Raw genomic sequence first — 111031 nt, 5'->3', positions numbered from 1 at the left:
TCGCGGGCTTCACGGCGAAAATCGATTTGCGTGCTGCTTCTGTGACCATTCGGGATCCTCTTTTGGCTGCCTAGCACGATTGTCTCAAACATAGCAACTAAGTTTTCTGGTTGCTAAGTTTATAAGTGAGCGTTATGACGAGCCATCCGCAGGGACGAGGGAAATCTGATATCGATGCGCATGAGCGATCCAACCGCGGCCGGGCCGTTGAAGATTGCCGAGGTGATAGCCCATCCCCTCAGTCAGACGCTGCCCAGGCCTACGGTCACCTCATGGGGCGTCTACGAAAAGGTGTCGCTGGTTCTGGTCGAAGTGCGCACCACAGACGGCATTGTCGGGGTCGGCGAAACCCTGGCGCGATTTTCACCCAAGGCCTATGTCGAGTTGATCGAAAGCTCGCTCAGGCCGCGCCTGCTCGGCCAGGACGCCCGCAATATCGGCGCCTTGTGGCAGTCGATGCGCCGCGCTTTGTCGGGCAGGGCAGGCGGTATGCTGATCGAGGCCATCGCCGGCGTCGATATCGCGCTATGGGATATACTGGGCAAGGCAACCGGACAGCCGATCGCCAAACTTCTTGGCGGCGTCGGACGTCATCGCATCGACGTCTACGCGGCGGCCGTCAACTGGGTTGATGACAAAGCCGCCGACGCTGAACTCGACCGTTACGTGGCCGAGGGTTTTACACGCATCAAGGTCAAGATGGCGCGTCCTGTGCGCGACGCTTGCAAGCGCATCGAGCGCATCCGCAAGCGGGCCGGAGACGCGATCGGGCTCTGTGTCGATGCGAATTGGGCCTACAATCTGGACGAGGCCGTCGAGGTTGGCCGTGCGCTTTCGGCAAATGGCTATTTCTGGTTCGAGGAGCCGCTGCAGCCGGAGAACGAGCAGGGCTATGAGGAATTGCGTCGGCGCTGCGACGTACCGCTGGCCGCGGGCGAGAGCAATTTCACCCTCGACCAGGCGCAACGCCTGATCGCCAACCGCACACTGTCGGTGCTGCAGCCCGACGTGGCGCGCGCCGGCGGCATCTCCGAGACGCGCCGCATGGCCGAATATGCCGCCGCGCATGACGTCCGCTACGCTCCGCATATCGGCATGTCCGGCATCGTCTGCGAGACCGCGAGCGTCCACATGGCTGCCGCGATGCCGAACTTCGGCGTGATGGAATGCGAGTGTGATGCCAGCCCGTTCAAGACGCATCTGGCCGATCTCGCGCCCGGCTGCGTCAGGCAGAAGAACGGCACGCTCGATGTCCCGCAAAAACCCGGACTCGGCATCGAAATCGATTGGAAAGCCGTCAAGAAACTGAAAGCCGAATGAGGCCGAAGACCAGATGAAGAACCAGACTCCAGACCAGACCGGCGACCTGACCGAGGCGATGCGCCTGGCGCTGCTGCGCGCGGACCCCGCGCTCAGCCGTTTCGATCCGCTGCCGCGGATATTGTCGTTCGACAATTTCGCGCGCGGTCATTGCGGCTGGTCGCAGCTTGTCGGCAACTACGAGGACGATCTCGACACCATGCTGCCGGGCTACGCGCAGCACACTAGCGCGATGCTGTCGACGCTCGCCCATTGGGACGCCGGCTCGCATGGCGGGATGGATTCGTCCTATGCCCTCAAGATAGCGACACGACCGGTGGCGGGCGCCCGCAACGTCGCCATCAAACGCCACACATTCCGCAAACGCGGGCCGATCCGTTTCGAAATTTATTTTACCTTCAAGCCGGAGGCCAACACGCTGAAGCTGTCCGAAACCGACGTGCGCTCCGTCGGCCTCCTCTTCGATCTGCAGGGTGGGGACCAGGACGGCAACAACGATCGCGTCATGCCGCATCTGCGCTTCTTGAACGCGCTCGACGGCCAGCATCTGCAGAAATGGCAGTACAAGCGCAAGACCGAAAGGATCACCCCGATCGGCACCGACAACAAGACGATCAGCCACTACCATCTGTCGCCGGAAGGCTGGGTCGATCTTCCCGGCGGATCGCAGCGTCTCTGCTACAACGAAATCCCCACCAAGGTGAACTGGACGTATTTGTGCTTCGATTTCGATCTGGCAACGATGACGGCGCTCGGGCTCAGGTGCAACGATCGCAGCTTTGATCTCTCGGGTTTCGATTCGATCCGCCTCCCGGCGATGAAGAACCTGTGGTGCATGCTCAACTTCGGCCTTTTCGCCGAAACCGACGTCGCCAAACGGGCCTTCCTCTACGTCGATTCCATCTGCATTTCGGGAGATTTCTGATGCTGCCCGAGAACATCACCGCGGTCGTCTCCCGCAACGAGTGCTGGCGTGGCGAAGCCGCCAGCGAGCCCTACGAGGCGGGATGGGCGCGCGAGGCGATCTTCTTCGTGCGGGCACTCAAGCAACCCGTCGGCCCCATCGCCACGGCATGGGTCGAGGTCTCGCCGGACGGCATGCACTGGCTGCGCGAGGGCACCGAGTTTCCGATGCCAAAGGAGCGCGACGCCGTGGCGATGGCGCGGCTAGCCCATTTCGGCAACTGGCTGCGCGTCGCGGCAAGGTTCGACAGCGGCGCCGAATGTACAGTGCTGGTGACGCTGCACCTGAAGGCCTGAACCGGCTCGCGCCAACGTCACAGGCCTCGCCTACGGCTGGCCATCCCTCTTTCGATCTCATGGAGAAATCATGATCGACGTATACGCCACATTTGCCCCGGACAGCTTTGCCGGCAAGACCGTGCTGGTGACCGGTGCCGCGAGCGGCATGGGTTTCGAAACCGCCCGTGCATTCCTCTCCAAGGGGGCCGAGGTCGTGATGTGCGACCGTGATGCGGAAGGCCTTGCGAGGCGCCATGACGAGCTGGGCGGGATGGCCGGGACGCCGCACAAGGTGGTGGCCGACATGGGTGATCCCGACAGCATCGGGCGCATGTTCGACTATTGCGATGCCAGGCTGGCGCGGCTCGACAATGTCGTCACCTGTGCCGCGATCATCACCGCCAAGCGAATCCCCGACCAGGATTGGGCGCACTGGCAGCGCGTGCTAGGCGTCAACTTGCTGGGCACCTTCTTCACGGTCCAGGGCGCGGTGCAGCGCATGCAGGGCAGCGGCGGGGGAAACATCGTCTGCGTGGCATCGGACGCCGGCGTGCATGGCGGTGGCGGCCTTATCGCCGACACGGCCTATGCGGCCTCGAAGGCCGGCACGCTGTCGCTGGTGAAGTCGGTCGCGCGCGAACTGGCGGGAAAGGCGGTGCGCATCAACGCCCTCAATCCGGGGCCGACCGATTCGCCGATGCATTCCCACATCGATCCGGCCCTCAAGGACCGCATCGCGGCCAATTTGCCCATACGCCGGATGGGCCGGCCCGACGACATGGCCGCCGCGATCCTGTTCCTGTGCTCCGACGCCGCGAGCTTCGTCTATGGCGCGGCGCTCGACGTCGATGGCGGTTCGATGTTCCGCTGACCGGCGGGGCAGCCGCCCTGCGACGCTCGCTGACCCTCGCCGCCATAGAGCGTTCAGTCGGTCGGACGGTCCGCGGCCGAACGCCGTCCATCGATCCACAAGGCAAGCAAGGTGCAGGCCGCGCCCGAAAGCAGGTAGGCGCCCGCGGCGATGAGGCCGAAATTGCCGGCCAAAAGCAATGCCGCGAGTGGCGCGAAGCCGGCGCCGAACATCCAGGCGAGATCCGAGGTTATCGCCGAACCGGTATAGCGATGCTGTCGCGAAAAGCTCGATGCGACGACACCCGACGATTGCCCGAAGCTCAGCCCCAGCAGGATGAAGCCCAGCACCATGAACAGGGCCTCGCCAACGGTGCCGCCATCCAGCAGCTGCGGGGCAAAGCCGCTGAACGTCGCGATGGCGATCGCCGAACCGCCGAGCAGCGCGCGGCGTCCGACACGATCGGCGAGCGGGCCTGACGCGACGATGGCGGCGATGCCGAACAGCGCGCTCACCGCCTCGATCGCCAGGAAGCGCGCCGGCCCCTCATTTGTGAACAGGAACACCCAGGAGAGCGGAAACACCGTCACCATGTGGAACAGGGCGAAACTCGCCAGCGGCGCGAAGGCGCCGATAACGACATTGCGGCCCTCGGCCCTGATCGTGTCCCTTATGCGCGTCGGCTGGAGGTCGCCGCTCTCGTACAGTTTCGAGAATTCGGGCGTCACCACGATGCGCAGCCTGGCGAACAGGGCCACGACATTGATGGCGAACGCGACGAAGAACGGATAGCGCCAGCCCCAGGCAAGAAAGTCGTCGGCCGACAGGTTGGCGACGAAGAAGGCGAAGAGAGCGCTGGCCACGATGAGGCCGATCGGAGCCCCCAGTTGCGGGATCATGGCATAGAAGCCGCGCCGGCTCCGTGGCGCGTTCAGCGCCAGCAGCGAGGGCAGGCCGTCCCACGTCCCGCCGAGCGCCACGCCCTGCCCGATGCGTGCCAGCGCCAAAAGCCAGATCGCGACCGCGCCGATATCGCCATAGGCGGGAAGGAACGCGATGGCGACGGTCGAGGTGCCGAGCAGGAACAGCGCGATCGTCAGTTTCGCACCGCGACCGTAGGCGCGATCGACGGCCATGAACAGGACGGAGCCGAACGGACGGGCGATGAAGGCCAGCGCGAAGATGGCGAAGGAGTAGAGCGTTCCGACGAGCGGATCATGCGTCGGAAACACCAGCTTGGGGAACACGATGACGGACGCGATCGCATAGACGAAGAAGTCGAAGAATTCCGACGTCCTGCCCACGATCACGCCGACCGCGATATCGCCCGCGCTGACCTGGCCATGATGCGAGCCGATCAACTCGCTGTTTGTTTCGGCAGTCGAAGTCTGAGCCATCTTGTCCGTCGCCACCGCGTGGATGAAATACCCGGGACGCATTTGTAGCAATCCCATTGTGCAATGCACACTGCGCCAGACCCGGCCCGGCTGGGCATTGGACAAATTGTCCAATGTCACCGTGCCGTCGCCGGCAGTAGCCCTCTGTCGATACCGCACTGCAACATCGCAACGCGCTGCGGCGATCCATCGAGGGCAGTGTCTGATGAAACGATTTGGAGCCTTGCTTCTGCTTTCCCTGGCCGGGCTGTTGAGCGGCTGCGACATGGTCGTGCTCGCGCCGGCGGGCGATGTCGCGGCCCAGCAGCGCGACCTGCTGGTGGTCTCGACCCTGCTGATGCTGATCATCATCGTGCCGGTCATGGCGCTGACGGTCTTTTTCGGCTGGCGCTACCGGCAATCCAACGCCTCGGCGACCTATGCGCCGGACTGGGACCATTCGACGAAACTGGAACTGGTGATCTGGGCGGCACCGCTCCTCATCATCATATGCCTTGGTGCGCTGACCTGGCTCGGCACCCACCTGCTCGACCCATACCGCCGCATCGACCGGATCGAACCCGGCCAGCCCGTCACTCAGCTTCACAAGCCCCTCAGGGTCGAGGTCGTGGCGCTCGACTGGAAATGGCTCTTCATCTATCCCGATTACGGCATCGCCTCCGTCAATGAGCTGGCGGCGCCGGTCAACCAGCCGATCGATTTCCGCATCACCTCGTCGGCGGTGATGAATTCCTTCTACATCCCAGCCCTTGCCGGACAGATCTACGCGATGCCGGCGATGGAGACGAAGCTGCACGCCGTCATCAACCGGCCGGGCACCTATAGCGGTTTCTCCGCCAACTACAGCGGCGCCGGCTTTTCGGGCATGCGTTTCGCCTTCCACGGCCTGTCCGACCAGGCCTTCGACCAGTGGGTGGCACAGGCCAGGACCGCGTCGGCGGCGCTCAACCGCGACAGCTATCTCGAACTCGAAAAGCCGAGCGAGAACGAACCGGTCCGGCACTACGCCTCCGTCGATCCCGACCTCTATGGCGCCATCCTCAATCTGTGCGTCGAGCGCGGTAAGATGTGCATGAACGAGATGATGTCGATCGACGCCAAGGGTGGTCTCGGTCTTGCCGGTGTGCGCAACACCTTGCCGCTGCAATACGACAAGCTCGCGCGGCGTGGCGCGGTGTTCGGAAACGACCCCTCCTATGTCGCCAGCATCTGCACGGCGGAAGAGGCGGCTGCCGTCTCACGCGCGTCGCGCGATGGCTGGCCGAGCTATTGGCCGGCGAAGAACCTGTCGCCGCTTCGCGGGGCGGGGCTGCTCCGGCCAGGAACAGACAGCCGCAGCGCCGAGGCGGATACGCCGCCTCTCGGCCTGCTGCGGCGTGAATTGTGAGAGACAGCCGATGCCCGAAACGCTGACCAAATTCATTTTCGGCCGCCTCACCTTGGAGTCGCTGCCGCTGCACGAACCCATCGTCGTCGCCACCTTCGTCGCTGTGGCGCTCGGCGGCATCGCGCTTCTCGGCGCGATCACCTATTTCAAGCTCTGGACCTATCTGTGGCGCGAATGGTTCACCAGCGTCGACCACAAGAAGATCGGCATCATGTACATGGTGCTGGGCCTCGTCATGCTTTTGCGCGGCTTCTCGGACGCCATCATGATGCGGCTCCAGCAGGCCATCGCCTTCAACGGCTCCGAGGGCTACCTGAACTCACATCACTACGACCAGATCTTCACCGCCCACGGCGTCATCATGATCTTCTTCGTGGCGATGCCCTTCGTCACCGGGCTGATGAACTTCGTCGTGCCGCTGCAGATCGGGGCGCGCGACGTGTCCTTCCCATTCCTCAACAATTTCTCGTTCTGGATGACGGTCGGCGGCGCCATCCTCGTCATGGCCTCGCTGTTCGTCGGCGAATTCGCCCGCACCGGCTGGCTTGCCTATCCGCCGCTCTCCGGCATCGGCTACAGTCCCGACGTCGGTGTGGATTATTACATCTGGGCGCTGCAGGTGGCGGGTGTCGGCACGACGCTGTCGGGCATCAACCTGATCTGCACGATCATCAAGATGCGCGCGCCCGGCATGACGATGATGCGCATGCCGGTCTTCACCTGGACATCGCTCTGCACCAACGTGCTGATCGTCGCCTCCTTCCCGGTGCTGACGGCGGTGCTCTCGCTGCTGGCGCTCGACCGCTATGTCGGCACCAACTTCTTCACCAACGACTTCGGCGGCAACCCGATGATGTATGTGAACCTCATCTGGATATGGGGTCACCCGGAAGTCTACATCCTCATCCTGCCGCTGTTCGGCGTCTTTTCCGAGGTCACCTCGACCTTCTCCGGCAAGCGCCTGTTCGGCTACACCTCGATGGTCTACGCCACGGTGGTGATCACCATCCTGTCGTACCTGGTCTGGCTGCACCACTTCTTCACCATGGGCTCGGGCGCCAGCGTCAATTCCTTCTTCGGCATCACCACGATGATCATCTCGATCCCGACCGGGGCGAAGATCTTCAACTGGCTGTTCACAATGTACCGGGGCCGCATCCGCTTCGAGCTGCCGATGATGTGGACGCTGGCCTTCATGCTCACCTTCGTCGTCGGCGGCATGACCGGCGTGCTGCTTGCCGTGCCGCCGGCGGATTTCGTGCTGCACAACAGCCTGTTCCTGATCGCGCACTTCCACAATGTCATCATCGGCGGCGTTCTGTTCGGTCTGTTCGCCGGCATTGCCTACTGGTGGCCCAAGGCCTTCGGGTTCAAGCTCGATCCGTTCTGGGGCAAGGTCTCGTTCTGGTGCTGGGTGGTCGGCTTCTGGTTCGCCTTCATGCCGCTCTACATCCTCGGCCTGATGGGCGTGACGCGCCGCATGCGTGTGTTCGATGATCCCTCGCTGCAGATATGGTTCGTCATCGCCGCCTTCGGCGCGGTGCTGATCGCCTGCGGCATCGCCGCCTTCCTGATCCAGATCTTCGTCTCCATCCGCAGGCGTGAGGCGCTTGCCGATCCGACCGGCGATCCCTGGGACGGCCGCACGCTCGAATGGTCGACCTCCTCACCGCCGCCCGCCTACAATTTCGCCTTCACGCCGGTCATTCGCGACAACGATGCCTGGTGGGACATGAAGCAGGCCGGCTACATCAGGCCGCTCGCCGGCTTCAAACCGATCCACATGCCCAGCAACACCGGGACCGGCATCATCCTAGCCGCCTTCAGCGTCGCGCTCGGCTTCGGCCTGATCTGGTACATCTGGTGGCTGGCGGCGCTGAGCTTCGTCTGCCTCATCGCCACGGCGATCGGCCATACCTTCAATTATCACCGCGACTTCCACATTCCGGCGGCCGAAGTCTCGCAGACGGAGAAGGCGAGGACCACGCTCCTCGCCGCTCAGGGTTAGGGTTTGAGCATGACATCGACGGCAATCACGGCCGGCACCGAACCGGTCTTCCACCTGGAAGAAGAGCATGCGCACGCCGAAGGCGGCTCCACCATGCTCGGCTTCTGGCTCTACCTGATGAGCGACTGCCTGATCTTCGCGATGCTGTTCGCCGCCTATGGCGTGCTTGGCGGCAACTATGCGGCCGGGCCCGCGCCCAAGGATTTGTTCGACCTCGATCTGGTGGCGGTCAACACCGCCATGCTGCTCTTCTCCTCGATCACCTATGGCTTCGCCATGCTGACCATGGACAAGGGGCGCGTCGCGGCGACACAAGCCTGGCTTGCCGTGACCATGCTGTTCGGCCTGGCCTTCCTGTCGATCGAACTCTACGAATTCGCGCACATGATCCATGAAGGCGCCACGCCGCAGCGCAGCGCTTTCCTGTCGTCCTTCTTCACGCTCGTCGGCACGCACGGCCTGCACGTGACCTTCGGTATCGTCTGGATGGTGACGCTGATGATCCAGGTCGCGAGATACGGTCTCATCGAGGCCAACCGCCGCCGGCTGATGTGCCTCAGCATGTTCTGGCACTTCCTCGACGTCGTCTGGATCGGCGTCTTTACCTTCGTCTATCTGATGGGGATGTTGCGATGAGCGCTCATGATCATGCCGAGGGTCACGGCCACGCGCATGGCGGTGCCGCGCACGGATCGATCAAGAGTTATCTGATCGGCTTCGTCTTGTCGGTGATCCTGACCGCCATTCCCTTCTGGCTGGTCATGAGCGGCGTCATCGATGACAAGCAGGCCACGGCCATCGTCATCATGGCCTTCGCGGTCGTGCAGATCGTGGTCCACATGGTCTTCTTCCTGCATATGAACACCGCCTCGGAAGGCGGATGGTCGATGCTGGCGCTGATCTTCACGCTGATCCTGGTTGTCATCGTGCTGACCGGTTCGCTCTGGGTGATGTACCATCTCAACGCCAACATGATGCCCGGGCTGCACGACATGCGCGAGATGCCATGAGCCCGGCGGGCTCTGGGAGGACCACCATCGAGGCGATCGGACAAACAGGCATCGGCCCGCGTCCCGTCCTGCAAGAGCGCGGCGGCAGGTCGTCCGTGTCGCGCCTTGTCCTTGTACTGCTCGGGCTCCTCGGCGTGCTGGTGTTTGCCGGGCTCGGCATATGGCAACTGGAAAGGCGGGTCTGGAAGCTCGACCTGATCGCTCGTGTCGACCAACGCATTCATGCCCCGGTTGTCGATGCGCCTGGCCCGGAGAGCTGGAACGGCATCACCGCGGCCGGTTACGAATACAGCCATGTGCGATTGGCGGGACGCTACCAGGGCGGCGCCAACACGCTTGTGCAGGCGGTGACGGAGCTTGGCGGCGGCTATTGGGTGCTGACGCCGATGCGGACCGACCGTGGCTTCGTCGTGCTGGTCAACCGCGGCTTCATTCCCCTGGAGCGCAAGACTGAGTTCGAACGGGAGAGAGGCGGCTTCACATCGCCGGCCGTCATCGACGGCCTGTTGCGCATGAGCGAACCCGGCGGCGGCTTCCTGCGCAAGAACGACACCACGGGCAATCGCTGGTATTCGCGAGACGTCGCCGCCATCGCAACCGCGCACGGCTTGACGACCAATGTCGCGCCCTATTTCGTCGATGCTGAAGCGTCACGCATGGAGGGCTGGCCGCGCGGCGGACTGACCGTCGTGACTTTTCGCAACAGCCACCTGGTCTATGCTTTGACCTGGTTCGCGCTCGCTGCGATGCTCGCCATTGCCCTGGCCAGGCCGATGATCGGCCACGGCCGACGGCGAGGACCCGCGAGATGAGCGTCCCCACGCAAGCGCTTCATCATGACAAATCCCTGGTGGCGGCATCCCTAGCCGGCAAGAACGGGGCAGTATCGCACCCTGATGCAACGAACAGGAAGAACCTGTTCCTGCTCATCCAACTGCGTTGGCTGGCGGTGGCGGGTCAGGTGCTCACCATTCTGGCGACGGAATACTGGTTCGATATCCCGCTGCCGCTGGCGGAGATGGCCGGCGTGGTGCTTTTCCTGCTGGGCCTCAACATCTTCAGCCTGCTGGTCCTGCGCGGCACCAGGCCCATCAGCAACACCCAGCTCTTCGTTGCGCTCATCTTCGACATGGCGGCACTGACGACGCAGCTTTACCTGAGCGGCGGTGCGTCCAATCCGTTCGTATCGCTCTATCTCCTGCAGATCACGCTTGGCGCGGCACTGCTGACGCCAAGGTTTACCTGGATCCTCGTGGCGGCTGCGTCGGCCTGCTTCGTCTTCCTCATCTTCCTCTTCCAGCCGATCGCGATCCCGCATCATGGTGGCAGCGATCTCCTGTCCCTGCATATCAGGGGCATGTTCATCTGCTTCGTGCTGGCGGCCGGACTGATCGTGATCTTCATGACGCGCATCGACCGCAATCTGCGCGAGCGCGACGCTTACCTCGCCGATCTGCGCCAGCGCTCGGCCGAGGAGGACCACATCGTGCGCATGGGCCTGCTGGCCTCCGGCGCCGCGCACGAACTCGGCACGCCGCTTGCCACGATATCCGTCATCCTGTCCGACTGGCGCCAGATGCGCACGCTCACGCGCAACCGCGAACTGGCGGCCGACATGGCCGAGATGCAGGCCCAGATCGAGCGCTGCAAGCGCATCGTGTCCGGGATCCTGATGTCTTCCGGCCAGGCGAGGGGCGAGGGAACGATACGCACGACCATTCGCGGTTTCCTCGACGATCTGGTCGAGGAATGGCGCATCAGTCGCCAGCCATTCAAGCTGGAATACAAAAACGATTTCGACCCGGACGAGCAGATCGTATCCGACACGGCGCTGAAGCAGGTCATCTTCAACCTGTTCGACAATGCCCAGGAGGCGTCGCAGGATTGGGTCGGCGTCACCGCCGAGCGGCAGGGCGACAAGCTGGTGATTTCCGTGCGCGATCGCGGGCCGGGTTTCGACGAAGGTATTCTGGCAGCACTTGGCCAACCCTATATGTCGAGCAAGGGACGGCCGGGCGGCGGTCTTGGCCTGTTCCTCGTCATGAACGTGGTCCGGAAACTGGGAGGCGATTTTTCGGCGCGCAACATGGAACAGGGCGCCTGTGTTACTCTTTCGCTGCCGCTTGCGGCGCTGACCGATGGAGATGATCGTGAGGCCTGATCGATCCCTGTTTATCGTAGAGGACGACGCCACCTTCGCCAAAACGCTGAAGCGCTCCTTCGAAAAGCGCGATTACGACGTCGTCGTCTGCCACGACCGGGAAGCATTGCTTAGCGCCCTCGAAACAACTGTTCCGGCTTACGCTGTCGTCGACCTCAAGCTTGGAGCCGGCGGCTCCGGACTGGAGTGCGTCAAGCTGCTCAGCGCCCGCGATGCTTCGATCAGGATTGTCGTGCTGACGGGGTTTGCTAGCATCGCCACGGCTGTCGAGGCGATCAAGCTCGGCGCGAGCCATTATCTGGCGAAACCCGCCAACACCGATGACATCGAAGCCGCCTTCGGCCGGGCCGAGGGCGATGTTTCCGTACCGCTCTCCTCCCGGCCCACCTCGATCAAGAATCTGGAATGGGAGCGCATCCACGAAACGCTGGTCGAAACCGGCTTCAACATCTCCGAAACGGCGCGCCGGCTTGGCCTGCATCGCCGCACTCTGGCCCGCAAGCTCGAGAAGCGCGTGGTGAGATAGCAGAGCGCATTTGCGTTCGCGACCGGGCCGGGTGCGACCATTCAGTGCTTCCGTGTGCGCTCCGGGATACCTATTTGTCTGAGATTCGCGGGCACCGGAGCAGGCAAGGACGTGGCGCAACGATCGGGCAGTGCTGATCTTCCCCTTCACGGCGGACGTGTGCCGAAATGGCTGGGCGATCGCATGACGCGTCTCGGCGCCGTCATGTCCGAGGCGATCATCCATCACTATGGCCGCAATGAATTGCTGCGGCGGCTGGCGCATCCGTTCTGGTTCCAGTCCTTCGGCGCCGTCATGGGCATGGACTGGCACTCGTCCGGCATCACGACCAGCGTCGTCGGCGCCTTGAAACGCGGTCTCACGCCGCTGTCGGGCGAGCTTGGCATTCATGTCTGCGGCGGCCGTGGCGCACATTCGCGCAAAACCCCGCATGAACTAGCCGCCATCGGCGAGCGTATCGGCTTCGACGGCGCGCGCCTGGCAACCGCCAGCCGGCTGGTCGCCAAGGTGGACAGCGCCGCCGTCCAGGACGGTTTCGATCTCTATTTGCATGGCTTCATCGTCACCGACGACGGCGACTGGGTGGTGGTGCAGCAAGGCATGAACGGCGACAGCAAGGTGGCGCGCCGCTATCATTGGCTGTCCGAGGGTTTGAAGAGTTTCGTCGACCAGCCGCATGCCGCAATTGAAGGCGCCAACCAGGGCGAGATCGTCAACCTGACCGACCGGCGCGCCGAGGCCTCGCGCCAGGGACAGCTGGACCTGCTCCAGGATCTCGGGCCTGACCGCATCATTCGGGAGTTCGCCGCCTTGGAACCCGGTGCCGCACCGGCTCCGGCGCAGCCATTGCTGCCGCATCTGATCATGCCGGCTCACCATGACGTCCGCGAAAGCGATGTCGTGATGCATCGCCTTCACGGCAACATGGCCGCCGCCGCCGAGCGGGGTCCCGCCGATTTCGCCGAGCTTCTCCTGGTTCCCGGCGTCGGCGCCCGCACGGTGCGCGCATTGGCGCTGGTTGCCGAAGTGGTGCATGGCGCGCCGTGCCGGTTTTCGGACCCTGGCCGGTTTTCGCTGGCGCATGGCGGCAAGGACAGGCATCCGTTCCCTGTTCCGCTCAAGGTCTATGACGAGACGATCGGTGTGTTGAAGTCCGCCGTGCAAAAGGCCAGGCTTGGCCGCGAAGAGGAAATCGGCGCATTGAGGCGGCTCGACGATCAGTCGCGGCAGGTCGAGCGATACGTCACCGGTCCCAGCCTGAAGGAGATTGTCGCCGGCGAATTCGACCAGTCGCATCTGCTTGGCGGCCGCAGTGTCTTTGGTTGGGAACCGCCGCCGGATGAGGTGACCGCCGGGCAGAACAAAAAGGCGTGACGGGTCGCTGGCGGGGTATCACGCCACGCGACGGTAGCTGTGGCGATCCTTGATGAATTTATTGAAGAAGCGGCCTTTCGAGGAAGCCCTCATGAACGCCGCATAGGTAGCCGGGGAGACTTCCTCATAGTCATAGCGGTTGCCGTGCGGCACGAACCAGACCGAGAGGGTCCTGGTCGCGGGATCGTATTGCGTGCTTCGAATGACGGTCGACGGCATGGTGGCACCTGACGGCTCCTCCGATTAACCCGCCAGGCATGGTCCGGTTCCGTACCGCCCGAAGGTGCTACCTGTCGCGTGGATTGCCGAATTTCTCGTCGCGCTTCCTCGAATATCGACCGATGTGCGGCAGCTCGTCGGCAAAGTCGACCCAAGGCAGCCTCAGGTCCCAATAGGCATGGGCATGTGGCTGCAGCCCTTCGGGTCTGTCGAAGAACCCGATTGTCAGATACAACTCGTCCGGCAGGCCTTCGTCGCTATAGCCTATGGAGCTCCCGCAGTCGGGACAGAAAGTACGGACAACGCCCGGCGTCCTGGAGAAAGCCTTTGGCGTTCCCTTCAAAAGGCGGAACTGACTCGGCCGATATCCGACCCATATGGTGAGCGGACTGCCGATCGCCCGTCGGCAATCGTCATCGTGATCGTAGCATATCCAGAAAGGCTCACCGTCCATGGCGGCGGCAATCGCACCGCAAAAGCAGGCCCCGGTTTCAACGCGCGGCATCCGGCACTCCAAGGCTGGAACAAGTCCGGCGGCCTCCGACGGAACCGCCGTCTCCTAAACTTTCACGCCGCTCCGGTGTTCCCGTTCCCGTCTTGCCCTGTGGTCCGGCCTTCACCATCTAGGCACAATGTCGTCGCTCAAACCGAAAACAGCCGGCCGTGTGGCCCAGTACGATCTCTTCGGTGCCGCTCAGGATGTTTTGCCGGAGGGCTTCGTCTACCAGCCCGGGCTCATCACGCCGCAAGAGGAAATCGAACTTGTCCGACAGCTTGAAGGACTGCCCTTCAAGGCCTTCGACTTCCACGGCCATCTGGCGAACCGGCGTGTCGTCGGTTTTGGCCTTCGCTACGATTATGACCGGCGCGAGGTCGTCGAGGCACCGCCGATCCCTGACTTTCTGCTGCCCCTGCGCGAAAAGGTCGCGGCCTTTGCGCGCCGGCCCACCGACGCCTTCGCCCAGGTCTTGATCAATGAATACCGGCCCGGCGCTGGTATCGGCTGGCACCGCGACAAGCCTCATTTCGAGGACGTCGCGGGCGTCTCGCTGCTGGCGCCCTGCGATTTCCGCCTTCGGCGCGAGAACGGATCTGGATGGGAGCGCCGGACCGTCACTGTCGAGCCGAGATCGGCCTATCTCATGACGGGCTCTTCGCGAACAGAATGGGAGCACAGCATCCCGCCGCTTGCCGAGCACCGCTACTCGATTACCTTGCGGACATTGCGGTCTCGGAATTCCTGAGCTGCGCTGAGGTGTGCAGGGGAAGCTGCCCGCATCCATCTCGCCATAAGTGCTCAACCCGACCCGCGTGCGGCGGAGCGGGTTGAGCAATGTCGTGCTGTTAAATTTTCCTGGAATTGCTCCTAGGTCAGGATCAGCACGATCTTGTAGGTATCCGGATCGACGATGACGATCCGGCCGTCGGCGAGAACGAAATACTCGTAGGCTTCGTAGGCCGGAACGATCTTGACGATGCGAGCCGGCAAACGATGCAGCCTGATCTTGTGCCGCGGAACTTCGATGCCGACGGAGACGTCGAAATTGACGCTGGCGGCCGGCTCGACCTTGGTTTCCCTGAACACCTGGGTGATCTGGGTCTTCTGTTCGACCGTCACATTGTTGATGGACGCGGTTGAAGTCTTGTCCTGCGTGGAGGCCTTGCCCTGAGCCTGTTGATCGGTCTGGACCTTGGTCTTGCCCTGGGCCTGCTGGTCCGTCGTGGCGCCCGCCTTGCCCTGAGCCTGCTGATCCGTCTGGACCTTAGCCTTGCCCTGGGCCTGCTGGTCCGTGGTGGCGCCGGCCTTGCCCTGAGCCTGCTGATCCGTCTGGACCTTGGCCTTGCCCTGGGCCTGCTCGTCCGTCTTCATCTTGGCCTTGCCCTGGGCCTGCTGGTCAGTCTGGGACTTGGTACCCTGTGCCTGGTCCTTCATCTTCGAGCCGTTTTGGCAGTTGGTCGTGCCGGAAGCGCAATTTGTGTCCGCTCCTGATTGGCTCTCGGCGGGCTGCTGTGTCTGGGCCATCGCCGTCCCGCAGCCGAGCCCGATCGCAAGCACGCTGGTCATGAGAACATGTTTCATAGGAAATCTCCTTCGGAGAGTTCGTCCCTTCAAGGGGGAGAACTTCGACCAAAAAAGATTGTTCCGAACTGGATGCGTTAATGCCACCACCCACGGCTGGACCTGAGCCCCTCGGGACCGATCACATGATGCCGAAAGTCCTGTAGGCTTCCACCGCGCTCATGCCTTCGCGGATCGCCTTGGCGACGAGCTTTTCGCCACGCACTTTTTCCAAGGCCAGCCGCACCACGTCTTCCTCGGCCTGTCGCGGGATGACGATAACGCCTTCCTTGTCGCCGAACAGCAGCGTCCCCGGCTCGATCCGCACGCCGCCGATTTCGAGCGTGCACCGGTAGTCGATGACCTTACCGCGCACGCCTTGATCCTGTGCGTAGTAGCCGGTGCAGAAGCAGGGAAATCCCAATGCCTTGATGCCGTCCGTGTCGCGGGCGGAGCCGTCGACCAGCGCGCCATGCGCGCCGAGGATTTTGGCGCGGGTTGACATCAGCTCGCCCCATAGGGCGTAGCGGGGCGAGGCGCCGCTGGCGACGTAGATCTCGCCGGGCTTCAGGTCGTCCAGCGCCTCGAACATCAGCCCGAAGGGCTTGGTCATCAGCGGATTGTGCGTCGGTCCATTGGACAGGAAGATGTCTGTCTCAAGCACCGGCATGGCCCGCCCGAGCAGCCGTGTCTTGTCGTCGACCGGCTTGAACACCGGCGGCAGGAACTGGTGCTGCAGCCCGATCGTGTCCATCACGTCGCCAACCACGGCGACGAAGAGTTCGGCCTCGAACAGGCGATACATTTCGGCGTCGTCACCATAGAGGCGAATAGATCCGGCCATCAGGCTTGCCTCCGAGCGTCAGTGGAATGGGTGGTGCCGGAAGGCCCGAGCGCCGCGGCGTTCTGCACCAGCGCGCGCATATAGCCCAGCGCAAAGGCCTTTCCGGCATGCCAGGGCGCGTCGCAGGACATCTCCGGCGTATGGTCGGGGATCATCACGCCTCCAAAGTTTTCGTCGCGCAGGATGCGGACGATCTCGGCCATGTCGATGTCGCCGTCGTCGACGAAGGTCTCGTGATATCTGGGCACCTTGCCGCGTACGTTGCGGAAGTGGATGTAGCCGATGCGGCCGCGTCGGGCGAAGCGCCTTACATGGTCGTAGATATCGTCCGCGCCAGGCATTTCCTGCAGCGAGCCGAGGCACAGCTCCAGCCCATTGGACGGCGAATCGACGATATCCATCAGCCGGTCGTATTTCTCCGGCCGGTTGACCAGCCGCGCCGCGCCACGCAGCGCCTCGGCCGGCGGATCGTCCGGATGCGCCGCCATCACGACGCCGGCCTCTTCGGCCACGGGCACGATCTCGCGCAGGAACATGTCCAGCCGCTGCCAAAGTTCCTCGCTGCTCACTTTGACCGTTTCTGAACCTGGCCGTCCGGCGCGGTAGCGCATGTTCCAGACGACTCCGTCAGGGAGAGGCAGATCGGGGTCGATGGCCGAGAGGTCCAAGCCCACCGACATCGCCTCGCCACGCGCGAACGGTCCTCGCGACCAGCCCCAGACGCCGGCAATCGAGAAATTATAGCCGATGCAGGGAATGCCCGCGCGTCCGGCATCGCGGACAAGACGCTTCAGCCCCTCGATCTGCTTTGCCCTGTCGGGGCCGCCGAGCAGGATGTCGGACCAGAAGCGCGGCGAGAAATTCTCGATCGCGGCGATTTCCAGGCCATTGTCACGCACGGTCTTCACCAGGCCGGCGAAGTCCTCGTGGTTCCAGAGTTCGTCGGCGGAGCAGTCGCCCCAGCCTTCTGTCTCGCTGCCGGCGGACAGCGAAGGGTCGCGGCCGCGAAAATAGTTGGTGAGGTGGGCAACGATGTGCGTGGCGCCCGCCTGGCGGGCGAAGCGGAAATTGTCCGTTGTCAGAGATTCCCGGTAAAGCCCAAGACCGATCTTCATGGCTCTACTTCACACCGATGCCGGCGGTGAGGCCGCCGTCGATCTTATAGTCCGCGCCGGTGCAGAAGCCCGCCTTGGATGAGCACAGGAAAGCGATGAGCTCGGCCACCTCTTCCGGCTCGCCGATGCGGCCGAGCGGATGGGCCGCGCCGAACCGTCTGTAGGCCTCTTCGACGTCGGCGTCGCTGCCGCCGTCGCCACGAGCGGCCTTCTCCAGGATCGGTGTGCGGATCGAACCCGGGCTGACCGAATTCACCCTTATGCCCGATGCGGCGTAATCGAGCGCCAGCGACCGCGTCAGCGTGTGGATGGCGCCCTTGGTCGTGGCGTAGGCGGCGACATTCTGCTGGCAGGCAAAGCCCTGCACCGAAGCGACGTTGACGATGGCGCCGCCGCCGCGCTTGACCATTTCCGGGATGCCGAAATGCGCGGTCAGGTAGATCGAGCCGACATTGACCGTCATCGCCCGGTTCCAGGTTTCCCAGTCGGTCGTCGTTGCCGTTCCATAGGGATGCACCGCCGCCGAATTGACGATGACATCGATGCCGCCGAATTTCGCGACGCCGGCCGCGACCGCCTCGCGCACCTCGTCGGCAACGGAGACGTCCACGGTTTGCACCAAAGCGCTCGCCCCGGCCTTGGCGAGGCTCTCCTGCATGGCGGCATTGGCCGCTCGGTCGATGCCGCAGGCGACGATCGCGGCACCGCCTTGCGCCAGCCGCTTCGCGGTGGCGAGCGCGATTCCGGTCGTGCCGGTGATCAGCGCGACCTTGTTCTCAAAATCAAGCATGGGGCAATTCCTTGGAAGGTGTCTTGTCGGGCGACGGTGTCGCCGGCGCGGTTCGGGCATTTTCGAGATCGTCGGGAACGAAGCGCAGGCCGAAATCCAGGTGCCGGCTCATCAGATAGCTGTAGGCGATGCGGTCGCGGGCGCGCAGCGCCGCGATGATCTCGCCATGGGCGCGGCGTGTTTCACTCAGCACCGGCCGGATGGATTTGCCGACGGTCATGATGTGCAGGATGACAGGCGACAGGAACTGGTAGGTCTGCACCAGCATGCGGTTGCCGGCGAGCTTCATCAGCGCCATGTGGAAATCGAAATCGCGCTGTGCCGCCTCCTGGACATCCCGGGCGGCCTCGATCAGGCTGTTGATCTCGTCCAGGGCGTCGAGTTCGGCGATGCCGGCATTGAGGATGATGTGATCGCCGACGCTCACCTCGATGATGCGGCGAAATCCCTGTATGTCGTGAAAGGACGTCTTCGATATGTCCATTTGCGCGGCAAAGAAATTCTGGATCGCGACGCTCTGCCTGTCGGCCAGCACCGCGCCGACACGCGGCTTGGGGTCGATCAGGCCATAGGTGCGGATGGTGCGCAGCGCCTCGCGAATCGTGTTGCGGCTGGCGCCGAACAATTCGCCGAGCTCCCGTTCCGTAGGCAGGACGTCGCCGACGGACAAGGCCCGATTGCGAATGAGGTCGAGGATCTGCCGCACCGTCTGGTCGACGGCCGAACTGCTGATTCCTGCTTCTTCAGACGCTTCCATCGGCTCGCGGCTCGCCTGTTCCAACAGCTAATTCCTTGCAATTTGTTGGACCAGATTAGAGTTCTGTCGATCAAAAATCAACCTTGAGCGGCAATAAAGGTTCTGTTGACAGGATGGTGGTCCAACAATATGGTCGCCGCCAAACAGTGAGGAGACTTCATGGAACAGTGTTGGCGCTGGTACGGTCCCGATGATCCGGTGACGCTCGAGCATGTCAAACAGGCTGGCGCCACCGGCGTGGTTTCGGCGCTCCACCAGATTTATGACGGCAGGGCCTGGCCCGAGGCCGATGTGCTCGAGCGCAAGCGCATCATCGAGGCCGCTGGGCTGACCTGGTCGGTTGTCGAGAGCATCCCGGTCCACAATTCGTTCAAGATCGGCGCGCCGGAGCGCGAGCGCTATGCCGGCTATTATCGCGACAGCATCCGCGCGCTCGCCAAGGCCGGCATCGCGACGATCTGCTACAATTTCATGCCGGTGGTCGACTGGACCCGCACCGATCTGGCCTACCGGCTGCCGACGACGGGCTACGCCTTGCGTTTCGACGCCATCGACTTTGCCGCCTATGATCTCTTTGTCCTGCAGCGCAAGAATGGCGCGGCAAGCTACACGCCGGCGCGTATCGCCGAGGCCGAGCAACGCCTGAAGGCGCTGACGCCGGAGCAGATCGATCAGATCGAGCGCAACCTGATCGCCGGCCTGCCGGCAACGGAGCGCAGCTATAACAGGGACAGTTTCCGCGAGGCCCTGGCGGAATACGATGCGATCGGGCCGAAGGAACTGCGCGACAACCTCGCCTGGTTCCTGCGCGAGATCATTCCGGCGGCTGAAGAGGCGGGGGTGCGCATGTGCATCCACCCCGACGATCCGCCATTCTCGCTCTATGGCCTGCCGCGCGTCGTTTCGACGGCCGAGGATGCGCGTTTCATCCTCAACGCTGTCGACAGCCCCGCCAATGGCTTGACCTTCTGCACTGGTTCCTACGGCACGCGCGCCGACAACGACATCGTCGCCATGGTCAAGGAATTCGCCGACCGCATCCATTTCGTCCATCTGCGCAACATCACCATCGAGGACGACGGCTCGTTCTATGAGGCCGAGCATCTCGAGGGTGGCACCGACATGGCGCATGTCATCCTCGCTTTGATGCAGGAAGAGGCGCGCCGCCGCGCACAAGGTCGCGCCGACTGGCGAATCCCGATGCGTCCGGATCATGGCCATCTGCTCGCCGACGACATCGGCAAGAAAAAGATCAATCCCGGCTACTCGCTGATCGGGCGGCTGAAGGGCCTCGCCGAGCTGCGCGGCATCATGCGCGCCGTCGAGCGGTTCGGCCTGGCCTGAGGCCATCGGAAGGCGAACTGTCGTTTGCATATGTAAAAGTTACTTGTCTATGTGAAAATACCTGCTACTAGTCGGCGGACCGGGCAGTCATGCCCGGCTCCAGGGAGGAATTGCCTGAAATGACAAGGCTGCGCGGTCTTGCGTGGGATCATCGACGTTGCTGGGGTCCGCTGGACGCCAGCGTCGCGCCCTATTGCGCTGGCAATACCGGCCTCGAAATCGAATGGGACCGCCGCAGCCTGTATGAATTCGGCGAGGGCGCGCTCAGTCCGGTGCTCGGCACCTACGACCTCGTCGTTTTCGACCATCCCTTCATCGGCGACATCGCGCAGGATGAATTGATGGTGCCGTTCGACGCGTGTCTGTCGGCGGAGCAGATGCGCTTCTTCGAGCAGGATTCGGTCGGCGCATCATGGCGCTCCTACGAAAGGAACGGACGTCAATGGGCACTGCCGATCGATGCCGCCTGCCAGGTCGCGTCCTATCGCCCTGACCTGCTGGAGCGCTACGGGCCGGTGCCGCGCACGCATGACGAGGTGCTGGAACTCGGCCGGCTTGCGCGCAAGGACGGCAAATGGCTCGGTCTGCCCTCGGTCCCGACGGATGCCATGTGCATGCTTCTGACGCTCGGCCGTCCGCAGGAGGCCGGTGAGCAATTCATCGCCAGGCAAAGGGTCGAGCAGGCCATCGCGCAGTTGCGAGAGCTGGCGGCGCTTTCGCATCCGGACTCGTCGAAATGGAACCCGATCCGCTGCTATGACCACATGATCGCGCATGACGACGTGGTCTATGTGCCGTTCGCCTTCGGCTATGTGAATTACGCGGCGAAAACCGACGGGCCATATCTGCGCTTTGCCGACGTGCCGACCCCGGGCTCCGCCGGCGCCTTGCTCGGCGGCGCCGGCATCGGCGTCAGCGCCCAGTCGAAACACAAACAGGCCGCGATCGACTACGCACTCTTCCTGTGTTCGCCAGACTACCAGCGCGGCGACTATGTGAAAGCGGGCGGACAGCCAGGATCGCTCGCCGCCTGGAAGGACGCTGAGGTCAACGGGCTTTCAGGCGGTTTCTTCAGCGCCACGCTTCGGACGATCACGTCGTCCTATCTGCGTCCGACGCATCCGGGCTTCATCGCCTTCTTCCGCGAATGCGCGCCGTATGCGGCGGCCGCCATCGCCGGCGAGGTATCGGCGGCCGACCTTACTGACCTCGTCAATCGCCTCTACCGCGAAACCAGGCAACCGGAAGGGAGCATTGCGTGATGGCCGCCAGCGTTGCCGATACACTCGACGACGGCGAAGCCGGCCGCAACGGCTATCGCGTACCGGCGGTGGACAAGGCGCTCGACGTTCTGGAGTTCATGGCCTCGAGTGCCGAGACGCTGACCCAGACCGAGATCGCGGCCGGCTTGGGACGCTCCATCCACGAGATCTACCGCATTCTGCTTCTCCTGGAGAAGCGCGGCTACATCTTCCGCACCCAGTCGGACCGTTTCCGTCTGTCGCTGAAGCTGTTCGAACTGGCGCATATGCATCCGCCGGTAAACCGGCTGGTCGAATGCGCACTGCCGGCAATGCGCGAACTGACCGCCAATGCCGACCAAAGCTGCCACTTGGTGGTGCGCGAAGGACAAAACGCGCTGGTGGTGCTGCAGATCGATTCCCCGCTGCCGATGCGTTACTCGGTGGCGCTGGGGTCGCATTTCCCGATCCTCGAAACCAGTTCGGGCGCCGTGCTGCTTGCCCATTCGAACCGGGCCGAGCGCGACCGGATCGTCGAGCGCATCGTGGCCGCCGGCGAAGGTCAGGGCAGTCGGGCTGAAATCGAGGCGCGGCTGAACGAGGTCGCGAGGCTCGGCTACGAGATGCGCGCCTCGCTGGCCGTCGAAGGCTGCACCAACATCTCGATGCCGGTGCGCGACCACACCGGTGCCGTCATCGCCGCGCTCACCGTTCCGCTGCTGCCGCAAAAGGCGGCGCGGTTCGGCCGCGAAGCCGTTTTCGAACGCACCCAGGCCGCCGCCGAAAAGATATCGGCGGCACTCGGCTGGTCCGACGCCGCCTCTTCTTTACGTGCCGACCCGGAACGGCGGGACTACCCGTTCAGCGACTAACAAAAGCGATAAATCTGGGAGAAGAAAATGCTCTGGTCCAAGTCAATCCTGTTTGCGTCAGCCGCCATGCTGGCGCTCGGCGCCGCCACCGCGCATGCCGAGAACATGCCCAAGCGCATCGGCTACGTCACCAACTACGCCACCCATGAGTGGTATCAGAACGTCATCAAGGGCATGAAGGCTCACGGCAAGGAACTCGGCATCGAAGTCGAGGTGCAGGACGCCAATCTCGACATCGCCAAGCAGGTCGCCGCGGCCGAAGACTTCATCGCCAAGGGCGTCGACGTGCTGATCATCACCCCGGTCAACGAGGAAGGCGTGGTGCCGCTGTTGCGACAGGCCAAGGCCGCCAACGTCCCGGTGGTGCTGGAAGGCAACCCGGTCAAGGGCATGACCACGATGGTCGCCATCTGCGACTACGATACGGGCTACATGTCCGGGGTAGAAGCCGGCAAATACGCCAAGGAAAAGCTTGGCGGCACTGCCAAGGTGATGAATGTCGGCCTGCCGCTGCTGTCGGCCACGGTGCTGCGCTCGCACGGCTTCATGGACGGGCTGAAGACCGTCATTCCTGATGCGGTCATGGTCCACGACCTCGACGGCGGCGGCAACCCTGACCGTGCGCTCGAAGTCTCCTCGGCGGCGCTCGCCAAGAATGCCGACATCAACATCATCTACGGCATCAACGACTCGTCCTCGCTTGGCGGCCTGCAAGCCTGGAAGGCGGCAGGCAAGTCGCAAGACGGCCTGTTGACGGTCGGCACCGGCGGCGAGGGCCTCGCCTTCATCAACGCCATGCAGAACGAACCATCGTACCGCATCGAGGCCGCGATGTTCCCGGAAAAGGAAGGGTTCACCGCCATCGACGCGGCGGTCAAGCTCTTCAACAACGAGGAAGTGCCCGAGCACATCGTCAGCCCGACGGCGCCTATGAACGGCGACGACTGGAAGAAGTACTATGATTATGACGGCACCACCCGCACCATCAAATGGGATGCCGTCAACGCGCTCCAGCCGCCGGCAAAGTGCATGAAGACCTCCGCCGACCTGAAGCAATAAGCCTGATGACGCTGCCCTTCCCTGACGCGGGAAGGGCAGTGTCAGGCAAGTGGTCTGGAATGGACTGAAATGAGCGAGCTTACACACGCCTCCGCACCGAAGCGTTTCATCGGCGGCCAGCTGCTGGGCAGCAGCCAGCTCGTGCTGGGCGTCATCCTGGCTGTGCTGTGCATCGCCATCTCGATCGCGGCGCCGCAATTCCATTCGGAAGCCAACATCATCGCCATCCTGCGCCAATGCGCGCTGGTGCTGGTCGTTGCCTCGGGCATGACCATGCTCATCATCACCGCCGAGGTCGACCTGTCGGTCGGCGCCTCGCTCGCTTTCGTCGGCTGCATCGGCATGGCGGTGCTGAATTCCACCCACAGCCTGGCGCTCGGCATGCTGGCGGCGCTCGCCTTTGCCGGCGGGGTCGGACTGTTCAACGGCCTGGTCGTCACCAGGCTGAGAGTGAACTCGCTGATCGCCACCATCGGCACGATGATGATGCTGCAGGGCGGCGTCTATCTGTTCACGCGCGAGGCGGTGCAGAACCACAATCAGCTGGCCAGCTTCACCGACCTCGGCGCCGGCTATGTCGGGCCTGTGCCTGTGCCTGTCATCCTGGCCGCGCTGATCTTCGTGGTCGCCTATGTCACGCTGCGCTTCACCACGCTCGGCCGCTACCTCTACGCGGTGGGCGCCAATGAAAAGGCGGTGCGCCTGTCCGGCGTACGTTCCGAACGCCTCAAGCTGTTTGCCTTCGTCGTCACCGGCCTATGCGTCGGCGTTGCCGGCATGATCCTTTCGTCGCTGATGAATGCTGGCCAGCCGACCGCCGGCCGTGGTTTCGAACTGACCGTCATCGCCGCCGTCATCCTCGGCGGCACCAGCCTGCTCGGCGGGCGCGGCTCGCTGTTCGGCACCTTGCTCGGCGTGCTGGTGCTGAAGGTGATCGACAACGGCATCATCATCCTCGGCTGGAACCAGGATCTGCAGATGGTGGTGCCGGGCGTCGTCATCATCCTGGCCACCTATCTCGACATCATCCGGAACAGAGCCAATGTCCGTTGATTTTCTGCACCCCGGCGAGGGCGCGGCCATCGATACCGATGTGCCGGCACTGGAATTGCGCGGCATCGACAAGCGCTTCCCGGGTGTCGTGGCGCTCGACAATGTCGACTTCACCCTGAAGCCCGGCAAGATCCATGCCCTGATGGGCGAGAACGGCGCCGGCAAGTCGACGCTGATCAAGATCATGGCCGGCGTCTACGGCAAGGATGCCGGTACCATTCGCATGCGCGGACGCGAGGTCGATATCCAGTCGCCGCGCGACAGCCTGAAAGAGGGCATCAAGGTCGTCTTCCAGGAGATTGCGTTGATCTCCGAATTCACGGTTGCTGAGAACATCTTCCTCGAGGGCTACCCGACCGGCCGGGCGGGCTCGATCGACTGGAAGAAAATCCGCGCCGATTCAGCCGCCCTGTTCAACCGTATCGGTTTCAATGTCGATCCGGCTGCGCGCACGGGTTCGCTTCCGGTCAGCCAGCAGCAGATGGTCGAAATCGCCCGCGCGCTCGCTCATGAGGCCCGCGTCGTGGTGATGGACGAGCCGACGTCCTCGCTGACGCCGAACGAGGTCTCGCTGCTGTTCACCGTCATCCGACGGCTGGCCAGCCTCGGCATCGCGGTGGTCTATGTCAGCCACAAGCTCGACGAGGTGTTCGAGATCGCCGACACGGTGACGGTGCTGCGCGACGGGCGCCACATCTCGACCAAACCGATCGGCGAGCACAGCAACGACACGCTGATCCAGGACATGATCGGACGTCGCATCGACAATCTGTTTCCGCGCCAGCGCGGCGCGGCAGGCGGCAAGGTTGCCTTGTCGGTGGAGAAGCTCAGCACGGCGAGGAAGCTCGACGAGGTGTCTTTCGAGGCACGCGCCGGCGAGGTGCTCGGCTTCTTCGGCTTGATGGGCGCGGGCCGCACCGAACTCGCCAAGGCGATCGTCGGCTACGATCCGATCACCGCGGGCACGATCAGCGTCGACGGTCAGCGCCTCACGCCACATGACACGCGCACCGGTGTCAGGCTCGGCATCGGCCTGCTCACCGAGGATCGCAAGAGCGAAGGGCTGATGGGCGAGCTGCCCGTCTACCAGAATGCCAGCCTCGCCTCGCTTGGCGCCTTCGCACGCATGGGCTTAATCGATACGGCGAAGGAGCACCGGGCGGTGCAGGACTATGTCGACCGCTTCCGCATCAAGACCCCCAGCCTGTTCCAGCAGGTGAAGAACCTGTCGGGCGGCAATCAGCAGAAGGTGCTGATCTCGCGCTGGCTGATGCGAGGCCTGAAGGTGATCGTCGTCGACGAGCCGACGCGCGGCATCGATGTCGGCGCCAAGTCGGAGATCTTCGCGCTGATCGACCGGCTCGCCGGCGAAGGCCTGGCGGTCGTCATGATGACATCGGAAATGCCGGAGCTGCTCGGTCTCGCCGACCGGATCGCCGTGATGTGCGAGGGCCGTCTGACCGCGATCATGTCGCGCGATGAAGCCACGCAGGAAAAGATCCTCAATGCGGCGATCGGATAAGACCATGAGCCTTGCCAATATAGCTTCCGCAAAAGCCCAGCCCTCCCTGCTGGCGCGGCTCTTTGCCCGGCAGGAACTGGCATTGTTCGTCTGCCTCATCCTGGTACTGGTCTTCTTTTCCGTCACGGTCGAGAATTTCTTCTCCGTGCGCAACATGACCAACGTGCTCGGCCAGGCTTCGCTCGCGCTCACCGCCGGCATCGGCTGCGCCATCGTCTTCATCTCCGGTGAGGTCGATATCTCGATCGGATCGCTGCTCGCGACCATCGCGTTGCCGCTGATCATCATCATGAACGACACCAACTCGCTGCTGCTCGGCGTCAGCGCAGCACTGCTGTTCGGCCTGATCATCGGTGTGGTGAACGGCTATCTCACCGCCTATGCCGGCATCAACTCGCTGATCGTGACCTTGGGAACGATGTTCATCATGCGCGGCGGCGTCTATCTCTACACCGGCCAGCGCGCGATCCCGGACAATGCCAGCCTCGACAGCTTCATCGCGCTCTCGGATGGCCGCCTGTTCAACATCATCCCGTATTCGGCGGTCATCGCGATCGTCCTGCTCGCCGCCTTCGGCTACATGATGCAGCACCGGCCGTTCGGGCGGCAGATCTATGCCGTCGGCGGCAATCAGGAAGTCGCGCGCCTTGCCGGCTATGATGTCCGGCGGGTGAAGTTCATCTGCTTCATCATCAGTTCGCTGTTGGCGACGGTTGCCGGCATCATCCTGGCGGCGCGCGTCGGCTCGGCGCAGCACACGGCCGGACTCAATTTCGAATTCCAGGTCGTCGCGGCAACGGTGCTCGGCGGGGTCAGCCTCGCCGGCGGCATCGGCAGCCTGACCGGCATGGCGCTCGGCGTGCTGATCCTCCAGTTTCTGTCCAATGGCCTGCGCGGGCTTGGTCTGCCGACCGAGTGGCAGCTGGTCATCACCGGCATGATCATCATCGCCGCGGTCGCCTTCGACGAGGCGAAGCGCCGGCGTGCGAACGGAGGCTGACATGGCTCGTCTCGAAGCAAAAACCGCCGTCATCACTGGTGCGGCCGACGGCATAGGCCACGCGATTGCCGAGGCGATGGCGCGCGAAGGCGCGCATGTCTTCATCGGTGACATCGCCGACAAAGCAGGCGAGGATTTCGCCGCCGCGCTGCGCGCGGCCGGCCGCCGTGCCGATTATGTGCATTGCGATGTGTCGCAGGAGGCCGATATCTCGGGGCTCATCGACAGTGCCGTCAAGAAGACCGGGCACCTCGACATTCTGGTCAACAATGCCGCCATCGCCATTGGCGGCATGCCGGTGCATGAGATGACCGACGAACAATGGCACCGGCTGATGTCGGTCAACCTGACCAGCGTGTTTCGCGGCTGCAAACACGCGCTGCCGCACATGATCGCGCAGAAATCAGGCTCGATCATCAACATGGCCTCGGCCCAGGGCCATATCGGGCTGGATGGCTGGACCGCCTATGCCGGCGCCAAGGGCGCGGTGATGGCGATGACGCGCCAGATGGCGGTCGAGTTCGGCCCGATGAACATCCGCGTCAATTCGATCTCGCCGGGCACCATCAACACGCCGATGAACGACAAACTGATCAAGGAGATCGGCGGCAACCTCGCCAAGGCCTGGGTCAAGATGCATCCGCTCGGCCGCATAGGCGAGCCGTCCGAGGTTGCCGAAGCCGCCGTCTATCTCGCCTCCGATGCAGCCGGCTTCACCACCGGCACCGACCTGCGCGTCGATGGCGGCCTGACCGCCGCCCCGCGCTACGTTCCCGAACTGCTTTGAAACACAAAGAGACATGACATGAACAAGGCTCTCGAAGGCGTCCGCATCCTCGACTTCAGCCATCTGCTGCAGGGGCCGTTCGCAACGCAACTGCTGGGCGACATGGGCGCCGATGTCATCAAGATCGAGCGCGCAGGCGCCGGCGACATGTTCCGTGGCATGACATTCTTCGCCAAATGGGTTGGCGGCTCGGAGAGCCCGAACTTCCTCGCGTGGAACCGCAACAAGCGCTCGATCGCGCTGAACCTGAAGAGCCGCAAGGTACATGCCATCATCATGGAGATGGCGAAGAGCGCCGACGTCGTCGTGCAGAATTTCCGTCCCGGCGTGCTGGCCAAGCTCGGCTACGGCTATGAGGACTTCAAGGCTGTCAATCCGCGCGTCATCTACTGCTCCGGGTCGGGCTATGGCGAGGAGGGACCCTATGTCGAGCGCCCCGGTCAGGACATGCTGATCCAGGGGTTGGCAGGGCTGATCGCCAACACCGGCCGCGGCGACCAGGCTCCGGTTCCCGCCGGCGCGGGCCTCGCCGACCAGATCGGCGCCATGAACATGGTCTATGGCATCCTGTCGGCGCTCTATTATCGCGAGAAGACCGGCAAGGGCCAGAAGATCGAGGTCAATCTGCTGGCCGGTCTTTTGGCGCATCTCAACCAGGAATATGTCGCCGTGCTCAATCTCGGCGAGGATTTCGTGCGGCCGAATTCCGGCATCGGCCATCCCGGCATGCAGGCGCCGTTCGGCATCTACGAGACCAGCGACGGCGGCTACATCTCGATCGCCATGAGCCCGTTCAAGACGCTGTACGAGGTGCTGCGGGCGCCACAGCTTGCCGTCTACGACGATCTTAAGACCCTGTTCGACAAGCGCGACGAGGTGTTCGAAAAGGTCAATGCCGAGACCAAAAAGTTTGGCACGCAGGATCTGTTGGCGCGGCTGCTGGCAGCCGACATCTGGTGCGCGGAGGTGAAGGACATCCGCCGCGCGGCCGAGGATCCGCAGGTCACGCATATGGGCATGATCACCAGCTACGATCATCCGCGCGGCGGCAAGGTGCGGGTGGTGGCACCGGCGGTGAAGATGAGCGAGACGCCGGCGACCATCGAGCGGCCCGCGCCGCTGGTCGGCCAGCATGGCCGCGAGATCCTGGCCGAGTTCGGTCTCTCGAAGGATGAGATCGCAGCGCTGGAAGCATCCGGCGACATGACCGTGGATGCGGCCTGACGATGCGCGCCTACCAGACACTCACGGTTGAAATATCAAGCCGCGTCGCGGTCGTCACTTTCCGCCGGGCCGACCAGCTCAACGCCATGAACCGGCTGATGCAAGGTGAGATCACCGAAGCCTTCGAGGCGCTGTCCGGCGACGAGGGCGTCGGTGCGATCGTGGTGACCGGCGAGGGGCGCGGCTTCATGGCCGGCGCCGACATCAAGGAATATGCCGCGCAGACCGGCCCGGAGTTCGACATTTTCCAGGCCGCCGGCACGCGCATGTACGCGGCGATCGAGAACAATGCAAAGCCGGTGATCGCGGCGGTCAATGGCTTTGCGCTGGGCGGCGGCATGGAACTCGTGCTGTGCTGCGACTTCGTCATCGCCAACCAGTTCGCCAAGCTCGGCCTGCCGGAGATCAAGCTCGGGCTGATCCCCGGCGGCGGCGGCACGCAGCGCAGCGTCGCCAAGCTCGGCCGCAACCGCGCCAATTTTCTGCTGATGACCGGCGCGATCGTGCCGGCGTCCGAATTCGTCACTGCCGGCCTGGTCAACGAGATCGTCGACGTCGACAGTTTGATGCCGCGCGCGCTGGAACTGGCCGGAATGATCGCCGCCGAACCCGCCGCCGCGATCGAAGGGTTGAAGAGGCTGACGGCGCATGCCGTGGCGGGCGATCTGGCTGCCGGTCTCGCCATGGAGCGCGACATATTAGGCGACCTCTACCGCGGCGAGATCGGCCAGCGGCGCGTCAGGGAGTTCGCCGAGAGGAGTATTGCGAAGGTGAAGAAGGCCGGGCCGTGAAGGGCGGCGACGACTATCGCGGACTAGGTTGGGCCTACGGCGCGCTGACCGTGCAGCGGCTCGGCGCCATGCTGGCGCCGGTTACTTTCATTCTGCAAGACGGCAGGCAGGTCTCGCCGATGCACATCGCGCCGTGGTCGAACGAACCCGGCACGGAGGCGCTGCCAGGCATCCTGCGCAAACTGCGCGGCGAATGGCCCTGCGTGCCCTTCGGTTATTCGGTGCCTGCCGAGGGATGGCCCGGGAACTGGGCGCGCGTGATGGGTTCGCCGGAATCGGAGGAGGAGGTCCATGGCCACGGCTCCAACCATGACTGGACCTGGCGGGCCAGCGGCAGTGGGTCGTTGTCGCTGGAGCTGACCTATCCCCAGGCAAGCCCGGTCGAGCGCGTTGAACGGACAGTGACGCCCGATCCGTCGGCGGCGGCCATCGACATCGAGTTCAGGATCGTCGTCCGCCGCGCCTGCCGCCTGCCGATCGGCCTGCATCCAGTATTCCGGCTCCCGTTCGAGACAGGTGCCGCCTCACTGGAACTCGGCAGCTTCGATGAAGGCCGCACCTATCCACACGATGTCGAACCCGGCGCGGAACTGTTCGCCCGCGGCAAATCCTTCACCGACCTCACCAGCGTGCCCGCGCGCGCCGGCGGCACGGCCGACGCCTCGCGATTGCCGCTCACCGCCGATACCGAGGAATTGCTGCAGATCGAAGGGCTGGACGGCACCGCGGCGCTTGCCAACCACGCGGAGGGCTATCGCGTAAAACTCTCCTGGCAAAAGGCGCATTTCCCGAGCCTCCTGCTGTGGTACTCCAATCGCGGCCGCAAGGCCGCCCCTTGGAATGGGCGTCATGTCGCAATCGGCATCGAGCCGATCTGCTCGCCCTTCGGCCTCGGCCCTGCAACCGCCCTGGCCGACAATCCGATCGCGCGATCCGGCATTGCGACGGCGCTGGAATTCTCGCCCGAAAAGCCGTTCGTGACCCGCTACCGCATCGAGGCATCCGCGCTATGAGGAACAGTTCCGAGACGTCCCTGGTCAAACCGAACCGGCCGCGCCTCACCGATGTCGAGGGACTGGCCGCGATGGTCGGCCAGGGTGACTCGCTTGGCGTCGGCGGCCACCATTTCGCCCGGCTGCCGATCGCCTTGCTGCGCGCTGTCGCGCGTTCCGGCGTCAAGGACTTGCACTACGTCTGCTGGGCTGGCGGCTTGCCGCTTGAACTGCTGCTCGAAGCAAATGCCGTTGCGAAAATCGATCTCTGCTTTTCCAGTCTCGACATCTTTGGGCTGCCGCCGAGGTTCCGCGCGGCCGCCGAGGCCGGCGCAATCCCTGTTCGCGACTGGACGGCACTCGCCATGATCCAGGCGCTGCGGGCGGCGCAGCAGAACCTGCCGTCGATGCCGTTCCAACTGCCACTGGGATCGGACATGCTGGCGCGCGTGCCGGGCGCGAGCGCCAAGCCTGATCCGGTGACCGGAACAGATACCGGATTTATCCCGCCGCTGCGGCTCGATACATTCGTCGTCCATGCCCAGCGCGCCGACGAAAGCGGCAATGTGCAGATCATCGGCCCGCGTGCCTTGGACTTCGCCATGGCCGGCGCTGCCCGCAAGGTGCTGGTCACGGTCGAGGAAATTGTTCCGGTCGGGGCGCTGCGGCAGGACGGCCGCCAGAGCATCCTCACCCGCAATCAGGTCTCGGCCATAGCGCTGGCGCCGGGCGGCGCTCATCCGGCATCCTGCCTGCCATTCTACGTCACGGACTATCCGGCATTGTCGGAGGCGTTCGCGGCCAAGGACGCAGCCCTGGCGGACAATCTGCGCATGCCTCCGGAAGGCGTGCCGGAGCCGCTCCAACAAGCTGCGAAAGTCAGCGCCGAGACTGTCCTCGCGATGCCTGGTCTCGTGCATGGCGACAGGAAAGCATCCGTCGACGAGATCATCGCCGCAAGAATCGCGGCCGAACTCGACAATGAAAGCTTCGCCAGTGCCGGCGCCGTCTCGCCGCTCGCCAATGTCGCCTACCGGCTGGCCAAGGCAACGCACGCGCCGGACATGATCATCGCGACGATGAGTTGCGGCCATCTCGACATCGCGCCGAGCCCGATGATCCTGTCGCTGATCGAAAGCCTTGATTGCGAGACGGCGGCGGCGCATGCAGGCGGCGACGATACTTATTCAACCTACTACCAGGCCGGTGCCGTGACGCATGAGATCGTCGGCGCAGCCCAGGTCGACCGGCGCGGCCGCGTCAACACCATCGCGCTGCGCAAGCCAAGCGGCGGACTGATCCGGCTGCCGGGGCAGGGCGGCATGGCCGATGTCGCCAACATGCATCGCGACTATTTGCTCTACGTTCCCCGCCATTCGGCCCAGTCGCTGGTCGAGGGGGTCGAGATCGCCAGTTCCGCACGCGGGCTGCTGACGCCGGCCGAGCGCGAGCCGATGGGCTATCGCACCGGCAAGGCGCTGGTCTTCACCGACCTCTGCATCTTCCGGCTCGACCAGATATCCCGGGAATCGATCGTCATCGAGACAATGCCTGGTACCACGCAGCAGCAGATCCGCGACGCCACCGGATTTGCCGTGACCTTCGATGCAGATTGCCGCGAGGTTCCGCTGCCTTCCAGCGATACGCTCGCCATCTTGCGCAATCGCATCGATCCGCTCGGCTTGCGTCGCCTGGAATTCGTCAGTGCCAAGGAGCGCGGCGCGCTGATCGCGGAAATCCTCGCCGCGGACCGCGTCATGGTCGAGCGCTGCATAGCTGCACAGCAGAGGTTGTTCACCGCAAGGAGCTGATCCATGCCAAAGCCGTTGCTCGACATGTCGGCCGCGCGCGTCTTCTTCGACGGCATCTTCACCAGCCCGCGCGTCGCGCATCCTGAGGGCGTGGCGGTCCACCGTGATGGCTGGATCTGGTGCGGCACCGAGACAGGTGATCTCCTGCGGCTGGCCGCCGACGGCGGTTCGGTCGAGCGCATGGGCGGCACGGATGGCTTTCTGCTCGGCATCGCCTTCGATAGCGCGGGCAACTGCTTTGCCTGCGATCTCAGGCATGCCGCGATCTTCCGCCGGGACGCCGCGACAGGTCGCATGGAGCGCTTCGCGTCGTCCGGCATCCGCGTGCCGAACTATCCGATCGTCGATGAGTCCAGGGGCTGGCTCTACGTGTCGGACAGCGTTGGTGAGGACAATCGTTCGGGCATCTTTCGCTACGACCTCAAGACCGGCGAAGGTGGCCTGTGGTGCCGGGAGGCGATGTCCTTCGCCAACGGCATGGCCATGGCGCCTGATGGCAATGGCCTCTATGTCGTGGAGAGCGACGCGCCCTGCATCAGCCATGTGCCGATCCTCGCCGACGGCGCGGCAGGGCCGCGAAAAGTCGTCGTCGAAGGCGTGCACAATGTTCCCGATGGGCTCGCCTTCGCGTCTGACGGCGCGCTGTTCATCTCGTGCTACGAGCCAAGCCGCATCTATCGCTGGCGGCCGGACCGAGGCCTCGAAGTGCTGATCGAGGACCCGGCGGCCACCACACTGGCGCATCCCACCAACATCGCCTTCAAGGGCGACAAACTCTACACGGCGAATCTCGGCCGCTGGCACATCACCGAGATCGATCTGACGGCGCTTCGAGAGCTGGAAAGCTGAACCACCATCCAATTTCGCCACGGCATGGACTGGCGGCCGCGGCTCAGTTCTCGAAGCCTGGCCGCGGCGACGAGAAGCGGCCTCGACGGGTGGTCAACAATTTCATCGAGCTGGCATGCAAATTTTCGAGACCGGTCGTGTAGTGCTCGTTGACGCACGTCGTGCTTGGCTTGCGACTTTCGCGCCACCATGACCAGCCATCGGCGTCGGGCCACGCTTATGAACAAGGATAATCCTTTGACGATCTTCCCTTTCACCGAGGCCAGTCCGGTCCAGTTTCAGGCGCCGCTGCCGAAGACGTCGGATGTGGTCATTGTCGGCGGTGGCATCATCGGCGTGACCGCGGCCTTGTTCCTGGCCCGGCGCAACATACCGGTGACTTTGCTGGAGAAGGGGCGCATCGCCGCGGAGCAGTCCTCGCGCAATTGGGGCTGGATCCGCCAGCAGGGCCGCGACGCGGACGAACTGCCCATCGTCATCGAAGCGCAGCGTCTCTGGCGCCAACTGGCCGAGGAGTGCGGCGAGGACATAGGCCTGACGCAGACCGGCGTGACCTATCTTGCGCGCACCGACAAGGAAATGGCTGATTTCGCAAAGTTCCTGAAGGTCGCAGAGGCCCATGGCGTCGACACGCGTCTCCTCGACCAGGGCGAGACCGCCAAGCTGATCCCAGCCATGTCTCGCTCCTTCAAGGGTGCCATGACCACGCCGTCGGACATGCGCGCCGAGCCCTGGGTCGCCGTGCCGGCCCTTGCCCGCCTGGCCGCTCGCCAGGGTGTCACCATCATCGAGAACTGTGCGGCACGCATGCTCGATATCTCCGCGGGGCGTATCAGCGGGGTCTGGACCGAAAAAGGCCGCATCGCCACGTCGAACGTGCTTGTCGCCAGCGGTGCCTGGACGTCGCTGTTCCTGCGCGCGCATGGCGTCTCGATCCCGCAGCTCAGTGTCCGCACGACCGTCGCGGCGACCGCGCCGATGCCGGAAATCCATGCTGGCGCCGCCGCGGACGAACGCATCGCCTTCCGGCGTAGAAAGGACGGTGGATACACGCTGGCGGCGGGAGGCAGCCACCTGCTCTATGTCGGGCCGGATGCTTTGCGTCACGCACCGAAATATCTGCCCGCCCTGAAGGCGAACCCTTTCGGTACGCGCTACCTGCCGGCGGCGCCTCGTGCATATCCCGACAGCTGGTCTACCCCGCGCAAATGGGATGCCGACAAGCAAAGCCCGTTCGAACGAATGCGCGTTCTCAATCCTGTGCCGGAGCCCAGGGCGCTTCACGCCATCGATCGTGGGTTCAAGGAGCTCTTCCCGCAATTCGAGGCGGTGCCGCTCAGGGCAAGCTGGGCCGGCATGATCGATGCGATGCCGGATGTCGTGCCGGTGGTCGATCGCGCCGCAGCGGTTCCGGGTCTCGTCATCGCGACCGGGATGAGTGGCCATGGCTTCGGCATAGGGCCCGGCATGGGCCGCGTCCTGTCCGACTTGATCCAGGGCAACGAGGCTGGACACAACCTTCACAGGTTCCGTCTATCCCGGTTCAGCGACGGCAGCCGTATCCTGATGGGGCCATCGCTCTAGACGAGATGGCCCCGACGTTTCACGCGGCGTAGATAGCCGCGATCTTTCTATTAGTCGGGTTTCGACTGGCCCGGATTGAACTTGCGCCGGGCGTTTTCCAGATGCTCCCGCATCGCTTGGCCAGCGGCTTCGGGATCGTGCCGTTCGATAGCTTCGAACACGTTTTTGTGCCCGGCGAAGCTGATGCGGTTTTCGAGCTCGGTATTGGCCATGTGGATGCGCTGGTTGATCAGCCATTCCACCAGCGCCTCGTGCGCGGCGAGAAAAATCGGATTGCCGGGGATCGCGGTCAGCACGCGGTGAAAGGCGACGTCGGTGAGGGCGAAAGCGCGGGCGCGTGAAATGGCGCGTTCATTTTCGGCAAGCGCCGCCGCCAGCGCGTCGATCTGTGAACGTGTCGCCACCTCCGCGGCATGGCGCGCGATCGAGACTTCGAGAAACAGCCGCAACTGCTCGAAATGACCGATGCCATCCGGCTGGTCCATCAAAAGATGCGCGGTGCCCGTCAGCTGCTCCAGCATGTTCTTCGGCGTCGGTCGCGTCACCTTGGGCCGCTCGCCGCTGTTGATGCGCACGAGGCCCATCTTTTCCAGCGCAAACAACGCCTCGCGCACCGAGGGGCGCCCGACATCGAACATCGACATCAACTCGCGCTCGGACGGCAGCGAAGCGCCGACCGGATAGACCTCGTCCCGGATCATCGCCTCCAGGCGGAGGCGGACTTCATCGGACAATTTTTTTCGAACCGGCATATTGTGCATGGTGTACCTTTTAAGCTATTAGACCAGTCACCGCAAGCCAGCACAGGGCAAGGAGTTGTGGATCGATGGGGCTTGGCGCGACCGAAGGGTAGGAGGAGGTCGCTGCTTGCAATGAGCGACCGGACGCCAAACCGCGACCAAACGACCGCGAGAAAGCGCGCTCAGACGTCAGCCACGACCGGCCGAGACAATCCAAGGGAGGAGAATTCCATGAGACGATTTCTGATCAGCCTTTTGCCGGCGCTGGCGCTCATGCTTGCTGCGGGTGCCGTGAAGGCCGAAGGAGGCGGCACGTTCCGCTCCGCCATGCGTACCGGCTGCATCGAGATGGGCACGCTGCACACCACCTGCGGCCATCGGCTCGACGAGACCGTGCTGCAGGGCCTCGTCCACATCAAATGGACGGGCGACGGCGTGCAGCCGATGCTGGCCGAGAGCTGGAAGACGGCGGACGGCGGCAAGACCTATGTCTTCAACCTGCGCCATGGTGTCAAATGGCATGACGGCACGCCTTTCACCGCCAAGGACGTGGTGTTCAGCCTCAATCTCTACGCCAATCCGAAGGTTGGTTCGCCCTGGGCGCAGAAGCTTTCCGCCGTGGCCGGATACAAGGCCTTCCAGGATGGCTCGGCCACCTCGCTTGCCGGGGTGAAGGCGTTGGACGACGCGACCGTGCAGATCGAACTCGACAGCGCCAAGCCGCTCTGGGTCGAGCTGCAGCTCATCGCCATCAGCATCTTTCCCGAGCACATCCTGGGCAAGGTCGCGCCCGCCGACGTCAAGGGCAATGCGTTCTGGGTCAATCGGGTCGGCACCGGCCCGTTTATCTGGAAGAAGTATGAGAGCGACCAGTATGTCGAGGTCGACCGCAATCCCGACTATTTCCTCGGCGCGCCCAAGCTCGACCGCATCATCTACCAGATCTACAAGGACGTGCCGCCGATTATCGCCGCGCTCGAGACGCAGGAGGTCGACGCCATGTCCTATGAGGGCGGCGGCGTGCCGATCTCCGAACTGCCCCGCCTGCAGAAGCTCGACTATCTGACGGTGCTGCCGAAATTCTCCGCCGGCTTGCCGACCTATCTGCAGTTCAATCTGGAGAACAAGCGCTTCGCCGATGTGCGCGTGCGCCAGGCGATGCTCTATGCCATCGACCGCAAGGCGATCATCGACACCGTCAAGCAGGGCGCCGGCGAACTGTTGAACACGCTGTTCCCGCAGGATTGGGCGCGCGCCAAGGACCTCGAACCCTACGACTACAATCCCGACAAGGCCAAGCAGTTGCTTACCGACGCGGGCTGGGATGCGAGCCAGCCGGTCGATTTCATCTACTACTATTCCGACCAGATGAACGTCGACACCGTCACCGCCATCCAGAGTTATCTGGCCGCCGTCGGCGTCAACATCCAGCCGCGCCTGCTCGATCCGGCGGCGATCAACCAGGTCTATGCCGACGGCAGCTTCCAGATGGGCTTCTTCGCGCAAGGCATGGGGCTCGACCCCTCGCTCGGCTCGCCCCTGGTGGTCTGCGGCGCCAAGCCGCTCGCCATGGGCTACTGCAACCCCAAGGTCGATGAGCTGTTCAACAAGGGTCTGGAGTCAAACGACCGCGCCACACGCGCCGCGAGCTATCAGGAGGCCTCGCGCATCCTCAACCAGGACCTGCCCAAGGCCTGGCTTTGGAACGAGGTGCGGCCGCTCGCCTTCAACAACCGCATCGTCGGCCTCGCCCAGCACTTCAAGCAACAGCCGCTCGTGATCTTCAACCACCCCGTCTACAACGAAGTCGAGAAATGGGAGGTGGCGAAATAGCCGCGGATAGCCTTGCCGGTCGTGGGGCTCTGACCGAGCCTCCCGATCCGTTGTCTCAAAACCGCCTTCAGCCATAGGAGAGGCCGGTGCTCAGCTATCTCCTGCGCAAACTCTTGCTCAGCATCCCGGTGCTGTTCGGCGTCACCGTGATCGTCTTCGCCATCGCGCATGCCATGCCGGGTGACGCGGTGCTGGCGATGATCACGGCGGAGGCGCCGTCGAGCGAGGAACTGATTGCCATGCGGCGCGGCGAACTCGGCCTCGACCAGCCGGTCTACATCCAGTACCTCCACTGGATCGGCCAGATCCTGCACGGCAATCTCGGCCGCTCCTTCGTCAATGGCCGCAGTGTCGGCGACATCATCGTCGAGCGGTTGCCGATGACGCTGGAACTGATGGGCGTCGCACTGCTCGTCGCTTTCGTCATCGGCACCACGCTGGGCGTGATCTCGGCGCTCAGGCAATACAAGCTCACCGACTATTCGCTGACGCTTGCCGGCTTTGTCGGCGTCTCGATCCCGGACTTCTTCATGGGACTGCTGCTCGTCTACGTCTTTGCCCTGGAGCTGCGCTGGCTGCCGTCGTCGGGCATTTCCACGGCTGGTGAAAACTTCTCGCTCCTCGACAATCTCAGGCACCTCGTCCTGCCCGCAGCCGCACTTGCGTTGTTCCGTGCCGCGATCTTCATGCGCTATGCCCGCGCCGGCATGCTCGAAGTGCTGAACCAGAGCTATATGCGCACCGCCAAGGCCAAGGGCCTCAAGCCCCGCACCATCACGTTGCGCCACGGCCTGCGCAACGCGCTGATCCCGCTGGTTACCGTCTTCGGCCTGGCGCTGCCGACGCTGTTCGGCGGCTCGGTGGTGATCGAGACCATTTTCCAGTGGCCAGGCATCGGCCTGATGTTCATCGATTCCGTGGTGAACAGGGATAGTCCCGTGATCATGGGCTACGTGCTGATCACCGCCATCATCGTCATGCTGGCCAATCTCGGCACCGACCTCGCCTACAGCGTGCTCGACCCCAGGGTGAGCTATGACTGACGCCGCCCTCGACATGACGATCGCCGCCGGCGCATCGCGCGGCCTGTGGGGCGAGGCGGCGCGCCGCTTCCTCAACCACCGCCTGGCAACGCTCGGCCTGATCATGCTCGCCATTATCGTGCTCGCCTGCGTGCTGGCGCCGCTGATCGCCCATTACGGCCCCAACGAAATCGATCTCAGAGGTCGCAACCAGCCGCCTGGCGGCATGCACTGGCTGGGCACGGACGGCACCGGCCGCGACATCTTCGCCCGCATCCTCTATGGCGGCCGCATATCGCTGACGGTCGGCTTCGTCGCCGTGGCGATCTCGGCGGCGATCGGCATCTTCATCGGCTGCGTCGCCGGCTATTTCGGCGGCAAGGTGGACCTCCTGCTGATGGGCCTGATCGACATGGTGCTGACCTTCCCGCGCCTGGTCATCATCATTGCCTTCGTCGCGGTCGTCGGGCCCAGCATCTTCAACACCATGGTGGTGATCGGACTGCTCAGCTGGCCTTCCATCGCCCGCCTGACGCGTGGTGAGATCCTGGCCTTGCGCAACCAGGAATTCATCCTGGCCGCGCGCTCGCTCGGCACCTCGCCCCCGGTCATCATCCTAGAACACATCCTGCCCAATATGCTCAGCCCAATCCTGGTGGCGATCACGCTCGACGTGGCGACCGTCATACTGCTCGAAGCTTCGCTCTCCTTCCTCGGCCTTGGCGCGCAGGCGCCGGCCGCCAGTTGGGGCAACATGCTGCGCGACGCCCGCACGCTGTCGATCCTGGAGAGCCAGCCCTGGATGTGGATCCCGCCCGGCGCGATGATCGCCATGGCCGTACTCAGCATCAACTTCGTCGGCGACGGCCTGCGCGATGCGCTCGACCCGCAGCACATCATGGGTGGCAAATGATCGGCGCCGACACGCTTGCCGTCGGCAGGGCCGCGAAGGGGATCGGGCAGCAGGCGGTGCTTTCGGTGCAGGGGCTGAGCGTCGAATTTGGCCCGAGCGGCAATTCCGTCTATGCCGTCAACGACGTCTCCTTCGACCTTGCCGAGGGCGAGTCGCTGGCGATCGTCGGCGAGAGCGGCTCCGGTAAATCGGTCACCGTGCAGACGCTGATGGGCCTGATCCGCAAGCCGCCCGGCCGCGTCACCGCGGGCCGGGCGCTGTTTCGTGGCCGCGATCTCCTGGCCATGCCCGATAGAGAGCTGCGCCAGATACGCGGCCGCGACATCGCCATGATCTTCCAGGATCCGATGTCGTCGCTGAATCCGGTGCTGACCATCGGCCTGCAACTGACCGAGGCGCTGCGCGAGCACCAGGGCCTGAACGACGCCGAGGCCGAACGCCAGGCTCTCGACATGCTGGCGCTGGTCGGCATCGCCAACGCGCCGCAGCGCATGCGCGCCTTTCCGCACCAGTTCTCGGGCGGCCAGTTGCAGCGCATCGGCATCGCCATGGCGCTGGTGTGCAAACCGTCGATCCTGATCGCCGACGAGCCGACGACCGCGCTCGACGTCACCATCCAGGCGCAGATCGTCGAGTTGGTCGTGCGCCTGCAGAAGCAGCTCGGCATGGCAATCATCTGGATCAGCCACGACCTCAGCCTCGTCGCCGGCTTCGTCGATCGCGTCGCGGTGATGTATGCCGGCTCGATCGTCGAAAGCGCGCCGGTCGGCGATTTGTTTTCGGCAACCAAGCATCCCTATACGATCGGCCTGTTGAACTCGATCCCGTCGCTGACGGCGGCCAACACCAGGCTGGTGCCGATCAAGGGCGCGCCGCCCAATGTCACGCTGGCGCCGACCTTCTGCGCCTTCGCGCCGCGCTGCGACCATGCCGAGGCGCGCTGCCGCCAGGCAAGGCCGCCGCTGGAAGCTGCCGGTGCCGATCAGACCGTCGCCTGCTGGCGCTGGCGGGAGGTGGAACGGGGGCCGCGCACGGGCGCCGGCGCCGCTGACAAGCCGGCCGTGACGGCACCGAAGCAGGAAGCGCTGCTCACCGTCACCGATCTCAAGGTGCATTTTCCGATCCGGCGCGGCGTGCTCAGGCGGCAGGTCGGCGCGGTGCATGCCGTCGACGGCGTCAGCTTCGAGGTGATGCGCGGCGAGACGCTGGCGCTGGTCGGCGAAAGCGGCTGCGGCAAATCGACGACCGGCCGCGCCGTGCTGGGCCTTGAGCGCCCCAGCGCCGGCAGCATTGTCTTCGAGGGCAGGAATTATGCGGGCGCGACAGGCGAGGAGCTGAAGCAGCGCCGCCGCGACATGCAGATGGTTTTCCAGAACCCGTTCGGTTCGCTCAACCCGCGCATGACCGTCGGCCGCATTATCGGCGAAGGGTTGCGTGCGCAGAAGATCGGCACCCGCGCCTCGCGCGATGCCCGTGTCAGCGAATTGCTGGCGCTGGTGGGTCTCCGGGAAGCGCTGCGCAACCGCTATCCGTTCGAACTCTCCGGCGGCCAGCGCCAGCGCGTCGGCATTGCCCGCGCGCTTGCCGCCAATCCGAAATTCATCATCGCCGACGAGCCGATCTCGGCACTCGACGTCTCGATCCAGGCGCAGATCGTCAATTTGCTCGACGACCTCAAGCCGCGCCTCGGCCTGACCTATCTGTTCGTCGGGCACGATCTGTCGATGATCCGCTATCTCAGCGACCGCGTCGCGGTGATGTATCTCGGCCGCATCGTCGAGATCGGCACCACGAAAGCGGTGTTCGGCGCACCACTGCATCCCTATACGCGCGCGCTGTTGTCGGCGATCCCGGAGCCCGATCCCAAGGCGGGGGGCACACGCCGCCGCATCGTGCTCGGCGGTGGCGTGCCGGATCCGTCGAAGCCGCCGCCCGGCTGCCATTTCCATCCGCGCTGCCCCCTGGCGACCGAGATCTGCACCAAGGTCGATCCGGCACGGCGCGATTTCGGCTCCGCCGGCACCGGCCAGCATCTCGTCGCCTGCCACCACGCTGGCGAAGCCACATCATGACAAATCTGGAAAACCGAGGATCCCAATGACCAAGCAATTGGCGGGTATGTATGCCGCCCTGATGACCGGACTGAGCGATGCCGGCGAGTTCGATCCGCAACGGCAGCGCAACATCAACGATTATGTGCTGCGCCAGGGTCTGGCAGGCCTCTATGTCGGTGGCAGCAGCGGCGAATCCGGCCTGCTGACGGTGGACGAATTGTTGGCGCAGCAAGAGGTGGTCTTCGCCGGCGCGGTCTCAAGTGGCGTCAAGCTGATCGCCCATGTCGGCATGCCGAACCTGCGTGATTCCATCTGTCTGGCGCGGCAGGCGCGCAAGCTCGGCTATCACGCGCTGTCGGCGTTGCCGCCGCATTCCTACCCGTTCTCCGACGAAGAAGTCTTCGGCTACTACCAGGCGCTGGCGGCGGCGACCGACCTGCCGCTTATCGTCTATGAAATCCCCTTGCGCACCGGCCGGCCGCTGCCGCTTCCCCTGCTGGTCCGGCTGCTCGATCTCAGCAATGTCGTCGGCATCAAGTTCACCTCCACCGACCTGTTCAAATATTCCCTGCTGCGCAAGCGGCAGCCGCAGAAGCTGTTCTACTACGGCTTCGATGAGATCTATGCCGCCGCCGGCATGCTCGGCACCGAGGGTGGTATCGGAACTACCTACAATCTGCTCGGCAGGCTCTACGTGGCGATTGATCAGGCCGTTCGCGGCGGCGATCTGCGCCAGGCGAAGGCGCTGCAGATGGTGTCGCAGGATTTCGTCGAGGCACTGCTGGAAACCGGTGTGCTGCCGGGCATGAAGGCGGCGTTCCGCGTCATCGGCGTCGATTGCGGTCCGACCCGTGCCCCGATGACACTGGCTGTCGCCGACGCCGAGGACCGCATGCGTGCCGTTCTCGCTCGCCCGGCGATCAAGGAGTGGCTGGCGTGAGCCGCGAGATTCTTCACGAAGTTGTCTCCGTCTCGCGGGCGGGCAGCGCCGCCGCCAGCCGGTCCGCCCATTCCTCGATGCCGGACCGTGTCGACAGCAGGTCCTGCCTTATCTCGATGAGGACAGCAGGGATGCCGCGATCATCGCCATGGATGGGCACGGCGTAGTCGGCGTCGCGGCTGATCACATAGGGCACGTTGGCCGCGACGTTGAGCGACGCGTCGGCGCGCAGGCCCGAAAGGATCGCTGCGGCGAGATCGGCGGCATGGTCATGCAGCACGCCCGCATGCCATGGTCTTGCGACGCCAAGGAAGACCGGCGTGAAGGAATGGATCGTCACGATTCGCGTCGGCCTGCCCTCGGCCGCCCGTCGGTCGAGATGTGCGGTCACCCGGTCATGGAACGGCGAAAACATGATCTTGGCGCGTCGGTCCCGTTCCGCCGCGTCGATACCGGCATTACCGGGAATGTCGGTGTCCTCCGACAGCAGGGGGATGCTGCCCGGGCTGTCCAGCGGCCGGTTGAGGTCGATCAGCAGCCGGGAATAGCCGCTGAGGAAGGCCGGCGCATCGAGCCGCGCCGACAACAGGCGCGTCACCTCCGAGGCGCCGATGTCCCAGGCGATGTGGCGCCGCAGGTGGCTGGCATCGAGCCCCAGCTGCCGATATTCGGCCGGCATGTGGTTGGACGCATGCTCGCACAGCAGCACGATGTCGCAGCGGCCGTGCTCGTTGAGAACCTCGACGGCGTCGGGCCAGTCTCCTTGAGCGGGCGTGTTCCTTTCACTCCGTGCGGTCATCAATAGAGCGTCCGGTAGAGATCGCAGATGGCGGCCGGATCGAGGCCGGCCAGGCGCTCGGCTTCATGCTGCTTCAGCCCGACGAAGGTCTCGATGAAGATCGGGGCGAACCATCCCGTGACGGTCTTGTCGGCCAGAAGCGCGTCCAGCGCCGCCGGCAAGGTTTCGGGCAGCCGCACCAGGCCAAGCTTTGCCCGTTCCGCCTCGCTCATCAGCGTCGGGTCGCCGGTGACCAGCGGCGGCGAGGGAAGATCCGCCTTCAGCCCTTCCAGCCCGGCGCGGATGATCGCGGCCAGCGACAAATAAGGATTGCCGGTGGCGTCGGCCGCCCGGTACTCGACATTGTACTGCCGTGCCGGATCGCGTCCGCCGATCGTCACCGTCGGGCAAATGCGCAGCGACGCCTCGCGGTCACGGTCGGCGAGCCAGGTGTAGGACGAACTCCAGCTGTGCGGCTTGAGGCGATAGAAGGATGATACGCTCGACGCCGTCATGGCGGTCATCCCAGGCAGATGGCGCAGCACGCCGGCACAGAAGGCGCCGGCCTTGGCGGAGAGGCCGCCGGGCCGCGCCGCATCGTAAGTCGCCGGCTTGCCGTCTTCGTCGACGAAGCTGAAATGAATGTGCACGCCGTTGCCGACGGCATTGGGGGCGATCTTGGGCGCGAAGCTCGCGCGCCAGCCGGCATTGCGCGCCACTTCGCGCGTGATTTCGCGGATGGCGACGGCGCGATCGGCTGCCGTCAGCGCATCGGCCGGCTCGTGCGTCACTTCGAATTGTTCATTGCCGAATTCGGCGATGACGACTTCGGGGCCGACGCCTGCCTCCTCCAGCGCCGCCATCAGATTGGGGGCGAACGGGTCGGTGCGGCGCAGCGCCGCAAAGGACATCGAATGCGCCGGCGCGAAGCTGCCATCGGCAATGTGGAATTCGTGCTCGAAGGCGGCGATGACGGAAAGGCCGGTCGCAGCCTTCAATTCCGCCAGCGCGTCCCGGAGCATGGTCCGCGTGCAGCCGAGCCACGGGCTGCCGTCGAGCTCGACGATGTCGCCGGCCACCATGTCGAACGGGGTCGCCGATCCCGTCCGTTCGGTGCGGAAGCGTGCCTTGAGATCGGGGATCAGCCGAAGGTCCCCCGACGAGCCCCAGGGGTTGGGATCGACGATCGAATTGAACGGCGTCATCGACAGATTGGCCTGCAGCCAGCCGACACCGGTCGCGGCGGTTTTTTGCAACTTGCCTTCAGTAACGAAGCGGCCCCGCGTAATGGCGGAGAGGTCTGTCGTGACGACGGCAACGAGGGGCTCGACGGTCGATGTCATGCCGTTTTTCCCAGGGCGTTGAAGCGGTCGACGACGGTGTCGGTGTCCGTGACCCAGCAATAGCCGCCGAAGGCCTTCAGCGCGATGTCGTGACGTTGCTGGGTGATGGTGGCGCAGGCATCCGACACGCAGGTGACGAGATAGCCACGGTCGGCTCCGTCGCGCACCGTCATGTCGACGCACTGGTCGGTCAGCACGCCGACCACGACGAGGTAGCGGATGCCAAGGTTTTTCAGGAGGTAGTCGACATTGGTCGAGTTGAAGATGCCGGACGAGGTCTTCGGGAGCATGATCTCGTCGCCGACCGGCGCCAGCGATGCAACCGGCAGGCCTTCGGGCAGCCTGGGCGCGACATGGATCGGCGTCAGCTTGTGGTCGAGCGAACGGTCGCGGCCATCTTCGGTCAGGCTCTGTATGATGGTGTGCAGCACCTCGACGCCATTGGCCCGCGCCGCCGCCAGCAGGCGCTCCTGGTTGGGGATCGTCTGCAAGGCTGTCTGCCGGTAGAAATAATGGTCTGGGCCGCGCTCCGGATGCGAGGGGTCTGCGCCCGGCTCCAGCCAGATGCGCTGCATGTCGACGAGCAGCAGCGCCGTCTCGCCGGCACGGAAGGCTTCGTCTCGCTTGGGTAGGGCCAGCTTGGATAAGGTTTGGGTCATGCCTTGTCGTCCTGCTTTGCTGCTTTGGGTCCAGGTGTCTTGCGTGGTCCAGCTGTTTTTCGGGGGCCAACCGTCTGGCCTTCCGCATCGCTGTCGAGCGTCACCGCATTGGCGTGCCGCACTTTCTCGATTCTCTCGATACGGGCCCGGGCGTCATCGCCCAGCGTCGAAACGATCTGGGCGGTCAACGCCTCCATCTGTGCGATCGCCGGCGCCAGCGTGTCATAGGGTGAGGCGACTTCGAGTGGGCTGACGATCGTGACTTCGGCGAGGTCTGATATCGGCGACAGCCATTGGTCGGTGAACAGAAGAATGCGCACATCGAGCGCGGCCGCCTGGCTTGCATAGGCCATCACGTCGAGCTGATAGCGGCGATAGTCGAAGACGACGAGCACGTCGCGGCGGCCGAGATCGGCCAGCGTGTCGAATGTCTGGGGGGAGAGCACGCCGAGATCGCGGACTCCGCTGCGGAACTGCGCGAGATATCCGGCCAGCATGCCGGCGATGTGGCGGCTGAACCGGCCGCCGACCAGAACGATCTCGCCCTTGGCCTCCATCAAAAGGCGGGCGGCCCGCTCGTAGGTCTGGACCGGTGTCGCGGCGGTGGCTTTCTGCAGGGCCGCGGTGACGGAATCGAGATAGGCGAGCACCGCGCTGTCGCTGGAACCGCTTTGCCGCTTGGTCTCCATCATCAACAGAGGCGAATGCAGCCTGGCCTCGACCTCGGCGAGCAGCTTTGCCTGAAAATCCGGAAACCCCTCATAGCCGAGCTTGACCACCAGCCGGACCACGGTGGGATCGCTGACGCCGGCGCGCCGCGCGAGCGACGAGGCGGTGCCAAGGCCGGAGGTCGGATAGTCCGTCAACAGCAGCCGGACGATCTTTTCCTCCGACGGCGTCAGCGCTAGATCCCCGCGCATCAGAACATCGCGTATCGCCATTGGCCTCCCCGAAATCCACGGTCTCTTGTTTTGTAAAAACTATTACAGATACTTTAAATAGTGTCAAGAATGAAGGGATGTTGACATCGGGCGATCGCCGGCCTTCGGCATCTTCGTCGAATATCCCCAGCAGACCCCCATCGAAGGCGAGATCCAGCAGCATGTGCCCGATAACCTGTGGCAGGTCATATCAGGCGACCAAGGGCCGGCGCGATGCCGCCCAGATCACGCTGTTCGATTCCGTAGGCTTCGCCATAGAGGACTTTTCGGCGCTGGGTTATGTCAGGGATCAGCTGAAGTCGACCAGCCTCTACCAGGAACTCGACATGCTGGCCGACCCCGACGAGCCGCGCGAACTCTTCGGCATGCTGCTCAGGGCTGACCCTTCAGGCAAGGCATCGGCTGACCCATGCTGGTCGCAGGCAGCGCCTCGATCTATCGGACATCATGGCGAAAATCCGTCCATCCGGGCAGCACGCAAGATGCGATTGCCGAGCGGCGGCCGATATTCAGCTTGGCGAAGATCCGCCTGATGTGTTCGCGCACCGTGTAGCCGCTGATGCCGAGCTGGCGTGCGATTTCCTTGTCGAGCTTGCCTTCGGCGATCAGCAGCGCGATCTGCAGCTCGCGCCGCGTCAGTATATCGGCGGCCGTGAGCGGTGTGTCGGCGGTTGCCGGAACATAGACTGCGTCATAGATCAGATAGTGAGTGCCGGCGCATACGATGCGGCCCACGGGGCGCTGATCGCCATGGCCGCTCGGGCCGCCAGGCTCCTCATCTTCGAGATGCCGGATGGCGACCAGCGAATGGCCGTTCACCACAAAACTCGATGTGTCCGTATCGGTGTTCCGCTCATTCCGTGACGCGGAGAGTTCTTCGGCGAACTCCGAAAGCCTCTGCAAGTTCTCGGCATGCCCAATCATGACCGAACGCCTTAGTTGGCAGGAAACTCATTACAATCACAAGCCCTGGCGCCTTAGCAAACGGCCACGCCACCGGACCACGGCGCAACCCGTATGAATGCTGCATTGATGGCCCGAACTATAACACTTCCCGGAATATTAGCATTCCCAAAATCATTTGGGGCCATCAATTTTCAGGTCAGGGTGCGAATCCGGAGTTGATAGAGCGCAACAGGTCCGGCGTTATCCTGACACCGCGGTTGAACAGCCCGGCCGGCGCCAGCGGCACACCCGGCCGGCAGCCCCAGGCGCCGCCCGAATGCGGGCGCGGACCGGCGGTGTGAACGGCGATGATGACCGGCGGGCCGGCTTGCTGGCGCTGGATCCAGACGGGCGCACCGCTGTGCCCCGGGCAGGTGTCGACGCTGTAGAAAAGCTGCCGCTCGGTGATCCGGTCGAGACGCTCGGCATGCTCCCACTGCGTGCCCTCCGGCTTGTCGGCCGGATAGCCTGAAATGTGCAGCAGACGCGAGGCCCGGAGCCTGTCGAGATCCTGCCGGCTCGGCGACCACAGCCGGAAAAAACCCGGCGCCGGCGAGAACGGCCGCTCGAGTTCGATCAGCCCGACATCGTGCAGCGCGGATGGCCGACGGCGGTAGGGCGGATTAACGTGCCAGCGTTTCGCCCATTGCCAGCCGAAGGGGCGCGCGTCGCGGGACGCACGGCCCGGCGTGACCCGGATGCGCACGGCAAGGTTGGGCAGGCCAAGCCGCTGCCGGATCGGGCTAGTGATGCAGTGTGCGGCGGTCAGCAGGCGCGTCGGCGAGATCAGGAAAGCGGTGCAGCCGGTCAGCCTGCCGTCGCCGAAGTCGCGCTCGATATGGCAGACCGCGCTGTGCGGAAAGCGGTTGGTGTGCGCGACTCTGGCGCGGCCGTCGGTCGGCCCGACCACCGCATAATCCGCTTCGTCGGCCAGACGGTCGAGTTCGAAGGGCGCTGGCGAGAACAGCGTCATGTGTCTTGCTCGGCTTGTGGTGGCTCGGCTTGCGGCGGCGCGACATCCGGCGGAGCGACATCGTAGATCCCGCCTCCGCTTGCCACCGCCCGTGGGACGTCGGTCGCGGCCATGTCCGCGTCCGCTGCCGGGCCGAGCATGTCGCGCAGGCGGTCCACTAGAAGATGGGCCTCTTCGCCCCGGCCCTCAAGGTAGGCCGTCGCGCGATCCATGAACTCCTCGTCGGAACCAAATTGTGGTTCCGCCGGGCGCGGCGGGACCGAGCGCAGCGCCTTGACCTCCTGGAGAACGATGGCATCGAGGTCGGCCCATACCGACCTTGCATGAGGTGCGACTTGCCCGTGCATGGAGATCTCCCTTGGTTCAGTTGGTGTACATCAGCCCCGCTTCATCGAATGTGGTGCTGTTGGGGTCATAGAGCAGTGGCCGCTCCCGGTCCTGCAGCCAGCCCTCATAGTTCCGGGCCCGCCTTGGATGCATCGCCTGGCGGGTCAGGCGAGCCGCCTGGACCAGGACCTGGCCCGGTTGCAGGTTGCGGATCGCGGTGTTGACCCGGGGGTCGGCGCGGCTCGGCTGCCGGTAATGTTCGACAATCCTCTGCGCGATCGAATTGGTCCCCTTGGTCATGCCGATGCTGAGCGGACGGTCGCGGTCTATGCCGGCGCGGGTGATGCGATAGACCTGCGGCCCCGGCGCCAGGAACGGCCGCAGCAATGGATCGACGGCCTGGCCCCTGCCGGCGGCGGTGCGCGCCGCATCGATGGCGGCCAGCGACACCGGCGGCGTCCAGCCGCGCCAGCCCGGCAGTTGCGAACCCCGAGCCCGTGCCGAGGTCTGGCCGCGCGCCGGCCGCGGAGCACGTCCCCGCCGCACGGTGGCTTCGTCGAAGGAGGTGTCGCCGCCGCAACCGCAGCCGCAGCCACCGCTTGGAAAATGCCGGCGCCTGACCTCCACGGCGCGAAAGCCCTGTTGCCGGCGGCATTGTGCGCAGCCGCATGGCCGGCGGTGGCCGACTGTTTGCGCTGCCTCGTCGACCAGCGCGTCGAGTTGTTCGTCGAAATAGGACATGCCGGCTCCCTTCCTGCGTTGTGTTCAATGTCGCTTGCCCGCCGGAGCTAACCCGGACCAGCATCCACCTTTGCGTCTGCCGCCGTCGCCCGCCGGCGCAGCCGCGCCACGGTTCTTTCCCGCTGTTCGATCGTGGGCAGCGGAAAGGAAGGCCGCGCCGGCCGTGGCGGCCTGATATCGAGATAGCTGGCGATGTTGGCGCTCGGATCGAGCTCAAGCTGCAATAGCGAAGCCGGTGCCGAAAGCAGCGAGACGACACCCGGGCCATGACCCGCCACGGTGCTGTCCGAGTGCACGATAACACCCACCGAAACATGCCCGCCCAGCCGCGAGCGGCCATAGCGGTTGTCTGCGTCCATGATGCCGACAATGTCGCCGAAACGCAGCGAGCCGAGCTTGTAGCGACGCACCATGCCCGGATCGGACATCTGGATGTCGTAGTCGCCGCGCAGCACATTGTTGCGGCCCAGCCCCGAACCCATGACGCGGGCGGGAATGCGATGCGTGACCTTGACGTGGATCCTGCCGTTGCGCTCCACCGGCCGCCAGCGCGCGAGCAGCCGTGGCGAGCAGTTCCAGATCGCAACGTCGGGATAGTCGGTCAGGCGCAGGCCAAGTCCATAGGCCCAGACCTGGATGCGGTCGCCGATCGCCATCTGCCGCATCGCCGGCAGCGGAAAGTCGATCAGCACCGTGTCGACGCCGCCATGCTTGCCGGTCACCACGCCGCGCGCGCCGGCGGCGCGCCCCGTCGTGACGATGGCGTGATTGCCGACGCAGGAATAGCTCTGCAGCGCCTGGTTGGCGGCATCAGGGCTGCCGCCGGCCGCGCGCGCCTCGTTGCGGATCGACACCGCCGGTTCGACATGATCGCCGGCGAGCCCGACGCAAGGGTCGCCGACGCGATGGTTGAGCACGATGCCGCCGGTGCCCGGCAGCGAGCGCGGCCTGCCGTCGTAGCCGATGCGCCACGGCGTTCCCTTCTCTGTCGGCGAAGCCACTTGCCCGGCGACGCTGATCATCACCAGGTCGCGCGCATTGGTGCGCAGGCCGTGGACCGGGTGGAGGCGGGCCGGTTTCATGCCGCCGCCTCCACTGGTGCCAGCTCGTACCAGAGCGCGCAGGCATTGCGCCAGGGATCGTCCGGCGTCTCGTCATGGTCGGCTGGATCCTCCAGCGCCCAGTCGGTTTCGCTCCAGCCGTCCGGCAGCGCCAGGATGACCGGCGCGACGACCTGCACGATGGCGGCGCTGCGGCCGCTCGCGGCGATCGGGGCGGCGGCGGGCCAGAAGGCCGGACCAGACCAACCCGGGATCGCGCCCGGATGACGTGTGGCCGGAAACGCGAGCCGCTCCAGATAGTCGCATAGCGGCGGCCGGGCACCGGCACTGCCGGCGATGGTCAGGATGTAGGTGCTCTCGGGCTGCAGCGCGGCCGACAGGGCAATGACGTCGCGCGCGCATTCGTCGAGCGGTGCTGCGGTGCCGGCGAGGTCGCCAAGCCGGGCTTCAAGCGCGGCACAACAGCCTTCGAAGCGCGGCAGCAGGGCAGTGCCTTCGCGCTCGGGCAGCGCGCTCTCATATTGCGCGTCGCCGACCCAGTGCACGCGTGACGACAGCCGGCCGTTCTGCCAGGCGCGGCGCCACGGCTCGAGCTCAAGCACCAATTCCCTGAGCGTCGCGTCCCGCGCATCGGGATGCAGCCAGCCGCCGCCCATCTGGTCCGGCCGGTGGCGGTAGTACTCGTCATTGTCGAGCAAGGTGTAGAAGCCACGCGGCAGCCAAACCCGCGCCGATTGCGACAGCGTCACCGTGACCAGCAGCCCCATCGGCGACAGCGCCAGCGGCGCATCGATGACGATGTTCGGAGGCTTGGGCGAAAAGCGCCCGGGAAGAGCCAGATGGTGGTCCATCGCGGACACCCTTCAGAAATAGAGAGTTGGAGCTGTCCGGCGACTCCACCGGATGCTGAACAGCTGCAACGGTTTAGGCGGCGATGCGCGAGGCGGTGTTGCGGCTGAGCCCGTACGACCAGTGCACACGATCGCCATCGAGGCCGGGGAAACGGCGCCCTTCGCGCGTCAGCCGGTAGGCGGCGAGCCACGCGTCGGCCTGCGAACCCATCTTCTTGGCGTCGGCGTCGAACTCGGCCGGCGTGATCGTCGTGCGGAAATCGTTCTCGGCGATGTATTGCAGCGTCCTGCGCCCCGCATCCGCCATCTTGGCGCGCTGCGACATCTCGGCCGCGCCGCCCAAGTGCCGGTTGGCGACGGCTTCGATGACATCCCATTTGGTGTTGGCGTCGAAGGACTTCTTGATGTCGGGCGCGTCGAACAGTTCGAAGATTTGCTGCACGTACTGGCCGGTTTCACGGGTCAGTGCCAGGATGTTGCCATAGCTTGAACGGTCGAGATGGTAGCGCAGGTCGGTACCCACACGCTGCACCGTGGCGAGCGCCGCGAACGGCCGGTCATTGATGGTCGAGCTGCCGCGGATGACCTGGCCGATGGTCAGATCCTGGAAGTATTGCGACATCGCGTTCATGAAGGCGACCAGCATGAAGTGGAAGCTGCGGTTGACGATCGCCCCCGACGGCACCGGCGCGCGGCCATAGTTGAAGACGCGGCGATAGGCGATCAGCCGATCGCGGCGCTTGTAGCGGATCGGCCGCCACTTCTCGAGGATGTAGAGCCCGCGCGCGCCGGGGCCGCGCTGGATGCGGATCTGGCCGTTCTGGAACAGCCGGCGCAGCACATCGACGACCTGGAACAGCTTCATGCGGTCCATCTGGTAGATGTAATAGAGTTCTGCCGAGGCCTGCAGCTGCGGCGGAATGATGGATTCGTCGAAGTCATTGCGCAGCAACGGCATCTGCAGCGCGTCGAACGGCTTGAGCGGCCCGTCGCCGAAGCCCACCAGATCCGCGAAGCTCGTTGTCGTCGCACTGGACGAGCGATCGAGCAGTTCACCGTAGCGGCCCTCGAACTCGCTCTCGAAAGCGGCGCGGTCCGCCGGCGACAATCCGGGCAGCTCGTCCCTGAAGAAGCGCTGGAACAGCCTTTGGATGACCTCATTGGATTCGCTAGCCATAACAGACCTCATGTTGCTCGAATTGGCGGCTCACGGTTTCAGGCTTTGGGCGGCTCGCTGGAGCCAGTGTCCTGACTGGCATTGATGGCGCTGATCACGGCCGGCACTAGGTCGAAGAAGCGCGCCAGCTCGCTGTCGGTGATCGTCGCGGGAAGGCCTGGTGGGACGGGCTCGACAGCGCGCACGCGCTTGACGAACTCGCTGCGCCGTTCGTCCTGCGGCTTGGTCTTCTGAAACTTGACGATGGCCTGCAGCGACGGGAATTCCGCCCGGATGAGCCATTGGCCCGCATTCGTGCGGCCAACGATGTCGCCGGTCGTGTCGACCGCCGCCGCGTAGAGTGCCGTGACATTGTCCTTGTCGCGCAGGCCAAACGACCGCACCGTTTCGTCAAACCTGTCGATCGCCTTGCCGATGTCGCCAAGCTTCTTGTCGATCTCGCTACCCTTGGGCTGGTTCTGCAGCGCGGTGGCGATAGTCTCCATCGCGGCGGTCAGCCGTTCGAAGGTCTTCGACTGGTCTCCATCGGGATATCTCCTGATCGCCTTGGCAACGTCGCCGATGGCCTTCTGGGTTCCCTGGCTGCCGGTATCGACCTGTTTGGTCAACAGGTCGATCGATTGCGGCGTCTGGGCCTCCACTTCGAAGCGGGCCTTGACCCCGGCGTGGAACTTGTTGGCCGGATGATAGGGAAACGGAATTTTCGCAGCCATTGTCCTGCTCCTCTCATGCTTGCTCACGCCGACCAGTAGTCGGGACGGTTCTGACCCATGCTAGCCATCGAGCTCGCGATAGGCGACGGCATCTGGACCGGGCTCGGCAGGTTGGTGCCCTGGTTGAACGTGTTCTGCAGGATCGTGCGGATCATCCAGCGGATCAGCGACTGGTTGTTGCGGAAGTTGAAAACGTTGAAGTCGCATTGCTGGGTCAGCGACCGCACCAGGCGCTCGGTTTGCTCCTCGGCCTGGTAGAAGGTTCGCAGCTCACGCACCATCAGCCCCTTGAGACCGGGGTCCCAGGCGCCAGCGCCACCGAACGGGTCGAGCAACTCGCCGGAGATGGTGGCGAGCTTGGTCTTCAGCTTGTCGCTGAATTCGCACAGCAGCACGCCGGGGTTCGCCACCTGGTCGGTCAGGTCCAGCACCGCGCCGACGGCGAGGCCGACGGCGGTCGCGCGTCTCTCCTGTTCACCGAGGCCGTCCGGATCGATGCCGACCGCATAGAGATCGATCGCCCGGTCGAGCAGGAACAGCATGTAATCCAGGAGCACCTGGCAGCTGATCTCGTCGTCGTCGCAGCCGCAGCCGGCGAAGCAGTCGACCTGCTCGAGCAGGAAACCGCGCGCGATGGTGAGGTTCATCAACCGGACGGCGCCCTGGTCGGGACCGCCGGCGCCATAGAGGCCGTAGACGATGATCGGCGGGCGCGCGACATAGAGCAGCCGCGAGCTGCCTTTGGCGACGAAGGCATCGACGAAGAGCTGCAGGCTGGAGACGAACGCCACCAGCGGCGGCGATTCCGGTGGTCCCGATGTGATCGGCACGTCGATCGGAACCGGAATGCTCTGGCCGAACTGGATCAGGCGCTGGAAGCGGTGAACCAGCATCGCCGACGCGGTCGATAGTTCACGCAGGCTCTCGACGCTTGCCCCGGTCGAGAGGTCGACCAGGTCGTCCATCGCCTGCGACAGCGCGTTCTCTTCCAGAAGGGCACGCAGGTCCGCCTGGCCGCCGGCTTCCAGTTGCAGGACCAGATTGCGGTAGGCTTCGATGCCGCGCGGCCAGTCCTCCTGGCCAAGCGCGCTTTCGACCGAGCCGGTCAGGCTGCGCAGCGCCATGATGACGGCATTGCGGCGCGCCTGCAGCTCACCGGCCGCCGAACGCACGATCGAGGTGCTGCGTGTGATGCCGTTGGACGCCAGCCCCTCGCCGATGGCGACAAGGATGAGCCCCGCCAACACGTCGCAGCTCTGGGCAAAGCGCCGGAACAGGATGGCGCTGCCATCGGTCAGCGTGCCGACATAGCGTGCCAGGCGCGAATACTCGCCGAGCTGGCGGCGCGCCGACATGGCGCGGTCGTGGTTGACCGAATCCAGCGAAAGGCGCGCGGCGGCCAGCCCGTCATTGGCGAGCTGCCGGATCGAGCGGCCCCAGCCAATCATCTCGATGCGGATGTCCTTCAGTGGCGAGGAGGTCGAAAGCGTCTGCAGGTCGCGCTCGAGATCGTCCTGAGCCTGGGCCATTTCGACCGAGGACGGGCCGCTGTTCCACACCTGCGGCACATAATCGGGCACGCTCGAATAGGGCAGGCCGGCGCGTTCGCGGCGGTCCCTGTCCGCTTCCTGCGGGTAGAAGTTCAGCAGCGCGTTGGCCATCTGGTCGGGATCGCGCGGATCACTGACGCGCAGCGTCTTGCGCAGCAGATTGTCGACGGCGACCGTGGCGGGCGACCGAAATTTCGAGACCGGGCTGGCGGCGGTTGTAAACAGGTCGGCCATGACATCTCACCTCATGCAACGAGTGCGGCTGGGGACGGTTGCGCGGCGGGTCGTCGGTTTGCCTGGCGCTGGGCCAGGTTCCTGATGACGAGCTTGGCAATGGCGTCCGGTTCGGCGCCGGCCTCCAGCGCGAAACGGCTGGCCGACACAAGAAAGCGTGGCGGCAGGTCGGGTACTCGCCCCGCCGCGATCTGGATTCCGCCGCGCCGGATGCGGGCTTCGTCGGCGCGCGTGAATGGAATGGCATCGGCCAGCGCGTGCTGGCCCAGCCCCCGCCGAGGCTGGTAGGCGATCTCGTCGACCACCGCCGGGATGAGGCGCGGCACCGACGCAAGCAGCACCGGAGGCAGCCTGTGGCCGCGCGACGGATTGTAGAGCGCGTGCCAGACGCGTTCCGCGCGCGCCGCCTCGGCCGCGAAGCCCATGCGGCGCAGCATTTCGGTCAGGATCAGGACCCGGATCCAGCCGGTCGGATGGGCGCCGCCGGGGCGATAGGTCAAGGCGCGCGCGCCGGGATGGGCGAGGAACTCCATCATGCCCCAGACCGACGCCGTGCCGCCGAGCAGCAGCGCCGCCAGATCGGCGAAAATCTCCTTGTGCCAGCGGCGCAGGATGGTCACCACGAGCGGATCGAAGCGCATCGAGGCTAGCCGGTTGCCGACCGCCTGCGCGTTCTCCTGCCACAAGCCCATATCGGCCTGCAGATTATGCGCGACCTCATGCAGGAACACCGATTGCCAGGGATTGTCGCGGTCCCAAGGGACGCGGATCACAGGGAACGGATTGCTGTCGCCGAGGAGCCGTGCCAGCGCCACGCCACGACGCTGCGTTGCCGGCGAATAGCCGTGTTCCATGTAGGTCAGCGGCTTCAGCAGCGGGCCGGCGAAGACGCCGGGCAAGGCCGCGCGGACGACGGTATAACAGTCCATCGCGATCGCGTCATGGGCGGCGAGCGCCGGCGCGAAACCCGAACCGCGCTGCGACATCACCTCGAAGAACATGCCGAAGCTGCGGCGCAGCCGGTCGATGCTGCGGTCGAGCAACGCCATCTGGGTGAGTGCCGCCTGCGCCGTTGCCGGCGGCCAGCCGCGTTCGATCACGGCGATCTGCCGATTGATGGCGTTGCCGATGGCGGCCAGCCGCCGGTTGGCGGCGTGGAAATGGGCTCGCGACGGCGCATAGGGCAGGTCTTCGGGACGCAGCCCGATGCGCCGCGGCGTCAGCCGGTTCAGGCGCTGCGCGCGCGCCTTCAGCGCCCGCAACTTGGTGTCCAGGAACCGCCTGGTCGAAGAACCCGTGCGCATCGCCACGATCCTTCTGGTTGCACCGAGAGGGTTTCAGTTGGGCCGGATGGTGATGCTGACCGGACCGCGGATGACGATGCGCCGCCGGCGCCCGGAGCCCTGGCCCTGGCCATAGCCCGGAGCATACCCACCGGTCCAACCGCCAATGCCGCCCATTCCCCCGAGCGCCCGCCCGGCGGCGCGCGCCAGGATGCGTGCCGGAGCCATGCCGGAGCGGACCGCCGCGGCCGTGCGGCGCACGATCCGCCGCCCTCTCTGCAAGGGCTGCGTCAGCTGCCGGCGCAAGCCATGCCCGCGTGCCGCGACACGGCGCGCGGTGCGCGCCAGCACCATTGGCCGCACAGAAGCCGGGGTGCGCCGGGTGACCGCCGTGCGGCGCACGCTGTTGGCGATGCGCGGCAAGGCGCGGATCGCGGTCGGCCCGCCACGGTTGACGAGCTGGGTGGCGGCGCGGCGCACGGTGCGCACCGCCTGGATGCGGGCGGCCGCCGGCATGCGGGCGGCGGCGGGGCCGAGCACGCGTCTGGCGGCGAGCCCCGCGACCAGCGGGATGGCGGCGCGATTGCGCACCGCGAGCTCGGCGAAGGCATCGAGCGCTTCGTCCTCCGAGGCTTCGTCCGCCATCAGCTGGCCGATGACATTGGCGACGCCGCCAATTGCCGTGCCGTAGCCTGGGATGAGGCTGGCAACCGGCGCCACGGCGCGGGCGATGCGGCCGATGGTGGGAGCGGCACGCCGCACGGTGCGCACGGCGCCGCGTATGCCGCGGGCGATGCGCCGGAAGAACTCGTCGCTGTCTTCAGCCGCGAGCGCGAAGCCCAGCGCTTGGTCCCAGCCGTCATCGTCGCCCTCGTCGAAATCGTCGCTCTCGTCGAAGTCGTCGCCTTCATCGAATTCGTCGCCGGCGTCCATCTCGTCGAAGCTCGAAGCCTCGTACTCGTCGCCCGCGTCATACTCGTCGCCCTCGTCGCCTTCATCGGCACCTTCGAAGCCGTCGCCTTCGTCCATTTCGTCGAATTCGTCATAGCTGTCGGCGGGGCCTTCCGCTTCATCAAAGGCTAGGTCGTCGAACATCGATTCGTCATACCCGTCCATCTCGAGATCTCCTCTTGAGCGATCGGCCCCTCAGGAGAGCGGGACCAAAGCGATTAACGCCGGTCGGGATAGTCCCCCCTGAAGTGATCGCCCTCAAGTCGGCAGGACTGGGTAGCTCGAAGATGGTCGTCAGTATCGGCGACTATTCAGGTGCGGAATTTTGTGCTTAAAACAAATATATTGCGAGTATTATTTTACTATAATTTTATTATAAACGGATTTACGGCTGATATCTGACGTGAAGCGCCAAAAATTGGAGAAAGGCCCATAAATACTTCGCGGCATGCTGAAAGCCGCCGTCGCCGGCCAGGCTCGCCATAAGGTTGGGAAGTCTTCCTCGTCTTTACCGCAACGCAACACCCTTCTCAGTTCGGCCATATCTCCTGCCGTGATCACGATCATCATCATATCGCCTGCGCGGCGTGGAAAATTATTCGTCGCGATGGCTTTTGAAGGGCCAATCGTTTCTTTCCGGGCAAGGGGGAGTCGATGAGACTTGTAGGCATTGGCGGCGGAAGGAAACCGGTAAAGGAGCCTGATATGCCCAGAATAGTACCCGTGCTCGATTTGAGCCGCTTTGAGCAAGGCGCATCGGAACGTCGGACATTTCTGGCGGATCTCCGCTCCGCCTCGCGTGACATCGGCTTTTTCTACCTGGCCGGACACGGGATCTCCTGGGCCGAGATCAGCGAGGTGCTCACCGCGTCCCGCCGCTTCTTTGCCTTGGCCGAGGCCGACAAGCTCGCGATCGAGATGGTCAAGTCCTCGCAGTTCCGCGGCTATACGCGCGCCGGCGGCGAGCTGACCAAGGGCAAGGCCGACTGGCGCGAACAGCTCGATATCGGCGTCGAGCGCCAGCCCATAGCGCAAGGCCCCGGAATTCCCGCCTGGACGCGGCTGCAGGGGCCGAACCAGTGGCCGGCTGCGTTGCCAGAACTCAAACCCGCCCTGCTGGCATGGCAGGCCAAGGCGACAGGGGTGGCCATCAGGCTCTTGAAAGCCTTCGCGCTGTCGCTCGACCAGCCAGAGGATGCCTTCGACCCGATCTACCGTGAGCAGCCAAACCACCGCATGAAGATCGTGCGCTATCCGGGCCGTGAGGCGACCGGCGGTGATCAAGGTGTCGGCGCGCACAAGGATGGCGGTTTCCTGACGCTGTTGCTTCAGGATGACAATAAGGGGCTGCAGGTCGACTATGATGGCAGCTGGGTGGATGTGGATCCCATTCCCGGCACGCTCGTCGTCAACATCGGTGAATTGCTCGAGCTGGCCTCGAACGGCTATTTGCGTGCGACCGTGCATCGCGTCGTGACGCCGCCCGCCGGCATTGAACGCATTTCGGTGCCGTTCTTCTTCAGCGCCAAACTCGATGCGACGATACCGCTGCTCGAACTCCCCGAGGAATTGGCGACGCAGGCGCGCGGGCCGGCCAGCGATCCGGACAATCCGCTGTTTCGCGATGTCGGAACCAATGTGCTGAAAAGCCGGCTGCGCTCGCATCCCGACGTCGCGCGCCGCCATTACGCCGACCTGCTTGAGCCGGAAACCGGAGCGGGTTGAGCCTGTTGCCACAAGAACGAATGGATTTTTTGCAGTCCCGGCTGATTTTGGAAAATCGTTCGTCGCATCTGCGTGAAGATCGGTTCAAAAGAGAAAAATCCGTTCGGTGTTCTCCTCCCATTTCGCTGAACGGTGTTCCCCTCTGAAGGTTGTGACCTTCTTTTGGCCGGGCGTTTCGCGCCCGGCCATTTTTCTTTCCGCCTTGCGCGTTGCCGGTGCGGCGTTGATCCGGCAGACTTCGGCATGCGCCAACCGTTGCAATCAGTGGAAGAAGGAGAGGTCACATGACATCCAATGTCGCCGTCATTGCCGGAGCGGGTTCTGGATTGAGCGCATCGCTGGCGCGTCTTCTCGCCAGGGAAGGGTTCCAAATCGTCCTGGCCGCTCGAAATATCGAGAAGCTCGGTGCATTGCAGGCGCAAGCCGGCGCGCAAGCCGTGGCGACGGATGTCTCGGATCCGGCCTCGGTGGAGCAGCTGTTTGATGTCGCCGACAAGGCTGGCCCGCTTTCCCTCGTGGTTTTCAACGCCAGCGGCCGCGCTCGCGGCCCGATAGCAGAGCTCGATCCCGAGGCGGTCCGTCAGGCGCTATTGGTCGGGGCCTATGGTGGGTTCTTGGTGGCTCAGCAGGCGGCCCGCCGGATGCTGGCCTTGGGCTCGGGGTCGATCCTTTTCACCGGCGCGACGGCAAGCGTGAAGGGGTTCGCCGGGTCTGCCGGCTTTGCCATGCCCAAATTCGGATTGCGCGGGCTGGCGCAATCCATGGCCCGTGAACTGGCGCCCAAGAACATTCACGTCGCGCATTTCATCATCGACGGGGCCATCGCCTCGGCCGCGTCTGGACAGGAGTCCGAGCTGCAGGACCGCCGGCTGTCGCCGGATGCGATCGCCGCGGCCTATCTCTCCATCCACCGCCAGCACCGCAGCGCCTGGACCTGGGAAATGGAGCTCAGGCCATGGGTCGAAAACTTCTGACCGCATCAGCGATCCATGCGACCTTTGCATGGCTCGTGTGCACAGGCCTTGAGGAGAGTCGACATCGCATGAGGATGTCACTATATAGCGGCGGCTTCGATGGCTCGCGCCTTGAAGCGTAACGTCATAAGGCGGCTGCAGCGACAGCCATTGAGATACGAAACGGACTGGAAGCCGTAAAAGGTAGAAGCAATTGCTCGGAGCGGGCAGATCCCGCCAACGGTACAGTCCTTCAGAATCAGAAAATGTTCTTCACCCCTCGATTTCCTTCGGCTCTGTGGACCCTGGACGGCATTGGCTTGCCGGCTGGCCGCGACTCGGCTGGAATGGGAGCATGCATCCTTTGCGGGATGCCGACGTTTATGATTACCAACCGGCTTTGCCGCCAGGGAAAAGCAGTATGAGTGAACATGCGATCGAGTTCTTGCGGGGATGGATCGGTGAAAAGGTCCATTGCCAGTCCCACGCCAGGATCGAGAAACAGGCCGAGACATTGGCCCGCGAATGCGCCGCCAAGGCAGCCGAGGTCGGCATACCGCTGGAGGACATCCAGGAGGAAGTCGGCGACATCCAGGAATTGATCGCTTCCCGGCTCGAGGAAGCTGCCGAGGCGGACGAAAACCAGCAGGCTTCCAGCAAGGCCGCGGAATAGATTTTCAGGGACAATCCTGTCTGAAAGCGCGGGCCGTTCGGCCCGCGTTTTCGTCTCAGCCGAACTTTTCTTTCAACCACGTCTTTGGCAGCGCCGGCACGAAATTGCCGTCGCGGCCGGTCATGTCGTCATTGGCGACCAGGGCGTTGAGGATCGATTCCTCCACCGCCTGGATCACCGCGTCGAAGAACGGGTCGATGTCTGCGTCGGGAATGAAATCGGCGCTGGCGATGCGGCCAGACAGCCCCAGCGCCGCGGCGGGATTGGCCGTCGAGAAGGCGAGGAAGATGTCGCCCGAACTGTGATAGCCGAAGCCGCCGGTCATGGCGACGCCGAGCGGCACACGCCGTGCCAGCCGCTTCATCTGGTGCGGCAGGAACGGCGCGTCGGTGGCGATGACGGCGATGATCGAACCCTTTTCCGCGCGCGACGTGGCTTCGCGGATCGCTGGTTCGGTGAGTTCGGGATCGGCGCGCCGGCCACGCATCGTGAAATTGTGCCGCTTGCCGAAATTCGACTGCACGAAAGCGCCGGCCGTGTAGGTGCGCCCCTGCCATGCGACGATGCGCGATGCCGTGCCCGAGCCTGCCTTGAAGCCGAAGGTGATCATGCCGGTGCCGCCGCCGACGCTGCCTTCCTCGACCGGTCCGCCGGCCGCGCCGTCGAGCGCCTCGGTGACATGCTCCGATGTCAGATGGTGGCCGTTTATGTCGTTGAGAAACCCGTCATAGGTCTCCGCCGCCACCGGCAAACCCCAGGCGCTGTCGATCGCGGCCGGCAGCACCCGGTTCATCCAGCGCAGCGTGCCGTCACGCGAAACACCGCAGGAATGCGTGTTGGTGATGGTGATCGGGAAGTTGAAAGCACCGGTTTCCTCGATGATGTGCGAGCCGGTCAGCTCGCCATTGCCGTTTTGGCTGAAGATGCCGGCGAAGACCGGCGTCGCCAGCTCGGCGCGAGGCCTGGGCAGGATGGCGGTCACGCCGGTGCGCACCGGTCCCTTGCCGACGACAAGCGCACCATCGCCTGAAATCAGCGTCGTATAGCCGACCGCGACCCCTGGCACGTCGGTGATCGCATTGAACGGCCCAGGCGTGCCGTCGAAGTCGATATTGAAGCTTCGCGCGCGCGGCTTGCACGACGGTGTTGCCAGATGGTGCGGATTGTCGGTCATGCTCTTAGAACAAGGATCCCTGATTGCCGGGTTCTCTCGTCTTGGCAACTGGGGCCTTGGCCGCGGGCCTGGCGGCGGGCTTTGGCCGCGCCGCGCCGCTGGTTGCCACCGCATCGGCAGTGCCGTCGGCGAACTCCAGCGAAAGCGCCATACCCGACGCCACGTCCGCGGCCTGCTTGATGACGGCGCCGTCGGCATCCTTCACCAGCACGAAGCCGCGCGCCAGGACGGCCTTGTGCGACAACGTCGCCATCAGCCGGTCGGCCTGGATGATGCGGCCGCGCAACCGCTCCAGCCTAAGCAGCATCGCCTGGCCGCCGCGTCGCGTCAAAGCGGTCAGCAAATCTCTATGAACACGTTGCCGCCGTGCTGTCGGCTCGATCGTGATGCGGCCCTGCAGCAAAGCCAGTTGCTGCCTGTGCCGTTGCAGCGATGCCTTGGCGCATTTTGGCAACTGATCCGCTGCACGATTGAGTTCCGCCCGCCGGCTTCTCGCCAGAGTACGCAGCGCCCGTTGCGCACGCAAAAGATTACGGTCGTTGGTGCGCCGCGCCTCGGCAATCCGCTGCGACAGCATCGCCGGCGTCAATTTTACGGCGAAGAATCGTGCCCGCTTGCGCTCGGTGGAAACCATCAGGCCACGGCCGAGCCTCGACGTCGCTTCGTCGAGGCGCCGGCGCGGCAGCGCCAGCAATTGATCGGGCGAAGGCAGCGCACGCGCTGCTGCACGTGTTGCTTGCCGCTTGCGCTCGAAATTGCGCAGGACGGCTGCCTTGAGCCGTGCGCCGAGGCTGGCCAGCGTCGCTTCGAGGTCCGCCTTCACCGGTACGGCGATTTCGGCCGCGCCTGTCGGTGTTGGCGCCCGCACATCGGCGACGAGGTCGATCAGCGTCCAATCGGTCTCGTGGCCGACCGCCGAGATCACCGGAATGCCCGAGGCGGCGACGGCGCGGGCGAGTGCCTCGTCGTTGAAGCCCCACAGATCTTCCAGGCTGCCGCCACCGCGCGCGACGATCAAGAGATCGGGACGCTGGATAGGGCTGTCCCATGCCAGCGCGTTGAAACCGGTCACGGCATTGGTCACTTCCGCACTCGCCGTGTCGCCCTGCACGCGCACCGGCCAGACCAGCACATGCAGCGGAAAGCGGTCCTTGATGCGGTGGATGATGTCGCGGATGACCGAGCCGGTCGGCGAGGTGACGACGCCGATGACGCGGGGCATGAACGGCAGCCGGCGTTTGCGGCCCGCATCGAAAAGCCCTTCCGCCTGCAGTCGGCGCTTGCGCTCCTCGAGCAGCGCCATCAGCGCCCCGGCGCCGGCCGGCTCCAGATTGTCGATGACGATCTGGTAGTTGGACTTGCCGGGATAGGTGGTGAGTTTGCCGGTGGCGATCACCTCCATCCCTTCCTCGGGACGGAATTTCAGCCGGCTCATCGTGCCTTTCCACACCACGGCGTCGAGCCGGGCGCGGTCGTCCTTCAGCGCGAAATAGGCGTGACCCGAGGAATGCGGCCCGCGATAGCCCGAAATTTCGCCGCGCACCCGCACATTGCCGAAGACGTCCTCGACCGTGCGCTTCAGCGCGCCCGATATCTCGCTCACCGTGTATTCGGTGGCGTTGGTGCGTGATTCGGATGCTGCTTCGCTCATTGGCCGATTGGGGGCTGGTTGAGCGCCGACGTCAAGGCGGCCATGTCAGCCCCGATATTGATGATCCGCATCTACCAGCCCGGCAGGATCTGGTTCGGCTTGCTCCGCTTCATCTTGGCGAAGGCGAGGGCCGCGAAGTCGAACGTTCCCGTTTCCTCGCCAAGCGGGATCGAGATGTTGTCCAGGCTTTCCGAAATATGGCGGGCAAGCGCATCGACAATCTCCGGCCGCGAGGTCTGGCCGCGCATGATGCCGATGCGGCAGTCCGGCAGGGCGCCGAAGCCATCGGCTTCGCCCAGCACCCGCATGCCAGGCCTGAGCGCGCATTCCGGCAGCACCGAGACCGCCAGGCCGGACAGCACGGCCGCGGTGATCACGGTCGCCGAGAAGCTGGTGAACAGGATGCGGTAGTCGCGGTTCTGCTGGTCCAGCACGTCGACGGCGGCGCGCCGCCAGATGCAGTTCGGCCGGCCGAAGGCCATCGGCAGGATTTCCTGCTCGTGCGTCGCGTGGTTGGCCGAGGATACCCACAGCAGCGGCTCACGTCGCACGACTTCCGACTGGCCGCGCACATCATTGTGCGTCACCAGCGCCAGGTCGAGATTGCCGCGCTTGATGTGTTCAACCAGTCCCGGCGTCGGCTCGCAGATGACGGTCAGTTCGACGCGCGGATTGGAGCGGGTGAAACGTGCCATGATTTCCGGCAGGAAACGATCTGCATAGTCGTCCGGCGTGCCGATGCGGATCGTGCCTTCGAGCCGCTGGTCGTCGAAGGCGGCGAGCGTCTCGCGGTTGAGATAGAGCAGCCGCCTTGCATAGGAGAGCAGCTTGTCGCCTTCCTCCGTCAGCCGGTTGGTGCGCCCCTCCTTCTCGAACAGCGGCTTGCCGATCCGCTCCTCCAGCCGGCGCATCTGCATCGACACCGCCGACTGGGTTCGGTGCACTTCTTCCGCTGCGCGCGTGAAGCTGCCAGTGTCGGCGATCGAGATGAAGGTCTGCAATTGATCGAGATCGAGCGGCGCTTTCATCGACATGATCCATCACTAGTGTTGATGCCAAAGATTAAAAACATTCGTTGGATTAATCAATCGGTCGATGGCAAATTCGCATTGTCCACATGAAGGCATGTGAATCGAAGCCGGAACGGCCGCTGTCGCCAGCGCCGATCGTCGGGTTTCGTCTGTTCGAGTCTGAAGGAGACCGACATGACCACGATCGATTTCGCCACCGAGACCTCGCGCATCACTTCGCGTCCGTCCGTTGCGGCGCGCGTGGTCAACACGGCCTTCAATATCTACCGCGCCTGGAAAAACCGCCGTGCTTTCTACCGCCTGGGCGAGATGTCGGATGCCGAGCTTGCCGATATCGGCCTGACGCGCGCCGACCTGCATGTCGCGATCGACGTGCCGTTCGGCCGCGATCCGACGGCAATCCTGCGTGAGATCGCCAGCGACCGCGTGGAAACGATCGAGGATATCGCCCGCAAGGTAGCCTGATTGGTTCAGTTTCGGTCTTGTTGAACCTTTCTGCGGTTCAGCGCGACCAAGGTTCATGCAGGCTCCCCACTCCCTGCCGGTTCCCCGCCGGCCTGCCTGCACGCTGCCCGGTCCTCCCAAGGACCGGGCTTTTCTTTTCTAGCTTGCCGGGAAATGGCTTTGGCCTGACGCCTATCGCCGGTCCATGTCTCGCTTGAACTGGTCGAAGATCGTTTCCACGCCCTTCTGGTAGTCGTCACGCTGCTGGGCGCCGGTCTCGAACATCTTGCCGAAAATGTCGTCGAACGGGTTCCGAGGCCGGCCGCTTGGATTGACCTGCGGCTGTGGTGCCTGGCGCGGCTGCGGCTGCGGCGCTTCAGGCTGTGGCCCCGGCTGCCCGCCGGGCAGGCCGAAGCCTCCGCCTCCGCCTTGCCGCAGCATCTCCTCGAAGATTTTCCCAAGCGGGTTGTCGCCGTATGGGCTCTGCGTCTGCTGGGGCTGGGGTCGGCTTTGTGGTTGCTGTGGCGCGCCGCCGCCGAACATATCCTGCAGCACCTTGCCGAGCGGATTGTCGCCATAGGGATTTGGCGCCGGCTGCGGCTGGCTTTGTGGTTGCGGTGAGCCGCCGCCGAACATGTCCTGCAAGACCTTGCCGAGCGGGTTGTCCATGGGGTTCTGAGGCGACGGCGCCTGGCGCTGTTGTGGCGCCGGCGCCTGCATGCCGCCCTGCCGCATCATCTGCTCGATGATCTCGCCCAGTGGATTGTTGCCGCCGCCACCCAGACCAGCCGCTGCCTGCATCTGGCTTGTCGTCTGCTTGAACAGTCCGCCCATTACCATCGACGCGATCGCGGGCAGCATCTGTTGCAGCACTTGCTGGCTGACGCCGCTCGCCTGCGCCGCCTGGCTGGCCACGGCACGCGACAAATCCTTCGACCCGAACAGATGGCCCAGAATGCCGTTGCCCTCGTCGACGCCTTGCGGTGAGAAGGCGCGCGTCGCGTCCTCGAAATACTTGGCGTGCTGGCCGCTTGCCATCGCCGTCATGAAGGCGCCGAGCCCATAGGGATCGGCGGTGTTGCGCTGCAACCCTTGTGAAAAGGCCGGCAGCAGTGCGGCGACCGCCGCCTGTGTCTGCTGCAGCGAAAGCCCGTATTGTTGGGCAAGCGCCTGCATGCCGTTGCCGTTCTGGGCCTGCGTCAGCATGTCGAACAAGGTAGGCATCGGCTTCTCCTCCGGGAAATCCTCGAAGAGAGCCTAATTCGTTTCAACGCCCGATTGAAGCGGCTTTTGCCGCCCGTCAGCGCGCGGGGTTAATAGGCATATTCCATGAATACAGGCTCGATCGAGCCACCCCAGCGCGTGTGATAGGCCGACAGCATCTCCTCGGCGCTGGTGGTGCCGCGCGCCACGACCTCGTCGAGCGTGTTCAGGAACGAGGTTTCGTCGTAGCCGTCGCGGTTCTTCTTGCCGCGGTTCTTCAGCCCGGTGCGCGAAATGGTCATGACGTCGCGGGCGACCTCGCGCAGCGTGGTGTTGCGGAAGGGTGCGGAAATGCCGAGTTCAGGCACGGCATTGCGCATCGCCAGCACTTCCTTGTAGGTCCAGCTCGACGTCAACGCCTCGGCGGCATCGAGCGCCGCCTCGTCGTAAAGCAGGCCGACCCAGAAAGCCGGCAGCGCGCAGATGCGCCGCCAGGGGCCGCCATCGGCGCCGCGCATTTCCAGGAAACGCTTCAGCCGCACGTCGGGGAACAAGGTCGACAGGTGGTTCGCCCAGTCGCCCATCGTCGGCAGCCCGTCCGGCACTTCGTTGCGCGCGGCCCCGGCCATGAACTGGCGGAAGGTGATATGCGTCATGTCGTGATAGTGGCCGTCGCGGATGACGAAATACATCGGCACGTCGAGCGCCCATTCGACATAGTCGGCGAAGCCGAAATCGGGCGAGAAGCAGAATTCGAGCAGGCCGGAGCGTTGGTTGTCGGTGTCGCGCCAGATGTCGCCGCGCCAGCTCTGCAGCCCGTTCGGCCGGCTGTCGGTGAAGGGCGAGTTGGCGAACAGCGCCGTCGACAGCGGCTGCAGCTTCAGCGACACCTGCATCTTGCGGCGCATGTCGGCTTCGCTCTCGAAGTCGAGGTTAACCTGGATCGTACAGGTGCGATACATCATGTCGAGACCCTTGGTGCCGACCTTGGGCATGTAACGCGTCATGATTTCATAACGCGACTTCGGCATTTTCGGCGTTTCGGCCAGCGACCATTTCGGGCTGCCGCCGAGGCCGAGGAAGCGGATGCCCATCGGCTCGGCGATCTCGCGCACCTGCGCCAGGTGGGCATTGCCCTCGCGGCAGGTCTGGTGGATCGTTTCCAGCGGCGCGCCGGAGAGTTCGAACTGGCCGCCAGGCTCAAGCGAGATCGCGCCCTGGCCTGTCGGCTCGACCAGGCCGATGATGCGGCCGTCATCGATGATGGGATCCCAGCCCAGCTTGTTCTGCATGCCTTCGAGGATGGCGCGGATGCCGCGCTCGCCGCCGTAAGGCACCGGTGCGTTGCCATCGACATAGAACGGGAATTTCTCGTGCTCGGTGCCGATGCGCCATTTTTCGCGCGGCTTGTTGCCTTCGGCTAGATGCTCGACAAGCTCGTCTACGCCTTCGATTGGCCGGAAATCGGTTGTGTCGCGCGCCATTTTCAAGCCCTCAAAGGCGGTTGGACCCACCGCCGGCGCTAAATGGACGAAATGTCAGTAGCCGATCAAGCGAAAAATCCTGAGCCACAGGTCAAGAGGAATTGAAGACCTCGGCCCGCGAGCACCTCTTGCAACAGACAACGTCCTACCAGTCGCCAATTGTCGCCTGCATCGCCGCGAGCGCGGCCACGGCCGCGGTGTCGGCGCGCAGGATGCGCGGCCCGAGCGGAATGGCGGTCACGAAGGGGAGGGCGCGGAGCATCTTGCGCTCCTCGTCGGAAAAGCCGCCCTCGGGCCCGACCAGCAAAGCGAGCTTCTTCTCCCTTACTGCCTGCAAGGCAGGCAGTGGGTTGTTGGTCGAGGCGTCCTCGTCGCAGAAGATCAGCCGCCTTTCCTTGTCCCAGCCGGTCAGCAGGCGCTCGAATTTTTCCGCCTCGCGAACTTCCGGCACAGCCAGGATGCCGCATTGCTCGGCGGCCTCGACGACATTGGCGCGCAGGCGATCGATGGAAGGCTTTGCCACCTGCGTGTGCTGGGTGATGACCGGTTGCAGGATGCCGGCGCCCATCTCGACCGCCTTTTGCACCAGATAGTCGAGCCGGCCCTGCTTCAGCGGCGCGAAGCAATAGATGAGGTCGGGCAAGGGCGGTTGCGGCCTTTGCGGCGCCAGTACTTTCAGCCGCACAGACCGCTTGGATTTCGCTGATATCGCCGCCGACCACTCGCCGTCGCGGCCATTGAAGACAAGGATCTCGGCGCCCTCGGCGAGCCGCAGCACATGCAGGAGATAGTGGCTCTGCTGCTGGCCGGGTTCGAACTCGATGTCTGGCCCGAGGTCGTCGGGCACGAACAGACGTTGCATCTTGTAGTTGGCGCGCATGGCCGAGGAATGGGCGAGGCGGCGGCCGCCGTCAAGCCTTGGCGGAAGGATGCCACACCGGTTGAAAGCCATGGCGCAGGACGGCAAGCGTCGTTTCCGGGGTCAGCAGCACAGGCGTCTCGTCCTCGAACCGATCAAGGCTGGTTGGCGGGCGGTATCCGGCAAAAGCCCATGGCAGTATCTTGCCGTGGCGCAAAGCATAGGCGCTGCCGCCAGCTGCGACCATCGCGCCGTTAGGCAGGCCGGCAAGCGCATCCATCGCGACCGCAGGCCGCTTGCCGCCCGACGCCAGCCGCTCCTTATGCAGTCGCTTGTCGACCTGCGGGGCGCGCGGCTCGGCAATACCGAAGGCTTGGCCGAAGCGACCGACAAAATCCTTGGCCCGTTCACGCTGGCAAAAGAAGCAGGGACGATGCCCGGCGGCGAGCGCCGTCACCTCGTCGAGAAAGAACAATTCGGTCCAGCCGGCCTTGCCACCGGGCCGGTTGCGGCCCATCGGCTCGCGCTGCACATTGCGGAATTGGCACACGCAGATGATCCAGGCCTGAAGCGCCCAGCGCTTTTTCAGGAGCGTCTTTGTCGCGGGTTCGTGGATGATGCCGCGATTGCCGGTGAACAGGCCGCGCTCCGGCACGGCGTGAATGGCGCCGAACGGATCGACCCGGTTCTGCAGTGGCATAGTTTTCTCCTGGGATACGCATCTTGGCTGAAACGCCGGCGCCATGATATCGCTCGCGGCAGCATTTTCATGTCAGCAGGGTTTTTCGATGCGGGTGCTGGTAGTCCAGAACTACGACAATACCGGCCTCGGCCAAGTCGGTGCGGCACTGGCCGAAGCGGGTGCCGATCTTGATGTGCGGCTTCCCTATAAGGGTGATGCGCTGCCACGGGACGCAACCGGCCACGATGCCATGGTGGTGCTCGGCGGCGGCCAGAATGCGCTGGCCGACGAAGAATATCCCTATTTCCCGGCGCTGCTCGAACTGACCCGCGATTTCGCTGGCAAGGACCGCGCCGTGCTCGGTATCTGTCTCGGCAGTCAACTCGTCGCCCGCGCCTTTGGCGGCGCGAACCGCATCGGCGGGGCCAACGAATTCGGCTGGCGCGGCGTGTCGCTGACGGCCGATGCCAAGGCCGATCCGGTGTTGGCTGAGCTGCCGGAAAAGTTCCCGATCTTCCAGTGGCACGACGACACGTTCGAGCTGCCGGAAGACGCCGTGCGGCTCGCCGGCAACGATGTCGCCGAAAACCAGGCGTTTCGCGTCGGCCGCGCCGTCTACGGCTTCCAGTTCCATTTCGAGGCCGACCGGCCCATGGTGAAGGACTGGAGCTCCTCCTTCGCGCCGACCATCGCCGCGCGCCATCCCGACTGGGCCGGCAAGCTCGACGGCGAAATGGCCCGCAACGGCCCTGACGCCGATGCCGCTGGTCTGGCCATCGCCCGTGCCTGGGTGGCGACGATCTAGAGCAATTCCAGGAAAAGTGTGTAGCGGTTTTCCCGGGAGAAGCGCGCAGCGCTTCCCCTTGGGAATTGCGTAAAAACAAGAAGTTAGAGCGGGTCAGAGATTCTATCAAACTCTGATCCGCTCTAAACGACCGTTCATGCTCCGCGTGACATAATTGGCACGCGACCGTGAAACCGTTTGGGGAAAACCCCTTTCATCCTTGGCTTGTGTCCGCCCGCCATCCTAGAAGGCGCGCGCCCTATGTCGGCTGTGCAACCGGGATGAACCTTTTGTGTGACCCGTGCGACACACCATCGATACAGAACACACCTAGAAGCGCGAAATCGTCGAAACTTTGACACGTATTTTCCGTTTCAACGCATTGGTAACCGCCTCGTGCACAGATGCAGGAAGCTCAACAAGAGATGACCTCCGTGAAAGCAGCGCTTCTGTCCTTTGCCATGCTGTCCGCCATCGTACTTTGCGGTCTTGGTATTTATGCCGCCGATGCCGCCAACAACCACAATGCGGTTGACGGCTACGGCGTCACCGCCTCCCTGCGCTAAGCCAGGGCATCCCTCGCGCCCGGATCCCTCGCGCCCTTGGGCACCGGGGCCGTTAAGGCTCCCTTATCGATATTTCCAGGATGCGTTTGTCCGCGCCGTCAACGACGAGCGCGGTAAGCATGCCTGACTGCCAGGCAAGCGTGTCGACATTGACGCGGTTGGCCATCACTTCCGCCTCGGGGACCGGTGTGTGGCCGTGCACCACGATCTTCGGGAAGAGGCCGGTGTGATCGTGGAAAACGTCACGGATCCAGATCAGGTCCTGCGGGCTTTGCTTCTCCAGGGGAATGCCCGGCCTGATGCCGGCATGGCAGAAGAAGAAGTCGCCTGATGTCACCGAGAGTGGCAGCGACCGCAGGAAGTCGACATGGCTTTGCGGCACCGCTTCGAGCAGGGCTTGATGACCCTTGCGCATGGCTGATTCCGCCTTGCCGAACCAGGCGCCGTTGCCGCTGTTGATCGTCACTCCGTAGGATTGCGCGGTCTGGATGCCGCCAAAACGGATGAAGAGCCCTTCCGGGTCGGGTGTCTTGAGAAAGTCGAGAAAGCCGATGTCGTGGTTGCCGGCCAGCATCAGGTTTCGCGGATCGCGTTCGCGTGCCTCGATCAGGAAGTCGACGACGCCCTTGGAGTCCGGTCCGCGATCGACATAGTCGCCAAGATGGATGATGCGCCAGTCGGCGACCCTGTCCCTCGCAATCTCGGCCTCGATCTGGCCATGCATGGCGGCCAGCAGGTCGACCCGGCCATGCACGTCGCCGATCGCGTACAGACGCACGCCGTCCGGCCCGTGTGCGTCGAGGAAATGGATGCCGGGTTCCGCCAAGGTCTGGGTATCTCCGTGGTCAGATGTCACTGACTTAGCGTCGGAGCTGCTCCTTGCCCATGTCGGTGACCAGACGCTTTCCGCACAGCGCCAGCGTGATGTCCATCTCCTTGCGGATGATTTCCAACGCTTTGGTAACCCCTTCCTTGCCGAGCGCGCCCAGGCCGTAAAGAAATGGCCGGCCGATATAGGTGCCCTTGGCGCCCAGGCAGAGCGCTTTCAACACGTCCTGGCCGGAGCGGATGCCGCCGTCCATATGCACTTCTATTCTGTCGCCGACCGCATCGGCGATTTCTTCCAGAACCATGATCGACGACGACGCGCCATCGAGCTGGCGCCCGCCATGGTTGGAAACGATGATGGCATCGGCGCCGGTCTTGGCCGCCATCAGCGCATCTTCCTTGTCGAGGATGCCCTTGAGGATCAGCTTGCCGCCCCAGCGCTCCTTGATCCAGGCGACGTCCTTCCACGACAGCTGCGGATCGAACTGCTCCGTCGTCCAGGACGACAGCGAAGAGACGTCGCCGACGCCCTTGGCGTGGCCGACGATGTTGCGGAAGGTGCGGCGCTTGGTGCCGGCTATGCCCAGGCACCAGCGCGGCTTTGAGGCCAGGTCGATGATGTTGGCCAACGTCATCTTGGGCGGCGCCGAAAGCCCGTTGCGGACATCCTTGTGGCGCTGGCCGAGGACCTGCAGGTCGAGCGTCAGCACCAGCGCCGAGCACTTCGCCGCCTTCGCCCGGTCGATCAAATCGAGCACGAAATCCTTGTCGCGCAGCACATAGAGCTGGAACCAGAACGGTTTCTTCGTCACCGAGGCGACATCCTCGATCGAACAGATGCTCATCGTCGAGAGCGTGAACGGCACGCCGAATTCCTCTGCCGCCTGCGCTGCCAGCATCTCGCCGTCGGCATGCTGCATGCCGGTCATGCCGGTCGGCGCCAGCGCCACCGGCATCGACACTTTCTGGCCGATCATGGTCGATTCCAGCGAGCGGTTGCTCATGTCGACCAGCACGCGCTGGCGGAACTTGATCTTCTGAAAGTCTTCCTCGTTCGCCCGGTAGGTGCTCTCGGTCCAGGCGCCCGAGTCGGCATAGTCGAAGAACATCTTGGGCACGCGCCGGCGCGCGAGATCCTTGAGGTCTGCGATGGTCAGAATGTCGCTCATGATGGTCCCCGCTTGATCGAATTGATTAGGAGCGTCTGCGCGCTGGTTCGCCGTCGCCGGCTTCCGAACGCTGCCTCAGCCTCAGCCGCGACACGCGTTGCCAGTCGCCGCTGCGTTCGGCTTCCGCCATCGAACGCTCGACATAGGTCATGTGGTCCATCGCCGCCTGGCGGGCGCCGGCCGGATCGCCGGCCTTGACCGCGGTGTGGATCGCCCGGTGCTGCGCCAGCAGCGCCTCGCGCGCGCCGGGCACGGTGAACACCAGGAGCCGGTTCTGGAACACGCCTTCCGACAGCAGCCGGTAGCAGGAGCGCAGTGTGTGCAGAAGCAGGATGTTGTGCGCGCATTCGCAGATCGCATGATGGAATTCGACGTCGATCTCGGCCTCGTCGTCGAAATCGCCGGTACGATGCGCCTCGTCCATGCGCGCCATGATGCGATCGAGCAAGGCAAGGTCCTCCGGTGTGGCGCGCCGCGCCGCGTATTCGGCGGCTATGCCTTCGATCTCGCGGCGGTATTCCAGATAGTCGGTCACCGCCTTGCGATGCGTCGAGATCAGGTCCGCCACCGGCTTGGTGAACAACTGGCCGATAATGTCGGCGACGTGCGTGCCGCCGCCCGGACGGGTCGACAGCAGGCCGCGCGCTTCGAGCGCCTTCAGCGCGTCGCGCAGGATGGGCCGCGACACATCGAACTGGCGTGCCAGTTCGCGCTCGCCCGGCAGCCGGTCGCCGGTGCGCAGCACGCCTTCGAGGATGAGGCTTTCGATCTGCTGCACCACCTCGTCGGCGGTGCGCGAATGCTCGATCCTGGAGAAAATGTCGCTCAAAGGAAGCGCCTGGAGAAGGGAATGATGTCGCGCAGATTAGAGCCTCTGTCGCCAACTGGTCAAATTATTTATCCAATTCGTCTCGTTCGGTCGATTTTCGCGCCGCGCCGGCATATCGCCTCGCGCTAAATTTTGCTGTTTACGTCCCTTGCCGATTGCCGCAAGACGACGCCATTGCACGAAGGGTCGAAACCAGGGGGACCAGACGTGTCGGACGAGACGTCCAATCTTGAATTCCAGCCGCGCAGCCAGGGCAGCGTCATGGGCTTTCCGGCGCATGAAGGCCGGCCCGGCGCGCTCGGCGAGGTTCACGCCCGCCCCCATCCGCTGGTCGAGAAGCCGCGCGTGCTTGTCCAACTCTCCTTCATGACCGAAGGCGGCTCAGCGGTCGACCACGCCGTGCTTTCGGAACTGTCGCGCCGTCTCGGCATCGCCGCTCCCGAGCGTCACGCCCGCCACCACGCCATGAAATGGGGCAAGGGGACGCTGCGCTGGGAGCGGCACACGGAATTCTCGACCTATCTCTGGGAAGGGCCGCTGGCCGAGAATGGCCGGGGGCAAGAGGATTCGCCCTTTGGCAATGGCTTTTCGCCGCCGGGAACCGTCATCTCGGGCATCCGGCTCGAGATCCGCAAATGGACGCAGGCGAGCGAGAGGCAGGTCGCCGGCTTCGACCCGACCAGCCTCTGTTACTCGCTTGTCGAGCGTGGCAGCGCGGCCATCGTCACCGACTTCCGCCAGGACGGCGACGGCATGACCCGCATGCTGGTGCTCGACCGCGGCCTGACCCCGGCCAGCACCGGCGCGCTGTCGCAGCGGCTGATCGACATCGAGACCTACCGCACGCTTGCCATGCTCGGCCTGCCGCTGGCGCTCACCTTGTCCGGCCGCGCCCGCCGCATCGAGGACCGCTTGGCGCAGACGACGCTGGAAATGAAGGTCGCCGAGACCCGCGACAACCAGACGCTGCTCGCCGGTCTGACGGAGCTTGCCGCCGAACTGGAGGCCGATGCCGCTTCCAGCCTCTACCGCTTCGGCGCCAGCCGCGCCTATGACGGCATCGTCACGGAAAGACTGGAGGCGCTGGATGAGGAGCCCGTGCAGGGCTACGACACCTGGGCGGGCTTTCTGCTGCGGCGCATGGCGCCAGCCATGCGCACCTGCCGCTCGGTCGAGGAGCGCCAGGCCAATTTGTCGCGCAAGCTGACCCGTGCCACCACGCTGCTGCGGACCTGGGTCGACGTCGAGGTCGAGAAGCAGAACCGCGACCTGCTCGCCTCGATGAACAACCGCGCCCGCCTGCAACTGCGGCTGCAGCAGACCGTCGAAGGCCTTTCGGTCGCCGCCGTCTCCTATTACGTTGTCGGCCTCATCGGCTATGTCGCCAAGGGCGCGTCGGTCTTTGGCCACGCCTTCGCGCCCGAGGTCGTCACCGCCGCCTCGGTGCCGTTCGCCATCCTGCTGGTCTGGTGGGGCGTGCGCCGCGTGCGACGGATGCATTCCGAGCCGGCGAAACATCCGGGCGAATAGTCCGCGCCATGCTTCGGACGCAACGGATGTGCAGCGGCAGATTGCCGCTGCGGAAGCTTTGCCTGCATCCGCCGCCCTGACGCCACCAAAGCAAGATTTGCAACAAATGCCGCTAGCTGGTAAATCATTTTTACCAGTCGAGTGGAGGAAGCGCCGATGTCCGGCCTTGCCATGCCCAAGCCAGACGCCGAGACGCTGCGCCGGCGCAGCGAAATCGTCGCCGACATGCGCATCATCGTGCCGGGCGAGGGCGTGGTCGACGCGGCCAATGAAATGCGTGCCTTCGAAAGCGATGGCCTGACCGCCTACCGGCAACTGCCGCTGGTCGTGGTGCTGCCCGAGACGGTGGCGCAGGTTTCGCGCGTGCTGAAATACTGCAACGACCGCAACATCCGCGTCGTGCCGCGCGGATCGGGCACCTCGCTGTCGGGCGGCGCGCTGCCGCTGGAGGACGCGGTGCTGCTCGTCATGAGCCGGTTCAACCGCATTCTCGAGATCGATTTTCCCGACCGCATCGTCGTCGCCCAGCCCGGCGTCACCAATCTCGGCATCACGTCAGCCGTCGAGCAGGAGGGGTTTTACTACGCCCCCGATCCATCCTCCCAGATCGCCTGCTCGATCGGTGGCAACGTGGCGGAGAACTCCGGCGGCGTGCACTGCCTGAAATACGGCCTCACCGCCAACAATGTGCTCGGCATCGAGATGGTTCTGATGAATGGCGAGGTGGTGCGGCTCGGCGGCGGTCACCTCGACGCCGAGAGCTATGACCTGCTCGGCGTCATGACCGGTTCGGAAGGCCTGCTCGGCGTCGTCACCGAGGTCACCGTGCGCATCCTGAAGAAGCCGGAGACGGCGCGCGCCCTGCTGATCGGCTTTCCGACCAGCGAGCAGGGGGGCCAGTGCGTCGCCGACATCATCGGCGCCGGCATCATTCCGGGCGGCATGGAAATGATGGACCGGCCGGCGATCCATGCCGCCGAGGATTTCGTCCATGCCGGCTATCCCCTCGACGTCGAGGCGCTGCTGATCGTCGAGCTCGATGGCCCCGGCGTCGAGGTCGATCATCTGATCACGGCGGTCGAGGCGATCGCCATCGCCAACGGCTCGACCACGTGCCGCATCTCGCAGTCCGAGCAGGAGCGGCTGAGTTTCTGGGCCGGTCGCAAGGCGGCCTTCCCCGCCGTTGGCCGCGTCTCGCCCGATTACTACTGCATGGACGGCACCATCCCGCGCAAGGAACTGCCGCGCGTGTTGGCCGGCATGCGCGAGCTGTCGGAAAAATACGGTCTCGGCGTCGCCAACGTTTTCCACGCCGGCGACGGCAATCTGCATCCGCTCATTCTCTACGATGCCAACGTGCCGGGCGAACTCGACAAGGCCGAAAGCTTCGGCGCCGACATTTTGCGGCTCTGCGTCAAGGTCGGTGGCGTGCTCACCGGCGAGCATGGCGTGGGGGTCGAGAAGCGCGACCTGATGCCGGAAATGTTCAACCAGGTCGACCTCGACCAGCAAATGCGCGTCAAATGCGCTTTCGACCCCAACCATCTTCTCAATCCCGGCAAGGTCTTCCCGCAGCTGCGCCGCTGCGCCGAACTGGGCCGCATGCACGTGCATCGCGGGCAGGTCGCATTTCCGGATATTCCGAGGTTTTGAGCGGATATGTCGGCGCGCGAACACCCCCCTCTGTCCTGCCGGACATCTCCCCCTCAAGGGGGGAGATTGGCTGTTTGTGCGCTTCGGCTTTTCTTCAACGCAGAAGATTGGCGAAACCCTGCGCGACATCTGATCGCCCCCCTTGAGGGGGAGATGTCCGGCAGGACAGAGGGGGGCGCGACGGAACTCGGCCTATCCTGTCTCCCCCACTTCGCGGGGGCGAGGAAAGGCGCGAACTCATGACCACCTTCACCCCACTTACCCCAGCCGAAGTCCTCTCCACCATTGCCTGGGCGGCGGCGGAGGAAACGTCGCTCGAAATCCTCGGCCACGGCTCCAAGCGCGGCATCGGCCGTCCGCTGCAGACCGAGCACACGCTCGACCTGTCGAAACTCTCGGGCGTGACCCTCTACGAACCCGCCGAACTGGTGCTGTCGGCAAAGGCCGGCACGCCGCTGGCCGATATCGAAAGGCTGCTGGCTGAAAACGGCCAGCAACTGGCTTTCGAGCCGATGGATTACGGCCCGCTGCTCGGTGGCGAGCCGGGCAAAGGCACCATTGGCGGCGTGCTCGGCGCCAACCTGTCCGGTCCGCGCCGGCTGAAGGCGGGCGCCGCGCGCGACCACATCCTGGGCATCAACGTCGTCTCCGGTCGGGGCGAAGCGTTCAAGTCGGGCGGTCGCGTGGTCAAGAACGTCACCGGCTACGATCTGTCGAAGCTGATGGCCAACAGCTGGGGTACATTGGCCGTGTTCACCGACGTCACCTTCAAGGTGCTGCCAGCCGCCGAGACCGAAGTCACGCTCGCCGTCCGTGGCCTGCTCGACGATGCCGCCTGCGCCGCCATGGCCCTGGCGCTCGGCTCCAGCGCCGAAGTATCGAGTGCCGCCCATTTGCCGGAGCGCATTGCCGCGCGCGTCGCGGGCGGAGCGCTCGGCACTGAAGCCGCCACGCTGCTGCGCGTCGAAGGCTTTGGCCCGTCCGTTGACTATCGCATTGCAGCGCTGAAAACACTGCTCGGCAAGGCTGGGCCACTGGAGGAGATTGCCGGTGAGACCTCCAAGGCTATCTGGCGCGATATCAGGGATATCAGGCCCTTCGCGGACGGCAGCGGGAAGCCGGTCTGGCGGGTCTCGATGACGCCTGCCCAGGGCCACCAGATGGTCCTGACGCTGCGCATGCAGGCCGCCGTCAGCGCCTTCTATGACTGGCAAGGTGGGCTGGTTTGGCTGCGCATGGAGGAGGGCGATCCGGAACCCGCTTTGCTGCGCGGTCTCTTGAGAAAACACGGCGGCGGCCACGCGACGCTGGTGCGCGCCGCGCCTGCCCACCGCGCTGCCTTGCCGGTGTTCGAACCGCAGGCGCCGGCGCTGGCGGCACTCAGCCAGCGGCTGAAGCAGGAATTCGATCCGAAGAACATCCTCAATCCCGGCCGCATGGCCTAGGACATCAGAGATGCAGACCAATTTTTCGCCCGCACAGCTAGCTAATCCGCATGTCGCCGAGTCCGAAAAAATCCTGCGCAAATGCGTCCATTGCGGCTTCTGCACCGCCACCTGCCCGACCTATGTGACGCTTGGCAACGAGCTCGATTCGCCGCGCGGGCGCATCTACCTGATCAAGGACATGCTGGAGAACGGCCGTCCCGCCGACAAGGAAATCGTCACCCATATCGACCGTTGCCTGTCCTGCCTCGCCTGCATGACCACCTGCCCATCAGGCGTCAACTACATGCATCTGGTCGACCATGCCCGCGCCCATATCCAGGAAACCTACAAGCGGCCGCTGCTCGACCGGTTGACCCGCGCCATGCTCGCCTTCGTGCTGCCCTATCCCCGTCGCTTCCGCGCGGCGCTCAAGCTGGCGAAGCTAGGCAAGCCGTTTATCGGCCTGTTCGAAAAAGTCCCGGCGCTGAAGCCGCTCGGCGCGATGCTCAGGCTTGCGCCGGCATCAATCCCGGCGGCCTCGCCGATGGCCTTGCCGGGCATCCATGCCGTACAGTTAGCGAAAAGAGGACGCGTGGCCATCCTGACCGGCTGCGCGCAATCGGTGCTGGATCCCGGCATCAACGATACGGCCATCTCGCTGCTGACACGGCTCGGCGTCGAGGTTGTGGTGCCGCCGGGCGAGGGCTGCTGCGGCGCACTGGTTCATCATATGGGACGGGAGGAAGCCGCTCTTGCTTCGGCCAGGCAGAATGTCGATGCCTGGACCCGTGCCATCGATGAGGGCGGGCTCGACGCCATCATCATCACCGCGTCGGGCTGCGGCACGACGATCAAGGATTACGGCTTCATGCTGCGGCTCGATCCGGCCTATGCCGACAAGGCCGCGCGCGTGTCGGCGCTGGCCAAGGACATCACCGAGTGTCTGTCCGCCATCGATCTGCCCGAACCGGTGCGCAAGCCGGGCACGGTCGTCGCCTATCACTCGGCCTGCTCGATGCAGCACGGCCAGAAGATCACGCGTCAGCCGAAGGAACTGCTCGCCAGGGCCGGTTTCATCGTGCGCGAGCCGCGCGAGGGCCATCTCTGTTGTGGCTCGGCCGGCACCTACAACATCCTGCAGCCCGAGATTTCGGCCAGGCTGCGCGACCGCAAGGTGAAAAACATCGAGGCGACGGGCGCCGCGATCGTCGCCACGGGCAATATCGGCTGCATCACGCAGATCGCGTCCGCTGCCAGGATGCCGGTGGTGCACACGGTCAAGCTGCTCGACTGGGCCTATGGCGGGCCGCGACCGGAAGGCGTCGCGGAAGACAGCCTGATCGCGGCGGAATAGGCGTCCGTTCCGGCGCTACTCGGCCGCCAGCCTGTCGGCCGTGCCGTAGGTCGCCTCGTAGAGCGCGCGCTGGCGGCTGAGCGCGACCATCGTGTTGCGCAGCAGGATGGCCACCGTGATCGGGCCGACGCCGCCTGGAACCGGGGTGATCCAGGAGGCCACGTGCTTGACGCTGTCGGTGTCGACGTCGCCGACGACGCGGCTGGTGCCATCAGGCCCGATTTCGGAATTGATGCCGATGTCGATGACGGCCGCACCTGGCTTCACCATGTCGGCCTTGATCAGCCTTGGCTTGCCGACGGCGACGAACAGCGCGTCGGCGCGCCGTGCATGGGCGGCGACCGACCGCGTCATGTGATGGCAGACCGTCACGGTCGCGCCTTCGCTCATCAACAGGAAGGCGATCGGCTTGCCGACGATTTCCGAATGGCCGACGATGACCACTTCCAGTCCCTTGAGGTCGAGGCCGGTTTCCTTGAGCAGTTCGACCGAGGCCGCGGCCGTGCAGGGCGCGAGGTCAAGCTGGTTGTAGACGATGTTGCCGATCGAGGCCGGGTGCATGCCCTCGACATCCTTCAGCGGATGCACGGCCGCCTGCAGCGTCTTGACCGGGATATGCGCGGGGACCGGCCGCTGGATGATGATGCCGGTGACGCGCGGATCGGCATTCAGCCCGTGGATGGCTGCTTCCAGCTCACCCGAGGTGATGGTGGCGGGAAAGCGCCGCTCCTCGAAATCGATGCCGGCGAGCTGAGCCTTGGCGCGCTGGTTGCGTACATAGACATCGACCGCGTCGGTATCGCCGACGGTGATCGAGATCAGCTTGGGCGGGAAACCCTCGGCTTTGGCAATGGCCGCGTCCTCGCGCACGGCGGCGATGATGCGCTGGGCGACCGGGCCGCCCTTGAGATAGCGGCTGTCGTCGGAGAGGGACATAGCTCGAACCTTTGGTGGGAAGATTGTGCACTGCAATAGCAGAGCATGGCCCGGAAATCAGCCCTGAAAGCGAAACACCGTGCCTCCGGGGCGACCTGTCGCACCGTGAAACGAAAAGGGCAGCCCGGTTACCCGTGCTGCCCTCTCGTGACTGGCCGTATCCCCACACGGCCCGTCCCCCGTTAACTCGCCGCCAGTCTAAGCACGTCTTCCAGAAGCGCGCTATGGCTTGAGGGCAACAGCGCGCAAAAACCTGCTCAGCACTGCTTAACCGGCTGATTCGCTATCATTATATCACCTCGACCGTGGTTCCGACATTGACCCGCTCATAAAGGTCGACCACGTCCTCGTTGCGCATGCGGATGCAGCCCGACGACACCGCGCCGCCGATCGTCCAGGGCTGGTTGGTGCCGTGGATGCGGTACTCCGTCGTGCCGATATAGAGCGCGCGCGCGCCGAGCGGGTTTTCCATGCCGCCGGCCAGATAAGTCGGCAGGTAGCGGCCCTTGGCCGCCTCGCGCTTGATCATCTCGGCTGGCGGGCGCCAGTCCGGCCAGACGCGCTTGTTGGTGATCTTGTGGGTGCCCGACCATTCGAAGCCGGGCTTGCCGGTGCCGACGCCGTAACGCCGCGCCTTGCCGTTCTTCTCGACCAGATAGAGGAAATTCTGCGTGGTATCGATGACGATGGTGCCTGGCTTCTGGCCTCCGTCATAAGCGACTTCCTGCGGCAGGTAGACCGGGTTGATCTGCGGGCGCATGACCATGCGCTTGGCCGGCGCCTGCACGCCCGCCGTCTGCACACGGTCGGGCTGCGCGGTGCGCTGGCGCGGCTGCTGCACGGCCTGTCGGTTCTGCCGCACGATGCCCGGCGCATGGCCAAGCTGCAGCACCCAGGGCGCGGAAAGGTCGGGGCTCACCATCACCGGCGGCCTGTCGGCATAGCGGTCGTCGGCAAGGGAGGGCATGACGCTTGCGGCAAGCACCGCCGCGCTGAACAACGGAAGCAGGAATTTCATCGGGAACGCACCTTGATAGCCTGATACGCCGGGCAAGAACGCTCCCGGTTTGCGCGATCATTGGCGGCGAGCAGCAACCGAAACATGAATCGGAATGCGTAAAATGCGGTTCTGTCAGTAAACCTTTTGGTGTGGTTACCGCCGGGTTCAGGAATCTGGTAAAGCCACGGTAAAAGCAGCGCGGAAGCGCGTTAACGGATGGATCTCTTGAGATGAGCAATGAAAACACCGGCCTGCTTGCCGGTCCTGACGGTGTCGTGCGCTGCTTCTGGCATGGCAATCTGCCCGACTATCTGCACTACCACGACCATGAATGGGGCCGGCCGGTGGCCGACGACCGCAGGCTGTTCGAGAAGATCTGCCTCGAAGGGTTTCAGTCGGGGCTGTCGTGGCTGACCATTTTGCGCAAGCGGGAGAATTTTCGCGAGGCCTTCGCCGGCTTCGACTTCGACAAGGTCGCCGCCTTCACCGACAAGGATGTGGAACGCCTGCTCGGCAATGCCGGTATCATCCGCCATCGCGGCAAGATCGTCTCGACCATCAACAACGCCAAACGCGCCCGCGAAATGGTCGACGAGTTCGGCTCGCTGGCCGCCTGGTTCTGGAGGTTCGAACCCGGCAAGGAGGAACGGCCGCAAACCGTCGATCTCGCCCATCTGCGCGCCAACCCGACCACCGCAGTTTCCGTGCGGATTTCGAAGGACCTGAAGAAGCGCGGCTGGAGCTTCGTCGGCCCGACCACGGTCTACGCCTTCATGCAGGCCATGGGGCTGGTCAACGACCATCTCGAAGGCTGTGTATGCCGCAAGGAGGTCGAGAAGCAGCGGAAGGCTTTCAAGCGGCCGAAATAGCTGCTTTTTCCTTCTCCCCGTTCACGGGGAGAAGGTGGCCGAAGGCCGGATGAGGGGCGGCGCCGACCTTGCCAGGTGTCGCGCTGCCCTCACTTCTCGAACCGTCCCTTGTGTCCGCTGCCATTGATGTCCCACACCAGGCTGCGGCCTGAAATGCTCAGCACAAGGCCGCTGAAACCGCTGTCGTCGGGCGTATGATGCGTCGATGCCGAACTGCGTCCGGCGGGGATGACCTCGACCGTCGAGCCCTTTTTCACCCAACAGCCCTTACCGTACTGGTCATTGGCGCCATAGGCGAGCATGAACTCGAAGCTGCCGTCCTTCTTCAGCAGCAGTTCGGAGCCGACCTCCATGACGCCGCGCAGGTAGTAATGGCCGGCAAGGCCCGCGTCCCCCGGCTTGCAGCCTGCGGCGCTGGCCGGATTGGCCGCCCCAAGTAAAAACGCGCAGCCAAGCGCGTATGCGTAGCCCAGTCGCATGCTCAATCCCCTGATCAAGAATGAAAATCGCATCCAGCGAAACGGACGGTTTCAGGTGCCGTTGGCGCCGGCCAGGAACAGCCCGGCGACGATTGCCGCCACGGTGGCCACTGTCGGATAGATCACCAGCAGGCCGGTCACCAGGGCGTCGCGCAGGGAAGATCCCTTGCCGGTGTCGGCGGGTACATCGAACGGCCCGGCCGCCTGGCCAGCCATTTTCGGTGCATGGGTGCCCGCAGGGCGCAAGCGTGTGGGCAGTTCACCGGCCTCGCCGTTGGCCTGGAATTCCGTTGCACTGGTCATGTCCTGAACCCCTTCGTTTCGATGCGCTATATCGGCCGCGATTGTGTCGGCACGATGCCGCGCTCATGGCGGCATTGTTTCACTTCTGGCGTGTTTTTGTTTCAGAGGGTTTCGATTTTTCCTGATCTCGTCGGGTGCGCCGCGGGGCGCCAACCCTTGCCGCTCCCGGCTTCATCGGTTAGGAAACGCGCGCTGTGGAACGCGGTAGATTTACCGCGCCACGAAGTCATGAACCATCGGGTGCCCAGATTATGGCCGACAAATCGGAAAAGACGAAAGCGCGGCTGCCGCGCGGGTTTGCCGACCGCGGCGCCGAGGACATCCGCGCCGTCGAGAAGATGATGGCGACGATCCGCTCGGTCTATGAGCTCTATGGCTTCGAGCCGGCCGACCAGCCGCTGATCGAATATACCGATGCGCTCGGCAAATTCCTGCCCGACCAGGACCGGCCGAACGAAGGCGTGTTCTCCTTCCAGGATGATGACGATCAGTGGCTGTCGTTGCGCTACGATTTGACCGCGCCGACGGCGCGTTTCGTCGCCGAGAATTTCGAGCGCCTGCCCAAGCCATACCGCAGCTACCGCTCGGGCTGGGTGTTCCGCAACGAAAAGCCCGGCCCCGGCCGCTTCCGCCAGTTCATGCAGTTCGACGCCGACACGATCGGCACGCCGGGCGTGGCGGCGGATGCCGAGATGGCGATGATGATGGCCGACGTCATGGAAGCGCTCGGTATCAAGCGCGGCGACTATGTCATCCGCGTCAACAACCGCAAGGTGTTGGATGGCGTGCTGGAGGCGATCGGCCTTGGCGGCGAGGAGAATGCCGGTCGCCGGCTGACGGTGCTGCGCGCAATCGACAAGCTGGACAAGCTCGGCGCGGAAGGTGTCCGGCTTCTGCTTGGCCCAGGGCGGTGGGACGGCGGCAAGGAAGGCGAGGGGGATTTCGCCAAGGGCGCCGGGCTGAATGATACGCAAGCCCAGGCCGTTCTTCTGGCGACGGCGCGCAATGCGCAGGCCGGCCAGGATGCCAGCGTCAGCGGGAACGCGGTCTACCAGGAGGGCGTTGGCGAACTCGCAACGATCGAAGCCTTGGTCAGGGCCGCCGGATACGGCGGGGACCGCATCGCCATGGACCGTTCCGTCGTGCGCGGCCTGGAATATTACACGGGTCCCGTCTTCGAGGCCGAACTGCTGGCCGAGATCCCCAATGAGGACGGCCAGATCGTACGCTTCGGCTCGGTCGGTGGCGGCGGCCGCTATGACGGATTGGTCTCACGCTTCCGCGGTGAGCCGGTGCCGGCGACGGGCTTTTCCATCGGCGTCTCCAGGCTGATGACGGCGCTGAAGAACCTTGGCAAGCTCGGAAGCGCCGACGTGATCGCGCCGGTTGTCGTGCTGGTCATGGACAAGGACACGGAAAGCCTCGGCCGCTACCAGAAGATGGTGGCGGAACTGCGCGCCGCCGGCATCCGCTCCGAAATGTACCTCGGCGGCGCCGGCATGAAGGCGCAGCTCAAATATGCCGACCGTCGCGGCTGTCCGGTCGCCATCATTCAGGGCGGCGACGAGCGCGCCAAGGGTGAACTGCAGATCAAGGACCTGATCGAAGGCGCGCGCATGTCCGCCGAAATCACCGACAATGCCGAATGGCGCGCGGCAAGGCCGGCGCAGGTGACGGTGGCGGAAAGCGAGCTGGTCGCCGAAGTGAAGAAGATCTTGGCGGCGCAGGCCCAGGAGCGGACCAAGTGACGAGCGCCGCGCGCTCTTGTCCTTCCCCCCTTGTGGGGGAAGGTGGCCTCGCGAAGCGAGGTCGGATGAGGGGTGTTCCAGGGAACGCAAACGCTTCATTCCGACACGCACCCCTCAACCGTCTCGGCGCTGCGCGCCGATCCACCTTCTCCCACAGGGGGAGAAGGGAAGGGCGCGGCATATGACCTCCCGCTACCCCGCCATATCAGCCGACATCATCGCGCTCTTCGCAACCCGCAACACGCATGCGGTGGAAGTTGCCGTGCTGCAGCCGGCCGATCCGTTCCTCGACATGGCCGGCGAGGATCTGCGCCGGCGCATTTTCCTTACGGAGAGCGAGACCGGGCAGACGCTCTGCCTGCGGCCCGAATTCACCATTCCGGTCTGTCTCGACCACATAACCAGCCAGGCCGGCACGCCGCGCCGCTATTCCTATCTCGGCGAGGTGTTTCGCCAGCGCCGCGAGGGCGGCAACGAGTTCTTTCAGGCCGGCATCGAGGATCTCGGCGACCGCGACACGGCTGAAGCCGATGCCCGCTCCGTTGCCGACGCGCACGCCCTGCTGTCGCTGGTCCTGCCCGGTCAGTCGCTGGCGGTCACGCTCGGCGACCAGGGCATCTTCGAGGCGGTACTGGCGGCGCTTGGCCTGCCGCGCGGATGGCGCATGCGGCTCGCCCGCGCCTTCGGCTCGGCGCCGATGCTGGAGGCGGCACTCGCCGATCTCGCCAACCCGCCGCGCAACGGCCAGCTCTCCGGCCCGGTCGCAGCGCTTGTCCTCGACGGTGATCTGGACGGCCTTTCCCAGCACATTGCCGGCGGCATGGAGGAGGCCGGCCTCTCGGCATCGGCCGGCCGCGCGCCGTCGGACATCGCGCGGCGGCTCATCGAGAAGGCCGAGTTGCGCAGCGTGCGGCTGTCGAACGAGGCCTTCGCGGCGCTGAAAGGTTTTCTGGCCATCGACGTGCCGCTCGATGGCGCGGCCCAGGCATTGGAAACCTTCGCCGCCGGCGCCGGACTTTCATTGGGTGCGGCGCTGGAAAAATTCGCGGCCCGCGCCAAGGCGATCGAGGCGCATGGCTTGCCGTCGGGAAAAATCCGCTACGACGCCGCCTTCGGCCGTCCGCTCGATTATTACACCGGTGTGGTCTTCGAAGTCGCGGCCGCAAGTGGCGAGCGTCCCCTGGCCGGTGGCGGCCGCTATGACAGGTTGCTGACGCTGCTCGGCGCCAAGACCGCGATCCCCGGTGTCGGCTTCTCGGTGTGGCTCGACCGCATCGAGGCGTTGCGGGAGACGGCACTATGATCACGCTGGCGATCCCGTCCAAGGGCCGGCTCAAGGAGCAGGCGCTGGAGGTGCTGGCCAAGGCCGGCCTCGCCGTCAGCCTGCCCGGCGACGAGCGCAAATATCACGCCCGCGTCGAGGGCCTGGACAATGTCGAAGTGGTCTTCCTGTCGGCTTCCGAAATATCGGGCGAAATAGGGCAGGGCGCGGTCGATCTCGGCATCACCGGCGAGGACCTTGTGCGGGAAAATCTCGCCGACTGGGAAGCGCGGGCCGAGATCGTCGCCCGTCTCGGCTTCGGCCATGCCGATGTCGTGGTCGCGGTGCCCGAGATCTGGCTCGATGTCGACACCATGGCCGATCTCGATGACGTCGCCGCAGATTTCCGCCAGCGCCATGGCCGGCGGCTCAGGATCGCCACCAAATACTGGCGGCTGACGCAGCAGTTCTTTTCGCTCAAGCACGGCATCCAGGTCTATCGCATCGTCGAAAGCCTCGGCGCCACCGAAGGCGCGCCGGCGGCCGGCCTTGCCGACGTCATCGTCGACATCACCACCACGGGCTCGACGCTGCGCGCCAACCATCTCAAGGTGCTGGGCGATGGCGTCGTGCTGAAGTCGCAGGCCTGCCTGGTGGCCTCGAAGAAAGATCGTTCCGCCGCCGATGAGGCCATCTTCCGGGATATAGCCGCGAAAATGACGGCGACGGTCGGATAGCCTGCTTTCCCTGGCGGGAGGGGTGTCACTACCATCGGCGGGATTTCCACCGTTCCGGCAGGCTGATAGGCTCGGTCCGTGCTGGGAGGAGAGAGCGATGCCGGTCAATCTCGACGAGCTGAAGAACGCCACCAATCTGCGCGGACGCGGCGCGCGCTCCGGCATTGTCTTTGTCGCGCCCGTCGACGGCAAGGCGCATGTCTCGGGCGAGCGCAAGGTGCCGTTGCTGGAGGAGACCATTCCGGCCCTGTTCTCCGATACCGTCAGCAAATACGGCACGCTCGATGCCGCAATCTTCGTCGGCCAGGACAAGCGCTTCACCTGGAGCGAACTGTCGGACACCGTCGATGCGCTGGCCGCCGGCTTCCTGGCGCTCGGCCTGCGCAAGGGCGATCGCGTCGGCATCTGGTCGCCCAACCGCTGGGAATGGCTGGTGACGCAATTCGCCACCGCCCGCATCGGCCTGATTCTGGTCAACATCAACCCGGCCTATCGGCTGACCGAGCTGGAATATGCCCTGAACAAGGTCAGCTGCAAGGCCCTGGTGACGGCGGCGAGCTTCAAGACCTCGGACTATCTCGGCATGATCGAGACGCTGGCGCCGGAAATCGCCACGGCGACGCCGGGCAAGCTGAAGGCCGCCAAATTGCCGGCGCTGAGGATCGTCATCCGCATGGGCGAGGAGAACTCGCCAGGCATGTTCAATTTCGGCGACGTGCTGGCCATGGCCGGCCGCGACGAGCATGACAGCCTCGACCGCATCTCCGAGGGTCTGAAGCCGGGCGACGCGATCAACATCCAGTTCACCTCAGGCACGACAGGCGCTCCCAAGGGCGCGACGCTCACTCATCTGAACATCGTCAACAACGGCAACTTCGTCACTTCGGCCATCAAGCTCACTGTCGACGACCGGCTCTGCATCCCGGTGCCGCTCTATCATTGCTTCGGCATGTCGATGGGCACGATGGGTTGTGTGTCGAAAGGCGCGACCATGGTTTTCCCTTGCGAGGGTTTTGATCCCGGCCTGACGCTGAAAGCGATCGCGCAGGAGCGCTGCACGGGCCTCTACGGCGTTCCGACCATGTTCGTCGGCATGCTCGACCATCCGGATTTCTCATCCTTCGATCTCTCCAGCCTGCGCACCGGCATCATGGCCGGCTCGCCATGCCCGATCGAGGTGATGAAGAAGGTGGTGTCGCTGATGCATATGTCGGAGGTGACCATCGCCTACGGCATGACCGAGACCAGTCCGGTCTCGTTCCAGAGCAGCACCGACGATCCGCTGGAAAAGCGCGTGTCGACCGTCGGGCGCATCCATCCGCATGTCGAGGTCAAGGCGGTCGATGCCGATGGCGCCACCGTTGCCGTCGGCGCGCCGGGCGAGCTTTGCACGCGCGGCTACTCGGTGATGAAAGGCTATTGGGACGACGACGAAAAGACCCGTGAGGCAATCGACACCGACGGCTGGATGCACACTGGCGACCTCGCCACCATCGACGCCGAGGGCTATTGCAACATTGTCGGCCGCGTCAAGGACATGGTCATCCGCGGCGGTGAGAACGTCTATCCCAGGGAGGTCGAGGAATTCCTCTACCGTCATCCCAAGGTGCGGGAAGTGCAGGTCTTCGGCATCCCGGATGCCAAATATGGCGAGGAGTTGTGCGCCTGGATCGTGCTCAAACCCGGCCAGGTCGCCACCGAACAGGAAATCAAGGCCTTCTGTGCGGGCCAGATCGCCCATTACAAGATACCGCGCCACATTCGCTTCCGCACCGAATTGCCGATGACGGTGACCGGCAAGCCGCAGAAATTCCTGATGCGTCAGGCGATGGTGGAAGAGTTGGGGCTGGTGGCGCAGAAAACGGCGTGAGGCGGGATCAGCCGCGTCGTACGAAGGCACTGATGCTGTCGAGCAGGGACTGCGGGTCGCCGACCCAGAACCAGTGGTCGTCGCCGTCGACCTCGATGAACCGGGCGCCCGGAATCCTGGACGCGAGGAACCGCCCGGCCTCGATGCGCACGGCGCGGTCGCCTGAACGGTGGAGGACCATCGTCGGGGCGGAGACTTTTGCCAGGAGGTGACGGACATCTGCATCCCGTAATGCCTCGAGCAGGCCCGCGACCGCGCCCGGGCTGGAGGCTGCCCTGAGCAATCCGGCCCACCAGGTCCTCGCCCGACGGTCGCCAGTGAGGCTTGGGGCGAAGGTTTCGATTTCCGCTGGGCCACCCCAACCCGCGAGCAGGCGTTGCTTCCACAGATCATACTGCGCGACGGTCAAGGCGTAGGGATAGTCGGGGGCGCGGCTGCCCTTCGCCAGCGAGCCCCAGAGAACAAGGCCGCTCAGCCGGTCGCTATGCTCGACTGCAAAACGGATGCAGCCCGGCCCGCCCTCCGACGCACCGACCAGCAAGGCCCGGCGGCTGCCGGCCGCGTTCATGACCGCCAGAATATCCTGCGCCGTCGCCTCGACCGTGGGGCGGGCGCCGACGCGGTCTGAAAGCCCCATGCCGCGCCGGTCGAAGAGGATCAGGCGACCCAGGCGCGAAACCGCGGTCAGCCAGGCGCGGCAGCCCGGGTCTTCCCAGATACGCTCGACATGCGAAATGAAGCCGGGAACAAGCACGATGTCCGTCGGGCCGCTACCGACGATCTGGTACGCGATGTGAATGCCGTCCACCGCGACGTAGCACGTCCTGGGCACGTCCACGGTAGCGTCCTGATTTGGCTCGCGCAGCATGGCCAGCGTGGCGGGGTCCGGCGCTACGCCGAGTTCGTCCCGCAAGAGCCGGATGCACGTCTCGATCTGGCGCTCGGCCGCCGCCCTGTCCCCGGCGGCCAGGTGGACATGGATCAGGTGGCGGTGCGCGCTTTCGCTCAAAGGGTCGAGCGCCGTCAACCGTGTCGCATGAACGACCGCGCCGCGCGGCTCGCCGCCGGCTATCTTGGCCTCGACGAGCCGCTCCAGCGCCTGCACCAGCCGGCCGCGCAAGGTCTCTCGCCGGAAGAAGATCCATTCCTCGAATTCCGGACAGTCCGGCAGCGAGAAGCCGGCGAGATAATCGTCGTTGTAGATGTCGGCTGCCTCGTCGAGAGAGCGGGAATTGCAGGCCTGCTCGAAAACCCTGGTGTCGATCTCGGCGGACAAGGCTGGGTATAGGCTCAGCGAGACGCCTGTGGCGGCGATGATCTCTCTGCCGAACGCGATGCGGATTTTATAGAGTGTCCGCCGAAGGCGGGCGCGAGCGGCCTGTTCGTCGGTCTCGGGCCACAGAAGCGTGGCGACGACATCGCGCGCCACCGGTCCGCCGGCCTCGGCCAGGTAGATGAGGAGCGCCGCCGCCTTGCGCAAGGCAAGTTCCACCCGCCGGCCGCTCAAGCGGAACTCCGGAAAACCCAGAAATCGGAATTCCAATCGCTCCATCGATCCGACCACGGCCATGCGGGGACGCTGAGGGGACGCCGGCCTTCTATCCATCTCGACGACATCGGGCCGATCGGGCCCGATCATGAGACTCCCTTGGAGCGAGAAATGTCACTGGTCAATACTCTCATCCGCCATTGCACAGCAGGGCCTGTTGCCGGCGGTGGCGCCCCTGTTGGCGCTGCCGGCGCAGGGCAGGGAGGCTGAGACATGTGCCAATCCTGTCTCTCCTGGTACGCGCGCTGCATGGCTCCCTACTTCGTCCACGTCGGCTGTTCAGCCCGCACTTTCACGCATATGCGACGGCGCCTGATCCCACGGGCAGACGGCGTTGTCGTCGAGGTCGGTTTCGGGTCCGGCCTGAACCTTCCCTACTACGACGCCGGCAGGGTGAAGCGGCTGGTCGGCGTCGATCCCGACGGCACGATGCTCGGCCTGGCCGAACCGAAGAGCCGTTCCTTGCCATTCAAGGTCGACTGTATCCGGGCCAGCGGTGAAAGACTGCCGTTGATCGACAGCTTCGCCGACACGGTCGTCGTCACCTACGCCTTCTGCACCATTCCGGATCCCGAGGCGGCGCTGACCGAGATCCGGCGCATCCTGAAGCCCACGGGCCGGCTGATCTTCATCGAGCACGGCCAGGCCGAGGGGCCGCGCTGCCGCAAATGGCAGGAGCGTCTGAACCGGTCCTGGGGCCGACTCGCCGGCGGCTGCCACCTCAACCGCGATCCATTGCACCTGATCCGGGCGGCGGGCTTCCATGTCGTCGAAGCGGAGCGTGAACGGTTCCGGCTACCCTTCTGGCAGTTGGGAAGTCACCATGCCGGCATCGCGATACCCCCAACGGGCTGATGCGCCTTCGCCCTGCTATCGCCGTCCGCCGCGTATTTCCACCGGCCTCGGCGCTGAACCCGGCTCCTGGACCAGCGGGCCGAGCAGCACTTCGCCGAACAGCGGCTGGTAGCTCCGGCGCACCGCCGGGTCCTCTTTGAAGGACAGAGCGTATTGGCCGATCTGGTGGAAATAGGTGATGCGGGCCCTGACCAAGCTCTCGTCCTCGGGATAACCCATGGCGCGGAAGGAGCGGATCAGGAGCTCGATACGCAGATCGTCGATATCCTTGACCTCCCGCGCCAGCTTTTTCGAAGTTCGCGACCAGTCGCGCACGGCGAGGTCGAGCAGGGGACTGAACGGGGCCTCGTCGACCCAGACATGCACGATGTCGGTGAAGAACTGCAGGCCATCTATATCTAGTATCTCGCGCATCGCCCAGAAGGGCTGGCAATTGATGTCCCGCCATTCCTGCAGCAGTCCGTCGCGAAGATCGGCCAGGCTGGTGAAATGGAAATAAAAGCTGCCGCGCGTCACCTTGAATTGCTTGGCGAGGCGGTCGATCTTGACCTCGCCGATGCCGTGTTTCTCCAGCACCTTGCGCGCCGCCGATATCCAGGCCTCGCGGCTCAGCGTCTGCCGCGCCGCCTTCGCGGGCGCGGCGGCTTTGGGCGGTCTCTTGCCTCTGCCAGTGGCGCTGTCGGCTTTCATGTGGTCAAGACCTTCATCGCCATGCTCAACGCCTGCAATCCGTTTGCCGGCTCCGATGCGCTTCGCGACTCATCAAGTGCCCATCTATCGCGGAAGGCGCAACTCAGGGCAATGCGCTTATCCGCTCCAGCATGAGTTCGAAGAACGGCGCCGGATCGATGCGCCGCAGCACATTGCAGTTCTTGCGCCGGCCGGTGACATGCCACCAGTCGACGACCGTCATGCCGATCGTCTCCGGCGAGACAATGTCGACCGTCACCGCGCACTGGCGCTGTTCATAGATTTGCGGCGCCAGGAGATAACCTGTCACGCAGGCATCGTGGATGGGGCGCGCCGGCGTCTCGAATTTGTGGGTGCCGTACTGGCGGTAGAAGTCGGCCAGGTTCGCGGCCTCGATCGCGGCGCGGCTGCCGGTGGCGCGCAGGCGGTCCAGCCATTCGGGCGTCATCAGTGCGGTGTAGGTGCAGTCGATACCCGCCATGGTCACCGGCACGCCGCTGGCGAACACCTTGTGCGCGGCGTGCGGGTCGACGAAGATGTTGAACTCGGCGGCCGGCGTGGCGTTGCCGCCCTGGAAGAAGCCGCCGCCCATCAGCACCACTTCGCGCAGGCGAGGCACGATCCTCGGCTCCATGGTCATGGCCATGGCCAGATTGGTCATCGGCCCGAGCGTGCAGATGGTCAATTCGCCTTCAGGCGCGTCCATGATCGCGCGCACCAGGTAGTTGACCGCGTGTTCGTCCTGTAGCGGCGTCACCGGTTCGGCAAGGTCGGCGCCGTCGAGGCCGGTTTCGCCGTGGACATATTCGGCGGTGATCAGCGTGCGCACCATCGGCGCCGGGCAGCCGGCATAAACAGGCACATCCGGCCGCCCTGCAAGCTCCACGACCTTGAGCGCATTCTTCGAGGTCAGTGCAAGCGGCACGTTACCGCCGACCGTAGTGATGCCGACCACGTCGAGTTCATCGGGCGACCCCAGTGCGAAGAGGATGGCGAAGGCGTCATCCTGGCCGGGATCGGTGTCGATGATGATCTTGCGTGGTGCCATGATGCCGCGTCCTTCGTTTTGCGATCGAAAGCCTATTGATGAGGCCGTTCGGATGTGTAGAAATACAGTACTGTATCTTATGTTCAAGACAGGGTGTTCGAAAATGGATGGACAAGAGCGCGGCGATTTTTCCGAAATTCCGATCCTCGACGTCTCGGCGCTCTATGGCGACGACGAAGCGGCGATCCGGGCGACGGCAGCGACACTGCGCCGCTATCTCGAGACGATCGGCTTCCTCTATGTCACCGGCCACCCCATTCCGCGCGCCGATGTCGAAGCGGTCCGCGAGGCCTCCAAGCGTTTCTTCGCCTTGCCCGAGGAGGAGAAGGCCAAGCTGAAGATCGACAAGAATTTCCGCGGCTTCCTGCCCTTTGCCGGCTCGACCATCGTGACCTCGTCCGTGGCGGCGGTCAGCAAGCCGAACCAGAGCGAATCGATCTTCTTCATGCACGAGGTCGGCGCCGACGATCCCCGGGCTTTGGCCGGCAAGCCGCTGCAAGGCCCCAACCAGTGGCCTGACGAGGCCGCTCTTGCCGGCTTCAGGGAGACCATCGAGCGCTATGTCCAGGAGATGGGCACGCTCGCCCGCAAGATGGTGCGCGCCATCGCGCTCTCGCTCGGGCTGCCCTCCGACAGCCTCGACCGCTATTTCGAGCAGCCGACGACCTTCCTGCGGCTGCTGCACTATCCGACGCAGCCCCAGGAAGAGGGCCTGTTCGGCTCGGCCCCCCACACCGACTATGGCTTCATCACCCTGTTGGCGCAGGACAATGTCGGCGGCCTCGAGGTCAAGAACAAGGCCGGTGACTGGGTTCCAGCACCTCCGGTTCCGGATTCCTTCGTCATGAATGTCGGCGACATCCTGGCGCGCTGGTCCAACGACCAGTTCGTCTCGACGCCGCACCGCGTCATCAACCGCTCCGGACGCGAGCGCTATTCGCAGCCCTTCTTCTTCGATCCGTCCATGGATGAAACGATCGCCGCACTTCCGGTCTGCGTGCCGGCCGGCACACGGCCGAAATACGAGCCGGTGCTCTATGGCGATTACCTGATGGAGCGCATCGACAAGAATTATCACTACCGCAAGAAGAAGGCGGCCGAAGCCGCTGCTTCGTAAGGAATGCCGAGCCCGCGCCGGCCCGGGCTCTGCCACAAAGATCGTAAACAAGCACAAGAAAGGGGAACAGCAATGAACAGATATCTGCGAATGACCAGTCTCGCGCTGGCGGTCTCCGCCACCGTCTGGGGCGGGGTTTCCAAAGCCGCCGATGTGCCGAAATCGGCTGAGGTGAAGCAGAGCGGAACGCTCGCCGTCGCCAACACGCTGGACTTCGCGCCGTTCGAATATCTCGACGCCGACGGCAAGCAGACCGGCATCATCATCGAACTCGCCGGCGAGGTGGCCAAGCTCGTCGACGCCAGGCTCGATATCCAGCGCACGCCGTTCCCGTCGATGATCCCGGGCCTCGCGGCCGGCCGCTTCAAGATCGCCTGGGAGACCTTTTCGGCCACGCCGGAGCGCCTGAAGCAGGTCGATTTCGTCATGTTCCTGAAAGCGGGCCTCGCCGTATCGACGTCACCCGACAAGAAGGCGAGCTTCAGCGGCGACACGCCGCTTTGTGGCAAGCGCATAGGCGTCTCGGCCGGCAGTGCTTCGGATTTCCTGGTCGACAAGCTCGGCAAGGAATGCACCGACAAGGGCCAGAAGGCGATCGAAAAGTCGGTGTTCAATTCCTCTACCGATATCGTCCAGGCTGTGCTTTCGGACCGCGTCGACGGGCGTATGGACGATGCCACGGCATCGAGCTATTTCGAGGTGACGAGCAAAGGGCAACTGGTGGTCCTGCCGACGCTTTATGAAGTCGCGCCACTCGGCATGGCGATCGCCAAGGACGACAAGGAGACCGCCGGCATGATGGTGGCGGCACTTGCCGAGCTGTTCAAGAACGGCACGTACAAGGCTATCCTGGAGAAGTACGGCATGGGTGCCTACGCGATCAAGGAACCGTATTTCGTTGGCTCCATGGACGCGCTTCGCGCCGAATAGAGACTATCCGGCGCCTGATGCTTCATCAGGCGCCGGCCCGCAACCTGGAGGCATCTGATGGGCGTGGCCCACCCGACCGAGATCGACATCGAGCCGGGCGCCGCCGCGGCGGTGTCACGACTGATCGTCGTGCCGCAGCGCCGCTATGGCATCTGGATCGGCACGGCGTTCGCCCTGCTGCTGGCCTTCCTGATCATTCGCGCTTTCGCCAGCAACCCGGCCTTTGCCTGGGGCACGGCAGCCGGCTACCTGTTCCATCCCTCGATCATGCGCGGCCTCGGCAACACGCTGATGCTTACCGTCATCATCATGGTGCTGGCGATCGTGGTCGGCACCGTCATCGCCATCATGCGGGTGTCGCCGAGCCCGGTGCTGCGCGCCTTTTCCGGCGTCTATGTCTGGTTCTTCCGCGGCGTGCCCGCGCTGATCCAGCTGATCTTCTGGTTCAACCTGTCGCTGCTGGTGCGCGAGATCTCGCTGACGCTGCCGTTCCTGGGCACGCTGTTTTCCGTGCGCACCAATGATTTCATGACCCCGTTCTTCTCTGCCGTCGTCGCGCTTTCGCTGTGCGAGGCCGGCTACATGGCCGAGATCATCCGCGCCGGCATCAAGTCGGTGCCGTCCGGCCAGTCGGAAGCGGCGAGCGCGCTCGGCATGCCTTATCGCATGATCCTGAAGCGCATCACCTTGCCGCAAGCCATGCGCTTCGTGCTGCCGCCGACCGGCAATGAGGCGATCAACCTCCTGAAGATGACCTCGCTGGTAACGTTCATCGCCGTCGATGACCTGTTCTACACCGCGCAGAGCATCTACGCGCGCACCTTCGAGACGATCCCGCTGCTGATCGTGGTCGCCTTCTGGTATCTCGCCGTGGTCAGCATCATGTCGGTCGGGCAGCATTTCCTGGAGCGCCATTTCGGCCGCAGCGATATCCGCCGCGACCCCCTGACGATGCGCGCCTTGCGCAACGCCATCAGCCTGCGCGGCCTTGCCCGATGAGCGATGTGAAATCCGAAAATCGTGCCCGCTTCGGCGTGCCGGCCGATTCCATGGTGTTCGCGCGCGGCGTGCGCAAAACCTATGGCCAGCTTGAAGTTCTCAAAGGCGTCGACCTCGATGTGCCGGAGGGATCGGTCGCCTGCATCATTGGTCCGTCCGGATCCGGCAAGAGCACGTTCCTGCGCTGCATCAACCATTTGGAAAAGCTCAGCGGCGGCATCCTGCTCGTCGACAGCCAGTTCGTCGGCTACGACCTCCAGGGCGACAAGCTCTATGAGGTGAAGGACGATCTTCTGTGCCGGCGCCGCGCCGAGATCGGCATGCTGTTCCAGTCGTTCAACCTGTTCTCGCACATGACCGTGATGGAGAACCTGATCGAGGCGCCGACGCAGGTGCGGCGAATCCCGCTGGACCAGGCGAAGGCCGAGGCGGAGGTGCTGCTGCGGCGTGTCGGCCTCGCCGACAAGATCGACCGCTATCCGCGCGAACTGTCCGGCGGTCAGCAGCAGCGTGTCGCGATCGCGCGCGCCATGGCGATGAAGCCCAAGGTGCTGCTCTTCGACGAGCCGACCTCGGCGCTCGATCCGGAACTGGTCGGCGAAGTTCTGCAGGTCATGCGCGACCTTGCCGAGAGCGGCATGACGATGGTCGTCGTCACCCATGAGATCGGCTTCGCCCGTGAGATCGGCGACCAGCTCGTTTTCATGGACGGCGGCGTGATCGTCGAACGCGGCGCGCCGCGCGAGATGATCGCCAACCCGACATCGCCGCGCACCCGCGAGTTCCTGTCCAGGGTTCTGTAGCGCCGGTTAGACCGGCTCTCAGCCAGCCAGCACCGCCGCGCCGAGGCCCCGGATGATCTTCGCCAGCTCGACGCATTCGCCATGCCGCGCATTGTTGCGCCGCCAGGCAAGGCAGATCATGCGCTGCGGCATCGGCTCCTGGAACGGCACGATCTTGAGGTCGGGGATAGTGCCGGCGGGGCCGACCGCCATTTCGGGGATGAGTGTGACGCCGAGCCCATGCGCCACCATCTGCAGGAGCGTCGTCAGGCTGGTGGCGCCGTAGCTTGCCATCGCCACCGGCCGCACATTGCCGCAGACGGCCAGCGCCTGTTCGCGCAGGCAATGGCCTTCTTCCAGCAGCATCAGTCTCTCCAGCGCCGGGCTCTCGGGTGGAACCGGCGGCGATGCAAAGGCCGGATCGCCTGATGGCACGGCCAGGAAGAACCGGTCGGGAAACAGCGCCTCGGTGATCAGCCCGGGATGGTCGAGCGGAAGTGCGGCGATGAAGGCATCGAGTTTTCGCGATGCGGTGTCCTCGACCAGGGAGGTGGTGACCGCCTCGCGCAATTCGAGCAGCAAGGCCGGGAAATGTTTCTTCAGTTCGGGCAGGGCGCGCGGCAGAAGATAGGGCGCGACGGTCGGGATGATGCCCAGCCGGAAGCGTCCCTCCATCGCCGTGCGGCCGCGCCGGGCCGTCGTTTCCACGTCACGTATGTCAGCCAGAATGCGCTCGATGCGCGGCAACAGAGTGATCGCTTCGTCCGTCATGCGCACCGACCTGCCCCCGCGTTCGAACAGCCGGCAGTTCAGCCGTTGCTCCATTTCGGCGATCTGGGAAGACAGCGCCGGCTGGCTGACGCCGGCAAGTTTCGCCGCGCGCCCGAAATGCAGCGTTTGCGCCAGCGCGTCGAAATAGTGCATCTGGCGAACTGTCAATCCGATCATGCAGTCAAGCCTGTCATAAGAAAATCCTATCGAAATAAACAGGAAAGGCAATTTGTTTTTATCGCCAGTGTGGCCTAGTCTGGAACCGTTCCAGATTGGCGCGGGCCGCCGGCCGCCCCCAAAATCTCGGCAAAAATCAACCTCGGCAAAATCAAACCTCGGCAAAATTGGAGTGAGAGATGGACGCGAAAACCGACGATAACAGCGCGGGCAAATGCCCCGTGGCGCATGGATCCGCCGGCCGGACCAACCGTGACTGGTGGCCGAACCAGCTTGACCTCGGCGTTCTCCACCAGCAGTCGAACCTGTCCGACCCGATGGGCGAGGACTTCGACTATGCCAAGGAATTCGCAAGCCTCGATCTCGATGCGGTCATCAAGGATCTGCACCATGTGATGGCGGACTCGCAGGATTGGTGGCCGGCTGACTTTGGCCATTACGGGCCGCTGTTCGTCCGCATGGCCTGGCACAGCGCCGGAACCTACCGCATTGGCGACGGCCGCGGCGGCGCCGGAGCGGGCCAGCAGCGTTTCGCGCCGCTCAACAGCTGGCCGGATAATGCCAATCTCGACAAGGCGCGCCGCCTGCTCTGGCCGGTCAAGCAGAAATATGGCCGCAAGATTTCCTGGGCCGACCTGTTGATCCTCACCGGCAACGTCGCCCTGGAATCGATGGGCTTCAAGACCTTCGGCTTCGCCGGCGGCCGCGCCGATGTCTGGGAGCCAGAGCAGGACGTGGACTGGGGTTCCGAAACCAAGTGGCTCGGCGACGAGCGCTATTCGGGCGACCGTGAGCTTCGCGGCCATCTCGGCGCCGTGCAGATGGGCCTGATCTACGTCAATCCGGAAGGCCCGAACGGCAAGCCCGATCCGCTTGCCTCGGCCCGCGACATCCGGGAAACCTTCGCGCGCATGGCCATGAACGACGAGGAAACCGTGGCGCTGATCGCCGGCGGTCACACTTTCGGCAAGACCCATGGCGCCGGCGACGCCTCACTGGTCGGTGCCGAACCCGAAGGCGCCGGCATCGAGGCGCAGGGTCTCGGCTGGTCGAGCAAGCATGCCTCAGGCATTGCCGGCGACGCCATCACCTCGGGCCTCGAAGTCACCTGGACGACGACGCCGACCAAGTGGAGCAACAACTTCTTCGACAATTTGTTCAACTATGAATGGGAACTGACCAAGAGTCCGGCCGGCGCCCATCAGTGGACGCCGAAGGCTGGCGCCGGTGCCGGCACGGTGCCGGATGCGCACAATCCCTCGAAGCGTCACGCGCCGGCCATGCTGACCACCGACCTCGCGCTGCGGGCGGACCCGGCCTACGAGAAGATCTCGCGTCGTTTCCACGAACATCCGGACCAGTTCGCCGATGCCTTCGCCCGCGCCTGGTTCAAGCTGACCCACCGCGACATGGGTCCGGTCGTGCGCTATCTCGGCCCGTTGGTGCCGAAGGAAGAGCTGATCTGGCAGGACCCGATCCCCGCGATCGATCATGAACTGGTCAGCGACCAGGACATCGCATCGCTGAAGGCCAAGATCCTGGCCTCCGGCCTGTCGGTTTCCGAACTGGTCTCGACAGCCTGGGCCTCGGCTTCGACCTTCCGCAACTCCGACAAGCGCGGCGGCGCCAACGGCGCCCGCATCCGGTTGGCACCGCAGAAGGACTGGGCCGTCAATGAGCCGGCCCAATTGTCGAAGGTGCTGGCCAAGCTCGAAGCCATCCAGAAGGAGTTCAATACCGGTGGCAAGAAGGTCTCGCTGGCCGACCTGATCGTGCTCGGTGGCGTTGCCGCGGTCGAGAAGGCGGCGAAGGATGGCGGCAACGACCTGAAGGTGCCGTTCACGCCAGGCCGCATGGATGCCTCGCAGGAGCAGACGGACGTCCACTCCTTTGCCCCGCTCGAGCCGAAAGTCGACGGCTTCCGCAACTATGTCAGGGGCAAGCAGCCCATGTCGGTCGAAGCCATGCTGGTCGACCGGGCGCAGTTGCTGGGCCTGACGGCGCCGGAGCTGACGGTGCTTGTCGGCGGTCTGAGGGTGCTTGGTGCCAACACCGGGCAGTCAAAGCACGGCGTGTTCACCGACAGGCCGGGTACGCTGACCAACGACTTCTTCGTCAACCTGCTCAGCATGAGCACGGTGTGGGATCCGGCTGCCGGCTCCGAGCCGGGCTCGGAAGAGGTCTACGAGGCGCGCGACCGCAAGACCAAGGCGGTCAGGTGGACCGGCACCCGTGCCGATCTGATCTTCGGCTCGCATGCGCAGTTGCGTGCATTGGCCGAAGTCTATGGATCCGGGGACGCCGGGCAGAAATTCGCCCGGGATTTCGTTGCGGCATGGACCAAGGTGATGAACGCCGATCGCTTTGATATCGCCGCCTGATCCGAACTTAAGAATGTACGAAAAAGGCGCGGGCCATGGCCCGCGCCTTTTGCATTCGGGCTCCGGAAATCAATCCTTCTCGAAGACACGCGCCTTGGCGACGACGCCGGCAATGGCGCCACCGATCAACGGCGCGACGATGAACAGCCAGAGCTGGCTGAGCGCGGCACCGCCGGTAAACAGCGCCGGGCCGATCGAGCGCGCCGGATTGACCGAGGTGCCGGTGACCGGGATCATGGCGAAGTGAATGCCCGCCAGCGTCAGGCCGATGACCAGACCGGCAAAAGCCGTCGAGTGCTTTTCAGCGGTAACGCCGAGGATCACCGTGACGAAGGTGAAGGTGCCGATCAGCTCCCACAGGAACGCCGAGCTCATGCCCCATTTCGTCTCGTCCCAGCCATTGGCGCCGAAGCCGCCGGTGTGGCCGCCGGCCTGGCCGGAAACGATGATCCACAATGCCAGAGAGGCGATGATGGCCCCGATGATCTGCGCGATCCAATAAGGGATGACGTCCTTGGCGGGCAGCCGGCCGGCAAGGAAGACGCCGAGCGTCACCGCCGGGTTGAGATGCGCGCCCGAAATCGGGCCGATCGCATAGGCCGCTGCGATGAGGCCGATGCCGAATGCCAGGCCGATGCCCTCCTGACCAAGCGGCAGCGCGCCGCCGAAGCCGCCCGTCACCACGGACGCCGTACCGATGAACACCAACAGAAATGTGCCTAGAACTTCCGCCAGATAAGTCTTCATTGCCCTCTCCTCGTGACGATCCGCCGGTCCACGGTTTCCGCGCCGCGAATCATGGCGGCAAGAGTATTCCCAACCGAAAAACTTGGAAAGCAGAGCGGTTGCTCCACAAGCCGTGCTTGCAGTCGCCAGTTACGAACATTAGAGACCTTTCATCTATTGATCGATCTGCTTTCGCGAACCGGGGAGATTTATTGGTCGGCTAGATCCGCTGGGCCTGGTCGGCGGTGTCTCGACGGTGCGCGATGGAGCGGGGTTCAATCCGGACGTGAAAGGCTCTAAGAGCAGGCCCTGGGATTCATGTGCTCGATTTGATGGAATGACGAATGCGACTGGGCGGACGGCTGGCTGCGGCCATCGAAGTGCTGGAGGACATTGGTCGGCGTCACCGGCCTGTGGCCGATGCGCTGAAGGATTGGGGCCTGTCGCATCGCTTCGCCGGCGGTGGTGATCGCGCCGCGATCGGCAACATCGTCTACGACGCGCTGCGCCACAAACGCTCCGCCGGCTGGTTGCTGGGCGAAGACACGCCGCGTGCCATCGGCTTCGGGGCGCTGCTGCTCGAATGGAGTCAGACGGGGCAGTCGCTCAACGCTGCGCTCGAAGGTGACAAGTTCGCGCCGCCGCTGCTGAGCGCCACGGAACTCCAGGCAATCGCAGACCGCCGGCTTGCAGATGCGCCGCCCGCGGTTCGCGCCGACATACCCGATTGGTGCGAACCGCTATTCGAACGGGCCTTTGGCGGGACATGGGTCGAGGAGGGCGCAGCACTTGCCACGCGTCCGCCGCTCGACATCCGGGTCAACACCCTGCAGGCCGATCGCGCCAAGGTCTTGGCCGAACTGAAGCAGACCGGTGCCAGCGCCGCACGGATCGCACCCTACGGCATCCGCATCCCGCCGATCGACGGTGACGGCCGACACCCGAACGTGCAGGCCGAGCCGGCCTTCCAGAAAGGCTGGTTCGAGGTCCAGGACGAGGGGTCGCAGATTGCGGCAGCGCTTGCCGGCGCGACGGCTGGCATGCAGGTGCTCGACTTTTGCGCCGGCGCCGGCGGCAAGACGCTGGCGCTGTCGGCTGCGATGGGCAATCACGGTCAGATCTTCGCTCACGATGCCGAAAAGGCGCGGCTGGCGCCGATCTTCGACCGTATCCGCCGCTCGGAAAACCGCAATGTGCAGGTCGCCACCAAGCCGGCCGAGCTTGCCCCGCTCGCCAATCATATGGACATCGTGCTGGTGGACGCGCCCTGCACCGGCAGCGGCACCTGGCGGCGGCGTCCCGACGCCAAATGGCGGCTGACGCAGAGACAACTCGACGCCCGCAAGGGCGAGCAGTCGACGATCCTCGATGCCGCCAGAACCTATGTCAAACCCGGCGGCCTGCTGGTCTACATCACCTGTTCCGTGTTCGACGAGGAAAATGGCGAACAGGTCGCCGCGTTTCGCGAGCGGCACGGCGGCTTTGCCTCGGTCGATCATCGCCAGCTTTGGGACAGCCACTTTCCAGGCCATGCCGCCGCGATGCGGATCGGTGCCCTGGGTGGCATTTCGCTCTCGCCGGCGCTGAGCGGCACTGACGGATTTTACTTCTGCGCCATGCGCCGGGCGAACTGACGCTGCCGTTGACAGGTGCCGGCCGCGCCCCACTTGCAGATGCGCGGCGTCGGGCCGCCATGGGGTAAGGTCTTGCAAAGATATCCGTCGCTTCTGCTTTTTCTCGTTCTGGTGCTGGGCGGCGGCCTGCTGATCGGCTACGCCAATTTGCCGGGTGCCTGGTATGCATCGCTGGCCAAGCCTTCCTTCAATCCGCCCAACTGGGCCTTCGCGCCGGCCTGGACGCTGCTCTATGTGCTGATCGCCGTGGCCGGCTGGCGGACATGGCGGCGAGAGCCGGCGGGCACTGCGATGAAGATCTGGGGCGCCCAGCTCGTGCTGAATTTCCTATGGTCGCCAACCTTCTTCGGCGCGAAAATGATGGAACTGGCTCTGGTCGTCATCGTGTTTCTTCTCGCGAGCATCGTGCTGTTCATTGTGAGTGTCTCGACCCGCGATCGGCTTTCCGGCTGGCTGTTCGCGCCGTATGCGGCATGGGTGGCGTTCGCCACTCTGCTCAACGCTTCGCTTCTCTGGTTGAACTAGTTTTTCGTATAGTCAGGCCCAAACCGTGTCGGCAGGCCGTCGGCGAGTTTCAACCAAGGGAGCTTCTCCTCAAAAGCGACATGCAGCGTCGGTGCGAATTTTTCCGGCTCCTCCATCGCTGCCGAGAAAAAATGCATGACATTGGACATCTTCTTCGAGCGGAAGGACAGCGGCGTACCACAGTGATCGCAAAATGTTCTTTCCACACCGGGAGAAGAGTTGAACACCTTTGGCGGCTTGCTTAGCCATCGCCATTGGCCTTCCAGGACGCCAATGTAGGCGGTCATCGGCGCGGAACATTGCCGCCGACAACTTTCACAATGACAGACCACGCATGCTTGTGCCGGGCCGTCGACTTCAAAAGCAATAGCGCCACATAAGCAGTGACCACGCATGCAAATTCTCCTTGAGCCAACTGACCTGACCAATAATTTGTACCGGGCGTGGTGAGAGGGTCGACATGAGATGCGCCGAACTGGCGCTCAATTGCGACATTCGCGTGAGCGATTGTGCTCGCGTGCGCGAGCATGGCCTTGGCGGCCATCAGATTGTCGCTTCGCTTTCATGAGTCCGCAGCCCAGGACGCCTCGATGTCGTTTTGTTGCAGTGCAGCAAAAGCATTTGCCTGCCGCTTATGCCTCTGCGATAAGCTTTCCCGGCAAACGTGAAGGCAATGGCGATGGCAGCGAAGATCGTACCGGCTCCGGATTATGAGGATCGCGTCAGGGCGTCCTTCGCGCGCCAGCAGGCGATGGCGACGATCGGCGCCGAACTGACATTGGTGACGCCCGGCATCATCGAGATCGAGATGCCCTATTCGGCGGCGCTGACCCAGCAGCATGGCTTCCTGCATGCGGGGGTCATCTCGACGGCGCTGGACTCGGCTTGCGGCTATGCGGCGTTCTCGCTGATGCCGGAAAATTCCGGCGTGCTGACCATCGAGTTCAAGGTCAACCTTTTGGCGCCGGGCCGGGGCGAGCGCTTTCTGTTCCGCGGGTCGGTGACCAAACCCGGCCGCACCATCATCGTTGCCGACGGCCAGGCCTATGCCTTCGCCGCCGACGGTGAGGCCAAGCTGATCGCCACCATGACCGGGACGATGATGACGGTGGTCGGTCGCGACGGCATAGCAGGGTGAGGAGCGGTCCGCGCAGCGGACAAAAAGCCCCCAAATGGGCTTTTCGAGCGGCGAACGCCCGGAGCCATAGCGAAGGGCCGGGACAGGGAGAAGCAGATCATGACCGGCAACGTCGTGCGAATTGGTGGCAAGGATGTCCTCTTCGTCATGGCGGCGAAGGCCGAATACGGCCCGCATTTGCAGCGGCTGTTCACCCCGCTGATGACGGGTGTCGGGCCGGTCGAAGCCGGCGTACGGCTGGGTGCCGAGCTTTCCTGGTTGAAATCCGCAAAAGCATTGCCGGACCTTGTCGTATCGCTCGGCTCGGCCGGCAGCCGGACCCTGGAACAGACGGAAATCTACCAGGCGGTCTCGGCCGCCTATCGCGACATCGATGCCTCGCCGCTGGGCTTCGAGAAGGGCGCCACGCCGTTTCTCGACCTGCCGGTGACCGTACCGCTGCCGCTGCGTATTCCCGAAATCAAGCAGGCGACACTGTCGACCGGCGGCGCCATCATTACCGGCGCGGCGTACGAAGCGATCGCCGCCGACATGGTCGACATGGAAACCTTCGCCTGCTTGCGTGCCTGCCAGCTGTTCGACATCCCGCTCATCGGGCTGCGCGGCATTTCCGACGGTGCGGCTGATCTGAGGCACGTCGGCGACTGGACCGAATATCTCCATGTCATCGACGAGAAGCTGGCCGACGCCGTCATGCGCCTCGAACAGGCGATCGGTTCGGGTTTGCTGCGGGCGGCTTCATCCGACGATCAGCCCAGACCAGTCTGAAAGTCAGGCTACGCAACCCATTGCGCAGACTCGTTTCTTTCTCTAAACGCTCGCCATGACAACAGCCAATCACCCCGACACCGTCCTGATTGTCGATTTCGGCAGCCAGTTTACGCAGCTCATCGCCCGCCGCATCCGTGAGGCTGGCGTGTTTTCCGAGATCGTGCCGTTCCAGTCGGCCGAGGCGGCATTCAAGCGCATCAATCCGAAAGCGGTGATCCTGTCCGGCGGTCCGGCCTCGACATCCGATATCGGCAGCCCGCGCGCGCCCCAGATCGTCTTCGACGCCGGCGTGCCGGTGCTTGGCATCTGCTATGGCCAGATGGCCATGTGCGTGCAGATGGGCGGCGTCGCCGAAAGCTCCAACCATCGCGAATTCGGCCGCGCCTTCGTCGAGATCGAGAAGGACAGCCCGCTGTTCGAGGGCCTGTGGGCGACCGGCCAGCGCCATCAGGTGTGGATGAGCCATGGTGACCGCGTCATCGCCCTGCCACCGGGCTTCGAGGTGTTCGGCAAATCGGAAAGCTCGCCCTTCGCCATCTTCGGCAATGTCGAGCGCAGGATGTACGGCATCATGTTCCATCCGGAGGTGGTGCACACGCCGGACGGCGCGAGGCTGCTGAGGAATTTCGTCCACAACATCGCCGGCATCGAAGGCGACTGGACGATGCGCGCCTACCGCGAGCACGCGGTCGAGGCGATCCGCAAGCAGGTCGGCAAGGGCAAGGTCATCTGCGCGCTCTCGGGCGGCGTGGATTCCTCGGTCGCCGCCCTTCTGATCCACGAGGCGGTCGGCGATCAGCTCACCTGCATCCTCGTCGACCACGGCCTGATGCGCAAGGACGAGGCCGCCGGTGTGGTGGCGATGTTCCGCCAGCACTATAATCTGCCGCTGATCCTGGTCGATGCTTCGGAAAAGTTCATCACCGCGCTGGAAGGCGAGTCGGACCCGGAAAAGAAGCGCAAGACGATCGGCCGGCTGTTCATCGAGGTGTTCGAGGAAGAGGCGAAAAAGCTCGGCGGTGCCGATTTCCTGGCGCAGGGCACGCTCTATCCAGACGTCATCGAGAGCGTCTCCTTCACCGGCGGCCCGTCGGTGACGATCAAGTCGCACCACAATGTCGGCGGTCTGCCGGAGCGCATGAACATGCAGCTGGTCGAGCCGCTGCGCGAACTGTTCAAGGACGAGGTGAGGGCGCTGGGCAAGGAGCTCGGCCTGCCCGAAAGCTTCATAGGCCGCCATCCGTTTCCAGGCCCCGGTCTTGCCATACGCTGTCCCGGTGGCATCACGCGCGAGAAGCTGGAGATCCTGCGCGAGGCCGACGCCATCTATCTCGACGAGATCCGCAAGGCCGGCCTCTATGACGCCATCTGGCAAGCCTTCGCCGTGTTGTTGCCGGTGCAGACCGTCGGCGTGATGGGCGACGGCCGCACCTACGAATTCGTCTGTGCGCTGCGCGCCGTCACTTCGGTCGACGGCATGACGGCTGACTTCTACCACTACGACATGGCCTTCCTGGGTGCCGCCGCAACCCGCATCATCAACGAAGTGCGCGGCATTAACCGCGTGGTCTATGACGTCACCTCGAAGCCGCCTGGGACAATCGAGTGGGAATGATTCAGGCCTATCCGAACGCCGCCGAAAATACGCTGTAGTTCGACGCAAGCCATTGAAATCAAAAATAAATCCTCTCTAAGACATTCGGCATCTATCGGCAGGCAGGTTTTGGCGCTGGCGGTCCGCCTGACGGACCTCGCCCATATTGCTCCCACCAATTTTTCAAAGTACCGTCACGACCAATGAGGCTCGTGACGGTACTTTTTTCGTTTTAACCTATTGAAGACAATAGGAAATCCCTGCCAGGAGCCCCCGAAATTGCGCTGACGGTACTTTTCAGGAGGCAGCAGGAATGCTGACGGACACAGCCCTCAAGGCATTGAAACCAAAAGATAAAATCTACAAGATTGCGGACCGCGATGGCATGTACATTCGCGTCATGCCGAGTGGCGCGATCTCATTCCGGCTGGATTACAGGCTCAACGGCCGTCGGGAGACTGTCTACCTGGGCAAATACGGACGCGACGGCATCTCACTTGCCCTGGCGCGAGAGCGGTGCCTCGATGCAAGACGAGACATTCGCGACGGCCGATCTCCTGCGATTGAGAAGCAGCGGGAGAAGCGCCGTATCAAGGAGGCAAAGAGCTTCGGCGAGTTCGGTGAAAAGTGGTTGACTGCCGGACCCATGGCCGACAGCACTCGCGCGATGCGGCGTTCAATCTTCGAACGTGAACTGCTCCCGGTCTGGAGGAACCGCCTTCTGACGGAAATCACGCCTGACGACCTCAGGGTACTTTGCGGCAAGATCGTTGATCGTGGTGCTCCTGCCACAGCGATCCACGTGCGCGATATCCTCAAGCAGATCTACAGCTTCGCGGTTCTTCATGGCGAGAAGGTCGCCAATCCGGCTGACGACGTAGGGCCGGCCTCCATCGCCAACTTCGTTCCACGGGATCGCTCACTCACCCCTTCAGAAATTCGAGTGATGCTGAAGCAACTCGAGCATGTCGCAACGCTTCCGACCATCCGCTTGGGGATGCGCCTCTACCTCCTGACCATGGTGCGCAAGAGCGAGCTGCAGGACGCCGTCTGGGACGAAGTCGATTTTGAGAACGCAGTCTGGACGATCCCGAAGGAGAGGATGAAGCGTTCGAAGGCGCACAACGTCTATCTGTCGCGCCAGACGCTCGACATCATGATCGCCTTGAAGACCTGTGCAGGCAATTCAAGATATCTGCTGCCGTCTCGATATGACGCGGATGCATCGATGTCGCGCGCGACCTTCAACCGCGTGACCTATGCTGTCGTCGAACGGGCCAAGATGGAGGGGCTGCCCCTTGAGCCGTTTACGGTTCACGACCTGCGGCGGACAGGTTCGACGCTGCTGAACGAACTTGGTTTCAACAGCGACTGGATAGAAAAGTGCTTGGCGCACGAAGACGGACGCTCGTCGCGTGGCGTTTACAACAAAGCCGAATATGAGGTGCAGCGCCGCCATATGATGCAGGAATGGTCGGACATCATTGATGCCTGGGTGGATGGCAAGAGGTACCTGCCGACGCTCGTTCCGCCGTCGCTGCCGATCCTGGCGCCCGATCCGGCGCTTTGACTGAACGAGCCCGTGCCGGTCTGAACGCGCGGAGAATTGGTTTTGGCGATGGACTGCAAGCCAGCGGTGGAATCTAGCGCACCTCGGTCTGAACAGCTTAAATACTAGCTATTATATTCTGATTTCCCTGAAAGAGCTGATATTTTAGTCGTTTGCTCGTGTTTCGTCCAAAACCCCCATCAGGTGGATCGTCTTTCCCTCGCAAAGCGAGCGCACTCCGGCCTGCCATTCCCTAAGCATGTCTTCGCCGACCTCAGGGAAGCGGGATCCTTCAAAATAGGCCTTCACCCTTCCCGAAACGTCTGAGAGCGAGTCGCAGGTCTGCTCCACGATCTCTGCTACGCGCCCCGGTCGGAGGTTCGCGCGGGTGACGCCCAACCGGTCAAGCCTCTTTCGGTCGGGCCAGGCAGTGGTGCCGTCGAGCGTAAGCGCCATGGCATCGTTCTTGATGTAGGCCCTAGTCGTGATGAGGTCATACACGGGAGCCAGCCGTACCGGACTTTCCGCGTCTTTGTAGACGACGCCGAAATTCTTCAGGTGTGCATCGCCATTGCGGATGGCGCAGTTGATCACAAACAGGCGGAAAGCGGCTTCCAATGACCCGACGGCATTTTCGGGAGAGACGAATTCCTTGATCCGCCTAAAGAGCTTTGTTTCATACCCTCCGTTGTACTTGTCCTTGCTGGTCACGCCGTTCAGCACACAGAAGTCCTCATATCCGAGGTACGAGCTGTCGGTCAGGTCGAATCTCTCGACCACCAGGGCAAGACCATCCTCGGATAGCCGGAAGTCCGGCACTTCGAGGCCAACTTCCCGAGCTGCCATAAGGCAGAAGAACTCATTTGCTGCCAATTCGGGATACTCGTCGGGATCCCACATTTTGACGATGTGGGTAGCTCCGCGGACGTTGAGCGACTGGCGTCCGTCCAACGGACTATCCTCCCTGGCTCGCACCAGGACCTTCGGCTGCACTCCGGCGACCCCTGAATGGACTGCGTATGTTTCCAGGAGCTCGTTATAGAGATCGCCGGCCCGACGAGCGCGCAGCAAGTCGTCAATGCTTCGGAAAGGGACGTCCTCCACCAGTTCCTCTTCCATTCCAGTGAAGCGGATACGGCCGATCTGCGACCGGCCGACAACGGCCAGCAGGTCGATGTCATCGAACCGGCCCAATGCCTTCGCGAAGGCCGCCCTGATCTTCCCTTCAAGTGCCCCCTCGGGAAGGTTCATGTCGAAAATGGGAAGGAGCCCGAACTCCGAATTCCATGATTCGGTCCGCTTGGGCATTGTGAGCGACACGGCGTCAGGACCATCGGTCTTCACATCGTACACGAAAGTCGAACCACGCTTGCCGGATCTGTCCAGGACGCCGACTGGCTTGCTACCCACCCAAACGCGCAGCATCGTCTTCCTCCAAGATGTCTTCGAGTGTGGGCCGCTTGTTGTTGAAGGTCGTCAGTCGGAAATCGAGCCCTACAATGTTCATGAGCGTGAGCACGCCTTTGAAACCCATGTCGGATACCCTGCCGTTCTCAAGCGCTTCGATCCTCGCCCGACTGACGCCGGAGAGTTCAGAGAGCTTTTCGCGTGTCAGCTTACGCTGCTTTCTGGCATTCTTGATCTCATTGCCAAGATCGTTCAGGTCGATCATTTTCGCCTCACAAATTAGCTGTTTAGAGCCATTGTGAAAAAAATAGCTCATATAATGGCTGTTTTCAAGAGTGTGACGCTTCGTAACTTGAGACGGCATCATGCCGATCGTAAGCAGCAAGCCGAACGCGCTATTGATCCTGATCATCATCGGCATCATGGGGACGACGTGATCGTGCCGGCATGACCATCGCTGATCTTCGGCAGGATGGATGGTCATGACAGATGTCTCAGATGTCGGGTGAGCAGCGCTTTCGACGTTCGCGACCGCTCAATCTGGTTTCTTGGACGCGTACCCGGGAGCTGCATTCAGGCATTGGAGTGACGTGGCCAGGGGGCTTTGCGGCGCCATGTGTCCGCGGCAGCGGCAAATTTACCCGAACGGATTGATCATCGACCTCACCGTGGCGCTCGTCCCACTATGCTTGCGGCATTTGTGCCCGATCTCGCGCTCTGACAGGAGAGGTTTTCCGTAAACGCACATCAGGAGGACTCGCACGGGAGATCGGAACTGCCCTGCGGGCCTTGAGCCAGGCTTCTACTTCGGCGAGATCCCAAACCACGCACCGAGGAGTGAGAGCGAAACGTCGTGGAAATTGCCCGCGTTGTTCCATTTCATAGATTGTGCTGTCGGCCAGAGGTACGATTTCGCGCAGCTGCTTGCGGCGGATCGTCCGCTTTAGTTCACTTTCCCTGGGACCTGTCATGACGCCATTCCTCCTTCGCTAAGCAGACAATTGAAGCCGATAGCCTTCACGGGTGGAAAGGGCGAAAGCCGGCAAGCGTATGCCGGGCGGTGATTTCGTGGATATCGGCCGGTGAGGAGTAGCTGTGGCCCGGATCGACCATGCGTCATGCCCGACGGCTCGCTTCCTGATCTGCGCTGAAGTTAGCGAGCAAAGTTTCATATGGCGCCCTTCGCCGGGGGCTGTCGGTCCCGCATCCCGCCTCACGGCGGCGCTATGCTGATGCTCCTTCGGCCGCCCTGTTGAACCGGTCTCAGGCCCACGAACCTGCTCCAGCACCGAACTGACTTATTCCCGCTCACGGACATTTCGGGGCTTCCGCCTTGTACGCCCTTTTTCGCATTTGGTCGGGAGAGCAGAGGGCTCTCCCGACGGAGAGTGAGAGGAGGGTCGGGTTTTCACGACGGGTTAAAAGCGGAAGGAAAGGCCTTCGGCGCCCGTCGCGGAGAACCGCGATGTCTGTCCGGAACAATCGAAACCATGCCGTCGCCGACCGGTCCAATCTCTACGACGACATCACTGGCAAGATAATTGCCGAACTGGAAGCGGGTCGTTTTCCTTGGGTTCAGCCATGGGGGACTTCCGCGGCAAAAGCGTCGCTTTCCTTGCCTAAGAATGCCAGCACGCATCGTACGTACAGCGGGATCAACGTGCTTATCCTCTGGGGTGCCGTCGTCGAACGCGGGTTCCCAACGCAGAGTTGGCTAACCTATCGACAGTCTGTCGCGCTCGGCGGGAACGTCCGCAAAGGCGAACGTGGGACAACGGTCGTTTATGCCGATCGTTTTGTCCCGGATCATGAGAGGAAGCGCGCTCGCGAGACAGGCGAGGATGCCCAGGCGATCCCTTTCCTCAAGCGCTTCACCGTTTTCAATATCGAGCAATGTGAAGGACTGCCTGATGAAGTCGCGGTTTCGGCTCCGCTGCCGGTGGCTAGCT

At 64.1% G+C, this 111031-nt stretch carries 111 protein-coding genes and 1 pseudogene (1 of these 112 cut by a window edge); 61 read left to right on the top strand and 51 right to left on the bottom strand.

Annotation, left to right across the window (positions count from 1 at the left end):
* Positions 1-49, bottom strand: partial view of a FadR/GntR family transcriptional regulator gene (locus EN808_RS22760; RefSeq protein WP_135916935.1) — the 5' portion only. 710 nt of this gene lie to the left of the window's left edge; only the first 49 of its 759 coding nucleotides appear in the window; the start codon lies at positions 47-49; the stop codon falls past the left edge of the window.
* A gap of 131 nt (positions 50-180) precedes the next feature.
* On the opposite strand from EN808_RS22760, the gene EN808_RS22755 reads away from it, so the two are divergent.
* From EN808_RS22755 to EN808_RS22740, 4 genes are all read left to right on the top strand, one after another.
* Positions 181-1320 (top strand): mandelate racemase/muconate lactonizing enzyme family protein, encoded by a 1140-nt coding sequence (locus tag EN808_RS22755; RefSeq protein WP_135916934.1) that lies wholly within the window; start codon positions 181-183, stop codon positions 1318-1320.
* A 58-nt stretch (positions 1321-1378) separates the two neighbouring features.
* Positions 1379-2245 (top strand): DUF6772 family protein, encoded by an 867-nt coding sequence (locus EN808_RS22750; protein WP_135916990.1) that lies wholly within the window; start codon positions 1379-1381, stop codon positions 2243-2245.
* Positions 2245-2580, top strand: coding sequence for a hypothetical protein (locus tag EN808_RS22745; protein ID WP_127870883.1), 336 nt, complete (start codon positions 2245-2247; stop codon positions 2578-2580). The genes EN808_RS22750 and EN808_RS22745 overlap by 1 nt, the downstream gene beginning before the upstream one ends.
* A gap of 70 nt (positions 2581-2650) precedes the next feature.
* A complete protein-coding gene (locus tag EN808_RS22740) occupies positions 2651-3433 on the top strand; it encodes an SDR family oxidoreductase (protein ID WP_127870884.1) in 783 nt (260 codons plus the stop codon).
* 53 nt (positions 3434-3486) lie between these two features.
* Here EN808_RS22740 and EN808_RS22735 read toward each other — a convergent pair whose 3' ends face one another.
* On the bottom strand, positions 3487-4809 hold the full coding sequence (locus EN808_RS22735) for an MFS transporter (RefSeq protein WP_127871029.1): 1323 nt from the start codon (positions 4807-4809) through the stop codon (positions 3487-3489).
* Positions 4810-5014: 205 nt separating this feature from the next.
* On the opposite strand from EN808_RS22735, the gene cyoA reads away from it, so the two are divergent.
* The 8 genes from cyoA to EN808_RS22695 all read left to right on the top strand — a co-directional run bounded on the left by cyoA (position 5015) and on the right by EN808_RS22695 (position 13275).
* Positions 5015-6196, top strand: a complete 1182-nt coding sequence (cyoA, locus tag EN808_RS22730) for a ubiquinol oxidase subunit II (protein WP_135916933.1) — start codon at positions 5015-5017, stop codon at positions 6194-6196.
* A 10-nt stretch (positions 6197-6206) separates the two neighbouring features.
* A complete protein-coding gene (gene cyoB / locus EN808_RS22725) occupies positions 6207-8204 on the top strand; it encodes a cytochrome o ubiquinol oxidase subunit I (protein ID WP_135916932.1) in 1998 nt (665 codons plus the stop codon).
* A 9-nt stretch (positions 8205-8213) separates the two neighbouring features.
* Positions 8214-8840, top strand: coding sequence for a cytochrome o ubiquinol oxidase subunit III (cyoC, locus tag EN808_RS22720; protein WP_135916931.1), 627 nt, complete (start codon positions 8214-8216; stop codon positions 8838-8840).
* Complete coding sequence (cyoD, locus tag EN808_RS22715; protein WP_135916930.1) at positions 8837-9214, top strand: cytochrome o ubiquinol oxidase subunit IV; 378 nt, start codon at positions 8837-8839, stop codon at positions 9212-9214. The genes cyoC and cyoD overlap by 4 nt, the downstream gene beginning before the upstream one ends.
* Positions 9211-10026 carry an SURF1 family protein gene (locus EN808_RS22710; RefSeq protein ID WP_135916929.1) on the top strand — a complete coding sequence of 272 codons (816 nt, stop codon included), beginning with the start codon at positions 9211-9213 and terminating at the stop codon, positions 10024-10026. The genes cyoD and EN808_RS22710 overlap by 4 nt, the downstream gene beginning before the upstream one ends.
* Positions 10023-11375: an ATP-binding protein gene (locus EN808_RS22705; RefSeq protein WP_135916928.1), complete on the top strand. Its 1353-nt coding sequence runs from the start codon at positions 10023-10025 to the stop codon at positions 11373-11375. The genes EN808_RS22710 and EN808_RS22705 overlap by 4 nt, the downstream gene beginning before the upstream one ends.
* Positions 11365-11901 carry a response regulator transcription factor gene (locus EN808_RS22700; RefSeq protein ID WP_189343529.1) on the top strand — a complete coding sequence of 179 codons (537 nt, stop codon included), beginning with the start codon at positions 11365-11367 and terminating at the stop codon, positions 11899-11901. The genes EN808_RS22705 and EN808_RS22700 overlap by 11 nt, the downstream gene beginning before the upstream one ends.
* Positions 11902-12012: 111 nt before the next feature.
* Positions 12013-13275 carry a DUF763 domain-containing protein gene (locus tag EN808_RS22695; protein ID WP_135916927.1) on the top strand — a complete coding sequence of 421 codons (1263 nt, stop codon included), beginning with the start codon at positions 12013-12015 and terminating at the stop codon, positions 13273-13275.
* A gap of 18 nt (positions 13276-13293) precedes the next feature.
* Here EN808_RS22695 and EN808_RS22690 read toward each other — a convergent pair whose 3' ends face one another.
* Both EN808_RS22690 and EN808_RS22685 read right to left on the bottom strand, forming a co-directional pair.
* Positions 13294-13494, bottom strand: coding sequence for a KTSC domain-containing protein (locus EN808_RS22690; protein ID WP_135906791.1), 201 nt, complete (start codon positions 13492-13494; stop codon positions 13294-13296).
* Positions 13495-13561: 67 nt separating this feature from the next.
* Positions 13562-13948, bottom strand: coding sequence for a GFA family protein (locus EN808_RS22685; protein ID WP_245511998.1), 387 nt, complete (start codon positions 13946-13948; stop codon positions 13562-13564).
* A gap of 178 nt (positions 13949-14126) precedes the next feature.
* Here EN808_RS22685 and EN808_RS22680 point away from each other — a divergent pair, with 178 nt between their 5' ends.
* Positions 14127-14738, top strand: a complete 612-nt coding sequence (locus tag EN808_RS22680) for an alpha-ketoglutarate-dependent dioxygenase AlkB (RefSeq protein WP_135916926.1) — start codon at positions 14127-14129, stop codon at positions 14736-14738.
* 122 nt (positions 14739-14860) lie between these two features.
* On the opposite strand, the gene EN808_RS22675 is transcribed toward EN808_RS22680, so the two are convergent.
* The 5 genes from EN808_RS22675 to EN808_RS22655 form a co-directional block, all read right to left on the bottom strand.
* Positions 14861-15574 carry a DUF1236 domain-containing protein gene (locus EN808_RS22675; RefSeq protein ID WP_135916925.1) on the bottom strand — a complete coding sequence of 238 codons (714 nt, stop codon included), beginning with the start codon at positions 15572-15574 and terminating at the stop codon, positions 14861-14863.
* 121 nt (positions 15575-15695) lie between these two features.
* Positions 15696-16397: an RraA family protein gene (locus tag EN808_RS22670; protein ID WP_245525117.1), complete on the bottom strand. Its 702-nt coding sequence runs from the start codon at positions 16395-16397 to the stop codon at positions 15696-15698.
* On the bottom strand, positions 16397-17512 hold the full coding sequence (locus EN808_RS22665) for a mannonate dehydratase (protein WP_135916924.1): 1116 nt from the start codon (positions 17510-17512) through the stop codon (positions 16397-16399). The genes EN808_RS22670 and EN808_RS22665 overlap by 1 nt, the downstream gene beginning before the upstream one ends.
* Positions 17513-17516: 4 nt before the next feature.
* Entirely contained in the window at positions 17517-18302 is a 786-nt protein-coding gene (locus tag EN808_RS22660) for an SDR family oxidoreductase (protein ID WP_135916923.1), read from the bottom strand.
* Positions 18295-19083, bottom strand: a complete 789-nt coding sequence (locus EN808_RS22655) for a FadR/GntR family transcriptional regulator (protein WP_245525116.1) — start codon at positions 19081-19083, stop codon at positions 18295-18297. Before EN808_RS22655 ends, EN808_RS22660 begins: the two co-directional genes overlap by 8 nt.
* A gap of 135 nt (positions 19084-19218) precedes the next feature.
* On the opposite strand from EN808_RS22655, the gene uxuA reads away from it, so the two are divergent.
* From uxuA to EN808_RS22585, 14 genes are all read left to right on the top strand, one after another.
* Positions 19219-20403 (top strand): mannonate dehydratase, encoded by a 1185-nt coding sequence (gene uxuA / locus EN808_RS22650; protein ID WP_135861853.1) that lies wholly within the window; start codon positions 19219-19221, stop codon positions 20401-20403.
* Positions 20404-20522: 119 nt separating this feature from the next.
* Entirely contained in the window at positions 20523-21665 is a 1143-nt protein-coding gene (locus tag EN808_RS22645; RefSeq protein WP_135916922.1) for an extracellular solute-binding protein, read from the top strand.
* Entirely contained in the window at positions 21665-22516 is an 852-nt protein-coding gene (locus EN808_RS22640) for an IclR family transcriptional regulator (RefSeq protein WP_135916921.1), read from the top strand. The genes EN808_RS22645 and EN808_RS22640 overlap by 1 nt, the downstream gene beginning before the upstream one ends.
* A gap of 27 nt (positions 22517-22543) precedes the next feature.
* Complete coding sequence (locus tag EN808_RS22635; protein WP_127278950.1) at positions 22544-23575, top strand: sugar ABC transporter substrate-binding protein; 1032 nt, start codon at positions 22544-22546, stop codon at positions 23573-23575.
* A gap of 69 nt (positions 23576-23644) precedes the next feature.
* Entirely contained in the window at positions 23645-24628 is a 984-nt protein-coding gene (locus EN808_RS22630) for an ABC transporter permease (protein ID WP_135861849.1), read from the top strand.
* Complete coding sequence (locus EN808_RS22625; RefSeq protein ID WP_127280804.1) at positions 24618-26150, top strand: sugar ABC transporter ATP-binding protein; 1533 nt, start codon at positions 24618-24620, stop codon at positions 26148-26150. Before EN808_RS22630 ends, EN808_RS22625 begins: the two co-directional genes overlap by 11 nt.
* Positions 26151-26154: 4 nt before the next feature.
* Positions 26155-27150 (top strand): ABC transporter permease, encoded by a 996-nt coding sequence (locus tag EN808_RS22620; protein ID WP_135861845.1) that lies wholly within the window; start codon positions 26155-26157, stop codon positions 27148-27150.
* A gap of 1 nt (position 27151) precedes the next feature.
* The gene (locus tag EN808_RS22615) at positions 27152-27937 is read left to right on the top strand and encodes an SDR family oxidoreductase (RefSeq protein ID WP_127275901.1); all 786 of its coding nucleotides are present in this window, start codon (positions 27152-27154) and stop codon (positions 27935-27937) included.
* An 18-nt stretch (positions 27938-27955) separates the two neighbouring features.
* Positions 27956-29161 carry a CaiB/BaiF CoA-transferase family protein gene (locus EN808_RS22610; protein WP_135861840.1) on the top strand — a complete coding sequence of 402 codons (1206 nt, stop codon included), beginning with the start codon at positions 27956-27958 and terminating at the stop codon, positions 29159-29161.
* A 2-nt stretch (positions 29162-29163) separates the two neighbouring features.
* Positions 29164-29952, top strand: coding sequence for an enoyl-CoA hydratase/isomerase family protein (locus tag EN808_RS22605; protein WP_135916920.1), 789 nt, complete (start codon positions 29164-29166; stop codon positions 29950-29952).
* Complete coding sequence (locus EN808_RS22600; protein ID WP_135916919.1) at positions 29949-30965, top strand: hypothetical protein; 1017 nt, start codon at positions 29949-29951, stop codon at positions 30963-30965. The genes EN808_RS22605 and EN808_RS22600 overlap by 4 nt, the downstream gene beginning before the upstream one ends.
* A complete protein-coding gene (locus tag EN808_RS22595) occupies positions 30962-32755 on the top strand; it encodes a CoA-transferase (RefSeq protein WP_135916918.1) in 1794 nt (597 codons plus the stop codon). The genes EN808_RS22600 and EN808_RS22595 overlap by 4 nt, the downstream gene beginning before the upstream one ends.
* Positions 32756-32758: 3 nt before the next feature.
* Positions 32759-33604 (top strand): SMP-30/gluconolactonase/LRE family protein, encoded by an 846-nt coding sequence (locus EN808_RS22590; RefSeq protein WP_135916917.1) that lies wholly within the window; start codon positions 32759-32761, stop codon positions 33602-33604.
* 237 nt (positions 33605-33841) lie between these two features.
* Positions 33842-35188, top strand: coding sequence for an FAD-binding oxidoreductase (locus EN808_RS22585; RefSeq protein WP_127275907.1), 1347 nt, complete (start codon positions 33842-33844; stop codon positions 35186-35188).
* A gap of 50 nt (positions 35189-35238) precedes the next feature.
* On the opposite strand, the gene nanR is transcribed toward EN808_RS22585, so the two are convergent.
* Positions 35239-35940 (bottom strand): transcriptional regulator NanR, encoded by a 702-nt coding sequence (gene nanR, locus EN808_RS22580; protein ID WP_272483020.1) that lies wholly within the window; start codon positions 35938-35940, stop codon positions 35239-35241.
* Between the two features lie 219 nt (positions 35941-36159).
* Between nanR and EN808_RS22575 the strand changes: the two genes are divergently transcribed.
* From EN808_RS22575 to EN808_RS22555, 5 genes are all read left to right on the top strand, one after another.
* Positions 36160-37761 (top strand): ABC transporter substrate-binding protein, encoded by a 1602-nt coding sequence (locus EN808_RS22575; protein WP_167531256.1) that lies wholly within the window; start codon positions 36160-36162, stop codon positions 37759-37761.
* Between the two features lie 86 nt (positions 37762-37847).
* Positions 37848-38804, top strand: coding sequence for an ABC transporter permease (locus tag EN808_RS22570; protein ID WP_127275910.1), 957 nt, complete (start codon positions 37848-37850; stop codon positions 38802-38804).
* A complete protein-coding gene (gene opp4C / locus EN808_RS22565) occupies positions 38797-39696 on the top strand; it encodes an oligopeptide ABC transporter permease (protein ID WP_127870909.1) in 900 nt (299 codons plus the stop codon). The genes EN808_RS22570 and opp4C overlap by 8 nt, the downstream gene beginning before the upstream one ends.
* Positions 39693-41768, top strand: a complete 2076-nt coding sequence (locus EN808_RS22560) for an ABC transporter ATP-binding protein (protein ID WP_127870910.1) — start codon at positions 39693-39695, stop codon at positions 41766-41768. Before opp4C ends, EN808_RS22560 begins: the two co-directional genes overlap by 4 nt.
* Positions 41769-41793: 25 nt before the next feature.
* Entirely contained in the window at positions 41794-42690 is an 897-nt protein-coding gene (locus EN808_RS22555) for a dihydrodipicolinate synthase family protein (protein WP_189343528.1), read from the top strand.
* A 13-nt stretch (positions 42691-42703) separates the two neighbouring features.
* Here the strand turns inward: EN808_RS22555 and EN808_RS22550 are convergent, their stop codons facing one another.
* The 4 genes from EN808_RS22550 to EN808_RS22535 are packed head-to-tail and all read right to left on the bottom strand — an operon-like array spanning position 42704 to position 46411.
* Positions 42704-43489 carry an N-formylglutamate amidohydrolase gene (locus EN808_RS22550; protein ID WP_127275913.1) on the bottom strand — a complete coding sequence of 262 codons (786 nt, stop codon included), beginning with the start codon at positions 43487-43489 and terminating at the stop codon, positions 42704-42706.
* A complete protein-coding gene (locus EN808_RS22545) occupies positions 43489-44811 on the bottom strand; it encodes a glutamine synthetase (protein ID WP_127275914.1) in 1323 nt (440 codons plus the stop codon). Before EN808_RS22545 ends, EN808_RS22550 begins: the two co-directional genes overlap by 1 nt.
* Positions 44808-45470, bottom strand: coding sequence for an isochorismatase family cysteine hydrolase (locus EN808_RS22540; protein ID WP_127275915.1), 663 nt, complete (start codon positions 45468-45470; stop codon positions 44808-44810). The genes EN808_RS22545 and EN808_RS22540 overlap by 4 nt, the downstream gene beginning before the upstream one ends.
* Positions 45467-46411 carry a MurR/RpiR family transcriptional regulator gene (locus EN808_RS22535; protein WP_127275916.1) on the bottom strand — a complete coding sequence of 315 codons (945 nt, stop codon included), beginning with the start codon at positions 46409-46411 and terminating at the stop codon, positions 45467-45469. Before EN808_RS22535 ends, EN808_RS22540 begins: the two co-directional genes overlap by 4 nt.
* A 73-nt stretch (positions 46412-46484) precedes the next feature.
* Here EN808_RS22535 and EN808_RS37115 point away from each other — a divergent pair.
* Positions 46485-46791: pseudogene (locus tag EN808_RS37115) on the top strand (hypothetical protein); the annotation flags it as partial.
* A 55-nt stretch (positions 46792-46846) separates the two neighbouring features.
* Here the strand turns inward: EN808_RS37115 and EN808_RS22525 are convergent.
* From EN808_RS22525 to EN808_RS37105, 12 genes are all read right to left on the bottom strand, one after another.
* Positions 46847-47335, bottom strand: a complete 489-nt coding sequence (locus EN808_RS22525) for a helix-turn-helix transcriptional regulator (RefSeq protein WP_127275917.1) — start codon at positions 47333-47335, stop codon at positions 46847-46849.
* A gap of 178 nt (positions 47336-47513) precedes the next feature.
* The gene (locus tag EN808_RS22520; protein ID WP_127870912.1) at positions 47514-48329 is read right to left on the bottom strand and encodes a serine protease; all 816 of its coding nucleotides are present in this window, start codon (positions 48327-48329) and stop codon (positions 47514-47516) included.
* Positions 48326-48676 carry a hypothetical protein gene (locus EN808_RS37110; protein WP_245525115.1) on the bottom strand — a complete coding sequence of 117 codons (351 nt, stop codon included), beginning with the start codon at positions 48674-48676 and terminating at the stop codon, positions 48326-48328. The genes EN808_RS22520 and EN808_RS37110 overlap by 4 nt, the downstream gene beginning before the upstream one ends.
* Before the next feature lie 16 nt (positions 48677-48692).
* A complete protein-coding gene (locus EN808_RS22510; protein ID WP_135916916.1) occupies positions 48693-49397 on the bottom strand; it encodes a hypothetical protein in 705 nt (234 codons plus the stop codon).
* Positions 49398-49444: 47 nt separating this feature from the next.
* Positions 49445-50479 carry a DUF4438 domain-containing protein gene (locus EN808_RS22505; RefSeq protein WP_135916915.1) on the bottom strand — a complete coding sequence of 345 codons (1035 nt, stop codon included), beginning with the start codon at positions 50477-50479 and terminating at the stop codon, positions 49445-49447.
* Entirely contained in the window at positions 50476-51309 is an 834-nt protein-coding gene (locus tag EN808_RS22500; protein WP_127280028.1) for a hypothetical protein, read from the bottom strand. Before EN808_RS22500 ends, EN808_RS22505 begins: the two co-directional genes overlap by 4 nt.
* Positions 51310-51382: 73 nt before the next feature.
* Entirely contained in the window at positions 51383-52486 is a 1104-nt protein-coding gene (locus EN808_RS22495) for a hypothetical protein (RefSeq protein WP_127280027.1), read from the bottom strand.
* A 38-nt stretch (positions 52487-52524) separates the two neighbouring features.
* A complete protein-coding gene (locus EN808_RS22490; RefSeq protein WP_127280026.1) occupies positions 52525-53199 on the bottom strand; it encodes a hypothetical protein in 675 nt (224 codons plus the stop codon).
* A gap of 23 nt (positions 53200-53222) precedes the next feature.
* Entirely contained in the window at positions 53223-54983 is a 1761-nt protein-coding gene (locus EN808_RS22485; RefSeq protein WP_245464472.1) for a hypothetical protein, read from the bottom strand.
* 11 nt (positions 54984-54994) lie between these two features.
* A complete protein-coding gene (locus EN808_RS22480; RefSeq protein ID WP_127279168.1) occupies positions 54995-56287 on the bottom strand; it encodes a hypothetical protein in 1293 nt (430 codons plus the stop codon).
* A 33-nt stretch (positions 56288-56320) separates the two neighbouring features.
* Positions 56321-57382, bottom strand: coding sequence for a hypothetical protein (locus EN808_RS22475; RefSeq protein ID WP_127279167.1), 1062 nt, complete (start codon positions 57380-57382; stop codon positions 56321-56323).
* A gap of 189 nt (positions 57383-57571) precedes the next feature.
* Positions 57572-58048, bottom strand: a complete 477-nt coding sequence (locus EN808_RS37105) for a hypothetical protein (RefSeq protein ID WP_245464415.1) — start codon at positions 58046-58048, stop codon at positions 57572-57574.
* On the opposite strand from EN808_RS37105, the gene EN808_RS22465 reads away from it, so the two are divergent.
* Positions 57941-58942, top strand: a complete 1002-nt coding sequence (locus tag EN808_RS22465; protein WP_245464414.1) for an isopenicillin N synthase family oxygenase — start codon at positions 57941-57943, stop codon at positions 58940-58942. The two genes, EN808_RS37105 and EN808_RS22465, sit on opposite strands and share 108 nt — an antisense overlap.
* A gap of 84 nt (positions 58943-59026) precedes the next feature.
* Here EN808_RS22465 and EN808_RS36395 read toward each other — a convergent pair whose 3' ends face one another.
* Positions 59027-59194, bottom strand: coding sequence for a hypothetical protein (locus EN808_RS36395; protein WP_167531258.1), 168 nt, complete (start codon positions 59192-59194; stop codon positions 59027-59029).
* Between the two features lie 32 nt (positions 59195-59226).
* Between EN808_RS36395 and EN808_RS22460 the strand changes: the two genes are divergently transcribed.
* The gene (locus EN808_RS22460) at positions 59227-59916 is read left to right on the top strand and encodes an SDR family NAD(P)-dependent oxidoreductase (RefSeq protein WP_135916914.1); all 690 of its coding nucleotides are present in this window, start codon (positions 59227-59229) and stop codon (positions 59914-59916) included.
* A gap of 400 nt (positions 59917-60316) precedes the next feature.
* The gene (locus EN808_RS22455) at positions 60317-60568 is read left to right on the top strand and encodes a DUF768 domain-containing protein (RefSeq protein WP_015316487.1); all 252 of its coding nucleotides are present in this window, start codon (positions 60317-60319) and stop codon (positions 60566-60568) included.
* 55 nt (positions 60569-60623) lie between these two features.
* Here EN808_RS22455 and EN808_RS22450 read toward each other — a convergent pair whose 3' ends face one another.
* The 3 genes from EN808_RS22450 to EN808_RS22440 form a co-directional block, all read right to left on the bottom strand.
* Complete coding sequence (locus EN808_RS22450) at positions 60624-61742, bottom strand: P1 family peptidase (RefSeq protein WP_127870919.1); 1119 nt, start codon at positions 61740-61742, stop codon at positions 60624-60626.
* 4 nt (positions 61743-61746) lie between these two features.
* Positions 61747-63393: an exodeoxyribonuclease VII large subunit gene (gene xseA, locus EN808_RS22445; RefSeq protein WP_127870920.1), complete on the bottom strand. Its 1647-nt coding sequence runs from the start codon at positions 63391-63393 to the stop codon at positions 61747-61749.
* Between the two features lie 71 nt (positions 63394-63464).
* Positions 63465-64421 (bottom strand): LysR substrate-binding domain-containing protein, encoded by a 957-nt coding sequence (locus tag EN808_RS22440; protein WP_127280522.1) that lies wholly within the window; start codon positions 64419-64421, stop codon positions 63465-63467.
* 177 nt (positions 64422-64598) lie between these two features.
* On the opposite strand from EN808_RS22440, the gene EN808_RS22435 reads away from it, so the two are divergent.
* Complete coding sequence (locus EN808_RS22435) at positions 64599-64889, top strand: DUF1127 domain-containing protein (protein WP_127280520.1); 291 nt, start codon at positions 64599-64601, stop codon at positions 64887-64889.
* 171 nt (positions 64890-65060) lie between these two features.
* On the opposite strand, the gene EN808_RS22430 is transcribed toward EN808_RS22435, so the two are convergent.
* From EN808_RS22430 to EN808_RS22415, 4 genes are all read right to left on the bottom strand, one after another.
* Entirely contained in the window at positions 65061-66092 is a 1032-nt protein-coding gene (locus EN808_RS22430) for a DUF937 domain-containing protein (protein WP_127280519.1), read from the bottom strand.
* A gap of 89 nt (positions 66093-66181) precedes the next feature.
* Entirely contained in the window at positions 66182-67555 is a 1374-nt protein-coding gene (locus tag EN808_RS22425; RefSeq protein WP_135861816.1) for a glutamate--cysteine ligase, read from the bottom strand.
* A gap of 145 nt (positions 67556-67700) precedes the next feature.
* Positions 67701-68435, bottom strand: coding sequence for a 16S rRNA (uracil(1498)-N(3))-methyltransferase (locus tag EN808_RS22420; RefSeq protein ID WP_135861814.1), 735 nt, complete (start codon positions 68433-68435; stop codon positions 67701-67703).
* Between the two features lie 31 nt (positions 68436-68466).
* On the bottom strand, positions 68467-69114 hold the full coding sequence (locus tag EN808_RS22415) for a hypothetical protein (RefSeq protein ID WP_135916913.1): 648 nt from the start codon (positions 69112-69114) through the stop codon (positions 68467-68469).
* 88 nt (positions 69115-69202) lie between these two features.
* Here EN808_RS22415 and EN808_RS22410 point away from each other — a divergent pair, with 88 nt between their 5' ends.
* Positions 69203-69901: a type 1 glutamine amidotransferase gene (locus EN808_RS22410; RefSeq protein ID WP_135916912.1), complete on the top strand. Its 699-nt coding sequence runs from the start codon at positions 69203-69205 to the stop codon at positions 69899-69901.
* 404 nt (positions 69902-70305) lie between these two features.
* Positions 70306-70446, top strand: a complete 141-nt coding sequence (locus tag EN808_RS22400; protein WP_023782442.1) for a hypothetical protein — start codon at positions 70306-70308, stop codon at positions 70444-70446.
* A 52-nt stretch (positions 70447-70498) separates the two neighbouring features.
* Here the strand turns inward: EN808_RS22400 and EN808_RS22395 are convergent, their stop codons facing one another.
* From EN808_RS22395 to EN808_RS22385, 3 genes are read right to left on the bottom strand one after another with little or no spacing between them, the layout of a single operon-like run.
* Entirely contained in the window at positions 70499-71272 is a 774-nt protein-coding gene (locus EN808_RS22395) for a metallophosphoesterase (protein WP_127279736.1), read from the bottom strand.
* Between the two features lie 34 nt (positions 71273-71306).
* The gene (locus tag EN808_RS22390; protein WP_127279737.1) at positions 71307-72443 is read right to left on the bottom strand and encodes an alpha-hydroxy acid oxidase; all 1137 of its coding nucleotides are present in this window, start codon (positions 72441-72443) and stop codon (positions 71307-71309) included.
* Positions 72444-72468: 25 nt separating this feature from the next.
* The gene (locus EN808_RS22385; protein WP_127279738.1) at positions 72469-73272 is read right to left on the bottom strand and encodes an FCD domain-containing protein; all 804 of its coding nucleotides are present in this window, start codon (positions 73270-73272) and stop codon (positions 72469-72471) included.
* Between the two features lie 207 nt (positions 73273-73479).
* Between EN808_RS22385 and EN808_RS22380 the strand changes: the two genes are divergently transcribed.
* The 4 genes from EN808_RS22380 to glcF all read left to right on the top strand — a co-directional run bounded on the left by EN808_RS22380 (position 73480) and on the right by glcF (position 79236).
* Complete coding sequence (locus EN808_RS22380; protein WP_135861811.1) at positions 73480-74802, top strand: DUF3422 family protein; 1323 nt, start codon at positions 73480-73482, stop codon at positions 74800-74802.
* A 156-nt stretch (positions 74803-74958) separates the two neighbouring features.
* Positions 74959-76455 carry an FAD-linked oxidase C-terminal domain-containing protein gene (locus EN808_RS22375; protein WP_135916911.1) on the top strand — a complete coding sequence of 499 codons (1497 nt, stop codon included), beginning with the start codon at positions 74959-74961 and terminating at the stop codon, positions 76453-76455.
* 239 nt (positions 76456-76694) lie between these two features.
* Entirely contained in the window at positions 76695-77900 is a 1206-nt protein-coding gene (locus EN808_RS22365) for an FAD-binding protein (RefSeq protein ID WP_135916909.1), read from the top strand.
* A 10-nt stretch (positions 77901-77910) separates the two neighbouring features.
* A complete protein-coding gene (gene glcF, locus EN808_RS22360; protein WP_135916908.1) occupies positions 77911-79236 on the top strand; it encodes a glycolate oxidase subunit GlcF in 1326 nt (441 codons plus the stop codon).
* A gap of 15 nt (positions 79237-79251) precedes the next feature.
* On the opposite strand, the gene EN808_RS22355 is transcribed toward glcF, so the two are convergent.
* Positions 79252-80172 carry a bifunctional 5,10-methylenetetrahydrofolate dehydrogenase/5,10-methenyltetrahydrofolate cyclohydrolase gene (locus EN808_RS22355; protein ID WP_127870935.1) on the bottom strand — a complete coding sequence of 307 codons (921 nt, stop codon included), beginning with the start codon at positions 80170-80172 and terminating at the stop codon, positions 79252-79254.
* A 289-nt stretch (positions 80173-80461) separates the two neighbouring features.
* Positions 80462-81190, bottom strand: coding sequence for a L,D-transpeptidase (locus tag EN808_RS22350; RefSeq protein WP_127278592.1), 729 nt, complete (start codon positions 81188-81190; stop codon positions 80462-80464).
* A gap of 212 nt (positions 81191-81402) precedes the next feature.
* On the opposite strand from EN808_RS22350, the gene EN808_RS22345 reads away from it, so the two are divergent.
* Positions 81403-82041 (top strand): DNA-3-methyladenine glycosylase I, encoded by a 639-nt coding sequence (locus EN808_RS22345; RefSeq protein WP_127870937.1) that lies wholly within the window; start codon positions 81403-81405, stop codon positions 82039-82041.
* A gap of 89 nt (positions 82042-82130) precedes the next feature.
* On the opposite strand, the gene EN808_RS22340 is transcribed toward EN808_RS22345, so the two are convergent.
* Together EN808_RS22340 and EN808_RS22335 are read right to left on the bottom strand one after the other, a co-directional pair.
* The gene (locus EN808_RS22340; protein ID WP_127278594.1) at positions 82131-82520 is read right to left on the bottom strand and encodes a hypothetical protein; all 390 of its coding nucleotides are present in this window, start codon (positions 82518-82520) and stop codon (positions 82131-82133) included.
* A 51-nt stretch (positions 82521-82571) separates the two neighbouring features.
* Positions 82572-82823: a hypothetical protein gene (locus tag EN808_RS22335; protein ID WP_127278595.1), complete on the bottom strand. Its 252-nt coding sequence runs from the start codon at positions 82821-82823 to the stop codon at positions 82572-82574.
* A 251-nt stretch (positions 82824-83074) separates the two neighbouring features.
* Here EN808_RS22335 and hisS point away from each other — a divergent pair, with 251 nt between their 5' ends.
* The 4 genes from hisS (at position 83075) to EN808_RS22315 (ending at position 88439) form a co-directional block, all read left to right on the top strand.
* Positions 83075-84571, top strand: coding sequence for a histidine--tRNA ligase (hisS, locus tag EN808_RS22330; RefSeq protein ID WP_135916907.1), 1497 nt, complete (start codon positions 83075-83077; stop codon positions 84569-84571).
* 181 nt (positions 84572-84752) lie between these two features.
* Positions 84753-85874, top strand: coding sequence for an ATP phosphoribosyltransferase regulatory subunit (locus EN808_RS22325; protein WP_135916906.1), 1122 nt, complete (start codon positions 84753-84755; stop codon positions 85872-85874).
* Positions 85871-86569, top strand: a complete 699-nt coding sequence (gene hisG / locus EN808_RS22320; RefSeq protein WP_127870940.1) for an ATP phosphoribosyltransferase — start codon at positions 85871-85873, stop codon at positions 86567-86569. Before EN808_RS22325 ends, hisG begins: the two co-directional genes overlap by 4 nt.
* Positions 86570-86666: 97 nt before the next feature.
* The gene (locus EN808_RS22315) at positions 86667-88439 is read left to right on the top strand and encodes an AMP-binding protein (protein WP_135916905.1); all 1773 of its coding nucleotides are present in this window, start codon (positions 86667-86669) and stop codon (positions 88437-88439) included.
* 7 nt (positions 88440-88446) lie between these two features.
* On the opposite strand, the gene EN808_RS22310 is transcribed toward EN808_RS22315, so the two are convergent.
* Entirely contained in the window at positions 88447-89919 is a 1473-nt protein-coding gene (locus tag EN808_RS22310) for an alpha/beta fold hydrolase (RefSeq protein ID WP_348630939.1), read from the bottom strand.
* A 282-nt stretch (positions 89920-90201) separates the two neighbouring features.
* Here EN808_RS22310 and EN808_RS22305 point away from each other — a divergent pair, with 282 nt between their 5' ends.
* On the top strand, positions 90202-90843 hold the full coding sequence (locus EN808_RS22305) for a class I SAM-dependent methyltransferase (protein WP_127280896.1): 642 nt from the start codon (positions 90202-90204) through the stop codon (positions 90841-90843).
* A gap of 15 nt (positions 90844-90858) precedes the next feature.
* On the opposite strand, the gene EN808_RS22300 is transcribed toward EN808_RS22305, so the two are convergent.
* Complete coding sequence (locus tag EN808_RS22300; RefSeq protein ID WP_135916904.1) at positions 90859-91533, bottom strand: TetR/AcrR family transcriptional regulator; 675 nt, start codon at positions 91531-91533, stop codon at positions 90859-90861.
* A gap of 103 nt (positions 91534-91636) precedes the next feature.
* Complete coding sequence (locus tag EN808_RS22295) at positions 91637-92581, bottom strand: nucleoside hydrolase (protein WP_135916903.1); 945 nt, start codon at positions 92579-92581, stop codon at positions 91637-91639.
* Between the two features lie 103 nt (positions 92582-92684).
* Between EN808_RS22295 and EN808_RS22290 the strand changes: the two genes are divergently transcribed.
* The 4 genes from EN808_RS22290 to EN808_RS22275 all read left to right on the top strand — a co-directional run bounded on the left by EN808_RS22290 (position 92685) and on the right by EN808_RS22275 (position 96430).
* Positions 92685-93698 carry a 2OG-Fe(II) oxygenase family protein gene (locus EN808_RS22290; RefSeq protein ID WP_135916902.1) on the top strand — a complete coding sequence of 338 codons (1014 nt, stop codon included), beginning with the start codon at positions 92685-92687 and terminating at the stop codon, positions 93696-93698.
* A gap of 72 nt (positions 93699-93770) precedes the next feature.
* Positions 93771-94628 (top strand): ABC transporter substrate-binding protein, encoded by an 858-nt coding sequence (locus EN808_RS22285; protein ID WP_127277882.1) that lies wholly within the window; start codon positions 93771-93773, stop codon positions 94626-94628.
* A gap of 57 nt (positions 94629-94685) precedes the next feature.
* Complete coding sequence (locus EN808_RS22280) at positions 94686-95627, top strand: amino acid ABC transporter permease (protein WP_127277881.1); 942 nt, start codon at positions 94686-94688, stop codon at positions 95625-95627.
* Positions 95624-96430, top strand: a complete 807-nt coding sequence (locus tag EN808_RS22275) for an amino acid ABC transporter ATP-binding protein (protein ID WP_127277880.1) — start codon at positions 95624-95626, stop codon at positions 96428-96430. The genes EN808_RS22280 and EN808_RS22275 overlap by 4 nt, the downstream gene beginning before the upstream one ends.
* Positions 96431-96448: 18 nt before the next feature.
* Here the strand turns inward: EN808_RS22275 and EN808_RS22270 are convergent, their stop codons facing one another.
* Positions 96449-97357, bottom strand: a complete 909-nt coding sequence (locus EN808_RS22270) for a hydrogen peroxide-inducible genes activator (protein WP_127277879.1) — start codon at positions 97355-97357, stop codon at positions 96449-96451.
* 179 nt (positions 97358-97536) lie between these two features.
* Here EN808_RS22270 and katG point away from each other — a divergent pair, with 179 nt between their 5' ends.
* Positions 97537-99738 (top strand): catalase/peroxidase HPI, encoded by a 2202-nt coding sequence (gene katG, locus EN808_RS22265; RefSeq protein ID WP_127277878.1) that lies wholly within the window; start codon positions 97537-97539, stop codon positions 99736-99738.
* Between the two features lie 69 nt (positions 99739-99807).
* Here katG and EN808_RS22260 read toward each other — a convergent pair whose 3' ends face one another.
* A complete protein-coding gene (locus EN808_RS22260) occupies positions 99808-100485 on the bottom strand; it encodes an MIP family channel protein (RefSeq protein ID WP_127277877.1) in 678 nt (225 codons plus the stop codon).
* Positions 100486-100808: 323 nt separating this feature from the next.
* On the opposite strand from EN808_RS22260, the gene EN808_RS22255 reads away from it, so the two are divergent.
* Positions 100809-102098 carry an RsmB/NOP family class I SAM-dependent RNA methyltransferase gene (locus EN808_RS22255; protein ID WP_127277876.1) on the top strand — a complete coding sequence of 430 codons (1290 nt, stop codon included), beginning with the start codon at positions 100809-100811 and terminating at the stop codon, positions 102096-102098.
* A gap of 39 nt (positions 102099-102137) precedes the next feature.
* Positions 102138-102623 carry a TspO/MBR family protein gene (locus EN808_RS22250; protein ID WP_127277884.1) on the top strand — a complete coding sequence of 162 codons (486 nt, stop codon included), beginning with the start codon at positions 102138-102140 and terminating at the stop codon, positions 102621-102623.
* Here the strand turns inward: EN808_RS22250 and EN808_RS22245 are convergent.
* A complete protein-coding gene (locus EN808_RS22245; protein WP_245464331.1) occupies positions 102620-102910 on the bottom strand; it encodes a GFA family protein in 291 nt (96 codons plus the stop codon). The genes EN808_RS22250 and EN808_RS22245 overlap by 4 nt on opposite strands.
* Positions 102907-103167, bottom strand: coding sequence for a hypothetical protein (locus EN808_RS36390; protein ID WP_167531250.1), 261 nt, complete (start codon positions 103165-103167; stop codon positions 102907-102909). Before EN808_RS36390 ends, EN808_RS22245 begins: the two co-directional genes overlap by 4 nt.
* Before the next feature lie 135 nt (positions 103168-103302).
* Between EN808_RS36390 and EN808_RS22240 the strand changes: the two genes are divergently transcribed.
* The 4 genes from EN808_RS22240 (at position 103303) to EN808_RS22225 (ending at position 107696) form a co-directional block, all read left to right on the top strand.
* The gene (locus EN808_RS22240; protein WP_023686843.1) at positions 103303-103761 is read left to right on the top strand and encodes a PaaI family thioesterase; all 459 of its coding nucleotides are present in this window, start codon (positions 103303-103305) and stop codon (positions 103759-103761) included.
* Positions 103762-103860: 99 nt separating this feature from the next.
* Positions 103861-104529, top strand: a complete 669-nt coding sequence (locus EN808_RS22235; RefSeq protein WP_127870947.1) for a 5'-methylthioadenosine/S-adenosylhomocysteine nucleosidase — start codon at positions 103861-103863, stop codon at positions 104527-104529.
* Positions 104530-104584: 55 nt separating this feature from the next.
* The gene (gene guaA, locus EN808_RS22230; protein WP_127278505.1) at positions 104585-106147 is read left to right on the top strand and encodes a glutamine-hydrolyzing GMP synthase; all 1563 of its coding nucleotides are present in this window, start codon (positions 104585-104587) and stop codon (positions 106145-106147) included.
* Positions 106148-106439: 292 nt separating this feature from the next.
* Positions 106440-107696, top strand: coding sequence for a tyrosine-type recombinase/integrase (locus EN808_RS22225; protein WP_135906793.1), 1257 nt, complete (start codon positions 106440-106442; stop codon positions 107694-107696).
* Between the two features lie 144 nt (positions 107697-107840).
* Here the strand turns inward: EN808_RS22225 and EN808_RS22220 are convergent, their stop codons facing one another.
* The 3 genes from EN808_RS22220 to EN808_RS22210 all read right to left on the bottom strand — a co-directional run bounded on the left by EN808_RS22220 (position 107841) and on the right by EN808_RS22210 (position 110053).
* Positions 107841-109100, bottom strand: a complete 1260-nt coding sequence (locus EN808_RS22220; protein ID WP_135916901.1) for a type II toxin-antitoxin system HipA family toxin — start codon at positions 109098-109100, stop codon at positions 107841-107843.
* Entirely contained in the window at positions 109078-109566 is a 489-nt protein-coding gene (locus tag EN808_RS22215; protein ID WP_135916900.1) for a helix-turn-helix domain-containing protein, read from the bottom strand. The genes EN808_RS22220 and EN808_RS22215 overlap by 23 nt, the downstream gene beginning before the upstream one ends.
* A 199-nt stretch (positions 109567-109765) precedes the next feature.
* Positions 109766-110053: an AlpA family phage regulatory protein gene (locus tag EN808_RS22210; RefSeq protein ID WP_135880922.1), complete on the bottom strand. Its 288-nt coding sequence runs from the start codon at positions 110051-110053 to the stop codon at positions 109766-109768.
* Between the two features lie 494 nt (positions 110054-110547).
* Between EN808_RS22210 and EN808_RS22205 the strand changes: the two genes are divergently transcribed.
* Positions 110548-111031, top strand: a 484-nt coding sequence (locus EN808_RS22205) for an ArdC-like ssDNA-binding domain-containing protein (RefSeq protein WP_135916899.1), incomplete at its 3' end; no start/stop codon positions are given.

The sequence above is a fragment of the Mesorhizobium sp. M8A.F.Ca.ET.165.01.1.1 genome, assembly GCF_004792065.1.
GTDB lineage: Bacteria > Pseudomonadota > Alphaproteobacteria > Rhizobiales > Rhizobiaceae > Mesorhizobium.
Note: the sequence above shows the minus strand (reverse complement) of the source record. Positions and strands in the feature narration are given on the sequence as shown.

Excerpts from the sequence above, each read along its gene's own strand:
- EN808_RS22705 (WP_135916928.1), top strand. The coding sequence starts at position 10,023 with ATGAGCGTCCCCACGCAAGCGCTTCATCATGACAAATCCCTGGTGGCG.
- EN808_RS22425 (WP_135861816.1), bottom strand. The coding sequence starts at position 67,555 with ATGGCGCGCGACACAACCGATTTCCGGCCAATCGAAGGCGTAGACGAG.
- EN808_RS22660 (WP_135916923.1), bottom strand. The coding sequence starts at position 18,302 with ATGCTTGATTTTGAGAACAAGGTCGCGCTGATCACCGGCACGACCGGA.
- EN808_RS22415 (WP_135916913.1), bottom strand. The coding sequence starts at position 69,114 with ATGCCACTGCAGAACCGGGTCGATCCGTTCGGCGCCATTCACGCCGTG.
- EN808_RS22455 (WP_015316487.1), top strand. The coding sequence starts at position 60,317 with ATGAGTGAACATGCGATCGAGTTCTTGCGGGGATGGATCGGTGAAAAG.
- EN808_RS22235 (WP_127870947.1), top strand. The coding sequence starts at position 103,861 with ATGACCGGCAACGTCGTGCGAATTGGTGGCAAGGATGTCCTCTTCGTC.
- EN808_RS22605 (WP_135916920.1), top strand. The coding sequence starts at position 29,164 with ATGCGCGCCTACCAGACACTCACGGTTGAAATATCAAGCCGCGTCGCG.
- EN808_RS22215 (WP_135916900.1), bottom strand. The coding sequence starts at position 109,566 with ATGACCATCCATCCTGCCGAAGATCAGCGATGGTCATGCCGGCACGAT.
- EN808_RS22500 (WP_127280028.1), bottom strand. The coding sequence starts at position 51,309 with ATGGACCACCATCTGGCTCTTCCCGGGCGCTTTTCGCCCAAGCCTCCG.
- glcF (WP_135916908.1), top strand. The coding sequence starts at position 77,911 with ATGCAGACCAATTTTTCGCCCGCACAGCTAGCTAATCCGCATGTCGCC.
- EN808_RS22345 (WP_127870937.1), top strand. The coding sequence starts at position 81,403 with ATGAGCAATGAAAACACCGGCCTGCTTGCCGGTCCTGACGGTGTCGTG.
- EN808_RS22210 (WP_135880922.1), bottom strand. The coding sequence starts at position 110,053 with ATGACAGGTCCCAGGGAAAGTGAACTAAAGCGGACGATCCGCCGCAAG.
- EN808_RS22450 (WP_127870919.1), bottom strand. The coding sequence starts at position 61,742 with ATGACCGACAATCCGCACCATCTGGCAACACCGTCGTGCAAGCCGCGC.
- EN808_RS22665 (WP_135916924.1), bottom strand. The coding sequence starts at position 17,512 with ATGAAGATCGGTCTTGGGCTTTACCGGGAATCTCTGACAACGGACAAT.
- EN808_RS22245 (WP_245464331.1), bottom strand. The coding sequence starts at position 102,910 with ATGACCGCCTACATTGGCGTCCTGGAAGGCCAATGGCGATGGCTAAGC.
- EN808_RS22440 (WP_127280522.1), bottom strand. The coding sequence starts at position 64,421 with ATGAAAGCGCCGCTCGATCTCGATCAATTGCAGACCTTCATCTCGATC.
- EN808_RS36390 (WP_167531250.1), bottom strand. The coding sequence starts at position 103,167 with ATGGCCGCCAAGGCCATGCTCGCGCACGCGAGCACAATCGCTCACGCG.
- opp4C (WP_127870909.1), top strand. The coding sequence starts at position 38,797 with ATGACTGACGCCGCCCTCGACATGACGATCGCCGCCGGCGCATCGCGC.
- EN808_RS22560 (WP_127870910.1), top strand. The coding sequence starts at position 39,693 with ATGATCGGCGCCGACACGCTTGCCGTCGGCAGGGCCGCGAAGGGGATC.
- EN808_RS22535 (WP_127275916.1), bottom strand. The coding sequence starts at position 46,411 with ATGGCGATACGCGATGTTCTGATGCGCGGGGATCTAGCGCTGACGCCG.
- EN808_RS22620 (WP_135861845.1), top strand. The coding sequence starts at position 26,155 with ATGAGCCTTGCCAATATAGCTTCCGCAAAAGCCCAGCCCTCCCTGCTG.
- EN808_RS22590 (WP_135916917.1), top strand. The coding sequence starts at position 32,759 with ATGCCAAAGCCGTTGCTCGACATGTCGGCCGCGCGCGTCTTCTTCGAC.
- EN808_RS22315 (WP_135916905.1), top strand. The coding sequence starts at position 86,667 with ATGCCGGTCAATCTCGACGAGCTGAAGAACGCCACCAATCTGCGCGGA.
- EN808_RS22390 (WP_127279737.1), bottom strand. The coding sequence starts at position 72,443 with ATGAGCGACATTCTGACCATCGCAGACCTCAAGGATCTCGCGCGCCGG.
- EN808_RS22435 (WP_127280520.1), top strand. The coding sequence starts at position 64,599 with ATGACCACGATCGATTTCGCCACCGAGACCTCGCGCATCACTTCGCGT.
- EN808_RS22485 (WP_245464472.1), bottom strand. The coding sequence starts at position 54,983 with ATGGCCGACCTGTTTACAACCGCCGCCAGCCCGGTCTCGAAATTTCGG.
- EN808_RS22615 (WP_127275901.1), top strand. The coding sequence starts at position 27,152 with ATGGCTCGTCTCGAAGCAAAAACCGCCGTCATCACTGGTGCGGCCGAC.
- EN808_RS22670 (WP_245525117.1), bottom strand. The coding sequence starts at position 16,397 with ATGGCCGGATCTATTCGCCTCTATGGTGACGACGCCGAAATGTATCGC.
- EN808_RS22355 (WP_127870935.1), bottom strand. The coding sequence starts at position 80,172 with ATGTCCCTCTCCGACGACAGCCGCTATCTCAAGGGCGGCCCGGTCGCC.
- EN808_RS22335 (WP_127278595.1), bottom strand. The coding sequence starts at position 82,823 with ATGACCAGTGCAACGGAATTCCAGGCCAACGGCGAGGCCGGTGAACTG.
- EN808_RS22475 (WP_127279167.1), bottom strand. The coding sequence starts at position 57,382 with ATGGACGGGTATGACGAATCGATGTTCGACGACCTAGCCTTTGATGAA.
- EN808_RS22575 (WP_167531256.1), top strand. The coding sequence starts at position 36,160 with ATGAGACGATTTCTGATCAGCCTTTTGCCGGCGCTGGCGCTCATGCTT.
- cyoC (WP_135916931.1), top strand. The coding sequence starts at position 8,214 with ATGACATCGACGGCAATCACGGCCGGCACCGAACCGGTCTTCCACCTG.
- EN808_RS22505 (WP_135916915.1), bottom strand. The coding sequence starts at position 50,479 with ATGAAACCGGCCCGCCTCCACCCGGTCCACGGCCTGCGCACCAATGCG.
- EN808_RS22300 (WP_135916904.1), bottom strand. The coding sequence starts at position 91,533 with ATGAAAGCCGACAGCGCCACTGGCAGAGGCAAGAGACCGCCCAAAGCC.
- EN808_RS22340 (WP_127278594.1), bottom strand. The coding sequence starts at position 82,520 with ATGCGACTGGGCTACGCATACGCGCTTGGCTGCGCGTTTTTACTTGGG.
- EN808_RS22220 (WP_135916901.1), bottom strand. The coding sequence starts at position 109,100 with ATGCTGCGCGTTTGGGTGGGTAGCAAGCCAGTCGGCGTCCTGGACAGA.
- EN808_RS22375 (WP_135916911.1), top strand. The coding sequence starts at position 74,959 with ATGTCCGGCCTTGCCATGCCCAAGCCAGACGCCGAGACGCTGCGCCGG.
- EN808_RS22365 (WP_135916909.1), top strand. The coding sequence starts at position 76,695 with ATGACCACCTTCACCCCACTTACCCCAGCCGAAGTCCTCTCCACCATT.
- EN808_RS22680 (WP_135916926.1), top strand. The coding sequence starts at position 14,127 with ATGTCGTCGCTCAAACCGAAAACAGCCGGCCGTGTGGCCCAGTACGAT.
- EN808_RS22540 (WP_127275915.1), bottom strand. The coding sequence starts at position 45,470 with ATGACCCAAACCTTATCCAAGCTGGCCCTACCCAAGCGAGACGAAGCC.
- EN808_RS22630 (WP_135861849.1), top strand. The coding sequence starts at position 23,645 with ATGAGCGAGCTTACACACGCCTCCGCACCGAAGCGTTTCATCGGCGGC.
- EN808_RS22675 (WP_135916925.1), bottom strand. The coding sequence starts at position 15,574 with ATGAAACATGTTCTCATGACCAGCGTGCTTGCGATCGGGCTCGGCTGC.
- EN808_RS22325 (WP_135916906.1), top strand. The coding sequence starts at position 84,753 with ATGACCTCCCGCTACCCCGCCATATCAGCCGACATCATCGCGCTCTTC.
- EN808_RS22350 (WP_127278592.1), bottom strand. The coding sequence starts at position 81,190 with ATGAAATTCCTGCTTCCGTTGTTCAGCGCGGCGGTGCTTGCCGCAAGC.
- hisS (WP_135916907.1), top strand. The coding sequence starts at position 83,075 with ATGGCCGACAAATCGGAAAAGACGAAAGCGCGGCTGCCGCGCGGGTTT.
- EN808_RS22755 (WP_135916934.1), top strand. The coding sequence starts at position 181 with ATGAGCGATCCAACCGCGGCCGGGCCGTTGAAGATTGCCGAGGTGATA.
- EN808_RS22240 (WP_023686843.1), top strand. The coding sequence starts at position 103,303 with ATGGCAGCGAAGATCGTACCGGCTCCGGATTATGAGGATCGCGTCAGG.
- hisG (WP_127870940.1), top strand. The coding sequence starts at position 85,871 with ATGATCACGCTGGCGATCCCGTCCAAGGGCCGGCTCAAGGAGCAGGCG.
- EN808_RS22625 (WP_127280804.1), top strand. The coding sequence starts at position 24,618 with ATGTCCGTTGATTTTCTGCACCCCGGCGAGGGCGCGGCCATCGATACC.
- EN808_RS22225 (WP_135906793.1), top strand. The coding sequence starts at position 106,440 with ATGCTGACGGACACAGCCCTCAAGGCATTGAAACCAAAAGATAAAATC.
- EN808_RS22555 (WP_189343528.1), top strand. The coding sequence starts at position 41,794 with ATGACCAAGCAATTGGCGGGTATGTATGCCGCCCTGATGACCGGACTG.
- EN808_RS22610 (WP_135861840.1), top strand. The coding sequence starts at position 27,956 with ATGAACAAGGCTCTCGAAGGCGTCCGCATCCTCGACTTCAGCCATCTG.
- EN808_RS22525 (WP_127275917.1), bottom strand. The coding sequence starts at position 47,335 with ATGATTGGGCATGCCGAGAACTTGCAGAGGCTTTCGGAGTTCGCCGAA.
- EN808_RS22280 (WP_127277881.1), top strand. The coding sequence starts at position 94,686 with ATGGGCGTGGCCCACCCGACCGAGATCGACATCGAGCCGGGCGCCGCC.
- uxuA (WP_135861853.1), top strand. The coding sequence starts at position 19,219 with ATGGAACAGTGTTGGCGCTGGTACGGTCCCGATGATCCGGTGACGCTC.
- EN808_RS22490 (WP_127280026.1), bottom strand. The coding sequence starts at position 53,199 with ATGGCTGCGAAAATTCCGTTTCCCTATCATCCGGCCAACAAGTTCCAC.
- EN808_RS22460 (WP_135916914.1), top strand. The coding sequence starts at position 59,227 with ATGACATCCAATGTCGCCGTCATTGCCGGAGCGGGTTCTGGATTGAGC.
- EN808_RS22520 (WP_127870912.1), bottom strand. The coding sequence starts at position 48,329 with ATGACGCTGTTCTCGCCAGCGCCCTTCGAACTCGACCGTCTGGCCGAC.
- EN808_RS22510 (WP_135916916.1), bottom strand. The coding sequence starts at position 49,397 with ATGTCCTATTTCGACGAACAACTCGACGCGCTGGTCGACGAGGCAGCG.
- EN808_RS22275 (WP_127277880.1), top strand. The coding sequence starts at position 95,624 with ATGAGCGATGTGAAATCCGAAAATCGTGCCCGCTTCGGCGTGCCGGCC.
- nanR (WP_272483020.1), bottom strand. The coding sequence starts at position 35,940 with ATGCCGGTTCGAAAAAAATTGTCCGATGAAGTCCGCCTCCGCCTGGAG.
- EN808_RS22305 (WP_127280896.1), top strand. The coding sequence starts at position 90,202 with ATGTGCCAATCCTGTCTCTCCTGGTACGCGCGCTGCATGGCTCCCTAC.
- cyoD (WP_135916930.1), top strand. The coding sequence starts at position 8,837 with ATGAGCGCTCATGATCATGCCGAGGGTCACGGCCACGCGCATGGCGGT.
- EN808_RS22640 (WP_135916921.1), top strand. The coding sequence starts at position 21,665 with ATGGCCGCCAGCGTTGCCGATACACTCGACGACGGCGAAGCCGGCCGC.
- EN808_RS22690 (WP_135906791.1), bottom strand. The coding sequence starts at position 13,494 with ATGCCGTCGACCGTCATTCGAAGCACGCAATACGATCCCGCGACCAGG.
- EN808_RS22270 (WP_127277879.1), bottom strand. The coding sequence starts at position 97,357 with ATGATCGGATTGACAGTTCGCCAGATGCACTATTTCGACGCGCTGGCG.
- EN808_RS22710 (WP_135916929.1), top strand. The coding sequence starts at position 9,211 with ATGAGCCCGGCGGGCTCTGGGAGGACCACCATCGAGGCGATCGGACAA.
- EN808_RS22735 (WP_127871029.1), bottom strand. The coding sequence starts at position 4,809 with ATGGCTCAGACTTCGACTGCCGAAACAAACAGCGAGTTGATCGGCTCG.
- EN808_RS22495 (WP_127280027.1), bottom strand. The coding sequence starts at position 52,486 with ATGGCTAGCGAATCCAATGAGGTCATCCAAAGGCTGTTCCAGCGCTTC.
- EN808_RS22420 (WP_135861814.1), bottom strand. The coding sequence starts at position 68,435 with ATGCGCGCCAACTACAAGATGCAACGTCTGTTCGTGCCCGACGACCTC.
- cyoA (WP_135916933.1), top strand. The coding sequence starts at position 5,015 with ATGAAACGATTTGGAGCCTTGCTTCTGCTTTCCCTGGCCGGGCTGTTG.
- EN808_RS22595 (WP_135916918.1), top strand. The coding sequence starts at position 30,962 with ATGAGGAACAGTTCCGAGACGTCCCTGGTCAAACCGAACCGGCCGCGC.
- EN808_RS22430 (WP_127280519.1), bottom strand. The coding sequence starts at position 66,092 with ATGCCTACCTTGTTCGACATGCTGACGCAGGCCCAGAACGGCAACGGC.
- EN808_RS22750 (WP_135916990.1), top strand. The coding sequence starts at position 1,379 with ATGCGCCTGGCGCTGCTGCGCGCGGACCCCGCGCTCAGCCGTTTCGAT.
- EN808_RS22260 (WP_127277877.1), bottom strand. The coding sequence starts at position 100,485 with ATGAAGACTTATCTGGCGGAAGTTCTAGGCACATTTCTGTTGGTGTTC.
- EN808_RS37110 (WP_245525115.1), bottom strand. The coding sequence starts at position 48,676 with ATGCACGGGCAAGTCGCACCTCATGCAAGGTCGGTATGGGCCGACCTC.
- xseA (WP_127870920.1), bottom strand. The coding sequence starts at position 63,393 with ATGAGCGAAGCAGCATCCGAATCACGCACCAACGCCACCGAATACACG.
- EN808_RS22290 (WP_135916902.1), top strand. The coding sequence starts at position 92,685 with ATGGATGGACAAGAGCGCGGCGATTTTTCCGAAATTCCGATCCTCGAC.
- EN808_RS22740 (WP_127870884.1), top strand. The coding sequence starts at position 2,651 with ATGATCGACGTATACGCCACATTTGCCCCGGACAGCTTTGCCGGCAAG.
- EN808_RS22250 (WP_127277884.1), top strand. The coding sequence starts at position 102,138 with ATGCGCGGCGTCGGGCCGCCATGGGGTAAGGTCTTGCAAAGATATCCG.
- EN808_RS22285 (WP_127277882.1), top strand. The coding sequence starts at position 93,771 with ATGAACAGATATCTGCGAATGACCAGTCTCGCGCTGGCGGTCTCCGCC.
- EN808_RS22410 (WP_135916912.1), top strand. The coding sequence starts at position 69,203 with ATGCGGGTGCTGGTAGTCCAGAACTACGACAATACCGGCCTCGGCCAA.
- EN808_RS22745 (WP_127870883.1), top strand. The coding sequence starts at position 2,245 with ATGCTGCCCGAGAACATCACCGCGGTCGTCTCCCGCAACGAGTGCTGG.
- guaA (WP_127278505.1), top strand. The coding sequence starts at position 104,585 with ATGACAACAGCCAATCACCCCGACACCGTCCTGATTGTCGATTTCGGC.
- EN808_RS22545 (WP_127275914.1), bottom strand. The coding sequence starts at position 44,811 with ATGACATCGACCGTCGAGCCCCTCGTTGCCGTCGTCACGACAGACCTC.
- cyoB (WP_135916932.1), top strand. The coding sequence starts at position 6,207 with ATGCCCGAAACGCTGACCAAATTCATTTTCGGCCGCCTCACCTTGGAG.
- EN808_RS22480 (WP_127279168.1), bottom strand. The coding sequence starts at position 56,287 with ATGCGCACGGGTTCTTCGACCAGGCGGTTCCTGGACACCAAGTTGCGG.
- EN808_RS22645 (WP_135916922.1), top strand. The coding sequence starts at position 20,523 with ATGACAAGGCTGCGCGGTCTTGCGTGGGATCATCGACGTTGCTGGGGT.
- EN808_RS22255 (WP_127277876.1), top strand. The coding sequence starts at position 100,809 with ATGCGACTGGGCGGACGGCTGGCTGCGGCCATCGAAGTGCTGGAGGAC.
- EN808_RS22635 (WP_127278950.1), top strand. The coding sequence starts at position 22,544 with ATGCTCTGGTCCAAGTCAATCCTGTTTGCGTCAGCCGCCATGCTGGCG.
- EN808_RS22295 (WP_135916903.1), bottom strand. The coding sequence starts at position 92,581 with ATGGCACCACGCAAGATCATCATCGACACCGATCCCGGCCAGGATGAC.
- EN808_RS22400 (WP_023782442.1), top strand. The coding sequence starts at position 70,306 with ATGACCTCCGTGAAAGCAGCGCTTCTGTCCTTTGCCATGCTGTCCGCC.
- EN808_RS22550 (WP_127275913.1), bottom strand. The coding sequence starts at position 43,489 with ATGACCGCACGGAGTGAAAGGAACACGCCCGCTCAAGGAGACTGGCCC.
- katG (WP_127277878.1), top strand. The coding sequence starts at position 97,537 with ATGGACGCGAAAACCGACGATAACAGCGCGGGCAAATGCCCCGTGGCG.
- EN808_RS22685 (WP_245511998.1), bottom strand. The coding sequence starts at position 13,948 with ATGGACGGTGAGCCTTTCTGGATATGCTACGATCACGATGACGATTGC.